The 115,343-nt window shown below is 71.0% G+C and carries 97 protein-coding genes, 3 tRNA genes, 1 other RNA gene and 7 pseudogenes (1 of these 108 cut by a window edge); 44 read left to right on the forward strand and 64 right to left on the reverse strand.

Features of this window, described 5'->3' with window-relative positions; translation table 11 throughout:
- The 5 genes from AS97_RS22050 to AS97_RS22070 all read left to right on the forward strand — a co-directional run.
- Positions 1 to 1,171: the 3' portion of a bifunctional 3'-5' exonuclease/DNA polymerase gene (locus AS97_RS22050; RefSeq protein WP_210565499.1), read on the forward strand. The gene continues 515 nt to the left of window position 1, outside the view; only the last 1,171 of its 1,686 coding nucleotides appear in the window; its start codon lies off the left edge, out of view; it ends in the stop codon at positions 1,169 to 1,171.
- A 295-nt stretch (positions 1,172 to 1,466) separates the two neighbouring features.
- The gene (locus tag AS97_RS22055) at positions 1,467 to 2,504 is read left to right on the forward strand and encodes a rod shape-determining protein (RefSeq protein WP_210565500.1); all 1,038 of its coding nucleotides are present in this window, start codon (positions 1,467 to 1,469) and stop codon (positions 2,502 to 2,504) included.
- Between the two features lie 169 nt (positions 2,505 to 2,673).
- On the forward strand, positions 2,674 to 3,267 hold the full coding sequence (locus AS97_RS22060; protein ID WP_059142437.1) for a sigma-70 family RNA polymerase sigma factor: 594 nt from the start codon (positions 2,674 to 2,676) through the stop codon (positions 3,265 to 3,267).
- Complete coding sequence (locus tag AS97_RS22065; protein ID WP_059142436.1) at positions 3,264 to 4,076, forward strand: zf-HC2 domain-containing protein; 813 nt, start codon at positions 3,264 to 3,266, stop codon at positions 4,074 to 4,076. The genes AS97_RS22060 and AS97_RS22065 overlap by 4 nt, the downstream gene beginning before the upstream one ends.
- 174 nt (positions 4,077 to 4,250) lie before the next feature.
- The gene (locus AS97_RS22070) at positions 4,251 to 4,796 is read left to right on the forward strand and encodes an RNA polymerase sigma factor (protein ID WP_086710048.1); all 546 of its coding nucleotides are present in this window, start codon (positions 4,251 to 4,253) and stop codon (positions 4,794 to 4,796) included.
- Positions 4,797 to 5,054: 258 nt separating this feature from the next.
- On the opposite strand, the gene AS97_RS22075 is transcribed toward AS97_RS22070, so the two are convergent.
- From AS97_RS22075 to AS97_RS22095, 5 genes are all read right to left on the reverse strand, one after another.
- Positions 5,055 to 5,798 carry a signal peptidase II gene (locus AS97_RS22075; RefSeq protein ID WP_210565501.1) on the reverse strand — a complete coding sequence of 248 codons (744 nt, stop codon included), beginning with the start codon at positions 5,796 to 5,798 and terminating at the stop codon, positions 5,055 to 5,057.
- Positions 5,799 to 6,002: 204 nt separating this feature from the next.
- Positions 6,003 to 7,277, reverse strand: a complete 1,275-nt coding sequence (locus AS97_RS22080; protein WP_059142434.1) for a glycoside hydrolase family 5 protein — start codon at positions 7,275 to 7,277, stop codon at positions 6,003 to 6,005.
- Positions 7,274 to 7,621, reverse strand: a complete 348-nt coding sequence (locus tag AS97_RS22085) for a response regulator (protein WP_059142433.1) — start codon at positions 7,619 to 7,621, stop codon at positions 7,274 to 7,276. Before AS97_RS22085 ends, AS97_RS22080 begins: the two co-directional genes overlap by 4 nt.
- A gap of 330 nt (positions 7,622 to 7,951) precedes the next feature.
- Positions 7,952 to 9,025, reverse strand: coding sequence for a glycoside hydrolase family 6 protein (locus AS97_RS22090; protein ID WP_210565502.1), 1,074 nt, complete (start codon positions 9,023 to 9,025; stop codon positions 7,952 to 7,954).
- Between the two features lie 18 nt (positions 9,026 to 9,043).
- Positions 9,044 to 10,033, reverse strand: a complete 990-nt coding sequence (locus AS97_RS22095; RefSeq protein ID WP_247204459.1) for a S8 family serine peptidase — start codon at positions 10,031 to 10,033, stop codon at positions 9,044 to 9,046.
- A 467-nt stretch (positions 10,034 to 10,500) separates the two neighbouring features.
- Here AS97_RS22095 and AS97_RS22100 point away from each other — a divergent pair, with 467 nt between their 5' ends.
- From AS97_RS22100 to AS97_RS22145, 10 genes and pseudogenes are all read left to right on the forward strand, one after another.
- A complete protein-coding gene (locus tag AS97_RS22100; RefSeq protein WP_210565503.1) occupies positions 10,501 to 11,010 on the forward strand; it encodes a GtrA family protein in 510 nt (169 codons plus the stop codon).
- Entirely contained in the window at positions 11,007 to 12,302 is a 1,296-nt protein-coding gene (locus AS97_RS22105; protein WP_210565504.1) for a glycosyltransferase, read from the forward strand. The genes AS97_RS22100 and AS97_RS22105 overlap by 4 nt, the downstream gene beginning before the upstream one ends.
- The gene (locus AS97_RS22110; protein ID WP_247204460.1) at positions 12,292 to 14,157 is read left to right on the forward strand and encodes a glycosyltransferase family 39 protein; all 1,866 of its coding nucleotides are present in this window, start codon (positions 12,292 to 12,294) and stop codon (positions 14,155 to 14,157) included. Before AS97_RS22105 ends, AS97_RS22110 begins: the two co-directional genes overlap by 11 nt.
- Before the next feature lie 24 nt (positions 14,158 to 14,181).
- Positions 14,182 to 15,750: a hypothetical protein gene (locus AS97_RS22115; RefSeq protein WP_210565505.1), complete on the forward strand. Its 1,569-nt coding sequence runs from the start codon at positions 14,182 to 14,184 to the stop codon at positions 15,748 to 15,750.
- Between the two features lie 157 nt (positions 15,751 to 15,907).
- Positions 15,908 to 16,339 (forward strand): hypothetical protein, encoded by a 432-nt coding sequence (locus AS97_RS22120; RefSeq protein ID WP_059142427.1) that lies wholly within the window; start codon positions 15,908 to 15,910, stop codon positions 16,337 to 16,339.
- 2 nt (positions 16,340 to 16,341) lie between these two features.
- The gene (locus tag AS97_RS22125) at positions 16,342 to 18,249 is read left to right on the forward strand and encodes a PAS domain S-box protein (RefSeq protein ID WP_059142426.1); all 1,908 of its coding nucleotides are present in this window, start codon (positions 16,342 to 16,344) and stop codon (positions 18,247 to 18,249) included.
- On the forward strand, positions 18,246 to 18,935 hold the full coding sequence (locus tag AS97_RS22130) for a response regulator transcription factor (RefSeq protein ID WP_059142425.1): 690 nt from the start codon (positions 18,246 to 18,248) through the stop codon (positions 18,933 to 18,935). The genes AS97_RS22125 and AS97_RS22130 overlap by 4 nt, the downstream gene beginning before the upstream one ends.
- Positions 18,936 to 19,176: 241 nt before the next feature.
- Positions 19,177 to 19,794, forward strand: a pseudogene (locus AS97_RS22135) (phosphatase PAP2 family protein); the annotation flags it as partial.
- A 62-nt stretch (positions 19,795 to 19,856) separates the two neighbouring features.
- A complete protein-coding gene (locus AS97_RS22140) occupies positions 19,857 to 20,546 on the forward strand; it encodes a response regulator transcription factor (RefSeq protein WP_059142423.1) in 690 nt (229 codons plus the stop codon).
- Positions 20,543 to 22,345 carry a GAF domain-containing protein gene (locus AS97_RS22145; protein ID WP_210565507.1) on the forward strand — a complete coding sequence of 601 codons (1,803 nt, stop codon included), beginning with the start codon at positions 20,543 to 20,545 and terminating at the stop codon, positions 22,343 to 22,345. Before AS97_RS22140 ends, AS97_RS22145 begins: the two co-directional genes overlap by 4 nt.
- Before the next feature lie 391 nt (positions 22,346 to 22,736).
- Here AS97_RS22145 and AS97_RS22150 read toward each other — a convergent pair whose 3' ends face one another.
- The 3 genes from AS97_RS22150 to AS97_RS22160 are packed head-to-tail and all read right to left on the reverse strand — an operon-like array spanning position 22,737 to position 24,505.
- Positions 22,737 to 23,942 carry a glycosyl hydrolase family 8 gene (locus AS97_RS22150; protein WP_059142421.1) on the reverse strand — a complete coding sequence of 402 codons (1,206 nt, stop codon included), beginning with the start codon at positions 23,940 to 23,942 and terminating at the stop codon, positions 22,737 to 22,739.
- On the reverse strand, positions 23,939 to 24,109 hold the full coding sequence (locus tag AS97_RS22155; RefSeq protein ID WP_014061701.1) for a hypothetical protein: 171 nt from the start codon (positions 24,107 to 24,109) through the stop codon (positions 23,939 to 23,941). The genes AS97_RS22150 and AS97_RS22155 overlap by 4 nt, the downstream gene beginning before the upstream one ends.
- Before the next feature lie 39 nt (positions 24,110 to 24,148).
- Positions 24,149 to 24,505, reverse strand: coding sequence for a PRC-barrel domain-containing protein (locus AS97_RS22160; RefSeq protein WP_059142420.1), 357 nt, complete (start codon positions 24,503 to 24,505; stop codon positions 24,149 to 24,151).
- 165 nt (positions 24,506 to 24,670) lie between these two features.
- On the opposite strand from AS97_RS22160, the gene AS97_RS47530 reads away from it, so the two are divergent.
- A complete protein-coding gene (locus AS97_RS47530; RefSeq protein ID WP_059142419.1) occupies positions 24,671 to 24,838 on the forward strand; it encodes a hypothetical protein in 168 nt (55 codons plus the stop codon).
- A 174-nt stretch (positions 24,839 to 25,012) separates the two neighbouring features.
- On the opposite strand, the gene AS97_RS22165 is transcribed toward AS97_RS47530, so the two are convergent.
- Entirely contained in the window at positions 25,013 to 25,840 is an 828-nt protein-coding gene (locus AS97_RS22165) for an RNA polymerase sigma factor SigF (protein WP_247204461.1), read from the reverse strand.
- Positions 25,841 to 26,073: 233 nt separating this feature from the next.
- On the opposite strand from AS97_RS22165, the gene AS97_RS22170 reads away from it, so the two are divergent.
- Both AS97_RS22170 and AS97_RS22175 read left to right on the forward strand, forming a co-directional pair.
- Positions 26,074 to 26,469 carry a helix-turn-helix domain-containing protein gene (locus AS97_RS22170; RefSeq protein WP_210565508.1) on the forward strand — a complete coding sequence of 132 codons (396 nt, stop codon included), beginning with the start codon at positions 26,074 to 26,076 and terminating at the stop codon, positions 26,467 to 26,469.
- An 81-nt stretch (positions 26,470 to 26,550) separates the two neighbouring features.
- The gene (locus AS97_RS22175) at positions 26,551 to 27,270 is read left to right on the forward strand and encodes a DUF4232 domain-containing protein (protein WP_247204462.1); all 720 of its coding nucleotides are present in this window, start codon (positions 26,551 to 26,553) and stop codon (positions 27,268 to 27,270) included.
- Between the two features lie 97 nt (positions 27,271 to 27,367).
- On the opposite strand, the gene AS97_RS22180 is transcribed toward AS97_RS22175, so the two are convergent.
- The 15 genes and pseudogenes from AS97_RS22180 to bldG form a co-directional block, all read right to left on the reverse strand.
- The gene (locus AS97_RS22180) at positions 27,368 to 28,042 is read right to left on the reverse strand and encodes a response regulator transcription factor (RefSeq protein WP_210567257.1); all 675 of its coding nucleotides are present in this window, start codon (positions 28,040 to 28,042) and stop codon (positions 27,368 to 27,370) included.
- Entirely contained in the window at positions 28,042 to 29,223 is a 1,182-nt protein-coding gene (locus AS97_RS22185; RefSeq protein ID WP_210567258.1) for a histidine kinase, read from the reverse strand. The genes AS97_RS22180 and AS97_RS22185 overlap by 1 nt, the downstream gene beginning before the upstream one ends.
- Before the next feature lie 94 nt (positions 29,224 to 29,317).
- The gene (locus AS97_RS22190; RefSeq protein ID WP_059142416.1) at positions 29,318 to 30,241 is read right to left on the reverse strand and encodes an alpha/beta fold hydrolase; all 924 of its coding nucleotides are present in this window, start codon (positions 30,239 to 30,241) and stop codon (positions 29,318 to 29,320) included.
- A gap of 266 nt (positions 30,242 to 30,507) precedes the next feature.
- A tRNA-Thr gene (locus AS97_RS22195) sits at positions 30,508 to 30,581 on the reverse strand.
- A 103-nt stretch (positions 30,582 to 30,684) separates the two neighbouring features.
- Entirely contained in the window at positions 30,685 to 32,229 is a 1,545-nt protein-coding gene (locus tag AS97_RS22200; RefSeq protein ID WP_210565509.1) for an alpha/beta hydrolase, read from the reverse strand.
- A gap of 253 nt (positions 32,230 to 32,482) precedes the next feature.
- A complete protein-coding gene (locus AS97_RS22205; protein ID WP_210565510.1) occupies positions 32,483 to 33,703 on the reverse strand; it encodes a DNA polymerase III subunit delta' in 1,221 nt (406 codons plus the stop codon).
- 231 nt (positions 33,704 to 33,934) lie between these two features.
- A pseudogene (locus AS97_RS22210) lies at positions 33,935 to 34,075 on the reverse strand (Hsp70 family protein); the annotation flags it as partial.
- A 114-nt stretch (positions 34,076 to 34,189) separates the two neighbouring features.
- Positions 34,190 to 37,459 carry a dTMP kinase gene (gene tmk / locus AS97_RS22215; protein WP_210565511.1) on the reverse strand — a complete coding sequence of 1,090 codons (3,270 nt, stop codon included), beginning with the start codon at positions 37,457 to 37,459 and terminating at the stop codon, positions 34,190 to 34,192.
- Between the two features lie 103 nt (positions 37,460 to 37,562).
- Positions 37,563 to 40,394: a type I DNA topoisomerase gene (gene topA, locus AS97_RS22220; protein ID WP_210565512.1), complete on the reverse strand. Its 2,832-nt coding sequence runs from the start codon at positions 40,392 to 40,394 to the stop codon at positions 37,563 to 37,565.
- 212 nt (positions 40,395 to 40,606) lie between these two features.
- A complete protein-coding gene (locus tag AS97_RS22225) occupies positions 40,607 to 40,804 on the reverse strand; it encodes a hypothetical protein (protein ID WP_059142410.1) in 198 nt (65 codons plus the stop codon).
- Between the two features lie 184 nt (positions 40,805 to 40,988).
- A complete protein-coding gene (locus AS97_RS22230) occupies positions 40,989 to 42,563 on the reverse strand; it encodes a class I SAM-dependent methyltransferase (RefSeq protein ID WP_086710685.1) in 1,575 nt (524 codons plus the stop codon).
- A gap of 166 nt (positions 42,564 to 42,729) precedes the next feature.
- On the reverse strand, positions 42,730 to 43,302 hold the full coding sequence (locus tag AS97_RS22235) for a small secreted protein (protein WP_236670209.1): 573 nt from the start codon (positions 43,300 to 43,302) through the stop codon (positions 42,730 to 42,732).
- A 238-nt stretch (positions 43,303 to 43,540) separates the two neighbouring features.
- Positions 43,541 to 45,979 (reverse strand): sodium-translocating pyrophosphatase, encoded by a 2,439-nt coding sequence (locus AS97_RS22240; RefSeq protein WP_210565513.1) that lies wholly within the window; start codon positions 45,977 to 45,979, stop codon positions 43,541 to 43,543.
- Positions 45,980 to 46,800: 821 nt separating this feature from the next.
- Entirely contained in the window at positions 46,801 to 47,229 is a 429-nt protein-coding gene (locus tag AS97_RS22245) for an ATP-binding protein (RefSeq protein WP_059142406.1), read from the reverse strand.
- A 92-nt stretch (positions 47,230 to 47,321) separates the two neighbouring features.
- A complete protein-coding gene (gene bldG / locus AS97_RS22250) occupies positions 47,322 to 47,663 on the reverse strand; it encodes an anti-sigma factor antagonist BldG (protein ID WP_014061729.1) in 342 nt (113 codons plus the stop codon).
- Positions 47,664 to 47,717: 54 nt separating this feature from the next.
- On the opposite strand from bldG, the gene AS97_RS22255 reads away from it, so the two are divergent.
- Positions 47,718 to 50,174, forward strand: coding sequence for a DEAD/DEAH box helicase (locus tag AS97_RS22255; protein WP_185929931.1), 2,457 nt, complete (start codon positions 47,718 to 47,720; stop codon positions 50,172 to 50,174).
- A gap of 63 nt (positions 50,175 to 50,237) precedes the next feature.
- On the opposite strand, the pseudogene AS97_RS22260 reads toward AS97_RS22255, so the two are convergent.
- The 7 genes and pseudogenes from AS97_RS22260 to ssd form a co-directional block, all read right to left on the reverse strand.
- Positions 50,238 to 50,552, reverse strand: a pseudogene (locus AS97_RS22260) (Rv3654c family TadE-like protein); the annotation flags it as partial.
- Positions 50,549 to 50,923: pseudogene (locus AS97_RS22265) on the reverse strand (TadE family type IV pilus minor pilin); the annotation flags it as partial. The pseudogenes AS97_RS22260 and AS97_RS22265, both read right to left, overlap by 4 nt.
- 223 nt (positions 50,924 to 51,146) lie before the next feature.
- The gene (locus AS97_RS22270; protein WP_059142404.1) at positions 51,147 to 51,344 is read right to left on the reverse strand and encodes a DUF4244 domain-containing protein; all 198 of its coding nucleotides are present in this window, start codon (positions 51,342 to 51,344) and stop codon (positions 51,147 to 51,149) included.
- A 136-nt stretch (positions 51,345 to 51,480) separates the two neighbouring features.
- Positions 51,481 to 52,320 carry a type II secretion system F family protein gene (locus AS97_RS22275; protein ID WP_210565514.1) on the reverse strand — a complete coding sequence of 280 codons (840 nt, stop codon included), beginning with the start codon at positions 52,318 to 52,320 and terminating at the stop codon, positions 51,481 to 51,483.
- Positions 52,310 to 53,236 carry a type II secretion system F family protein gene (locus AS97_RS22280; protein WP_059142402.1) on the reverse strand — a complete coding sequence of 309 codons (927 nt, stop codon included), beginning with the start codon at positions 53,234 to 53,236 and terminating at the stop codon, positions 52,310 to 52,312. Before AS97_RS22280 ends, AS97_RS22275 begins: the two co-directional genes overlap by 11 nt.
- Complete coding sequence (locus AS97_RS22285) at positions 53,233 to 54,399, reverse strand: TadA family conjugal transfer-associated ATPase (protein ID WP_086711609.1); 1,167 nt, start codon at positions 54,397 to 54,399, stop codon at positions 53,233 to 53,235. Before AS97_RS22285 ends, AS97_RS22280 begins: the two co-directional genes overlap by 4 nt.
- A complete protein-coding gene (ssd, locus tag AS97_RS22290) occupies positions 54,396 to 55,505 on the reverse strand; it encodes a septum site-determining protein Ssd (RefSeq protein ID WP_210565515.1) in 1,110 nt (369 codons plus the stop codon). The genes AS97_RS22285 and ssd overlap by 4 nt, the downstream gene beginning before the upstream one ends.
- Before the next feature lie 454 nt (positions 55,506 to 55,959).
- Here ssd and AS97_RS22295 point away from each other — a divergent pair, with 454 nt between their 5' ends.
- The gene (locus AS97_RS22295; protein WP_059142394.1) at positions 55,960 to 56,796 is read left to right on the forward strand and encodes an HAD family hydrolase; all 837 of its coding nucleotides are present in this window, start codon (positions 55,960 to 55,962) and stop codon (positions 56,794 to 56,796) included.
- Between the two features lie 298 nt (positions 56,797 to 57,094).
- On the opposite strand, the gene AS97_RS22300 is transcribed toward AS97_RS22295, so the two are convergent.
- Positions 57,095 to 57,922 carry a hypothetical protein gene (locus tag AS97_RS22300; RefSeq protein WP_059142393.1) on the reverse strand — a complete coding sequence of 276 codons (828 nt, stop codon included), beginning with the start codon at positions 57,920 to 57,922 and terminating at the stop codon, positions 57,095 to 57,097.
- A 102-nt stretch (positions 57,923 to 58,024) separates the two neighbouring features.
- Between AS97_RS22300 and AS97_RS22305 the strand changes: the two genes are divergently transcribed.
- On the forward strand, positions 58,025 to 59,050 hold the full coding sequence (locus tag AS97_RS22305; protein ID WP_059142392.1) for an ATP-binding protein: 1,026 nt from the start codon (positions 58,025 to 58,027) through the stop codon (positions 59,048 to 59,050).
- Here AS97_RS22305 and AS97_RS22310 read toward each other — a convergent pair.
- A complete protein-coding gene (locus AS97_RS22310; protein WP_247204463.1) occupies positions 59,020 to 60,237 on the reverse strand; it encodes a hypothetical protein in 1,218 nt (405 codons plus the stop codon). The genes AS97_RS22305 and AS97_RS22310 overlap by 31 nt on opposite strands.
- Before the next feature lie 604 nt (positions 60,238 to 60,841).
- Between AS97_RS22310 and AS97_RS22315 the strand changes: the two are divergent.
- The 6 genes and pseudogenes from AS97_RS22315 to AS97_RS47535 all read left to right on the forward strand — a co-directional run.
- A pseudogene (locus AS97_RS22315) lies at positions 60,842 to 61,753 on the forward strand (carbonic anhydrase); the annotation flags it as partial.
- Between the two features lie 114 nt (positions 61,754 to 61,867).
- Entirely contained in the window at positions 61,868 to 63,829 is a 1,962-nt protein-coding gene (acs, locus tag AS97_RS22320) for an acetate--CoA ligase (protein WP_210565517.1), read from the forward strand.
- A gap of 251 nt (positions 63,830 to 64,080) precedes the next feature.
- Positions 64,081 to 65,472, forward strand: a complete 1,392-nt coding sequence (gene nhaA / locus AS97_RS22325; RefSeq protein WP_210565518.1) for a Na+/H+ antiporter NhaA — start codon at positions 64,081 to 64,083, stop codon at positions 65,470 to 65,472.
- A gap of 129 nt (positions 65,473 to 65,601) precedes the next feature.
- Positions 65,602 to 66,063, forward strand: coding sequence for a phage holin family protein (locus tag AS97_RS22330; protein WP_059142389.1), 462 nt, complete (start codon positions 65,602 to 65,604; stop codon positions 66,061 to 66,063).
- Entirely contained in the window at positions 66,060 to 66,986 is a 927-nt protein-coding gene (locus AS97_RS22335; RefSeq protein WP_210565519.1) for an alpha/beta hydrolase, read from the forward strand. The genes AS97_RS22330 and AS97_RS22335 overlap by 4 nt, the downstream gene beginning before the upstream one ends.
- Positions 66,987 to 67,129: 143 nt before the next feature.
- Positions 67,130 to 67,333: a hypothetical protein gene (locus tag AS97_RS47535; protein ID WP_078642266.1), complete on the forward strand. Its 204-nt coding sequence runs from the start codon at positions 67,130 to 67,132 to the stop codon at positions 67,331 to 67,333.
- A gap of 159 nt (positions 67,334 to 67,492) precedes the next feature.
- Here AS97_RS47535 and AS97_RS22340 read toward each other — a convergent pair whose 3' ends face one another.
- The 3 genes from AS97_RS22340 to nth are packed head-to-tail and all read right to left on the reverse strand — an operon-like array spanning position 67,493 to position 70,257.
- Positions 67,493 to 68,692, reverse strand: a complete 1,200-nt coding sequence (locus tag AS97_RS22340) for a MarP family serine protease (protein WP_059142387.1) — start codon at positions 68,690 to 68,692, stop codon at positions 67,493 to 67,495.
- A gap of 12 nt (positions 68,693 to 68,704) precedes the next feature.
- Positions 68,705 to 69,391 carry a CoA pyrophosphatase gene (locus AS97_RS22345; protein ID WP_174887386.1) on the reverse strand — a complete coding sequence of 229 codons (687 nt, stop codon included), beginning with the start codon at positions 69,389 to 69,391 and terminating at the stop codon, positions 68,705 to 68,707.
- Complete coding sequence (gene nth / locus AS97_RS22350; protein ID WP_210565520.1) at positions 69,388 to 70,257, reverse strand: endonuclease III; 870 nt, start codon at positions 70,255 to 70,257, stop codon at positions 69,388 to 69,390. Before nth ends, AS97_RS22345 begins: the two co-directional genes overlap by 4 nt.
- A gap of 224 nt (positions 70,258 to 70,481) precedes the next feature.
- Between nth and AS97_RS22355 the strand changes: the two genes are divergently transcribed.
- Positions 70,482 to 71,156 (forward strand): Crp/Fnr family transcriptional regulator, encoded by a 675-nt coding sequence (locus AS97_RS22355; protein ID WP_014061749.1) that lies wholly within the window; start codon positions 70,482 to 70,484, stop codon positions 71,154 to 71,156.
- Positions 71,157 to 71,286: 130 nt separating this feature from the next.
- On the opposite strand, the gene AS97_RS22360 is transcribed toward AS97_RS22355, so the two are convergent.
- From AS97_RS22360 to AS97_RS22375, 4 genes are all read right to left on the reverse strand, one after another.
- On the reverse strand, positions 71,287 to 72,117 hold the full coding sequence (locus AS97_RS22360) for an MBL fold metallo-hydrolase (RefSeq protein ID WP_059148182.1): 831 nt from the start codon (positions 72,115 to 72,117) through the stop codon (positions 71,287 to 71,289).
- Positions 72,114 to 73,172 carry an NUDIX hydrolase gene (locus AS97_RS22365; protein WP_125760790.1) on the reverse strand — a complete coding sequence of 353 codons (1,059 nt, stop codon included), beginning with the start codon at positions 73,170 to 73,172 and terminating at the stop codon, positions 72,114 to 72,116. The genes AS97_RS22360 and AS97_RS22365 overlap by 4 nt, the downstream gene beginning before the upstream one ends.
- A 182-nt stretch (positions 73,173 to 73,354) precedes the next feature.
- Complete coding sequence (locus tag AS97_RS22370; RefSeq protein WP_059148184.1) at positions 73,355 to 73,825, reverse strand: RidA family protein; 471 nt, start codon at positions 73,823 to 73,825, stop codon at positions 73,355 to 73,357.
- Positions 73,825 to 73,980: a DUF4177 domain-containing protein gene (locus AS97_RS22375; protein WP_020870215.1), complete on the reverse strand. Its 156-nt coding sequence runs from the start codon at positions 73,978 to 73,980 to the stop codon at positions 73,825 to 73,827. The genes AS97_RS22370 and AS97_RS22375 overlap by 1 nt, the downstream gene beginning before the upstream one ends.
- A 72-nt stretch (positions 73,981 to 74,052) precedes the next feature.
- On the opposite strand from AS97_RS22375, the gene AS97_RS22380 reads away from it, so the two are divergent.
- Positions 74,053 to 75,030, forward strand: a complete 978-nt coding sequence (locus tag AS97_RS22380) for an ArsA-related P-loop ATPase (RefSeq protein WP_059148185.1) — start codon at positions 74,053 to 74,055, stop codon at positions 75,028 to 75,030.
- Positions 75,031 to 75,083: 53 nt separating this feature from the next.
- Entirely contained in the window at positions 75,084 to 76,439 is a 1,356-nt protein-coding gene (locus AS97_RS22385; protein WP_059148222.1) for an ArsA family ATPase, read from the forward strand.
- Between the two features lie 652 nt (positions 76,440 to 77,091).
- Here the strand turns inward: AS97_RS22385 and AS97_RS22390 are convergent.
- Positions 77,092 to 77,427 carry a WhiB family transcriptional regulator gene (locus AS97_RS22390; protein WP_014061756.1) on the reverse strand — a complete coding sequence of 112 codons (336 nt, stop codon included), beginning with the start codon at positions 77,425 to 77,427 and terminating at the stop codon, positions 77,092 to 77,094.
- A 385-nt stretch (positions 77,428 to 77,812) separates the two neighbouring features.
- Here AS97_RS22390 and AS97_RS22395 point away from each other — a divergent pair, with 385 nt between their 5' ends.
- Complete coding sequence (locus AS97_RS22395; RefSeq protein ID WP_125760792.1) at positions 77,813 to 80,077, forward strand: transglycosylase domain-containing protein; 2,265 nt, start codon at positions 77,813 to 77,815, stop codon at positions 80,075 to 80,077.
- Between the two features lie 176 nt (positions 80,078 to 80,253).
- On the opposite strand, the gene AS97_RS22400 is transcribed toward AS97_RS22395, so the two are convergent.
- The gene (locus tag AS97_RS22400; protein ID WP_059148187.1) at positions 80,254 to 80,724 is read right to left on the reverse strand and encodes a GatB/YqeY domain-containing protein; all 471 of its coding nucleotides are present in this window, start codon (positions 80,722 to 80,724) and stop codon (positions 80,254 to 80,256) included.
- A 77-nt stretch (positions 80,725 to 80,801) separates the two neighbouring features.
- Between AS97_RS22400 and AS97_RS22405 the strand changes: the two genes are divergently transcribed.
- Together AS97_RS22405 and AS97_RS22410 are read left to right on the forward strand one after the other, a co-directional pair.
- Positions 80,802 to 81,731, forward strand: a complete 930-nt coding sequence (locus AS97_RS22405; protein WP_197049258.1) for a metallophosphoesterase — start codon at positions 80,802 to 80,804, stop codon at positions 81,729 to 81,731.
- Between the two features lie 106 nt (positions 81,732 to 81,837).
- Positions 81,838 to 81,911: transfer RNA gene (locus AS97_RS22410), tRNA-Pro, on the forward strand.
- A gap of 312 nt (positions 81,912 to 82,223) precedes the next feature.
- On the opposite strand, the gene AS97_RS22415 is transcribed toward AS97_RS22410, so the two are convergent.
- A complete protein-coding gene (locus AS97_RS22415) occupies positions 82,224 to 82,628 on the reverse strand; it encodes a MazG nucleotide pyrophosphohydrolase domain-containing protein (protein WP_059148189.1) in 405 nt (134 codons plus the stop codon).
- Positions 82,629 to 82,877: 249 nt separating this feature from the next.
- Between AS97_RS22415 and AS97_RS22420 the strand changes: the two genes are divergently transcribed.
- From AS97_RS22420 to AS97_RS22440, 5 genes and pseudogenes are all read left to right on the forward strand, one after another.
- Positions 82,878 to 83,300: a TOBE domain-containing protein gene (locus tag AS97_RS22420; protein ID WP_125762102.1), complete on the forward strand. Its 423-nt coding sequence runs from the start codon at positions 82,878 to 82,880 to the stop codon at positions 83,298 to 83,300.
- A gap of 168 nt (positions 83,301 to 83,468) precedes the next feature.
- A complete protein-coding gene (locus tag AS97_RS22425; protein ID WP_059148191.1) occupies positions 83,469 to 84,044 on the forward strand; it encodes a TerD family protein in 576 nt (191 codons plus the stop codon).
- Between the two features lie 63 nt (positions 84,045 to 84,107).
- Positions 84,108 to 84,866 carry a hypothetical protein gene (locus tag AS97_RS22430; RefSeq protein WP_210565521.1) on the forward strand — a complete coding sequence of 253 codons (759 nt, stop codon included), beginning with the start codon at positions 84,108 to 84,110 and terminating at the stop codon, positions 84,864 to 84,866.
- Positions 84,838 to 85,086, forward strand: a pseudogene (locus AS97_RS22435) (TerD family protein); the annotation flags it as partial. The gene AS97_RS22430 and the pseudogene AS97_RS22435, both read left to right, overlap by 29 nt.
- 159 nt (positions 85,087 to 85,245) lie before the next feature.
- Positions 85,246 to 85,674 (forward strand): DUF1992 domain-containing protein, encoded by a 429-nt coding sequence (locus AS97_RS22440; RefSeq protein WP_059148223.1) that lies wholly within the window; start codon positions 85,246 to 85,248, stop codon positions 85,672 to 85,674.
- 152 nt (positions 85,675 to 85,826) lie between these two features.
- On the opposite strand, the gene AS97_RS22445 is transcribed toward AS97_RS22440, so the two are convergent.
- Positions 85,827 to 86,213: a VOC family protein gene (locus tag AS97_RS22445; protein ID WP_059148193.1), complete on the reverse strand. Its 387-nt coding sequence runs from the start codon at positions 86,211 to 86,213 to the stop codon at positions 85,827 to 85,829.
- Positions 86,214 to 86,435: 222 nt separating this feature from the next.
- Positions 86,436 to 87,218 carry a VOC family protein gene (locus AS97_RS22450; RefSeq protein ID WP_059148194.1) on the reverse strand — a complete coding sequence of 261 codons (783 nt, stop codon included), beginning with the start codon at positions 87,216 to 87,218 and terminating at the stop codon, positions 86,436 to 86,438.
- A 287-nt stretch (positions 87,219 to 87,505) separates the two neighbouring features.
- On the opposite strand from AS97_RS22450, the gene AS97_RS22455 reads away from it, so the two are divergent.
- Positions 87,506 to 88,783, forward strand: coding sequence for a cytochrome P450 (locus AS97_RS22455; protein ID WP_059148195.1), 1,278 nt, complete (start codon positions 87,506 to 87,508; stop codon positions 88,781 to 88,783).
- A 204-nt stretch (positions 88,784 to 88,987) separates the two neighbouring features.
- Here the strand turns inward: AS97_RS22455 and AS97_RS22460 are convergent, their stop codons facing one another.
- Positions 88,988 to 89,362, reverse strand: coding sequence for a nuclear transport factor 2 family protein (locus tag AS97_RS22460; protein WP_059148196.1), 375 nt, complete (start codon positions 89,360 to 89,362; stop codon positions 88,988 to 88,990).
- Positions 89,363 to 89,489: 127 nt separating this feature from the next.
- On the opposite strand from AS97_RS22460, the gene AS97_RS22465 reads away from it, so the two are divergent.
- The gene (locus AS97_RS22465) at positions 89,490 to 91,316 is read left to right on the forward strand and encodes a prolyl oligopeptidase family serine peptidase (protein ID WP_125761194.1); all 1,827 of its coding nucleotides are present in this window, start codon (positions 89,490 to 89,492) and stop codon (positions 91,314 to 91,316) included.
- Here the strand turns inward: AS97_RS22465 and AS97_RS22470 are convergent.
- The 14 genes from AS97_RS22470 to AS97_RS22535 all read right to left on the reverse strand — a co-directional run bounded on the left by AS97_RS22470 (position 91,222) and on the right by AS97_RS22535 (position 106,726).
- On the reverse strand, positions 91,222 to 92,184 hold the full coding sequence (locus tag AS97_RS22470) for an SURF1 family protein (RefSeq protein WP_086709710.1): 963 nt from the start codon (positions 92,182 to 92,184) through the stop codon (positions 91,222 to 91,224). The genes AS97_RS22465 and AS97_RS22470 overlap by 95 nt on opposite strands.
- Positions 92,185 to 92,355: 171 nt before the next feature.
- Positions 92,356 to 93,396 (reverse strand): DUF4232 domain-containing protein, encoded by a 1,041-nt coding sequence (locus AS97_RS22475; protein ID WP_247204464.1) that lies wholly within the window; start codon positions 93,394 to 93,396, stop codon positions 92,356 to 92,358.
- A gap of 293 nt (positions 93,397 to 93,689) precedes the next feature.
- Positions 93,690 to 94,265, reverse strand: coding sequence for a SigE family RNA polymerase sigma factor (locus AS97_RS22480; protein WP_030829843.1), 576 nt, complete (start codon positions 94,263 to 94,265; stop codon positions 93,690 to 93,692).
- A gap of 519 nt (positions 94,266 to 94,784) precedes the next feature.
- Positions 94,785 to 95,873, reverse strand: coding sequence for an aspartate-semialdehyde dehydrogenase (locus AS97_RS22485; RefSeq protein ID WP_059148199.1), 1,089 nt, complete (start codon positions 95,871 to 95,873; stop codon positions 94,785 to 94,787).
- Entirely contained in the window at positions 95,870 to 97,150 is a 1,281-nt protein-coding gene (locus tag AS97_RS22490) for an aspartate kinase (RefSeq protein WP_059148200.1), read from the reverse strand. The genes AS97_RS22485 and AS97_RS22490 overlap by 4 nt, the downstream gene beginning before the upstream one ends.
- A gap of 316 nt (positions 97,151 to 97,466) precedes the next feature.
- Positions 97,467 to 98,132: a DUF5063 domain-containing protein gene (locus tag AS97_RS22495; protein ID WP_059148201.1), complete on the reverse strand. Its 666-nt coding sequence runs from the start codon at positions 98,130 to 98,132 to the stop codon at positions 97,467 to 97,469.
- Positions 98,125 to 98,724, reverse strand: coding sequence for a recombination mediator RecR (recR, locus tag AS97_RS22500; protein WP_059148202.1), 600 nt, complete (start codon positions 98,722 to 98,724; stop codon positions 98,125 to 98,127). Before recR ends, AS97_RS22495 begins: the two co-directional genes overlap by 8 nt.
- 286 nt (positions 98,725 to 99,010) lie before the next feature.
- On the reverse strand, positions 99,011 to 99,346 hold the full coding sequence (locus tag AS97_RS22505; RefSeq protein WP_014061795.1) for a YbaB/EbfC family nucleoid-associated protein: 336 nt from the start codon (positions 99,344 to 99,346) through the stop codon (positions 99,011 to 99,013).
- A 129-nt stretch (positions 99,347 to 99,475) separates the two neighbouring features.
- Positions 99,476 to 102,001 (reverse strand): DNA polymerase III subunit gamma and tau, encoded by a 2,526-nt coding sequence (locus tag AS97_RS22510; protein WP_210565523.1) that lies wholly within the window; start codon positions 101,999 to 102,001, stop codon positions 99,476 to 99,478.
- A 71-nt stretch (positions 102,002 to 102,072) separates the two neighbouring features.
- An RNA gene (gene ffs, locus AS97_RS22515) (signal recognition particle sRNA small type) lies at positions 102,073 to 102,167 on the reverse strand.
- A 165-nt stretch (positions 102,168 to 102,332) separates the two neighbouring features.
- Positions 102,333 to 103,820 carry an MFS transporter gene (locus AS97_RS22520; protein ID WP_210565524.1) on the reverse strand — a complete coding sequence of 496 codons (1,488 nt, stop codon included), beginning with the start codon at positions 103,818 to 103,820 and terminating at the stop codon, positions 102,333 to 102,335.
- A 127-nt stretch (positions 103,821 to 103,947) separates the two neighbouring features.
- Positions 103,948 to 105,228: a lysophospholipid acyltransferase family protein gene (locus tag AS97_RS22525; protein ID WP_086711305.1), complete on the reverse strand. Its 1,281-nt coding sequence runs from the start codon at positions 105,226 to 105,228 to the stop codon at positions 103,948 to 103,950.
- Positions 105,225 to 106,073, reverse strand: a complete 849-nt coding sequence (locus AS97_RS22530; RefSeq protein ID WP_282615686.1) for a phosphatidate cytidylyltransferase — start codon at positions 106,071 to 106,073, stop codon at positions 105,225 to 105,227. The genes AS97_RS22525 and AS97_RS22530 overlap by 4 nt, the downstream gene beginning before the upstream one ends.
- Complete coding sequence (locus tag AS97_RS22535) at positions 106,070 to 106,726, reverse strand: CDP-alcohol phosphatidyltransferase family protein (RefSeq protein WP_210565525.1); 657 nt, start codon at positions 106,724 to 106,726, stop codon at positions 106,070 to 106,072. The genes AS97_RS22530 and AS97_RS22535 overlap by 4 nt, the downstream gene beginning before the upstream one ends.
- Before the next feature lie 473 nt (positions 106,727 to 107,199).
- On the opposite strand from AS97_RS22535, the gene AS97_RS22540 reads away from it, so the two are divergent.
- Positions 107,200 to 107,287, forward strand: a tRNA-Ser gene (locus tag AS97_RS22540).
- A 212-nt stretch (positions 107,288 to 107,499) separates the two neighbouring features.
- On the opposite strand, the pseudogene AS97_RS22545 reads toward AS97_RS22540, so the two are convergent.
- Positions 107,500 to 107,721 (reverse strand): annotated as a pseudogene (locus tag AS97_RS22545) (flavoprotein); the annotation flags it as partial.
- 201 nt (positions 107,722 to 107,922) lie between these two features.
- Positions 107,923 to 108,090: a hypothetical protein gene (locus tag AS97_RS22550; RefSeq protein ID WP_185930405.1), complete on the reverse strand. Its 168-nt coding sequence runs from the start codon at positions 108,088 to 108,090 to the stop codon at positions 107,923 to 107,925.
- A gap of 186 nt (positions 108,091 to 108,276) precedes the next feature.
- Between AS97_RS22550 and AS97_RS22555 the strand changes: the two genes are divergently transcribed.
- Together AS97_RS22555 and AS97_RS22560 are read left to right on the forward strand one after the other, a co-directional pair.
- Positions 108,277 to 109,443, forward strand: coding sequence for a sensor histidine kinase (locus tag AS97_RS22555; protein WP_059148204.1), 1,167 nt, complete (start codon positions 108,277 to 108,279; stop codon positions 109,441 to 109,443).
- On the forward strand, positions 109,431 to 110,105 hold the full coding sequence (locus AS97_RS22560; RefSeq protein WP_059148205.1) for a response regulator transcription factor: 675 nt from the start codon (positions 109,431 to 109,433) through the stop codon (positions 110,103 to 110,105). The genes AS97_RS22555 and AS97_RS22560 overlap by 13 nt, the downstream gene beginning before the upstream one ends.
- A 248-nt stretch (positions 110,106 to 110,353) precedes the next feature.
- On the opposite strand, the gene AS97_RS22565 is transcribed toward AS97_RS22560, so the two are convergent.
- Together AS97_RS22565 and AS97_RS22570 are read right to left on the reverse strand one after the other, a co-directional pair.
- On the reverse strand, positions 110,354 to 112,897 hold the full coding sequence (locus AS97_RS22565; protein WP_210565526.1) for an FtsX-like permease family protein: 2,544 nt from the start codon (positions 112,895 to 112,897) through the stop codon (positions 110,354 to 110,356).
- Complete coding sequence (locus tag AS97_RS22570; RefSeq protein WP_210565527.1) at positions 112,894 to 113,670, reverse strand: ABC transporter ATP-binding protein; 777 nt, start codon at positions 113,668 to 113,670, stop codon at positions 112,894 to 112,896. The genes AS97_RS22565 and AS97_RS22570 overlap by 4 nt, the downstream gene beginning before the upstream one ends.
- A 283-nt stretch (positions 113,671 to 113,953) precedes the next feature.
- On the opposite strand from AS97_RS22570, the gene gdhA reads away from it, so the two are divergent.
- Positions 113,954 to 115,300, forward strand: a complete 1,347-nt coding sequence (gdhA, locus tag AS97_RS22575) for an NADP-specific glutamate dehydrogenase (RefSeq protein ID WP_125761105.1) — start codon at positions 113,954 to 113,956, stop codon at positions 115,298 to 115,300.
- Positions 115,301 to 115,343 lie beyond the last annotated feature (43 nt).

Here is a 115,343-nt window from a genome sequence, read left to right on the forward strand (position 1 = left end):
GCTGATCGCCGCCGAGATGCGGCGGGCCGGGGTGCCCTGGAGCGCCGACCGCCATCGGGAGCTGCTGGACGAGCTGCTCGGCGAGCGCTATCCGGGCGGTCTGGAGCCGCAGCGCCTGGTCGAGCTGGCCGACGAGGTCTCGCGTGCCTTCGGCACCCGGGTCCGGCCCGATCTGCCCGCCGAGGTCGTCAAGGCGTTCGCCCGCGCGGGCATCGCGCTCGGCTCGACCCGCGCCTGGGAGCTCGAGCGGATCGATCACCCCGCCGTGGAGCCACTGCTGCGCTACAAGAAGCTCTACCGGCTGCACACCGCCCACGGCTGGGCCTGGCTCCAGTCCTGGGTGCGCGAGGGCCGCTTCCGCCCGGAGTACCTGCCCGGCGGCACCGTCTCCGGCCGCTGGACGACGAACGGCGGCGGGGCGCTGCAGATCCCCAAGGTGGTGCGGCGCGCGGTGGTGGCCGACCCGGGGTGGCGGCTGGTGGTGGCCGACGCCGACCAGATGGAGCCCCGGGTGCTCGCCGCGATCTCCCGCGACCCCGGGCTGATGGAGGTCGCGGGCAGCGGCCGGGATCTGTACGCGACGCTGTCCGACCGCGCCTTCTCCGGCCACCGCGAGCTGGCCAAGCTGGCGCTGCTGGGCGCGGTGTACGGCCAGACCTCCGGCGACGGCCTGAAGCATCTCGCCGCCCTGCGGCGGCGCTTCCCGGCGGCGGTGGCGTATGTGGACGACGCGGCCCGCGCGGGCGAGGAGGGCCGGCTGGTGCGCACCTGGCTCGGCCGCACCTGCCCGCCCGTGGGCGGCGCCGAGGAGCCGGCCGACGAGGCGGGGCTGCCGCGGGAGCAGGAGGAGCCGTCGTACGGCAGCACGGCGAGCGCCCGCGCGCGGGGCCGGTTCACCCGGAACTTCGTGGTGCAGGGCAGCGCCGCCGACTGGGCCCTGCTGATGCTCGCCGCGCTGCGGCGGTCGCTGAGCGGGGCGGGGCTGCGCGCGGAGATCGTCTTCTTCCAGCACGACGAGGTGATCGTGCACTGCCCCCGGGAGGAGGCCGACGCGGTCCGGGAGGCGATCACCGAGGCGGGCGAGACGGCCGGGCGGATCGCCTTCGGACCGACACCGGTGCGGTTTCCCCTCACCATGGCCGCGGTGGAGTGCTACGCGGACGCGAAGTAGGCGGCCCGGGTCCGGTCCTGTGGATCTTCGCGGCCGCGACAGCGGCGGCTGACGCCCGGGGCATCCGGCATCCGGCATCCGGTGCAGGGGGCAGCCCCAGCGGTCCAGCCGTAACCGGTCGGCGCGCTGTGCCAGGCGTCGCGGGCCCGCGATGCTCCACCGCACCGGGCCCAGGGGGCAGTCGCTCCCCCGACCGGCTCAGCCCCGCAGGCAGCGGCCCTGATCGTCCCCACACGATGAGAGCGGAGGGCCGCCGGGCGGCGGCCCGCCACGCCGCCCACAGGGGAGACCTGCCATGACCATCAGCCTCGAGGCACTGCGCCGCTGCTCCATCGCCGTCGACCTCGGCGCGGCCAGAACGCGTGTCTACCTCAGGCGTACCGGGCTCATCGTCGACGAGCCGACCGTCGCCGCCGTGAACACCCACACCGGCGGGCTGATCGCGGTCGGCGCACTGGCCGAGCGGATGACCGGGCGGACGCCCGAGCACATCCGCGTCGTACGGCCGGTCTCGGGCGGCACCGTCGTCGACATCGACATGGCCCAGCGGATGCTGCGGCTGCTGCTGGGCAACAAGCTGCGGCGCGCCTGGCGGCGCCGCCCGCTGGTGAGCGCCGCCGTCTGCGTGCAGCACGACGCCGACCCGCTCGCCCAGCGCGCCGCCGTGGAGACGCTCGCCGGGATCGGCGCCAAGCGGGTCGAGCTGGTGGACACCCTGATCGCCGCCGCGGTGGGCTGCGGTCTGCCGGTGGAACGGCCCGAGGCGACGATGATCGTGGTGTGCGGCGCGGCCACCACCCAGGTCGCGGTCCTGTCGCTGGGCTCGATCGTGGCCGCCGAGCGGGTGCCGGTGGGCGGGGAGACCGTGGACCACGCGGTCGTCCAGTATCTGCGCAACGAGCACGCGCTGATGCTGCCCAGCCAGGCCGTCCGCCCGCTGCATCTGCTGCTCAAGAACAGCGCGGACGGCGCACCCGCCGTGCCCAGCGCCGAGGTGCACGGCCGGGACGTGGCCACGGGGCTCGCCCGGACCGTACGGATCGATGTCGGGAGCGTACGGAACGCCATCCGCACCCCGCTCACCGGAGTGCTGGACGCCATCGGCACGGTGCTGCGCCGCTGTCCGCCCGATCTGGTGGCCGATCTCGCCGACCGCGGCATCATGCTGGCCGGCGGGAGCGCGGTGCTGCCCGGGTTCGACACGATGCTGCGGGAGGCCACCGGGATGCCGCTGAGCATCGCCGACCACCCCGACGTCTGCGCGGTCGAGGGGCTCGGCGCGATGCTCGACGGCAAGGTGCAGCCCCTGCTGCTGAACGCGATGGTCTCCTGACCGCCCCGCCCGCGCCCTGACCGCCCCCTGGCCCGCCGGGCCCCCTGCCCCCTGATCGGAATTTCTTCGCGACGTGTTGAGCGGCTGCCTCCCCCCATGCGTAGTGAAGGGGGAAGAGGCCGACATGGCCGCCGATCCCCCCCGGGGCTCAGACCGGGAGCGTCCGTAGATGTCCAACTCAGGTCAGGTCCTGGAGGTTCAGGTGCACGACGACGCCGCCGTGGCCGATGAGCGTCCGTCAAGATCCCGGCGTGGTACGCCGGACGAGCACCTCATGCGCGCGCTCTACCAGGAGCACGCCGGGCCGTTGCTCGCGTTCGTCCTGCGGCTGGTCGCGGGCGACCGTCACCGCGCCGAGGACGTCGTCCAGGAAACCCTGGTGCGCGCCTGGCGGAACGCCGACCAGCTGTCCCGGGCCACCGGCTCCATCCGGCCCTGGCTGGTCACGGTCGCCCGGCGGATCGTGATCGACGGACACCGCAGCCGGCAGGCCCGGCCGCAGGAGGTCGACCCCTCCCCGTTGGAACTCATGCCCGCGGAGGACGAGATCGACCGTGCACTGCGGCTCATGACCCTGACCGACGCGATGCAGGACCTCAGCGACGCCCATCGCGAGGTGCTGGTCGAGACCTACTTCAAGGGCCGGACCGTCAACGAGGCGGCCCAGACCCTCGGCATACCCAGCGGGACGGTACGGTCCCGGGTCTTCTACGCGCTGCGCTCCATGAAGCTCGCGCTCGAGGAGAGAGGAGTAACGGCATGACAGCGCAGACGCACCACTCGGGACATGACGCCGTTGGCGCGTATGTGCTCGGCGTGCTCGACGAGGCGGAGGCCACCTACTTCGAGGAGCATCTGGCCGGCTGCGACCAGTGCGGACGGCAGCTCGACGAGCTGACCGGACTGGAACCCCTGCTGGCCGATCTGGCGGCCGACATCCCCGGGATCCACGGCAGCCCCGGACGGACCCAGCTCACGGGCCACACGCCACATGCCTTCAGCTCCACTCCCAACGCCATCGAGACCCTCACCGCGCGCCCCGGTCCGGCGCTGCTCCAGCGCATGGTCGGCGAGGTGGCCGTATCCCGCGCCAAGCGGCGGCGGCGCGGGCTGTACCTGGTCGCGGCGGCGGCCGTCCTGATCGTCGGCGGTCCGGTCGGCACCGTCGCGGTCACCTCCGGCGGCTCGGACAGCTCCGTGACCGCCGCCCCCAACGAGAGCGCCCTCTTCGCCGGAATGCCCGACAAGGTGCGGGGCACCGACCCGGACACCAAGGTGAACGCGGCGGTCGCGCTGCAGGACAAGATGTGGGGCACCGACGCCGTGCTGCGGCTGAAGAACCTCAAGGGCCCCCTGGACTGCAGCCTGATCGCGATCTCCAAGGACGGCCACGAGCAGACGATGACGACCTGGTCCGTGCCCCCATGGGGGTACGGGATCGAGGACAGCCCCCGGGCGGAGGCGAGAGAGCCGCTGTGGGCCCACGGCGGCGCGGGCATGAAGCGTGCCGACATCGAACGCTTCGAGGTCCGTACGGCCGAGGGAAAGCGCCTGGTCTCCCTGAACGTCTGAGAACGTCTGAGCTACGTCGACGTCTGATCCTGCTTGAACGTCCGGTCTGCCGGAACGTCTGATCCACCACTCGGATCGCGGATCATCCCGTGCGGCGCGGTGAGCGAGATGTTACACAGAGTGTGATATGTCGTGCTTCGCGTCCCGGGGGGTCCGGATCCGAGGAGGCACCCCGTGGCTGACCCGGACGCCCATCAGCAGCGCATGTTCGCTCAGTATGTGCTGCCCGAGGTCGAGGTGCTGCTGCGCGTGGCCATGTCACTGACCACCCAGCGAGCCGACGCCGAGGATCTCGTGCAGGACACGTTACTACGGGCGTACCGGGCAGTCGGCCGTTTTGACGGGAGACATCCACGGGCCTGGCTGCTGACGATCATGCGGCATGCGGAGGTCAGCCGGCGCCGCCAGCGCCGGCCCCGGCTGCTCGACGATCCGGATACGGAGCTGGAGCGGCTGGTCCCGGCCCGGGGCGCGACACCGGAGGAACTGGTGGTCGACACGACGTTCGACGAGGCCGTGGACGCCGCGTTCACGGCGCTTCCGCTGCGGGACCAGCAGGTGGTGCGGCTGGTGCATGTGGACGGACTGTCGTACGCGGAGGCCGCACAGGTGCTGGACGTCCCCAAGGGGACGGTGATGAGCAGGCTGCACCGGGCGCGCAAGCGGATCCGGAACCAGCTGCTGGACGCGGGAGTGGAATCGGAGCGAGGTGGCGCATGAGCAGATGGACATGGTGGCGGACCCCACGCACCACTCGAACCACGCAGACCGCCGCAGAGCTCCAGGGCGCGCGGTGTCCCCTGGGCGCGCCGATGCTCCAGTCGTATCTGGACGGGCAGCTGGAGGCGCCGGCCGCGGCCCGGGTGCGGACCCATGTGGCCGAGTGCCACCGCTGCGCCCGGGAGCTCGCCGTCTACCAGCGCATCAGCGAGGCGCTGGCCGCCCGCGCGGTGACCGACGAGGCGGTGCTGGACCGGCTCAGGGATTTCGCGGAGTCCCTCGCCGAGCGGGAGAGCCGGGAGCCGGGGACGGAGGCGGCGCCGACGGAGCCGGTCCCGGGGACGGAGACGGTGCCCGGGGCGGTGCCGACGGAGGCCGAGCCGGAGCCGGAGACGGTCCCGGGGAGCGTGCCGGGGTCGGATCGGGACGCGGATCAGGGCGCGGTGCACAAGGCCGGAGGCTGACGACCGGGTCGGGCCCCGCACCTCCGCCGGGCAGCGCGACGGCCCGTTCGCGCGAGGTTCTGCGCAGCAGCAGGGCCGCGGTGAGCAGGGTCCCGGTGATCAGGGCCACATCGGCGAGGTTGAACACCGGCCCACGGGCGTCCAGCGTGAGCCAGTCGATGACGGCACCGCGCAGCGGGCCCGGCGACCGGATCATCCGGTCGGCGCCGTTCCCCATCGCTCCCCCGGCGATCAGCCCCAGCCCCAGCGCCGCGCCCCGGCCGCGGACCCGCAGCCCCGCGCCGGCGGCACCCAGCGTGGCCACCGCGCCCGCGAGCGTGATCACGACGATCAGCGCGGGCCGGCTGTGGCCCAGGCCGAAGGCGACCCCGGTGTTGCGGACCAGCAGCGCGCAGAACGGGCCGAACCGGGCCTGTGGCCCGGCGGTGCCGCTCCAGGCGGCCAGCGCCATCGCCTTGCTGAGCTGATCGGCCACGATCACGACGAGCGCGACCAGGGGGAAGAACAGCCGGCCGGTCGCCGGATGGGGCTTCATCATCGGCCTCCCTGGGGGGTGGGGGCCGGTCCGCGGGCGCGGTCCGCGGCCCGGGAGGGAAACCCGCCGGGGGTCCGCCCCGCTTCCCTTCCGGCCGGGGAAAAAGACGAGGGCCCGCAGGCGGCTGCCTGCGGGCCCTCGCTGCTGCCCACTGCCCATGACCTCCAGGTGGTCATCGGGGCTGTACCGAAGGGGTCACTCCGACGATTACTTCCCCTTCTTCGCCTCCAGCAGAGGCGTCTGGTACTTGGACAGCATCTTCATCTTGTTCTGGTCGATGGTCTTCCAGTCGTTCTTCAGCACACCGCCGGTGTCACCCGAGTCCGGGTTCCAGGTCCAGTAGGTGTAGCTGATCTGGTGCTTCTTGAGGTAGTCCATCAGGGTGTTCTGCCACACGGCCTCGGAGCTCTTACCGGCGGTCTTCTTACCACCGAACTCACCCATCAGCAGCGGGGCGATGTTCTGCTTCTTGATGTACGCCCAGTGCTTTTCCCAGATGGCCGGCATGTTCTTCGGGAAGTCCTTCGCCATGAACCAGTTCTGGTTGTAGACGCCCGGACCGTAGTCGTGGGCCGAGTAGACGACCTTGTTCGGCTCCTTGAGCTTCACCGGGTGCTTCTTCACACCCTGGAGGTCACCGCCCCACCAGAACTGCTCGTTCTTGTGGCGGTCCGTACCCTCGACGAAGATCAGCCAGTCCTTGTTGACCTTGTGGATGGCGTTACCGGCCTTGGTGGCCGCGAGCTGCCAGTCCGTCTTCGGGTTGCCGTCGCCCCACGTGGCCTGGCCACGCGGCTCATTGTGGAGGTCGGCGCCGATCACCCGGTCGTTGTTCTTGTAGCGCTTGGCCAGCTTGACCCAGTCGTCCAGCCACTGCTTCTCGGTGAGGCTCTGGGAGTACCACAGCTCACTCTGGCCGTACTGGTCCGGACGGTGCTGGTCCAGGATCACGCGGATGCCGCGGTCGGTGGCACCCTTCACGATCTTGTCCATGATCTGCTGGGGGGTGAGGCCCTTCAGATCGGGGTTCTTGTGCCAGTCGATGCCGTTGGGCTTGGCCGACGACTTGAACATCTCGTTCGAGTACGGCAGACGCATCGTGTTGAAGCCCTGCTTGGCCATCTGGTCCAGCATGGACTCCCAGTTACGGGTCCACAGGCCGTGCGGCGCGTAGGTGCCGGTCTCGAAACCGAACCAGTTCACACCGGTCAGGACGACCTTCTTGCCGTTGGCGTCCACGATCTCGCTCTTCTTCGTGGACAGCGGGCCCTCGGCGCCCGCACCGGTGGCCTTGGCCCCGGCGGCGGAGGTGGTGGTGGCCGACTGGCCATCGGTGTTGTTCACCGCGAAAGCGGTGACAGTGCCACCCACGGCAGCAGCAGCGACGACGGCCGCGGCGATACCGAAGCGGAGACGCTGCGAGCGCGGCGCGCGCTTGGTCTCGGTGGTCGGGGCGTTGTTCTGGTCCATGGGGGAATTCATTCGGTGATGCTCCTGAGGAATTCGGGTACTGCGGTCTTGAGGATGCTGGGGTTGTTCGTCGGAGATTCCAGACATTCCATCTGCGGGTCGGAGACTGCGGTCAGCCGGACAATCCGCGCGGACGGTAGGAGTTCGCCGATCAGGCGGACCAGCCGCTGCGTTTGCCAGCTGGGCTCATCCACGTCGATCAGCACCACATCCGGCTGCATGTGATTGGCCAGAGAAATTGCTTCTCGGGCCGACCCCGCAATTCCGGATAGCTCCAGTCCGGGCTCCTCGACAACGAGATCGGCGAGAGCACTCAACACCAGTGGGTGGTGCTCCACGACGAGAACTCTGTGCATCGATGGGAGCTCCTTCGTGGCTTGTCCTTTCGCTCACCGACATTAGGGACCGACCGGGGTCCGAATCGCCGTACGGCTGACTGAAATCTGCGTACCTCAATTGCAGGAATTCCGGGCACGCCAAACGACCGAATTCCGCCTACCTCAATTGAGGTAGGAGAATTCGGCCGTTTTATAGGGGTTATGTCCGATATGGGGGGGTCGATATGAGGCGCTCAGGGCATGCGAAAGGCGCCGGTCACGGGGTGACCGGCGCCTTTGAGGAGGTCAGCGAGGCAGGGGGCGGAGGATCAAGGGGTCAAGCGGTCAAGGGGTCAAGGGGTCAAGGGGTCAGCGCGTCAGCCGGTACGCGTACCCGGGCAGGAACATGCCCGGACCGGCGGCACAGCCGTCCGCCTGCCCCGGCTGCTTGACCCACAGGAAGGCGTCGATACCGGGGATGCCGGTGGCGGCGGTGGGGGGCCTGCCCAGCTTGCGGCCCGGCGGATCGCAGAAGCTGTGCTTCCGCGTGGGCCCCGCCCCATTGCGGCTGGTGTCCACCACGACCCCCAGCCGGGGCCGGCGCAGCTCCCTGATCACGGAGAGTCCGTAGCGCACCTCGTCGGCGGTGGCGTTGAAGTTGGAGACGTTGACCGCTATCCCGTCCCCGTACCGCTCTATACCGGCCCGCCGCAGCCGGTCGGCCATGGTGCGCGCGGGCTGCCATCCGGAGTTCCCGGCGTCGTAGTAGACCCGGGCCCGTGGCGCCCCCCGCTGGAGCGCCCGCGCGGCGTACGACAGCGCCGCGAACCGCTCCGCCTGCTGCCGCCGCTTGAGACAGCTCATATGGGCCAGCGCGTCCGGTTCGAGGATGACGATGGCGCGCCCGTCCCCTATCCCCCGGGTGAGGGCCTCGCTCCAGCGCCCGTAGGCGGCCGTGTCCCCGGCACCGCCGGAGCTCAGCTGCTGGCAGTCGCGCTGCGGGATGGTGTACAGGACAAGCACCGGCAGCCGCCGCTGGGCGGCGGCGGTGCGGACCAGGAACCGGGTCCGCTCCTCGACCAGGGACTCATTGGTCTCGGTGAGCCAGGCGGCCTGGGGCTCGGCGGCGATCCGCTCGGCGATGGCCGACGCGCGCCGGTCGTGCGGATGGTCCCGCACCCAGGTCGCGGCCGGGTTGTGGGGGTCGGTGTAGAAGCGGGTCGTCGCCGGGAAGAACGGCTTGGCCACGGGGAGTGAGGGCTTGCCGTTCGGCTGCCGCACCGGGCCCACGAACAGGGCCTGCACGGTGGTCGCCGCCATCACCACCTCGACCACCAGCACCATCACGATCAGCTGGGCGATGCCCCGCCCCGCCCACCTGGGCTTACGCCCACCGGCCGGCGGGCGGGGGCGGCGGACGCGTGCGCACAGTTTCGTGATCATGGCGAGTCCAGCCCGGCCTCAGCCGTTGTGGGAGTTGTCGGACGGGGGCCTGCGCCGGCTGATGAGCACCACCGCCAGCACCGCGAGCACCACCAGGACTCCGGCCACCACCCCTATCGTGACCAGGGCGGATTCATCCCCGTCGGTCTTGTCGGCGGAGGCGGCCTGGGTCGCGGCCGGATGGCGGCGGGGGGCGGAGAGCTCGGCGGAGGCCGGCGGCGCGGCCCGGTCCGCCAGCGCCTTGGCCGGGGCGATCACCCCGTATCCATAGCGCGGGTCATGGCCCGCGGAGCCCTTGCGGTCGGCGGTGTCGATCAGCTTCTGGACGACCTGGTTGGCGTTCCAGCGGGGGTGCTCCGAGCGCAGCAGCGCGGCGCCCGCCGCGACCCAGGGCGCCGCGAAGCCGGTGCCGTCGCCGGTCCAGTAGTCGCTGTTGCCGGAGGTGGTGAGGATGGAGACGCCGGGGGCGGCCAGGAGGGTCTTCCCACCGTGGTGGGAAGAGGTCCAGACGGCGCCCTTCTTGTCGGTGGCCACCACGGCGACCACCCCGGGAAGGGCGGCCGGGTAGGTGGGTTTGTTGCCCTCCTTGCCGTTGTCGCCCGCGCCGGCCACGATCACGGCGTCCTTGGCGACGGCGTACTTCACCGCGGACCGCAGCGCGGGGGTCGGACGCTTGAAGGAGACGGCCAGATCGATGACGCGGGCGCCCTGGCCGACCGCGTGGCGTATGGCCTTCGCGGTGGGGTCGGGGAGGGCCTTTCCGTCGCGGTACACGCCGAGCGGCATCACCTTGGCCTGGGGCGCGAGGCCGTACACCCCGTCGCCGCGGTAATTGCGGCCGGTGCCGGCGATGATTCCGGCGGCATGAGTGGACTGCTCTGCCGCCTTGCCGCCGTCCCGGGTGCCGAAGCCGCCGGTGCCGCCCGCGAAATCCTTTCCGCGGACCACGCGCCCGCGCAGATCCGGATGTGTCGCGTCGACCCCGGTGCCGATGACCGCCACGGTCACTCCGGCACCTTTGCTGATTTTCCAGGCGCGTTCCGCATTGAGCGCCGTCAGCGCCCATTCGGAATCGTGCAGCCCACCGGAATGGGAATCACTTGCCGCAGCCGGCGTGGCCAGTGCGAGCGTCATCGCTGCGATGACCGCTCCGGCCCGGCCGGCGAATGGATGGCGTGACATCACGTGACCTGACATTACGTCACCTACTCTCTTCGCACGGGACGCAAGGCCGTCGGGCCCATTTCATCTTGGGCATCCCCCGCAGGTAGTGACACCCGCGAGAGGGTGAGCGACCCGTCCCTTCTTTGGGGGACCGGTCGGGATACCCGAGACCCGGCTCTCCCCAATACGGGGGAGCGAAGGGGTCCGCCGAAGGTGTACCACCCGCTCCCCCGGTCGCGGGTACTACCTCCTTTTCGGGTGACGCACTCTTGGGTCAACGGCGATAAGAGCCTCCTGTCGAGGGAGTCGCGATGCAGCGTTTCCGAACGTTCAGCGAGCGCACCGGAAAGCCGGACGAAGAGGCGGATACCTCCGCCGGCAACGCCCGTAAGCGGACCGGAATGCTCTCGCGAGCCCTCCCGGTCCGGAACCCGATGGCCGGTATGCCCGGGCTGGCCCTTCGGTTCGCGGTCGTCGGCGGGGGCGGTGTGCTCGTGAACACGGTGGTCCTCTTCGTTCTCTATCACTGGGTGGGACTTCCGCTCCTGGCTGCGTCGGCGATAGCGGTGGAACTGGCCGTGGTGCACAACTATCTGCTGAACGACCGATGGACCTTCGCGGTCGGCACCCCGTCCCTCCGTCGATTCATCAAGTTCAATGTCTCGGTCCTGGGCGGACTCGGGGTCAATGTGCTCATCGTCTGGTCACTCGTGCGCGAGGGAACGCATCTGATGCTGGCGAATTGCCTCGGCATCGCGGCGGCTTTCGCGGTCAACTTCGCGTCGAGTACCGGCTGGGTCTGGGGGAGGCGGAGCCGATGATTGTCCCCATCATCTACCTGGTGCTGATCGTGGCCTCGATTCTGCTCACCGTGCAGTCGGCCCACGTCCTCTACCTCATGCTCTACACCTGGGACCGGGCGGATGCCGAACGGAAGGCCAGGGCGCCGGATGAATTCCTGCCGCCCCAGATCTCCTTCAGTGTCCTGCTGCCCGCCCGGCATGAGGAAGACGTCATCCAGAGCACCATCGAGCGCGTGGTGCGGGCCAACTATCCGGCCGAACTGCTGGAGGTCTTCGTGATCTGCTCACAGGACGACGACGGCACGATCAAAAAGGCCGAGGAGAAGATCGACGAGCTGAAGCGGAAAGGGCTGCGCAACGTGCGGGTCGTGGTGTTCGACGACGAGCCCGTCAACAAGCCGCACGGCCTCAACACGGCCCTTCCGCACACCGCCAACAAGGTAGTGACGATCTTCGACGCGGAGGACGACATCCATCCGGAGATCTTCAGCATGGTGAACACCGTGATGGTCCAGGAGAAGGTCAGGGTGGTCCAGGCCGGTGTGCAGCTGATGAACTACGAGTCCAACTGGTACTCGACGCTCAATGTCCTGGAGTACTTCTTCTGGTTCAAGAGCCGGCTGCACTACCACGCCCACTACGGCTCGATCCCGCTCGGCGGCAACACCGTCTTCTTCGCCCGTGAGCTGCTGCTGCGGCTCGGCGGCTGGGACGACCGCAACCTCACCGAGGACGCCGATATGGGGCTGCGGATATCGGCCATGGGCGAGCGGGTGCGCGTCGTCTACGACGACCGGTATGTGACCAAGGAGGAAACCCCGCCCACCCTCGGCCACTTCATCCGGCAGCGCACCCGCTGGAGCCAGGGCTTCATGCAGACCCTGAAGAAGGGCACCTGGAAGAAGATGCCGACGCGCAAACAGCGCTGGCTCGCCGTCTACGTCCTGGCGTTCCCGCGCGGACAGGCGCTGCTCGGCCTCTATCTGCCGATCTCGCTCGGCATGATCCTGATCCTCAAGGTGCCGGTCCTGATCGCGCTCGTCTCCTATCTGCCCGTACTCCTGCTGGCCGCGCACTTTCTGGTCCAGGCGGTCGGTCTCTACGAGTTCACCAGCGCCCACGGGCTCGAAGCCTCGCCGAAGGCCGTCCTGCGCATGGCCATCGCCTGGTTCCCCTTCCAGATGGTCCTCGCGTACGCCGCGTTGCGGGCCATGCGGCGCGAGATGCTCGGCCGCCACGACTGGGAGAAGACACAGCACGTAGGCGCCCACCGGGCCACCACCGAGGAGGCGGAGTCGCGTGTCGGATAACCCCACGCCCTCGCGGCCGGCGGCCGCCGACGCGGAGGACCGGAAGACCGCGGCGAGGAAGAGCACCGCGCCGGGCAGGAAGACCACGGCGAACAAGAACGCCGCGACAAGGAAGAAGACCACGACAGCCAAGACCACCGCGACAGGCAAGAAGACCGCAGCGAACAAGAACGCCGCGACAAGGAAGAACACCACCACAGCCAAGACCACCGAGGCCCCCGCACGAGGTCGGCGCCGCCGCCCGCGGTTCTCCGTGGAGCGCGGCTGGTTCCCGCCGCTTGGGACCAAGGGCAGAATCGCCCTGGTCGCCTCCCTGCTGACCGGGCTGCTCACCCACGGTTACCATCTCTTCCGCTACCCCCTCTACCTCACCGACGAGGGCATCTACATGCAGCGGGCGTGGTCGGTGGTGCGGGAGACCAGTCTGTCCCCGTACACCTACGACTACGACCACGCCCCGCTGGGCTGGATCACGCTGGCCGGGTGGGTCCTCCCGCTGCCGAAGCAGTTCGAGACCTTCGGGAACGCGATCAACACCGGACGGTTCCTGATGCTGCTGGTGCACGTCGTCAGCGTCTATCTGCTGTTCGAAATCGCCCGGCGGCTGTCCGGCAGTGTGCTGGCCGCCACCGTCACCGCGTTCCTCTTCAACGTCTCGCCGATCGCGGTCTACTTCCAGCGGCAGGTCCTGCTGGACAACCTGATGATGCTCTGGCTGCTGCTGAGCCTGTTCATGCTGCTCAGGCGAGAAGTCACGATCAGATCGGTGTTCGGCGGCGGTATGGCGCTGGGGATCGCCTTGATCACCAAGGAGAACGCGATCTTCTTCTTGCCCAGCTTCGTCTACCTGCTCTACCGGAGGGTCAAGGGGTCGGCCAGCAGCCGGTTCACCAGCACCCTGTGGCCATTCGCCGCGGCGGCCCCGATCGGCGCCTATGTGACCTACGCACTGCTCAAGAACGAGCTGCTGCCGAGCGGTTTCGACTTCGATCTGAACAATCCACCAGCGGACCACGTTTCGCTGCTCTACACCCTGTGGTGGCAGCTCAACCGCAACCAGGGCACCCTCTTCAGCCACTCCGGGCTGTTGCAGACGAGCTGGCTGGTCCGGGACAAGTTCCTGCTGATCGCCGGGGTGTGCGCGATGGCGATCTGCCTGTGGATCGGCATGCGGGACCGCAGGCGCAATCTGGGCTTTCTGATCGCCGGCACACTGGCCCTCGGATACGCCTTCTATCTGGTGCGCGGCAGCGTGGTGCTGGACTTCTATGTCACCCCGCTGATCCCCATGCTCGCGCTGAACCTCGGCATGGTGACGGACCGGCTGCTCAAGGGCACATTCGCCAATCGGTTCATGCGTGGCGCGCATTCTGTGACCCGGGTCGCCGTGCCGTCGTTCGTGGCCGTTCTGCTGCTGGCGTCACCGGCCTCCGGATATCTCGTCCACACCAATACCGAGGGCCATACGCAGATCGCCGACCAATACCAGCCGAAGATCAATCTCACCGGAATGCAGCATGCCCAGATCGCCTGGGTGCGCAAGCACGTTCCGCCGAATTCGCGCATCATCATGGACGACGACCTGTGGGGTGAACTGCACGATGTGCGCCCGTTCTACCCGTACGCGCATTCCCACTGGAACGCCTCGTCCGACCCGGATGTCCGCGACAAACTGTTCAGGAAGAAATGGCAGTACGTGGACTACATCATCATGTCGAACAAGATGCGCAGATCCATGATGCTCAACAATGGCGACGGCCGAGAGAACTGGATCCTCAAGGCGCTGCAAAATTCCACCCGCGTCTGGTCGGAGACCCGGGGCAATATCAAGCTGGAAATCTACCGTGTGCAGTAGCCATGGGAAGAGGAGGTGAAGGCCATGCCTGAGTACGAAGACGACTGGGATGTTCCGGAGGACAGGGATGATCCCGAGAACGAGGAGGATACCCTCGAAGACGAGGACGTCCCCGACGAGGAGGACGTCCCCGACGAGGAGGAAATCCCCGAGGAGGAAATCCCCGAGGAGGACATCCTCGAGGAGGAAATCCCCGAGGAGGAGAACACCCTCGGCGAGGACGAGGAGAACACCCCCGACGGTGACAAGAAGAAAAAGCTCTCCTGGAAAACCGTCCTGCTGGCTCTCGTGGTCTTCGCGATCGTCGGATCGCTCGTCCAGGTGGTCGCGCGCGGCGGCTTCGGAGGCGCCCTGAACACCACCGGCGGCGGAGGCGGGGGCGCCCCGAAGAAGGAGCACTCCCGGCAGGAGCAGGAGATACGCCCGCCCAAGCAGCCCAAGACCATCAAGCTGGGCAACCAGCGGGTCCCCCAGGCGTCCGGGCCGATCATCGTGATCAACCCGGGTCTGGTGAACCCCGGCGGCAGCGCCGCGGTCGAGGGCGGTGGCTTCGACAAGAAGGCCACGGTGGACATCCTGCTCAAGGTCCGGAAGTCGGACACCAAGGGCCGCGCCATCGGCAGTGTGCGCTCGGACAAGTTCGGGTCGATCTACGCCCGGTTCACCATGCCCGAGAGCGCGGGCAACCGGCCCGCGACCCTGGTCGCCCAGCAGCGCGGCAGCACCAAGGCGGCCGAGGCCAAGGTGATCACCGGTGGCGCCGTCGGCACCGCGAAGATCAACAAGTTGGTCGGTCGCCCCGGTGACGTGGTGACGGTCACCGCCCGCGGCTTCCGCCCCGGTGAGACGATCGACGTCTTCTGGGGCCGGACCACCGGCACCCCCGTGACCACGCTGCACACCGACAGCAGCGGCGGCGTCGGCCAGGCGGCGATCAAGGTGGGCGTGGCCCCGACCGGCTCCAGCACCCTGGTCCTGGTGGGCAAGCGCAGCAAGACCACGGCCACCGCGCCCTTCCAGATGCTGGCCATGTACCCCTCGATGAAGTCCAAGCCGTACGCGCTCAAGGCAGGCCAGCGGATCACGCTGTCCGCCAACAAGTTCGCGCCGGGCGAGCGGGTGCTGGTCTACATCAACTCCACCGGCGGCCTGCCGGCCTTCACCGCCCAGGCGAACGGCATGGGGCAGATCCGCGACGTGGCGTTCAACGTGCCGTTCGGCCTCAAGGGGCGGCAGACGCTGATGGCGATCGGCGACCAGAGCCGGGCCGTGGTCCGCTCGGGCTTCACCGTGCTGCCGTACACCCCGTCCGCCGAGCCCAGCGCCTTCGGCGGCAGGGCGGGCACCACGCTCAGCTTCTATGTCGCGGGGTTCGCCCCGGGCGAGACGGTGAACGCGTACGCCGGGTCGGGCTCGAAGGGCCAGCGCAAGATCGGGACCTTCCAGGTGGACAGCCGGGGCAAGGCGTCGGCGGTGGGCTCGTACAAGATCACCACGGCGGACGAGAGCGGTGTGGCCTTCCAGCTCATCGGCCAGAAGAGCGGTGGCGTCGCGAAGGCGAGCATCAACATGTCCCAGGGACGCGGAGATTAGGGACGGCAACCGGCACCGAGAAAGAACGTGGGCCGGTCCGTGCCGGACGGCGAAAACGGCCGAAAGGCAGGCCCACGTTCCAGGGAGCGGCCGGCCACCGGCGGCCGTAGGGCGGCTCACCAGTTCCGTAGATGTACCATGCGTCCTGGAGTGTCCTATGAGCGTAATTTTCGGCCCTAACTCACGAAGAGTCCTACAATTCCTGACCCATATCGAGGACCTCTCCCCAGAGGAAATCGACCGGGTGGCCGATCTGTGGAAGCAGACGTCCAGCCAGACCCGCGCCGAGGGCTGGGCAGTGGTCCATCGCACCACCACGCCCGAGGAGCGGTACCGCATCCTGGTCGCCGCCTCGGTGGCGCGCCGGGCCGCCCTGGACACCGCGCGGAACCACCAGAGACACGACTGGGCCTTCTGGGCCGCGGTGTGGGACGCCGCGACGGCGGTCGCCGTATGCGACCGCATCGGAAGCCACTACAACGTGCTGGTCGCGCCACTGGCCGCGGTCATGCCCTCGCTGGCGCACTGTCGGCGCGATGAATTCAGCATCCGCGAACTGCAGGGTGCCATCCTCAAGGGAGGTGGGTAGTGATGGGCGACAACCGGATCGATGTTGTGGTGGCCGATGACGACCCGGCCGTCCGCGAGGCGCTCGCCGACCTCATCGACTCCCACCCCGACCTGGAACTCGTGGGCCTGGCCATCAACCATGAGCAGGCCGTGCGCGCGGCGGTCGACCACCGCCCCCGGGTCGTGATCATGGACGTGCACATGCCCCGGGGCGACGCCCCCAGCAGCGTCCGGGCCATCCGCGACCAGGTCCCCGACGCCCGGGTGGTGGCGCTGTCCGCCCACGGCGAACGCGAGACCGTGCTGAACATGCTCGCCGTCGGGGCCAGCGGCTATCTGGTCAAGGGCACCCCCGCCGAGGAGATCCTCGAGGCGATCATCCGGGCCGCGCGCGACCAGTTCAGCATGTCCGCGGAGCTCCTCGCGGACTGCGCCGAGCCGCTGCGTCGCGCCGAGCGCGCCTCCTGGCGGTTCGAGGACCTGGTCGGCAACCGCCTGGAGGACTCGTTCCTCGAGCTGCTCGGCCACGCGCCGTGCGGCGTGCTGATCGTCGGCCCCCGCGGCCGGATCGAGTACGCCAACGCCCACACCCGGCACATGTTCGGCTACAGCTCGGCGGAGCTGCGCGACAAGCGGCTGCGGGACCTCGTCCCCGAGCGCTACCGCACCGCCTCCGAGCAGCTGGTCGGCAGGGTCTTCACCGCACCGTCGGTGATGAGCGGCCGCCGCCGCGACGGCACCGAGTTCCCCGCCCAGTTCAGCGGCGGCCATCTGCAGGGCCGGCAGCCCCGCGGGGTGGTCTTCATCGCCGACCTGAGCCAGCTGCGGGCGGCCGAGAGCCGGTTCCGCCAGCTCATCGAGTCCTCCCCGGACGCGATGCTGATCGTGGACACCAGCGGCCGGATCCAGGCGGCCAACAACCGCACCGAGGTGCTCTTCGGCTACGACCGCGACCATCTGATCGGCCGGGCCGTGGAGGCGCTCCTGCCCGACCAGCCGCTCACCGTCTCGCTGCGCGAATGGGACGACAGCCTGGAGGAGCCGGTGGGTCACAGCATGGAGCTGGTGGGGCGGCGCAGCGACGCCAAGCAGTTCCCCGCCGACGTCAGCATCAGCCCGCTGCGTACGGAGGAGGGCCTGCTCACCGTCCTGACCATCCGGGACATCACCGAGGTGCAGCGCGCCCAGTTCGTCCTGGAGCGCAGCCTGGAGCTGCTGGAGGTCACCGACCGCGACCGCCAGGCGCTGCTCAGCCATCTGGTCCACGCCCAGGAGGCCGAGCGGGGGCGGATCGCCGCCGACATCCACGACGACACCATCCAGGTGATCACCGCGGCCAGCCTCCGCCTCCAGCAGCTGCGCCGGCGGCTGCGGGACCCGGACGAGCAGCGGGTGATGGACAAGCTGGACGAGACCCTGAAGCTCTCGCTCAGCCGGCTGCGGCAGCTCATCTTCGACCTGCGGCCGTCCAGCCTGGAACACGGCTGCCTGGCCGGGGCGCTGCGCGGCCTGCTGGAGCAGATACGCACCGAGACCGGTATCACCTACCGGCTGGAGGACCGGCTCACGACCCACCCCCCGGCCGAGACGATGGCGCTGATCTACCGGACCGCCCAGGAGGCGCTGGTGAACGTGCGCAAGCACGCCCACGCCAAGACGGTCCACGTACAGCTCCTCGGGCTCGACGACGGCTGCCTGGTGCGGATCGTCGACGACGGCGACGGCTACAACCCGCTCGAGGTGGAGTCCCGCCCCGGCCACCTCGGGCTCTCCCTGATCCAGGAGCGGGCCCAGATCGCGGGCGGCTGGTGCCGGATCGAGAGCGAACCCGGCTCCGGCACCACCGTGGAGTTCTGGGTGCCGCTCGGCGCTCCCCCGGGCGCGTCGCTCGACCCCGCCGACTCCCCCGAAGGGGACCCACAGCCGTGACCGCACCTCCCGAACTGACGAAGGTGCTGATCGTCGAGGACCACCGGGTGGTGGCCGAGGGGCTGTGGGCCCTGCTGGCCGAGTACTCGGATCTGACGGTGGTCGGCTGGGCGGACTCGGTCGCCGAGACCGTGCCCATGGCCAAGGAGCTCAAGCCCGATGTGGCCCTGGTCGACTTCCGGCTGCCGGATGGCACCGGGGCCGACGCGGCGGCCGGCATGCGGGCCCATGACCCCTCCGTCGCCATCGTGATCCTCAGCGCCGACGCCAGCGACTCGGCGCTGCTGGCCGCGGTGGAGGCGGGCGCCTGCGGCTATCTGCTGAAGTCGGCGAGCGGCGACGAGATCGCGGCCGCCATCCGCTCGGCCGCCGAGGGCGAGACCCTCATCCCGGCCAGCACCCTGGTGGAGGTGCTGGCACGGCACCGCGAGGACGCGCGGTCCACCGCCGAGCAGACCGAGCGCCTGGACAGCATGACCCCGCGTGAGCAGGAGATCCTCGCACTGATGAGCCAGGGCCTGGACAACCGGGCCGTCGCGGAGCGGCTGAGCATCAGCTACGCCACCGTGCGCACGCATGTGCGCAGGATCCTGGAGAAGCTGGACGCGCGCTCACAGCTGGAGGCGGTCGCGAGGGCCGCCGAATTCGGCTTCAAGCCCGCGCAGCCGGAGAGGCCGGAGGAGTGACGGGCTGACCCCGGAGCCCCTCCGGGTACGGCCATGGCCCCCTCCGGCGCGGGGGCCATTCGCTTTGGGCCCCATGCCGTACGTACGGACTCCCCCGTATGGGCCCGTACGGGGGGCGGGACAGGGGGCGGGACCACCCGGGCCGGGCCCACCGAGGGCCAAATGGGGCAGAAAGTCCCCCTTAGGATGGAATCGCCGGCATGCCGAGGCGGGTTTCCTCCCCATGCGAGTCCATGGACGGATCCGATGCCCGCTCAGCCGCGGACACACGATCGCCTTCCTGGTGGCCGCCGCCTGTTACGCGGCGGTCCTCGCGGCCGTTCTCACCGGCTCGCAGCTCGTCCGGCTCGACTGGCAGGTGGCCCTGTTCAAGCCGTACAAACAGTGGCCGCAGCTGCGGCCGGTGCTGGACGCCTTCGTCATCACGGGCCAGCGCGGGCCCACCGCCCTGGCCGCCCTGGCCTGGGCCTGCTGGCGCGGTCGGCGGGCCCGAAGCCCGCGCCCGCCGCTGGTCCTGGGCCTGGCGCTGCTGCTGCTCAATGCGAGCGTCGGCGCCGTCAAGATCCTCACCGGGCGGGTGGGCCCGCTCTACGCCCAGAACCCCGGATCCGCCGAGCTCTTCCACGGCGGCGTGGTCTTCCCCTCCGGTCACACCGCCAACGCCGTCGTGGTCTGGGGCACCCTCGCCTATCTCGCCGGTCGCCACCGGCGGACGGGCGCGCTGATCGCCTGCGTGATGGCGCTGGGCATCGGTCTGACCACCGTCTATCTGGGCACCCACTGGGTGAGTGACGTCCTGGGCGGGTGGGTGGCGGGCGTCCTCGTCCTGCTGGTCCTCCCCCTCTTCGAACCGCTGATCGCGACCGTTTCCGCGTCCGTCTCCGCTCGTGCGGCGATGTACTCCATGGGCAGGTGAACCAAGTGGCGCTTCGCGTGCTGATCGCAGACGACCATGCGGTGGTCCGGCAGGGCCTACGCATGATCCTTGGGCTCGACAACGAAATCAAGGTGGTGGGCGAGACGACCAACGGCCGGGAAGCCGTACGGCTGGCCCGGGAGCTGTGCCCCGACGTCGTCCTGATGGATCTGCTGATGCCGGTGATGGACGGCGTATCGGCCACGGCCGAGATCCGCCAGGACCTTCCCGAGGTCGAGGTGGTGGCGCTGACCAGCTCCCTCGACGACGCCATGGTCATGGGCGCGGTCCGGGCGGGGGCCATCGGCTTCCTGCTGAAGAACGCCGAGGCCGACGACCTCCGCAACGCCGTGAAGGCCGCGGCCGCGGGCCAGATCCATGTCTCCCCGGCCGCGATCTCCCGGCTGATGGGCCAGGTCAGGGAGCCGAGCGGCCCCGAGCAGCTCACCGAGCGGGAGACCGAGGTCCTCACCATGCTCGCCCGCGGCAAGGCCAACAAGGAGATCGCCCACGATCTGCGGATCGGCCAGCAGACGGTGAAGACCTATGTCAGCCACATCCTGACCAAGCTGGGGGTGCACAGCCGGACCCAGGCGGCGGTCTACGCGGTGCAGTCCGGCCTGGTACCGGCGGGTGAACTCACCCCTCCGGAAGCACTGGAGTCGACGACGAGGGAGCAGTGGTGGTCGGCGTGATCAATACACGATGGACCCCGACCCGGCGGCGGCGGAGCGCCACCGTGCTCGCCGAGGTCACCCAACACATCCTGGCGGGCGAGACCGCCGACGCCACGCTCCGGCTGATCGCCCGCCGGGTGCGTGAGCTCCTGGGCGCCGATATGGCCCGGGTGATGGTGCTGGAGCCGGGCGACGTCCTGACGATACGAGCCACCGACGGTGCCCCATGGACCGCGCCGAGCGGACCGCTGACGCCCGGCGGCTCCTCCCCCGCCCGCCAGGCGATCCGCGCCGGACGGCCCACGGTCTCCAGCCACGAACGGCGCCCGCGCCGGCTCGGCCGGGACCCCCGGCAGGCGGTCCCGGCCTCGGTGCTGGACGCGCCGCTGCTGGTGCGCGGCCACCCCGTGGGGGTGATCGAGGTGGCGAACCGCGGCGGCGGGCGGCGGCTCAGCCATGCGGACGTGAGCACCGTGGGACGCTTCGCGGCCCCCGCGGCCCATGCGGTCGCCCAGATCCGGCACCGGGAACATCTGCGGCGGCTGGCCTCCGCGGCCGCCGGGCCGGGCTCCGCCGGTTCCGCGGGCTCCTCGGGGTCTTCGGGCCTGCCGGAGCCTTCGGGTTCCGCCTGGGGCTCGTCGGGTTCCTCGGCGTTCACCCGTTCCTCCGGCCCCTGCGTACGGCGGACCCTGGACTCGTTGGCCGCGGGCGCGGTGGCCCGTACCGGCGCGGCGAGCTGCACGGTCTATCTGCTGGAGCCCGGACCGTCGGCGAATCTGCGCCTGGTCGGCGGCGGCCACGGCCACACCCCGCCGTCCCGGAAACCGGCGCTGGAGGCGATCGCCGGGGCCGCGCCCGTCATCCACGGCGGTGGCCGTACCGGCACCGACGGCGACGGCCCGGCGCGGGGCGCGGTGGCCGCCTGGCCGCTGCTGCGCGAATCCACCGCGATCGGCGCGATGTGCTGCCACTTCCCGCCCGGCCGCGACCCCGGCGAGGCGGACATCACCCTCCTGGAGGTGATCGCGGGGCATGCGTCCTGCGCGGTGGAGAACGACCGGCAGCAGGGGGCCACCCAGGAGAGGTCCGTCCGCGAGGAGCGGCAGCGCATCTCGCGCGAGCTGCACGACTCGGTCTCGCAGGCGCTCTACGGCATCGCACTGGGTGCCCGTACCGCCCGCGAGATGCTGGAACGCGACATCGACAGCGCGGAGCCGGTGGGACGGGCCGAGACGCAGAGCCCGGGAGAAGGGGCGGTATGGGTCAATCCGGCGGCCGGCCACGAGGCCGTCGGGGAGGTGGTGGACCTCGCCGAGCTGGCCGAACTCGCCGAGCCCATCGAATACATACGGCGGCTCGCGGACGCCGCGATCGCCGAGACCCGGACCCTGCTGTGCCGGCTGCGGCCCGAATCGCTGGAGACCGAGGGCCTGGTCGCCGCGCTCGCCCAGCATGTCGAGGCGCTCCGGGCCCGGTACGGGATCACCACCGAGGCGAAGCTCGACACCGAACCGGAGACCACACCGGAGGCCAAGCACGCCCTGTACCGGATCGCCCAGGAGTCGCTGCACAACATCGCCAAGCATTCGCAGGCCCGGAACGTACGGCTCCATCTGCTCAACGAACCGGGCGCCGTCACCTTGACCGTCGCCGACGACGGCGTGGGCTTCGACTGCAAGGGCTCCTTCCCCGGCCATCTCGGGCTGCTCTCCATGCGGGAGCGGGCCCGTGAGGTGGGCGGCACGCTGAACGTGGACAGCCGCCCCGGACAGGGAAGCCGCATCCGGGCCAGGGTTCCGGCCACGAAGGATTCCTGAGCCGCCGTCCCGAAACCGGGCACCGGCAACATATGAGACATTTCTGTCCATGCGGCCGACCGTGCGGGACCGCGCGCCGGCGGACGGCCTCCGGGCCGCCCAAGCGGCGGTCGACGAGGGCCTGCTGAAGGCCACCAAGAGCGATGTGCCGTTCATCACCGAGGCGGAGCGGGAGCTGACCCGCACGGCGGGGTTACGCGGAGGCGGTCGCACGGCTGCGCACCCACCCGGACCTGGACCTGGCCCGCGAGGAGACCGCCCGTCAGGCCGATGCCGCCCGCGCGGCCCTGTCGACGCTCCCCGACTGCCCGGCGAGGGCCGCCCTGGAATCGCTCCGTGAGACGGTGATGCGGCGGGCCGACGCCGCTCCGCCGCCCGGGCCGGACCGCCCCTACGGCACCCAGTAGTCGTGGCTGACCACCAGCATCGACTGGAGTTGCACCCCGGCCGCGTAGGCGCGGGCCGGATCGGGCGGGGAACCGCACATCCGCGCCCACAGCGCGTCCAGCCAGCCCTGTGCCCCCTCGCCCTCCCCCTCGCCCCCGTCACCATCCTGCTCGCCCTCCGTCATCGCGGCGACCGCGAAGGGCGCGAAGAAGGCGGGCGAGCCAGGGTCCCCATAGGCCGTGCCGTCGAGCCGGTATCCGCTCCGGATTCCCCCGGGGTCACCGCCCGTCGCCGTCCTCGCCCAGCGGCTGAGCCCGCGCGCGGCCGCCCGGGTCCGTGCGTCGCCGCTGGTCACCGCGTCGGCGCCGAGCCGCCAAGGGGTGCGGCAGGCGTTCCAGTGGTAGTCGCCGTCATGCGGGCTCTCCAGCACCTTCCCCGGCGCGGGCCTCGGAGCGCCGGACGTGGTGTCCACGACGAAGTCGGGGAGCAGCCCGGTGGCCGGGGCATGGCGGGTGCGCAGCGCACCGGCCAGCGACAGCTGCGCGTCCAGCACCTCGTCCCACCGCGGATCGCCGGTCGCCGCCCGGAACGCCCGGAAGTGGTCCGGCATCCAGTCCGACGTACGGGAGACCTCGTCGAAGCGGCCCGAGGACCAGTCGCCCAGCTTGGTCAGCCGAGTGCCGGGGTGCACCTCACGCTCCATGACGGCGTCGATCCGCCGCAGCGCGAGCGCCTTGTAGTCGCCGTGGCCGCCGCCCCACTGCCGGTCCGCGAGCAGCAGTCCGTACGCGATGTCGAGGTCGCCGTCGGTCGCGGAGTCCCGTCCGCCGACGTCCCGGCCACCGGCGTCCTGCTGGGCGGCGTGCAGCTCGGGGTGGTTGACGGAGGGGTGGGCCAGCACATGCCGGAGGATGCCGTCGAAGAGGGCGTGGGCGTCGGGGTCGGCGCCCGCCATCAGCGCGATGATCACCAGTCCGTAGCCCTGGGCCTCGGCGACGAAGGGGTGTGCCGCGTCGGGGGTGAACACCGCGCACCGGCCCCGGCCGCCCACCTCGTCGCCCGAGCGGAGGAAGGACGCCTTCCATCGCCGGTAGTGCTCCAGGACCTGCCGGTCGGCCGCCGCCGGGTCGCCGGAGGGCCGGAGCGTGCCGGGGGCGTAGCGGACGGAGTGCGCGCCGAACGGGACGCGGGCCGCCTCGCGGGCCGTCATCGGATCCGGTGCCGCCGGGACCTCCGTGCCAGCCGCACCAGCCCGAGGACGATGTCGATCACCAGCACCACCACACCGATGACCAGCAGATAGCCCAGCCCGTGCACCACCCAGCCGATGAGGCCGAGCACGATGGCCACGATCACCAGGAACAGGAAGAGCGCCACGGCCGACACCTCTCCTCGCGCGTCAAGCGTCCTCGACCATCAGCGGCGTGCGAGCTGCCGCCCGCCGCCCGGACCCGACTGGTACGTCTTCCCGTAGTGCTGGAAGATCGCCCCCTCCTGCTCCGCGGGCAGCACATCGTCAATGCCGAGCGAGGGGGCCTTCTTCACCAGCGACCGTGCGTAGGAGACCTTCACATAGCCCGGCCCCACCACCGCGTCGTCCACCGGGACGAACACCAGCCGGTGGCGGGTGGGCAGTCCGGTGCGGACCGTGGCCATGGCGGGTTCATCGGTGGCGGTGGCCACGTAGATCGCCTCGAGCACCCCGATCTTGCGGCCCTGCTCATCGACGACATCCTGGTCACGCCACTCACGGATATCGGCTGGCTGGATCATGACGTATCACCCTCTGACCTCTGCCCCTCCAGCCTGCCTCCGCTCACCGTGAGACGCCACGCCACCCATCCACCAGGGGTAACGGGAGTGTTCGAACCAGCATGAATGGATCAGGTGTGCCGGAATCCCGATGGGGTACTCGCGGCGTCGAGGAGGTCGGTAATTATGGTTCCCCTGCTAGTCGTTCTTCTTCTCGCACTGCTTCTCTTCGGCGCCGGATTCGCCTTGAAAGCTCTGTGGTGGATCGCGGTCATCGTGCTCGCCGTCTGGCTGATCGGATTTATCGTCCGACCGACGGTCGGTGGGCGACGTGGGCGGTGGTACCGCTGGTAGCCCGAAGACCGTGCGGATAAAACCGACACGGCGCAGACCGAAGGGGCCCGGCCGGAGATTTCTCCGGCCGGGCCCCTTCGGTCTGCGTTCCTGTTGTTCTGTTGTTCCGTGGTGAAAGCCAGTGCGGCGGTGAGCGGAATTCGCTAAGCGTAGTACGCGACAAGCATTACGTGCCTAGTCGTCGGCGAGCATTCCGCGCCGCAGCCGACCCAGCGCGCGGCTGAGCAGCCGGGAGACGTGCATCTGGGAGACCCCGAGTTCGGCGCCGATCTCCGACTGGGTCAGCTCCTCGCCGAACCGCAGCTGCAGAATGCGGCGGTCCCGCTCACCGAGCTCTTCCACCAGCGGCTTGAGCGCGTGCAGATTCTCCACGGCCTCCATGGCCGGGTCGACGTCGCCGAACCGGTCCGCGTACGTGGTCACCCGCGTGGCCCCGCTCTCCTGCTCCGCGGGCGCGTCCAGCGAGGTGGTGAGATAGCCGTTGCTGGCCACCAGTCCGTCGACGACCTCGTCCTCGCTCAGCCGCAGATGCTCCGCGAGCTCAGCCGTGGTGGGCGACCGGTCCAGCCGCTGGAACAGCTCCTCGTTCGCCTTGGCAAGGTCGATCCGCAACTCCTGCAGACGGCGGGGAACATGCACCGCCCAGCTGGTGTCGCGGAAGAACCGCTTGATCTCGCCGACGATGTAAGGAACGGCGAAGGTGGTGAACTCGACCTCACGGCTCAGGTCGAACCGGTCGATCGCCTTGATCAGCCCGATGGTGCCGACCTGGACGATGTCCTCCATCTCCACCGAGCGGTTGTGGAACCGCCGGGCCGCGTACCGGACCAGCGACAGGTTGAGCTCGATGAGGGTGTTCCGCACGTACTGGTACTCGTGCGTCCCTTCCTCCAGCTCCGTCAGCCGGTCCAGGAACGTCTTGGTCAGCGCCCGCGCGTCCTTGGGCGCCACCTTCGCCGGATCGTCCACCGTGGGCAGATCGGACAGCCCGGCGTTCTCCATTCCATCCAGTGCAATGTCGCGTACCTGAACACCATGTGCTTGCTCAGCTTCGGCTGCCGTCAGTGTCGACATTGTCACGGGTGCCGTGTCGTTCACCGTCGCACTCCCTGTATCGGCTGCATGCATAGGCTGATTGGGGACCCGCCTACCCACCCTCCATGCCCCCATGCCTATTTCCTGCCGGCGGATGGCGGACAGCGAGCACCACCAGCCCCCCGACGAGGGCCAACGCCATGAGAACGGCCCCGAAGACAGTCGCCCCCGTTGTCAGCCCCGCCATCAAGGCGCTCCCCGAACCCCCCGACCTCCCGCCCCCGCTCCCGGAGCCGGCCGTGGAGGAGATCCGCCTGGAAACGGTCCTGGGCGCGCTGAGCGACCCCCTCCGCCTCCGCATCGTGCGCAAACTCCTCCTCGAATCGGAGCGGTTCGATCACACCTGCGGCTGGTTCGGGCTGGACCGCCCCAAGTCCTCGCTCACCCATCACTTCAAGGCCCTCCGCGAGGCAGGCATCACCCGTCAGCGCCAATACGGCCTGGAGCGCCGCAGCCACGTCCGGATCGCCGACCTCGATGCCCGCTTCCCCGGTCTTCTGGACCTCGTGGCCGACTGGACCCCGGCCGAGCGCTGACGGCGGGCGTTAGCCGGGCGTTAGCGAATCGGCAGCGGTCGTTAAGAGAACGCCAGCGGCGGCCGACACCATGGATGGTGCGTGAGCAGGAACCGCACCATCCGGAAGCCCATGGGGGTCGTCATGTCGCACCACATCCTCAACCGCCGAGTCCGCAAGGCCGGTGTGGCCGCGCTGATCGCCGCCGCCTCGGCCGTCGCCCTCACCGCCTGCGGGAGCGACGACTCGTCGTCCGACGCCAAGGGGAACTCCTCCTCCCACGCGTCGTCCTCCGCGAAGTCGTCGCAGTCGGACGCCTCGATCCACAACCAGGCGGGCCAGTCGGGCAAGCAGGCAACGACCCTGGGCTCGGGGTCCAGCCAGGCGCGGGCGACCGCCGAATGCCAGCCGGGGACGCTGCGGGCGACCCTGGACTCGGCCGGTACCTCCCAGGCGGGGATGAACCACCGGGGCACCTTCCTGCGGGTGAAGAACACCGGCGACGAGACCTGCGTGATCAGCGGCTACGCCGGGTTGGCCCTGGAGGGCGCCGGACACACCGCCATCAAGACCACCGCCCGCCACGGCAGCACCTACTTCGCCACCGACCCGGGCTCCCACCCGATCACCCTCGGACCGGGCAAGAGCGCCTGGGCCGACCTGGTGTGGACCACCACCGGCGCCTCGACCGCCCACGCGAAGTACCTGCAGATCTCCCCGACGGGCAGCAACTCCCACAGCACCGTCGCCTTCGGTGAGGACCTCGACAACGGCACCCTGTCGCTGACGGCCTGGTCCTCCAAGCCCCCCATCGACAGCTGACAACACGGCTGACAACACGGCAGACGACACGCGGAACCCCCGCCCGGACCCGGTCCGAGCGGGGGTTCCGCGCGTCCCGGCCACCCGCGCGGCGGCGTCAGGTCACCAGACCCTGGCGGTAGGCGTAGACAACCGCCTGGACGCGGTCCCGGAGGCCGAGCTTGGCGAGGATGCGTGACACGAAGGTCTTGACGGTCTCCTGGCTGATCACGAGGGTCCCGGCGATTTCGCTGTTGGAGAGGCCGTTCGCGATGAGGCGGAGGACTTCCAGTTCGCGAGGGGTCAGCGGGATGTCGCGCGGGGGACCCTCGGCGGGCCGGATGCGGGCGGCGTACGTGCCCACGAGCTGCCGCGTCACCTCGGGGTCCAGCAGTGCTGCCCCGGTGGCCACGGTCCGGATGCCGTGGAGCAGTTGGGACGGCGGCGCGTCCTTGAGCAGAAACCCGCTCGCCCCCGCGCGGAGCGCCTCGTAGACGTACTCGTCCAGGTTGAACGTGGTCACCACGAGCACCTTGACGGGATACGGCACCCCGGCACCGGCCAGCAGGCGGGTGGCCTCGATGCCGTCGAGCACCGGCATGCGTACGTCCATCACCACGACCTCCGGGCGCAGCCGGCCGGCGAGCTCGACCGCCGTCTGCCCGTCCCCGCACTCGCCCACCACTTCGAGGTCGGGCTGAGCGTCGATGATCGTCACCAGCCCGGTGCGGACCAGCACCTGATCGTCACAGACCAGGACCCGGATCGGCTCGGTGACGACGCTCGGCTTGATCACGACGGGCTCCTCGCGGGTATCCGTGCCCGCACGACGAAGCCGCCGCCCGTCCGCACGCCCGCGCTGAAGTCGCCGCCCAGGAGGTCGACCCGTTCGCGCAGCCCCGCCAGGCCCCGCCCGCTCCCGCCGGGCGACCCGGCCCGCGACCCGGCGGGGGACCCGGCCCGCGAGCCGGAACCGTCCGTGCTGACCTCCACGGTGATCTCCCTTGCGCCGTGGTGCACCTGGACCGAGGTGTGGCTGCCGTGAGCGTACTTGAGGGCATTCGTCAGGGCCTCCTGCACCACCCGGTAGGCCACGAAGTCGGCGCTGCCGGTCGACTCCGCCGGCGTGCCCTCCTCGGTGAACTCCACCGGCTGCCCGGCTCGCCGGGTCTGCTCCACGAGGGTGCGAAGCCTGCCGACGGCCGGTGTCCTGGTCTCGGTGCCGTAGTCGGGGTTGAGCAGATCGAGCAGGTGCCGCAGATCGGTGATGGCCCGTCGGCCGGTGTCGGTGACGGCGGTCAGGGCCTGGTCGAGCCGGTCGGGCGCGGCCGTCAGATAGCGTGCCGCCTCGGCCTGCACGACCATCGCGGTCACATGGTGGGTCACGACATCGTGGAGTTCGCGGGCGATGCGGGTGCGTTCGGCGGTGCGGGTGTGCTCGGCGACCCGGCGGCGGCGTTCGGCCTCCGCGACCCGGGTGGAGCGCAGCCACGACCCCATGCCCCACGGGAGGGCCAGCGCCAGGTAGTACATCAGGAACTCACCCGGCGATTCGGCGCCCGAACCGAGCCGGTGGAGCGCGACCGCCAGCGGCACATACGCCGCCGAGAAGAGGAGCGCGGTGGCACGCCGATGCCGTTCCAGGTGAGACCCCACGCTCAGCAGCGCGACGGGCACCGCGGTGCCCGCGAACGAGTGGTAGCCGCGGAGCTGGTCGACCGCGAAGCCGACCGACACCAGAGCGAGACAGACGATCGGCCACCGCCGCCGCACGGCGAGCGGAAGGCACTGGAGCGCGATTGCCACCACGGCCAGCACATCGAAGGGGCGGGCCGGCAGGCCGCCGAGCCGCGTCCCGTGGTTGTGGAACGCCGGCACGAGGGACCCGGCGAGGATCAGCAGCCCGAGCGGCAGATCCCGGACCGTGACGTCGAACCGGCGCCACAGCTCCGGCACCCGCCGAACAGCCATCACCGGCACCGGTCTCATCATCGACTCCTTCGTCCCTCCACAGCCAAAGCGCCGCGGGCGGAGGAAACGCTACGCAGGGAGATGTCCAACGCGGGCCCTACGCGCGGTCGGTGGCCTGTGAGGTGACACGCTCAATCGCCCGGACGGCGACATCGGGCTGGTCGACGTAGATGTAGTGCTCGCTGTTCTTGGCGGTGCTCAGCCTGCTGCGGCTGGAGACCGCCAGCCACTTGCGCTGGCCGTTGGTCCACGCCCGCTCCAGGCCCGGCCCGTAGTCGGGAACCGCCGCGAGGTACTGCTTCCCGTGATGGATCACCTCCACCGGGATGTCCCCGGCCGAACGGACCTTCCCGTCCGGCACCGTGAGCATCTCCGGCTCCCCGCCCTGAAGGATCGCGAGGGTCTGATCACGCAATGCGACCGCCGGGCCGGTGGCGGATTCAGGAATTCCCTTGTTGAGATCAGCGCTCTGCGTCGGCGAGGTGGCGTCCATCAAGACCAGCCCCTTGACCCTGTCCTGATGCTCGGGGGCATACCGGGCGGCGATCAGCCCGCCCAGCGAATGCCCCGCCAGCACGACCGGACGGTCACCGGCGACACGATCGAGCACGGCGGTCAGAACCTTCCCCGTGCTCTCGAGGGTCTGAGGCCCATCGGGCTCGTCACTGGCCCCTTCGCCGAACCGGTCATAGGCACAGACCCGATTCTTCTCACTCAGGGTCTTCTGAATACCGGCCACCTTCTCCAGCCCATCGCCACCCCCGGCCAAAAGCACGATGACCGGCCGGTCGTCCGCCGACGTACCCGCACAGGACACATTCACCAACCGCCCGCCGACCTCGATCTTCTTGGCGCCGGTGAGCAGGCCCTCATCAGCCGCCTTCTCCGGAGCGGCAGCGGACCTCCCGCCGGCGGACGCGTCCGCATCCGCCTTCGTGGAGTCCTCACAGCCGACAAGCCCCACACCTGCCACGGCACACGACAGCGCGATCACAGCCGACAGCCGACCATTGCGGACCATGTTTGCTCCCCAGTAAGAGAATTGACGCCGAAAAGGCTGCTTTTCCGTGGCGATCGTGCAATGCGCCGCCATATCCGCAGCCGAACCGCCGCGGCGATCTCGAACGCTACGGATCCGGCCCCCCCGGAATCGTCACCACATGGTGGACACCTACGCGTAGCTCGCACGGGGGACAGCCCCACAAGGCCCGGCACGAGCCAGGTCACGGCATCTGCGCCGAACAAAAAAGGCCCAGGTCACAGAGAATGTGACCTGGGCCTCAAGTGAGCCGCCTAAGGGAATCGAACCCTTGACCTACGCATTACGAGTGCGTCGCTCTGGCCGACTGAGCTAAGGCGGCATGCCGCGGAGCCAGATTGGCAGCAGCAGCGTCGCCAAGTCTACACAGTTTCGAGGGGTGCTCCGTACGGGGCAGGGCGCGGCCCGGGCGGGGCCGGGGCTGGTCAGCGGCAGCGGGTGTGGGGGGCGGGCGGGCGGCCGGTGAGGAGGTAGGTGTTGATCGCGTTGTCGATGCAGCTGCTGCCGCGGCCGTAGGCCGTATGGCCGTCGCCGTCGTAGGTGAGGAGGGTGGCGGAGGAGAGCTGGGTGGCCAGCGCGCGGGCCCAGGGGTAGGGGGTGGCGGGGTCGCGGGTGGTGCCGACGACGACGATGGGGGCGGCGCCCTTGGCGTGCAGGGCGTGGGGGGTGCCGGTCGGGCGGACGGGCCAGTAGGCACAGTTCAGGGCCGCCCAGGCGAGGGCACCGCCGAAGACGGGGGATGCCTTCTGGAAGGCGGGGATGGACTTCTTGACCTCGGCGGGGGTGCGGAAGGCGGGTGGGAGGTCGAGGCAGTTGACGGCGGGGTTGGCGTACATGAGGTTGGCGTACGAGCCGTCGGTGTCGCGCTCGTAGTAGAGGTCGGCCAGGCTGAGCAGACCGGCGCCCTGGCCGCGCATCGCGGAGCGGAGGGCGGTGCGCAGCTGAGGCCAGGCGGTCTCGTCGTACATGGCGGAGATCACGCCCATGGTGGCGAGGGGCTCGCCCAGGGCGCGGGACTCGCCGGTGGGGACCGGATGGGAGTCGAGGCGGGTGAAGAAGGCGCTGAGCCGGTCGCGGGCGGCGGCCACGGAGCCGGTACCGAGGGGGCAGCCGGTGCGGCGTACACAGTCCTCGGCGAAGGCGGTGAAGGCGGTTTCGAAACCGGCGGTCTGGTCGCGGTTGATGCGCCGGGAGGACAGCGTCGGGTCGAGGGCGCCGTCGAGGACGAGACGGCCCACGCGGTGGGGGTAGAGGTCGGCGTAGGTCGCGCCGAGGAAGGTGCCGTAGGAGGCACCCACGTAATGGAGCTTCCGGTCCCCCAGCGCGGCGCGCAGCACATCCATGTCGCGGGCCGCCTCGACCGTCGAGACATGGCGGAGGATCCGGCCGGAGCGGGCCTCACAGCCGTGCGCGAACTTCTTGTAGGCGGCGACGAGACGATCGGTCTCGCCACGGCCGTCGGGCGTCTGGTCGGTCTGGGTGAAGGCGTCCATCTGCTTGTTGCTCAGACAGGTGACGGGCTCGCTGTCGGCCACGCCGCGCGGGTCCATCGCCACCATGTCGTAGCGGGCGCGCACCCGGGTCGGGTAGCCCACGGCCGCGAAGCTCTGCAGATAGCCGACCGCGGAGCCGCCGGGGCCGCCGGGGTTCACCAGGAGCGAGCCGAGGGAGCGGCCGGGGCCGGTCGCCTTCTTACGGGAGACGGCGAGGCTCAGGTCCCGGCCGGAGCCGGGTCTCGCGTAGTCGAGCGGGGCCTTGAGCGTGGCGCATTCGAAGTCCGCGCCCCCGCAGGGACGCCAGCTCAGCGACTGCTCGTAGTACGGCCTGAGAGCGGCGGGGACGGCCTTCTTCGACATCGACGCGGCGGGCGGCGCGGAGGCGTCGGCGGAGCAGCCGGAGGACAGCAGGGCGGCGGAGGCGAGGGCGGCGCCGAGGGTCCGGAACGGGCGGCTGCTGTGCGGAGCGTTCATGGGCTGATCCCTCGGTTCGGGCGGTCGAGTCGCGGGATCGCGCCGGTCGGATCATCCGGATCACGTCGAGCAAGGTGATCCAGGTGGCCAGGGCGGTCAGGGTGATCGCCCTGACCGCTCGGGTCCTGGAGATCGGATCCTGGAAATCGGGTCCTGGAGATCGAGCCCTGGACATACGGCCGGTTTGCCCCCTTACGGAGGGTATCCGCACGGACACGCTTCATGCGCCCGACAGCGAACCCATACGGGTGACTCAGCCGGCCCGCAGCGCCATGGTCATCGCCTCGACCGCCAGCAGCGGCGCCACATTGCTGTCCAGCGCCTGACGGCACGCCGTGATCGCCTCGATCCGGCGCAGCGTCCGCTCGGGCTTCGAACCCGAGGCGATCCGCTCCAGCGCGTCCCGTACGTCGGTGTTGGCGAGCGCGACCTGGGAGCCGAGCTGGAGAGCCAGCACATCGCGGTAGAAGGCGATCAGATCGGTGAGCGCGAGGTCGAGAGTGTCGCGCTGGGTGCGGGTGGCACGGCGCTTCTGGCGGTCCTGGAGATCCTTCATGGCCCCGGCCGTGCCGCGCGGCAGCCGCCCGCCCGTACCGGCGGCGGCGCCCAGGGCGGCGCGCAGCTCCTCGGTCTCCTTGACGTCGACCTCCTCCGCCACCTGCTTGGCGTCCTCGGCCGCCGCGTCGATCAGCTCCTGGGCCGCCTTGAGGCAGCCGCCCACGTCGTCGACGCGGAGCGGGAGCTTCAGGACGGCGGCGCGGCGGGCGCGGGCCCGCTCGTCGGTGGCCAGTCGGCGGGCGCGGTCGATATGGCCCTGGGTGGCGCGGGCGGCGGAGGCGGCGAGCTCGGGGTCGATGCCGTCGCGCCGGACGAGGAGGTCCGCGACGGCGTCCACCGGAGGCGTGCGGAGGGTGAGGAGACGGCAGCGGGAGCGGATCGTGGGCAGCACATCCTCCAGCGAGGGCGTGCACAGCAGCCATACGGTGCGCGGCGCGGGCTCCTCGACGGCCTTGAGGAGAACATTGCCCGCGCCCTCGGTAAGGCGGTCGGCGTCCTCCATGACGATCACCTGCCACCGGCCGCCGGCGGGCGACAGCTGGGCACGGCGGACGAGTTCCCGGGTCTCCTTGACGCCGATGGTGAGCATGTCCGTACGGACCACCTCCACATCGGCGTGGGTGCCGACGAGTGCGGTGTGACAGCCGTCGCAGAAGCCGCAGCCGGGGGCGCCGCCGAGCGCCCGGTCCGGGCTGACGCACTGCAGCGCGGCGGCGAAGGCGCGGGCCGCGGTGGCCCGGCCGGAGCCGGGCGGGCCGGTGAACAGCCAGGCGTGGGTCATCTTGGACGACGCCATGGGCTCCGCGGCCGGGGCCGCCTCGCCCGCCGCCGTGACCAGGGCGTCCGCGTCCCGCGCGGCAGCCGTCAGCTGGGCCGCTACTCGGTCCTGCCCGACCAGGTCGTCCCACACCGCCATGGCTGCCTCCGCCGTTCGTGCTTACGGCATCCCATTGTGGGCCACCCCACCGACAGCCGAGCACGCCGTCGGCGGGGCGTCCGGCTGGGCGGGCCGTCAGTGGGTCTCCGTCGGTCGGCCTCCGTCAGGGGCCTCCGGTACGGGGGCCTCGTCGGCGCCTGCCGTCAGCGGCTACTCGCCGGCGCTCCTGCCGTCAGCGCCCCAACGTGTCACCGTGCCGTCGGCGGCCCTGTCCGTGGCGGCCTCGCCGAGATACGCCTCGGCGTCGCGCTCGAGCTTCCGCAGCACCCGCGCGGAGATCTCCTGCGCGGTGTAGCGCTTGCCGTCGATGTCACCGGTGACGGGACTGCGCCACCGGTCCTCGCCCACGTGGTCATCGGTGCCCTGCCGCCAGCAGGCCCGGTCAAGCGCCCGACGTCGCCGATCCGCCGTCAGCGACCACCCGCCGGCGCCATGCCGCACCGCCCTGCCGTCAGGGCCCTGCCGTCAGCGGCGTCGGCCGTCCTCGTCGTCGCGGGGGCCGAGCAGCTCGTCGGCCAGCGACGGGAGGTCGTCCAGCGGGGTCTCCTCCGCCCACTCGGGACGGCGGCGGCGCGGACGCGGCGATTCCGCACCGCCCTGCGCCTGGCCCTGGCCGTGGCCCTGGCCCTGGCCCTGGCCGTGGCCGTGGCCGTGGCCATACTGCGGCATCTCGCGCGTGCGCTCGTTCCCCTCGCCCTGACCCTGCTCCTGCACCTGCTCCTGCCGGAACAGCCACGGCGGGACCCGGTCCGCCGGGTCGGCGGACCGCTCGTCCCGTACGGGCGGCAGCACGGCCGTTTCGTCGGCCGCGTTCGTAGGCGGCTCGGCGGGCGGCTGGGGCAGGACGGCCGTCTCCTCGGCGTCCGGGCCGCCCCGGCGCTCCGGGCCGCCCTGGGGCCATACGGGCGGCAGCACCGCTGTCCCGTCCGCGTCCTGCCCGGCGGCGGGACGGCCGGAGCCGCCCTCGCCGACGTACTCCGCCCACGGGTCGAACCGCGGCGTCTGGACCGTCTTCGTCGAGTCCGGGTCGCCGGCGGCAGGGCCGGCCGCGTCCCGGGCACCGCCGGTGTCCTGGGAACCGTCCGCATCGTGCGGCGGCGGGGCCGGGGCCTCGGTCTCCACGGTCGGCGCCTCGGCCCCCGAGGAGGCCGCCGCATCCGCCGCGTCCGCCGCCAGTCGCGCCTGCTCCGCCCGCAGCAGCGCCTCCTCGGCCTTGCGCTGCTCCTCCTGGCGGCGCGCCTCGGCCTCGGCCCGCCGCAGCGACTCCGCCTCCGCCTCCAGGCGGCGCCGCTCCTCGTCGGCGGCGCGGGCGCGGTCCTCGGCCTCGATGCGCTTACGGTCCTCCTCGGCCCTGCGGCGCGCGTCCTCGGCCCGCTGACGAGCCGCCTCCGCCTGCCGCTCGGCCTCGCGCTGGCGGGCCTCCTCCAGCTCGCGGCGCTTGCGCTCCTCCTCCTCGGCGCGCGCCTTGGCGAGCGCTTCCTGGCGCTCGCGCTCCAGCCGCTCCTCCTCGGCCTTACGGGCGGCCTCTTCCTCGGCGCGGCGGCGGGCCTCCTCCTCTGCGGCCTTACGGGCCTCCTCCTGGGCCTTCACCTCCGCGTCGGACAGCGGCAGCATCTGGTCCAGACGGTGGCGCACCACGGAGGTGACCGCCTCCGGAAGCTGCCCGGCGTCGGCGACGAGATAGCGGGCCGGGTCGGCGGCGGCGAGGGCCAGGAATCCGGCCCGTACGCGCTGGTGAAACTCGGCGGGCTCGGACTCGAGCCGGTCCGGGGCCTCGGTGAAGCGCTCGCGCGCGGTCTCCGGCGAGACGTCCAGCAGCACCGTCAGATGCGGCACCAAGCCGTTCGTCGCCCAGCGCGAGATACGGGCGATCTCGGTCGCGGCGAGGTCGCGGCCGGCGCCCTGGTAGGCCACGGACGAGTCGATGTAGCGGTCGGAGATGACGACCGCGCCGCGCTCCAGCGCCGGGCGGACCACGGTGTCGACATGCTCGGCGCGGTCCGCCGCGTACAGCAGCGCCTCGGCGCGGTGCGAGATCCCGGCGGACGAGACGTCGAGCAGGATCGAGCGGAGCCGCTTGCCGATCGCGGTCGCGCCCGGCTCACGGGTCACCACGACCTCGTGGCCCTTGGCCCTTATCCACTCGGCCAGCGCCTCCACCTGCGTGGACTTGCCCGAACCGTCGCCGCCCTCGATGGCGATGAAGAAACCGGTGGCGGTCGGGCCCTCGTCCGCGCCCCCGCCGCCGAGCAGCGCCTCGCGCAGATCGCGCCGCAGCGGCACTCCCTGCCGGTCGTCGGTCCGGCCCAGGACCAGCGCGGCGACGGGCAGCAGCAGCGCTCCCACCAGCATCAGGGTGAAGGCCGCGCCGCCGTGGGCGAAGACGAAATCGCCACTGCCGAGCCGGTGCGGTCCGATGACGGCGGCGAGCAGCGGCGCGACGACCGCGCCGAACCCGACGCTGACGCGGACGACGGCCTGCAGATGCGCGGTCATCCGGGGCCGGCGGGCCTCCTCGGACTCCTGGTCCAGGAGGGCATGGCCGGTGTGGGCGGCGATCCCGGCCAGCACGCCCGCGACCAGGGCGATCAGCACGACGGTGGTCGTGTCGTGCACCAGACCCACCGTGAGCAGCGCGAGCCCGGTCAGCGCGACCGACAGCGCCAGCAGCCTGCGCCGCGACAGTCCCGGCAGGAACTTCGGGGCCCAGCGGATGCCCAGGGCCGGACCGCCGGCCAGCACGAGGGCGAGCAGCGCGAAGGCGACCGGCCCGCCGCCGAGGTCCACGGCCTGCAGCGGGGCGACGCCCACGGCCGCGGCGATCGCGCCCGCCACCCCGGCGCAGGCGAGCACCAGCAGCGGAACGGCACCGGTGCGGCCCTTGTCGGCGCCGGTACCGGAGGCGGCGCGGGGCCGGCGCAGCCCCTCCAGGGGGGAGCGGGTGCGGCTGGTCTGCGCGCCGGGCAGTTCGAGGAAGGTGAGGATCGAGATCGACGCGGCGAAGAGTCCGGCGCCGACGTACGAGCCGAGGGCGGCCTGGTGGGTCTGGAACCACTCCACGCCGGTGCCCAGCAGCCTGCCGATGAGGGTGACGACGAGCAGCCCGGCGGCGGCGATCGGCAGCGTCAGGAAGTTCGTACGGAGCGAGAGCCGCCGCAGCGCGTCCAGGTGGTCGGGCAGCGGGCGCACCGCCGCGCCCTCGGCGGGCGGTGCCGGGAGCAGCGAGGGCGCCGCGCCGTCCTTGGCGACGGTCCAGAAGCGCTCCGCGACGCCGACGACGAAGGTCGTGATGAGCAGCCAGGCGACGGCGTCGGCCGGGGCCCAGTCGATCCACAGCGGCGCGATGAGGAGCAGCACCAGCCGCAGACCGTCCGCGCCGACCATGGTCCAGCGGCGGTCCAGCGGACCGGAGGGGCCGATGAGCGCGGCGAGCGGCCCGAGCAGCACCGCGCCGAACAGCACGGTCGCCAGGAGCCGTACGCCCAGCACCACCGCGACCGCGAAGGCGGCGCCGCGATACCCGCCGCCGAAGGAGTCGGCGGCCACGGACGCCTGCAGCGTCAGCAGCACCAGCACCAGCACGGCGAGCGCGTCCCCCACGCCGCCGACGAGTTGGGCGCTCCAGAGCCGTCGCAGCGGCTGATAGCGCAGCAGGGCTCGTACGGCCCGCTCGCGGGAGTCCGCGGCAAGGGCACCGGAAGTGGCGGTCACGTCCGTTGGCTGCTCTCGCGTCATCCCGCCAGCCTATCCGGACCACATGAATCCACGGCCCCCCGGCCGAACAAACGGGCGGTGAGCCATGGATGGCGCGGGGATTGCTCCGCCTTGCTCCGCTTTCCTACTCGGCGTTGGCCGACGACTTCTTGGCCGCGGTCTTCTTGGCGGCGGTCTTCGCGGTCGTCTTCTTGGCCGTCGTCTTCTTCGCCGCGGTCTTCGTGGCGGCCGTCTTGGTCGCCGTCTTCTTCGCCGCGGTCTTCTTCGCCGCCGTCTTCTTGGCGGTCTTCTTGGCCGGGCCCTTGGCGCGCTTCTCGGCGAGCAGCTCGAAGCCGCGCTCGGGCGTGATGGTCTCCACCTCGTCGTCGCGGCGCAGCGTCGCGTTGGTCTCGCCGTCCGTGACGTACGGGCCGAAGCGGCCGTCCTTCACCACCACGGGCCGCTCGCTGACCGGGTCGGTGCCCAGCTCCTTCAGCGGCGGCTTGGCCGCGGCCCGGCCCCGCTGCTTGGGCTGGGCGTAGATCGCCAGCGCCTGCTCGAGCGTGATGGTGAAGAGCTGCTCCTCGCTCTCCAGCGACCGCGAGTCCGTGCCCTTCTTCAGGTACGGGCCGTAGCGGCCGTTCTGCGCGGTGATCTCCACACCCTCGGGGTCGGCGCCGACCACACGCGGCAGCGACATCAGCTTGAGCGCGTCCGCCAGGGTCACCGTGTCCAGGGACATCGACTTGAGGAGGGACGCGGTGCGCGGCTTGACGGCGTTCTTACCGGTCTTGGGAGTGTCCTCGGGGAGCACCTCGGTGACGTACGGCCCGTAGCGGCCGTCCTTGGCCACGATCATGCGACCGGTCTCGGGGTCGGGGCCCAGCTCGAACTCACCGCTCGGCTTGGCGAGCAGCTCCTCCGCGTACTCCACGGTCAGCTCGTCCGGCGGCATGTCGTCGGGGACGTCGGCACGCCGGCCGGTGCCGCCCTCGATCTCCGTCGGGCGCTCGACGTACGGCCCGTAGCGGCCGACGCGCAGCACGATGCCGTCGCCCACCGGGAAGGACGAGATCTCCCGGGCGTCGATCGCGCCCAGGTCGGTGACCAGCTCCTTGAGGCCGCCGAGGTGGTCGCCGTCGCCGTTCCCGGCCTCGGCGGCGCCGGCCTGCGCGCCCTCGCCGAAGTAGAAGCGCTTCAGCCACGGCACGGCCTCGGCCTCGCCGCGCGCGATGCGGTCGAGATCGTCCTCCATCTTGGCGGTGAAGTCGTAGTCGACCAGCCGGCCGAAGTGCTTCTCCAGCAGGTTGACCACGGCGAAGCTCAGGAAGGAGGGCACGAGCGCGGTGCCCTTCTTGAAGACATAGCCGCGGTCGAGGATGGTGCCCAGGATCGTGGCGTAGGTCGAGGGGCGGCCGATCTCGCGCTCTTCGAGCTCCTTGACCAGCGACGCCTCGGTGTAGCGGGCCGGGGGCTTGGTCGCGTGGCCGTCGGCGGTGATCTCCTCGGCGGAGAGCCGGTCGCCCTCGGTGACCTGCGGCAGCCGGCGCTCGCGGTCGTCGAGCTCGGCGTTCGGGTCGTCGGCGCCCTCCACGTAGGCCTTCATGAAGCCGTGGAAGGTGATCGTCTTACCGGAGGCGGAGAACTCGGCGTCCCGGCCGTCGCTCGCCTGCCCGGCGATCTTGACGGTGACCGAGTTGCCGATCGCGTCCTTCATCTGGGAGGCGACGGTCCGCTTCCAGATCAGCTCGTAGAGCCGGAACTGGTCGCCCGTGAGGCCGGTCTCAGCCGGGGTGCGGAAACGGTCTCCCGAGGGGCGGATGGCCTCGTGCGCCTCCTGGGCGTTCTTGACCTTGCCCGCGTAGGTGCGCGGCTTGTCCGGCAGATAGTCGGCGCCGTACAGCTGCGTGACCTGCGCCCGGGCCGCCGTGACCGCCGTGTCCGACAGGACGGTGGAGTCCGTACGCATATAGGTGATGTAGCCGTTCTCATACAGCTTCTGCGCGACCTGCATGGTGGCCTTGGCCCCGAAGCCCAGCTTGCGGCTGGCCTCCTGCTGCAGCGTCGTCGTACGGAACGGCGCGTACGGCGAGCGGCGGTACGGCTTGGACTCGACCGAGCGCACCGTGAAGGAGGTGTTCGCGAGAGCCGTGGCCAGGGAGCGGGCGCCGGCCTCGTCCAGCTGCAGGACGTTGACGCCGTCCTTGAGCTGGCCGAGCGAGGTGAAATCGCGCCCCTGGGCGACCCGGAGGCCGTCGACGGCCGTAAGGCGGGCACCGAAGGTGCCGGGGTCGCTGACGTCACCGGCGCGGCCGGTGGCGAAGGTGCCGGTGAGGTCCCAGTACTCGGCGGAGCGGAAGGCGATGCGCTCGCGCTCGCGCTCGACGACGAGACGGGTGGCGACGGACTGGACCCGGCCCGCGGACAGGCCGCGCATGACCTTCTTCCACAGGACCGGCGAGACCTCGTAGCCGTACAGGCGGTCGAGGATGCGGCGGGTCTCCTGGGCGTCGACGAGGCGCTGGTTCAGCTCGCGCGGGTTGGCCACGGCGGCCCGGATGGCGTCCTTGGTGATCTCGTGGAAGACCATCCGGCGCACCGGGACCTTCGGCTTGAGGACCTCCTGGAGGTGCCAGGCGATGGCCTCGCCCTCGCGGTCCTCATCGGTGGCCAGGAAGAGCTCGTCGGAGTCGGCGAGCAGCTCCTTGAGCTTCTTGACCTGGCTCTTCTTGTCGGAGTTGACCACATAGACGGGCTGGAAGTCGTGCTCGACGTCCACGCCGAGCCGCCGGACCTCGCCGGTGTACTTGTCGGGGACCTCGGCCGCACCGTTCGGCAGGTCCCGGATGTGCCCGACGCTGGCCTCGACCACGTAGCCCGGGCCGAGGTAGCCCTTAATCGTCTTCGCCTTGGCAGGCGACTCGACGATGACGAGTCGGCGGCCGCCCTGCGCGGTCTCGCTGGTGGTCGGGGACAACTTGGCTCTTCTCTCCGGTCGACGCTCGGTGAACGGGCGGCGCCGCGTGGGTAACACTCACACGGCCTCCCTCTACGGTGACGCTGCGGAGTGTGACGGTACATCCCGCCCCCGTGTCAAACGGAAAAAGCCCGCAACGCCACTCGAACGGTAACCCGACAACCGACCTGTCTGCCGCCCGGACCCGGCACGAGGCAGCGCGGAAGGCCCTGTCAGGCGTAACCGAGGCACCAGATTCCGCCGCCGAGCGCGGCGAGGCCGAAGAGAACGGAGAGCGCCGCGGAAGCGACAGGACTCACACCATGTGCCACCGGCGCGCGCAGCCTCAGGCGCGCCGCCGTCCACAGCAGCAGCGCGGCGCCGAACAACACGAATGCCGTTCCGGTGAAGATCGCAGGTCCGCTCTCCATGCGGGGAGCGTGGCACCCACGGGAGGCGTGAGCGCGAACCCCGGGTGAACAGCGCGCGTCGCCTCATACGGCCCGTGTCCCGGGCGGCCTCTTGTGCGCTCCGGCGGCAGCTTTCTGCCATACGGGGGCGCGGAGGAGGGCGCTGTACCACCGGCGTACGCCCCCAGCACCCGCCCCGCGCGCTCTATCGCGCCTCTATGCCGTCGTCGCCGACCGGCCGCAGAAATCCCTGCTCGACCAGGAGCCGGATGGACTGCGGGGTGCGGTCGCGCAGCACCACCTGGTCCTCCCCGAGCAGCTGGGCGATGGCGTCCAGGATCCGGCCCGCGCTCAGTGTGCCGTCGCACACACCCGCGAAACCCGCCCCGACCGTGTCCACCGTCGTCGCGCGCCGCATCCCCCGGTACTGCCTGAGCACCACATGCTCGGGGTCCTCGGCCCCGGGCGGGCCCACCTGCTCCTGGACGACCTCGTCCGCGAGCCGGAAGCTGGCGGTCAGCAGCGCCGCGTCGTCATGCGTGCGCAGGAAGTCCTGCCGGTCGAAGTGGGCCATGACCTCGCCCCCCAGCGGCTGCTCGACCGGATGGGGCCACTCCTCCACGGTCACCGAGGGCCGGTCGGCGCCGGACTTGCGCAGGGTGATCCAGCCGAAGCCGACGGCGTTGGTCTTCCGCGCCTCGAATTCGTCCAGCCACGCGTCGTAGCGCGCCGCGTACGCCTCGAGGCCGGCCAGATGCTCACCGGCGTCGCGCAGCCACAGCTCGGTGTACTGGGTGACGTCCTGCACCTCGCGCTGCACGATCCACGCGTCACAGCCGGACGGGACCCAGGAGGCCACCCGCTCGCGCCAGTCCTCCCCCTCGATGTGCTGCCAGTTCGCCAGCAGCTGACACCAGCCGCCGTCGGCGAGGTGCCCGGCGGACTGCTGGACGAGCGTGCGGCACAGGTCGTCCCCGGACATCCCGCCCTCCCGGTAGACCAGCTCACTGCCCTCCGGGGAGCGGGGGGAGATCACAAAGGGCGGGTTGGAGACGATCAGGTCGTACGTCTCCTCCCCGACCGGCTCGAACAGCGATCCCTCCCGCAGATCCGGCTCCTGCGCCCCGGACAGGGCGAGGGTCAGCCGGGCGATGGCCAGGGCTCGCGGATTGCGGTCCGTGGCGGTGACCCGGGTGGCGTGGCGGCCCGCGTGCAGTGCCTGGATACCGGAACCGGTGCCGAGGTCGAGGACCCGGCCCACGGGCGCGGGCACGGTGAGACCGGCGAGCGTGGTGGACGCGCCGCCGACCCCGAGGACGAGCCGGGAGCGGTCCTCACGGCCGCGCGCGCCGCCCGGGCCCCCGATCCCTCCGGCGCCGCCGACCGCGCAGCCCAGGTCGGAGACGATCCACCACTCCTGGCCCTCGGGGCCGCCGTAAGGCCGCACATCCACGCTCGCGCGCACCTCGTCGCCCTCGCGCACCAGCCAGCCATCGGCGAGGCAGTCCTCGGCAGGCAGGGCCGCGGCCGCCCGCTCGTACGCCACGGGCCGCTGCAGCAGAAAGAGCCGCACCAGGGTCTCCAGCGGGCTGCTCTCGCTCCGGGTGGCGCGCAGCGCCGGGACGGTCTCGCCGCGCGCCAGGGCCGCGTAGGCGGACGAGCCGAGCAGATCCAGCAGACCATCGGCGGTGAAGGAGGCGGCCGACAGCGCCTCACGAAGGCGGGCGGTGCGCTCGGGGTCGGCGACGGGGAGACGGAACGGAGGCTGGTGCGTACTCACGCCCCCATTGTCGGGGCAACCACCGACAGCGGGCGACGACAGTCGGCATCGGGACGACATCGCCCGCGTCGGCCAGGCTGACGAGCCGACAAAGGGACCGCGAGGTGGCGGCGTTGCCCCCTGGCGGCAGAGACCGGCACGGCCTCGAGCAGCCCCGGGCAGCCCGTCAGGACTGCGCCGTGGCGCCACCGGTCGTCTTCGGCTTCTGGCAGCCGGACTGCTTGGCCATCGCCGAGCCGACCTTTCCTTCCTGCAGCTTCTGCAGGGCCTGGTCACCCGACTTGCTGAGCTTGTCGAGGTCGTCGGCGACGCCCTTGAGCCCCTGGGCGAACTTCGACTTGTCCGAGGTGTCCAGCTTGTCGACGGACGTCTTCAGCTTCGTGTACGCCCCCGAGGTGGCGTTGAGCTCCCTGACCGCCTGCTGCTGGGTCTTGTCGCCGTTGTCGACGGGCGGGGGGCCCGCCTTGTTCACGGCCTTGGCGAGTGCCCCGTAGGACTCGGAGATCTCCTGGAACGCCTTGGAGTCCGTCTGCTGCAGCTTCTTGGAGTCCTGCTCGTCGGCGGCACCCTGGATCGCGGTGTTGGCGCCCTGAATCTTCTTCAGCTGAGGCTGCACCTCGTCACAGACCGACTTGGCCCAGTCGTCGACCTTCTTGTCCTCATCGCCGCCCCCGCAGCCGGTCAGCGCCAGTACGAGTGCCGCACCGCCGGACAGTGCAGCCACAAGCTTCTTGTTCACCGGATTGGTCCCTTCCATGGCTCTCGGCCCCGGAACATACACGTCCATCCGGCGAGGCCCACCCGGCGAGCGCCCCGTATCGATCCTTTTGTAGCCATTTGCACCCCGCTCGTTGTGGACATGGCCTCATCGAGCGGACGGGACACCCCGGACAGGGACACGGGCGGACGATGTGCTGTCGCACACCGCCCGCCCGCATGTCGCAGGGGCTTTCCCGGCCCCCGGGGCCCTTCCGGGGCTAGGACACCACCGCCGCGTCGGCTGACTTCGCCACGCGCTCGGAGTTGTCTTCGTCACCCACGACGATTCCGCGCCGCTTGGAGATGTAGACCGCGGCCACGATGATCGCGACGGCGAGCCCGGCGACGACCGCACGCAGCCCAGGGCTGGCGTTGTCCCCGTAGGAGAACTTCACCACCGCCGGGGCGATCAGCAGCGCCACCAGGTTCATCACCTTCAGCAGCGGGTTGATCGCGGGGCCCGCGGTGTCCTTGAAGGGATCGCCGACCGTGTCGCCGATCACCGTCGCCGCATGCGCCTCGCTCCCCTTACCGCCGTGATGACCGTCCTCGACCAGCTTCTTGGCGTTGTCCCAGGCGCCGCCGGAGTTGGCGAGGAAGACGGCCATCAGCGTGCCGGTGCCGATCGCGCCCGCCAGGAACGAACCGAGCGCGCCGACCCCGAAGGTGAAGCCGACGGCGATCGGCGCCAGGACGGCGAGCAGACCCGGTGTGGCCAGCTCGCGCAGCGCGTCCTTGGTGCAGATGTCGACGACCCGGCCGTACTCGGGCTTCTCGCTGTAGTTCATGATCCCGGGCTTCTCGCGGAACTGCCGCCGCACCTCGAAGACCACCGCTCCGGCCGACCGCGACACCGCGTTGATCGCCAGCCCGGAGAAGAGGAAGACGACGGCGGCGCCGAGGACGAGGCCCACGAGGTTGTTGGGCTGCGAGATGTCCAGGTTCAGATTCATCTCCCCGGCCACGGAGGTGTGCACATCGCTCACGGCCTCCGCGATGGCGTCGCGGTACGAGCCGAAGAGCGCGGCCGCGGCGAGCACCGCCGTCGCGATGGCGATGCCCTTGGTGATGGCCTTGGTGGTGTTGCCGACCGCGTCGAGGTCGGTGAGCACCTGCGCGCCCGCACCCTCGACATCGCCGGACATCTCGGCGATGCCCTGGGCGTTGTCGGAGACCGGACCGAAGGTGTCCATCGCTACGATCACACCGACCGTGGTGAGCAGGCCGGTGCCGGCGAGCGCGACGGCGAACAGCGCCAGCATGATCGAGGTGCCGCCGAGCAGGAAGGCGCCGTAGACGCTCAGCCCGATCAGCACCGCCGAGTAGACGGCCGACTCCAGACCGAGCGAGATACCGGAGAGCACCACCGTGGCCGGACCGGTCAGCGAGGTCTTGCCGACGTCGCGCACGGGACGCCGGGTCGTCTCGGTGAAGTAGCCCGTGAGCTGCTGGATGAGCGCGGCCAGCACGATGCCGATGGCGACGGCGACGAGCGCGAGGACCCGCGGGTCACCGCTGTGGCCGAGGATCTCGCGGTTGGTGACCCCGTCGAGATCCGCGTAACTGGACGGCAGATAGATGAAGACCGCCACCGCCACCAGCGCCAACGAGATCACGGCCGAGATGAAGAAGCCGCGGTTGATGGCGCTCATACCGCTGCGGTCGGCGCGGCGCGGAGCCACGGCGAAGATCCCGATCATGGCGGTGATCACGCCGATGGCCGGAACGAGCAGCGGGAAGACCAGCCCCGAGTCGCCGAAGGCCGCCTTGCCGAGGATCAGCGCGGCGACCAGGGTGACGGCGTACGACTCGAAGAGGTCGGCGGCCATACCGGCGCAGTCACCGACGTTGTCGCCAACGTTGTCCGCGATGGTGGCGGCGTTGCGCGGGTCGTCCTCGGGGATGCCCTTCTCGACCTTGCCGACGAGGTCGGCGCCGACGTCGGCGGCCTTGGTGAAGATGCCACCCCCGACCCTCATGAACATCGCGATCAGCGCGGCGCCGAGCCCGAAGCCCTCCAGCACCTTGGGTGCGTCGGCCGCGTAGACCAGCACCACGCAGGAGGCGCCCAGCAGTCCGAGGCCGACGGTGAACATGCCCACCACACCGCCGGTACGGAAAGCGATCTTCATCGCCTTGTGCGAGACGGCCGTGAGATCCACGCTCGGCTTACCGGGTGTGGAAGCGGCCGAATCGCCATTGACGGGTGTGGTGGGGGGCTCGGGGGTGGCCTCACGGGCGGCGGCGGCGACGCGCACATTGCTGCGCACCGCGAGCCACATCCCGATATAGCCGGTGGCTGCCGAGAATGCCGCACCGATCAGAAAGAACACCGAGCGCCCGATGCGCTGCGCCCAGTCGTCCGCCGGCAACAGCATGAGCAGGAAGAACACCACCACGGCGAATCCGCCGAGGGTGCGCAACTGCCGGGCCAGATAGGCATTGGCGCCTTCCTGAACGGCCTCGGCGATCTTCTTCATACTGTCCGTGCCCTCGCCCGCCGCGAGGACTTGTCGCACCAGGACCACCGCGACCGCGAGCGCCGCGACCGCGACGGCGGCGATCACCAGCACGATCACACGGTTGTCGTCGGTCAGCTCTGCGGCGGCCAGGGTTGGGGTGAGGTCCAGCTGATGAGGGGTGAGAGGCCCCGCCATTCGTCCTCCTTGACGTTTGGCACATGGGCGCGCAGCAGTTCTGCGACCGCAGAAGAGCCGCCGCGCTCAGGCGTCCTGAGCTCGAGATGTGGACGGATTGTAGGGAGCGTCACACGATCAAAACAGGGCGCCGGAATGGGAATTCGCCCGCACCAGCGAAGATCAATTGGTTTGGCGGTATGAATTCCTTCGGAAGAAGGAAGGTCGACAATTCACTGACGGATGTAAAATGATCTCTACAAATGATCTATATAGATGATCTAGCGACAATCATGCGTCGTCGAGAAAAGCGCTGTTCAGAGCCTAAGCCAGAGATCGAGAAAGCGCGCGCCGAGAGGTGTGCCGGGACCATGCGGCCGACCGGGCGCGAGCATGCCAAGAGCCGGACCGGCGATCATGAAACAGCCGGTTCGGTGGGTTCCAGCGGGTCTTGCGGGCCGGAGGAGGGATGACGGACAGATGACCCTCACGAGGGACCCGGCTTCGGCGATCAGGACGAGCGGGGACCACTCCCGGCCCCGAGCCGGGGTGAAGAGGGCCTGCCCGGCGCCGGCAGGACGCAGCAGCCGGTGCGAACAGCACTCAGCCCGGCGCGAGCAGAGCCCGAACCGAAGAGAGCGCGACGCAGCCGGACGTAGCAGGACCCGAACCGACTGGGGCATGGCCCAGCCCACTGCGAGCAGGACCCGACCAACGGGAGCAGCACACAGCCCACTGCGAGCAAGGCCCGGCGCGGCGAGGCAGGACCCAGCCCAGTGGGGCAGGGCCCGGCGCTATGAGGCAGGACCCGGCGCTGTGGGGCAGGACCCAGCCCAGTGGGGCTAGGACACCAGAGGCTGGGGTGACGTCGGCCAGCTCATCCGGATCACTCCACCGGACTCGCTGGTCGTCACCTCGACATCGTCGACGAGCCCGCTGATGACGGCGAGACCCATCTCGTCCTCGCCCTCGGCCTCGTCGTCCATCTCCGGATGGGAGCCGGACGCCAGGGTCGCCGAGGTCGGGGATTCGTCACCGACCTCGATGGAGAACTTCTTCTCCTCCTCGGTCAGCGACACCCGCACCGGTGCCTCCACCCCATTGCTCAGGTGGAGCCCGACCGCACGCGTGCACGCCTCGCCGACCGCGAGCCGCACCTCGTCGAGCACGGCCTCATCCACCCCCGCCCGACGCGCCACGGCGGCCGCGACAAGACGAGCGGTCCTGACGTGCTCAGGCAGCGCGCTGAAGCGGAGTTCGACGGTGGCCATGCCATCCCCCTCGGGCGTATGGGCGTGCTTATCGGGAGGGCCGGGCGTACGCCGCCCGGAACCCCCTTCTGTGTCTTCCTTCGGCGATCTTGTCAGTCGGTCGCCGCGACAGCGTCCTCGACCGAGGTGTGAATCGGGAACACCTTGGTCAGGCCGGTGATGCGGAAGATCTTCAGAATGCGCTCCTGGTTGCAGACCAGGCGCAGCGAGCCCTCGTGGGCCCGCACTCGCTTGAGCCCGCCGACGAGCACGCCGAGTCCGGTGGAGTCGAGAAAGTCGACGCCCTCCATGTCGACGACCAGGTGGTAGTTGCCGTCGTTGACAAGCTCGACCAGCTGCTCGCGCAGCTTGGGCGCGGTGTATACATCAATCTCGCCACCGACCTCGACGACCGTGCGGTCGTCGACGGTCCGAGTCGACAGGGACAGGTCCACGGATCCTCCAGCACCTTGCATCGAGCGGTCGCCCCCCATGGATCGGCAGCCGCGATGGCATTCAATCACTTACCAGCAGGCGTGCACGACGCCTTGAGACCATTGTCCGTCAGACCAGTGACACACTCGGTGTCGATGGCCCACGACCAAATCCCGCGGCAGGCGGGCATACACCCCTCACCCCGGGCCGTTCTCGGTCGGCTGAGCACCGGGGCGGGCCGGGGCGCGCGCATCACTCATACGGAGCACTTGCCCCCGCGTCCGGGAACCCATGCCGACTGGCCCTCGGCGATCCGGCCGGAAGTGATCAACGCCATTCGCGCGGCCGGCATCGATCGCCCGTGGGCTCACCAGGCGCGTACGGCCGAACACGCGCTGCGCGGGGATTCCGTGGTCGTGGCCACCGGAACCGCCTCCGGCAAGTCCCTCGCCTATCTGGCCCCCGTCCTCAGCACCCTGCTGGATGGCTCGGAGGAGCCCAACGGGCGGGGGACGACCGCCCTGTACCTCTCCCCCACCAAGGCGCTGGCCGCCGACCAGCGCCGCGCGGTGGCCGGCCTCACCGCCCCGCTGGGGACCGGCATCCGGGCGGCGGTCTACGACGGCGACACGCCCGTGGAGGAGCGCGAGTGGGTCCGCCAGTACGCGAACTATGTGCTCACCAACCCCGACATGCTCCACCGCGGCATCCTGCCCGGCCACCCCAGATGGTCCTCCTTCCTGCGGGCGCTGCGCTATGTGGTGATCGACGAATGCCACACCTACCGGGGTGTCTTCGGCTCCCATGTGGCCCAGGTGCTGCGCAGGCTGCGCCGCGTCTGCGCCCGCTACGGCTCCTCGCCGGTGTTCCTGCTCGCCTCGGCCACCGCCTCCGACCCGGCGGTCGCCGCGAGCCGGCTGACCGGCGTGCCCGTCGTGGAGATCACCGAGGACGGCTCGCCCCGCGGCGAGGTCGTCTTCGCCCTCTGGGAACCGCCGCTGACCGAGCTCCACGGCGAGCAGGGCGCCCCTGTGCGCCGTACGGCCACGGCCGAATCCGCGGACCTGCTCACCGACCTGGCCGTCCAGGGCGTCCGTACGGTCACCTTCGTGCGCTCCCGGCGAGGCGCGGAGCTCATCGCGCTCATCGCCCAGGAGCGGCTCGCGGAGGTGGACCGCTCGCTGCCGGACCGGATCGCCGCCTATCGCGGCGGCTATCTCCCCGAGGAGCGCCGCGCCCTGGAGAAGGCCCTTCACTCCGGTGAGCTGCTGGGGCTCGCCGCCACCACCGCCCTGGAGCTGGGGATGGACATCGCCGGGCTGGACGCGGTGGTCGTGGCGGGCTACCCCGGCACCCGCGCCTCCCTGTGGCAGCAGGCCGGGCGGGCCGGGCGCACCGGCGAAGGGGCCCTGGCGATCCTGGTCGCCAGGGACGACCCGCTGGACACGTATCTCGTCCACCATCCGGACGCCCTCTTCCGGCAGCCGGTGGAGTCCACCGTCCTGGACCCGGACAACCCGTACGTCCTCGCGCCGCACCTGTGCGCGGCCGCGGCCGAGCTTCCGCTCACCGAGCCGGACCTGAAGCTCTTCGGCCCCGCCACCGAGGAACTGATGCCGCAGCTGGAGCAGCGCAAGCTGCTGCGACGCCGGGCGACCGCCTGGCACTGGACCCGCCGTGAGCGCGCCGCCGACCTCACCGACATCCGCGGGGCGGGCGGCAGCCCGGTCCAGGTCGTGGAGGCGGCGACCGGACGGCTCCTGGGCACCGTGGACGCCGCGGCGGCCCACACCACCGTCCACGAGGGCGCCGTCCACCTCCATCAGGGCCGGAGCTATCTCGTCAGGCAGCTCGACCTCGACGACTCGGTCGCCTTGGTGGAAGAGGCCGCTCCGCCCTACTCGACCACGGCCCGCGACACCACGGCGATCTCCATCCTGGAGACCACCACCGAGATCCCCTGGGGGGACGCGCGGCTGTGCTTCGGCTCGGTCGAGGTCACCCACCAGGTGGTCTCCTTTCTGCGCCGCAAGCTGATCACCGGTGAGGTCCTCGGCGAGTCCAAGCTCGACCTTCCGCCGCGCACCCTGCGCACCCGGGCCGTGTGGTGGACGGTCACCGACGACCAGCTCGAGGAGGCCCGGGTGCACCCCCAGGCCCTCGGCGGCGCCCTGCACGCCGCCGAGCACGCCTCGATCGGCATCCTGCCGCTCTTCGCCACCTGTGACCGCTGGGACATCGGCGGGGTGTCCGTCCCGCTGCATCCCGACACACTGCTGCCGACCGTCTTCGTGTACGACGGGCATCCGGGTGGCGCGGGCTTCGCCGAGCGCGCCTTCCACACCGCCGCCCGCTGGCTGGCCGCCACCCGCGAGGCGATCGCCGCCTGCGAGTGCGAGGCGGGATGCCCGTCCTGCATCCAGTCGCCCAAGTGCGGCAACGGCAACGACCCGCTGGACAAGAAGGCCGCCATCCGCCTGCTGACCACCCTGCTCGCCGGGGCCGCGGAGCAGCCGCCGGCCGCCGAGTGAGCGCTCCCCACCGCCCGGCGCCGACGGCGGTCCGGTGACGGGAGTGCCCGCGGGCCCCGCCCGCGCCCTGGCCCGGAGGGTGAACGGGCCGGTGTGCACCTCCGCCGTGAGATCCGCGATCTCACCGCTCAGGGCGCATCGCACCACGCGCGCCCCCTGGGCGGAGGCCACCCGCCGGGCCAGACCGCACGCCGTACGCGCCCCTTCCAGGCCGTGGTCGGCCGCCGCGAGCGCCGCCAGGTCGGCGGCTCCGCCCGCCCGATGGCGCGCCACCATGGCCTGCCCGGCCGCCAGTACGGCCGCGAACACCGCGCACAGGGCCGTCGCGGCCAGCGCCGCCCAGACGGTGGCCGACCCCCGGTCGTCCGTCCTTCTCACGGGACCGCCTCCCGGGCCGCACGACCCGCGTCCACCGCGCCCACCGTGTCCTCGGCGAGCGCGGCCGCCTCGCCGCGCAGATTCACCGCCAGCGGGCCGGGACCGACGGCATGGGTCCGGACCCGCACCCGCACCAGGTCTCCCTCCTGCCACAGCTCGACCCGCGCTCCATCGGGTGCGGCCGAGCGGGCGGCGGCCATCGCGTCCGCTCTCGGCTCCGAACGCGCCGCCGCCCTCGCCCCTGCCCTGGCCGCGTCCACGCACTGAAGCTGCGCGGCCGCGGCCATCAGCCCCCAGATCAACGTCAGGGCGAACAGCGCCAGCACCGGCAGCGCGACCGCCGTCTCCGCCGTGACAAAGCCGCTGTCCCGCCCCGTGCGCTGAGTCCTCGGGGCGCCCCGGTGTCCTAGGACGCCACGGGCCCTCGGGACTGCCTGGGTCCGTGGGAGGCCACAGGTCGTCGGGAGGCCATGGGTTCTCGGGAGGCCCGGGGTTCTCGGGGCGCCCCGAGTCCTTGCGAGGCCCCGGAGCCTTGGGACGCCCCGCGCGCCGCTCCTGGCGCGCGGGCCCGTCAGCTCCGCCGTCCCCGGCGCCTCAGAACTGCGCATCGAGCGCCCGTCCGATGACCGACTGCAGCGCGCCGCTGACGGTCCCGCTGGTCACCACCTTGTAGAGCACCGCGGCGAAACCGCATGCCGCGATCGTTCCCATTGCGTACTCGGCGGTGGCCATGCCCGCCTCGGCCTTCGCACGCGCCGCCGCGTACCGCCGTACCCACCACTGCTTCACCATGTCGGCCCCCTGTCCTCTCCGCGGTGTCACTGACCGCGGTGCCTCGTTGGTCGTTCGTCGTTCGCCGTGCTGTTGTCGTGCCGCTGTCGTTCGCTGGTGTGGTTGGTGCTGGTGTGATTGGTGGTCTCGCCGGTGTTCAGGGGCCGTCGCCCATCAGGCCGCGGGCCAGCCCGATCATCACCGGGGCCAGGCCGACCAGCAGGAACGCGGGAAGGAAGCAGCCCGCGAGCGGTGCGTTGACCAGCACACCGGTGCGGTCGGCCCGTCTCATCGCCGCCCGCCCCTGCACGGCCCTGCATTCGGCCGCCAACCGGGACACCGGCTCCACCGCCGGAGCGCCCGTTGTCCCGGCCCGTTCCAGGGCGCGCGCCAGTCCCTGCGCTCCGGGCAGAGCCCCGATGCGCCCCCAGGCATGGATCGGTTCGCCTCCCAGCCGCAGCTCCGCCGCGGTCTGGGCAAGCCGCTCGCCGACCGGGCCGCCGAGCGAACCTCCCACCGCCTCCGCCGCCTTCCGCGGGCCCGCTCCGGCCGCCAGGCAGGCGGTCAGCAGATCGGCGGCCAGCGGGATCTGGCGCGCGGCGAGGGCCTCGAGGTGCCGGTCACGGCCGGAGCGCCCGGCCGTCGCGCGGCGGTGCCGCTGCCAGCGCCAGAGGCCCCAGGCCGCGGTGAGCCCCAGCACCCACCCCGGCGGCCCTCCGACGAGGACGACGGCGATCGTCACAGCGCCGCCCGGCGCGGCCCAGAGGGGCAGCGCGCCCGCAGTGGCCCCGGCGCGCCAGCGCCGCCACGGGGCCCTCCTCGGCCGCCCGGGCCGGGCCCGCCTCGGCCGCCCGTCCTCCGCGCCCGGAAGCAGCGCCGCCAGCCGTCGTCGGACGCCCCGCTCCCCATGGGCCTCGACCATCGCCATCACCGTGTACAGGGCGGCCGCCAGGAAGGACAGCGAAATCCCCAGGCTGTGGACAACTTCAGCGCTCATCGGCCACCGGCCGCCCCGGCTCGCGCGCCGCCCGCACCATCCGGCCGGTCCACACCAGGCCCGCCCACTCCAGCAGGCCGCCCACCAGGAGGCAGCTCAGCCCGGTCGGGGTGTGCAGCAGCTCATGCAGCGGATTGGAGCCCAGCAGCCCGCCCAGCACCAGCCCGACGACGGGCAGCACCGCCAGTGCGACGGCGGTGGCCTTGGCCCCCGCCAACTTGGCGTCCAGGCTCTCCCGTTGGTCCCGCTCGGCGCGCAGCGCCGCCGCCACCCGGTCGAGACCCGCCGCCAGCCCCGCTCCCTCGTCGACCGCCACCTGCCAGCAGGCCGCGACCCCGGTCAGCCCCTCGGCACCCGGCAGCCGGGCCACCCTCCGCAGCGCGTCCGGCACTTCACCGCCGAACCGGGCCGCGGCCGTCACCAGCCCCCAACGCTCCCTCAGGTGCCCCGGGTCCACCGCCAGCAGCGCCTCGCCGGGATGCCGCCCGGCCCGCAGCTCGCCCGCTACGGTGGCGCAGAGGTCGATCACCCCGGCGGCGCGCCGCACGCGGTCCCGCTCACGTCGCCGGGACCGCAGCCACCGGCCGACGACCGGAGTGGCCACCACCGCCCCGAGCAGCGGCAGAACCGACGAGCCCAGCAGCGCGATCACGCATCCGACCGGCAGACACAGCAGCTCACGCCCCATCCGCCCGCCGTACCCGACCCGCCAGCGCTCCCGCAGCCAGGCGGTCGTCTCGGACAGCCGCCGCACCGGGTCGGGCCTCGCCTGCTCGACGGGTCCGCCGCCCGCGAACAGCACCCTCACCCGGCGCACCTCCCGGTCCCGCCCGGCGAGCAGCCATACAGCCGCCCCCGCGCACAGCATCGCGGCACACAGCGCCAGCGCCCCCTGGTCCACTCCCGCGCCCGTCATGCCGCGCCTCCGCCCCGTGCGCACAGCCGCTGGAGCCGCTGCCAGCCCACCGCCCGTTCGAAGCCTTCCGGGCTCCAGACGGCCGCGGGGACAGTTGTGACGAAGCCCGCCCGGTCCCGGTCCAGCACATGCAGCTCGGCGATCCTGCGCCGCCCGCCGCGGTCCCGCACCAGATGGACCAGGACTGACAGGGCCGCCGCCAACTGGCTGTGCAGCGCGGCCCGGTCCAGACCCGCGGTCGAGCCGAGCGCCTCCAGCCGCGCGGGAACGTCGGCCGCCGTATTGGCGTGCACGGTGCCGCAGCCGCCCTCATGGCCGGTGTTCAAGGCCCCCAGCAGATCGGTGACCTCGGCGCCTCTCACCTCTCCGACCACCAGCCGGTCGGGGCGCATCCGCAGCGCCTGCCGCACCAGATCCCGCAGGGTGACCTGGCCTCGACCCTCCTGGTTGGCAGGGCGGGTCTCCAGCCGGACCACATGCGGGTGGTCGGGCCGCAGCTCGGCCGAGTCCTCGGCGAGGACGATCCGCTCCCGCGGGCCGACCAGCCCCAGCAGGGTGCTCAGCAGCGTTGTCTTGCCCGAGCCCGTGCCGCCGCTGATCAGGTAGGACAGCCGGGCGTCCAGCATGGCCCGCAGCAGAGGCGCGCCGCCCGGCGGCACCGTCCCCGCCGCCTCCAGCTCCGCGAGGGAGAACGCCCGGGGGCGCACCACTCGCAGCGACAGACAGGTCGAGCCGACCGCGACCGGAGGGAGCACCGCATGCAGCCGTGTCCCATCCGGCAGCCGGGCGTCCACCCACGGCCGGGCGTCGTCCAGCCGCCGCCCGGCCACCGCGGCGAGCCGCTGCGCGAGCCTGCGCACGGCGGCCGCGTCCACGAAGGTGACGGCTGTGCGCTCCAGCCCCGAACCCCGGTCCACCCACACCTCATCGGGGGCGGTGACCAGGACGTCCGTGACATCGGAGGCGGCCAGCAGCGGCTCCAGGGGCCCGGTGCCGACCAGCTCCGAGCGCAGCGCCTCCACCACCCCGAGCACCTCGGTGTCGCCGAGCAGCCGCCCCTCCTCACGCAGGGCCGTCGCCACCCGGGCGGGCGTGGGCTCCGCGCCGCTCCCGGCGAGCCGCAGCCGCACCGCGTCCAGCAGATCCGGCGATACGACACTCATGCGGTGACACCTCCCTCGTCGGCGAGGGCACGCGCCCAGAACTCCGCGCAGAACCGGCCGAGCGGTCCGCGGGGGCTGCCGCCCGGGGGCTCCCCGCCCTCGAACGCGTCCGCCAGGCCGGGCTCCGGCGGCAGCTGTCCGGCCAGCGGCAGCCCGAGCAGCCCCGCGATCTCCTCGTCGCCGAGCTCCGGTCCGCAGGGGCCTCGCACCACCGCGCGCAGGTCCCGCAGCACCATGCCCACCGTGGACGCCACCCGGTGGGCGGCCGCGACCGCTCGCAGCTCCGCCGGGACGACCAGCAGCCCGAGGTCGATCTGGGCCAGGGCCTCGGCCGCCGCGTCGTCGACGCGGCGCGGCAGATCCACCACCACGACCCCGCCGCGCCGCCTGGCCGCGGCCAGCACCGCCCGCATCGCGGAGGGCGGGATGACGACCGAATCGCCGCGGTCCCAGCTGAGCACCCGCAGCGCGTGCAGCTCCGGCAGCGACTCCTCCAGAGCGCTTCCGGCGACCCGTCCCCGCGACTCGGCGAAGGCAGGCCATCTCAGCCCCTGCGCGCCCTCGCCGCCGAGCAGCACATCGAGCCCGCCGCCCAGCGGATCGCCATCGATCAGCATGGTGCGCCGACCGGAGCGGGCCGCGGTGACCGCCAGGGCGCAGGCGAGAGTGGAGGCGCCGGCGCCACCGCGGCCGCCGATGACCCCGATGGTCAGGGCCTGTCGGCCCACGCCCTCGGCGACATCGGCGAGCCGGTCCACCAGCCAGGTCTCGGCATCGGGCAGGAACGCCACGTTGTCCGCGCCGAGCGCCACCGCCCGCCGCCAGATGCCGTGGTCGTCCAGATCGCGCCCGATGAGCAGCACCCCTTCTCTGCGGGCCCGGTCGCACAGCCGGGCGGCCGAGTCGTCGCCGACCAGAATCAGCGGAGCGGCCTCCCAACTGCCCTGGCGGGTGAGTGCGCCATGTGCCACTTCCGGTTCGGCTCCGGCCGCCGCGCACAGCCGCAGCAGATCATCGAGAAGCTCCTCGTCCTCGGTGACGATGAGCGGTCTGCCCCGTTGTCCTTCGGCCGCCGAAGGGCGTTCCGGTGTGATGGATGCAGCCACGATCCCCTCCCATATCCGTTACGCGCTCTCACTCCCGCGAACAGCGAGTGCGAGCACCGCGGAGAATCACCGTGCTGCGATCCAGAAAATCTTGGGGATCTTGGTCCAAAACTGTGGACAACTCATCACTTGTGAATATCCCAGTCACCTAAAGCAGTGACTTCCGGAGAGCAGCCTAGCGATTACGCACGGTTACCTCTCATGCTGTGGAGAGGCGGGGCCACACGGGCCCGAGGGGGAGGAGCAAGATCTCGTGAGAACGCCGAAAATGCGTCCGGACATGCGACGACCCCCGCCGGGGGGGAGAGCGGGGGTCGTCCCCACGGCCGACTCGGGGGGGGGAGGAGTCGGGCCGGGTTAGCACGGTCGCGAACGATCCGTGACTTCCATGGTGTACCCGAGAGCCTTCTCAGGCAAACCCACGCGCCTGAGCTTACGCCGAATGGTGGGCCCTATGCTCGGCGTCGTGGAAAACCACTCCTTGCCCCGGACAGCCGCCTTCTTTGACCTGGACAAGACGGTCATTGCGAAGTCAAGCGCGTTCACCTTCAGCAAGTCCTTCTACCAGGGTGGTCTGATCAACCGCCGCGCTGTACTACGTACCGCCTATGCGCAGTTCGTCTTCCTCGCCGGGGGCGCCGATCACGACCAGATGGAGCGGATGCGCGCGTACCTCTCGGCGCTCTGCCGCGGATGGAATGTCCAGCAGGTGAAGGAGATCGTCGCCGAGACCTTGCACGATCTGATCGACCCCATCATCTACGACGAGGCCGCCTCGCTCATCGAGGAGCACCACACCGCCGGCCGCGATGTGGTGATCGTCAGCACCTCCGGGGCGGAGGTGGTCGAGCCGATCGGTGAGCTTCTGGGTGCGGACCGCGTGGTGGCCACCCGCTTGGTCGTCGAGGACGGGGTGTTCACCGGAGAGGTGGAGTACTACGCCTATGGCCCGACCAAGGCGGAGGCTATCGCCGAGTTGGCGGAGTCGGAGGGCTACGACTTGTCACGCTGTTACGCCTACAGCGATTCGGCGACCGATCTCCCGATGCTGGAGGCGGTCGGCCACCCTCATGCGGTCAACCCGGACCGGGCACTGCGGCGCGAGGCGGCGGCCCGCGGCTGGCCGGTGCTCTCCTTCAACCGCCCGGTCCGGCTGAAGCAGCGCAGGCCCTCGCTCTCCATGCCACCCCGCCCGGTGCTCGCCGTGGCTGCGGCCGTCGGCGCGGCCGCCGCCACTGCCGGGCTGGTGTGGTACACCAATCGGCGCCGCGCCCTTTATGCCCGCGTTTAGGGGTTATAGCAAAGATCTGCGGCGAGGGGTTCCGCTTGGCCTCTCGCAGGAGTACAAAGGAATCGACGGCCCGCGAGACCAGGGGTATCCGGGAGGAAACCCTCAGACGCCAAGGCCCCACGGACCGAGCACAGATGCTGAGCACCCACGCGACGTCGACCCGTCGATTACGGGCCAGCCGCACCAGGTGACGGGCAGAAGTTCCCGACCTGATGGGCGAATGAGATTGCACGCATGGTAACCCGGTAGCTGTGCCAGCGGCGGTACCCACGGGTGCCGCCGCAACTCTTGTCGGGCGTCAGGCCGCCCCGCGCTGCAGGGCCTCACAGACCGCCGTGGACTCCCGCACCCCGAGCTCAACCGCCCGTCCGCAATGTGCGATCCACACCGCCATGCCCTCCGGCGTTCCGGACGCATAGCCCTCCAGCGCCGCCATGTACGGCGCGACGCCCAGCTCCGCGTACCCCACCTCGGCCGGGCAGATCGACTTCGGATCGAGGCCGCTGCCGACCAGCACGATCCGTTCGGCCGCTCGCGCCACCAGACCATTGCGGGAGACAAAGGGCCGCAGAGCGAGCAGTTCACCATGCACCACCGCCGCCGTCACCAGCGCCGGAGCCTCGCTGCCCGCGAGCAGCAGCCGGGCCAGCCCATCGAGCCGCCCCGCCACCTCGTCCGCGTCCGGCAGCGGCAGATCGGACCCGATCAGCGGCTCGTCCACCGGCTCACCCGACTGCCGGGGGCGTCCGACCCCCTCGTCGCCCTCCACCCCGCCCGCCGCGACCAGATGCAGCCGGGCCAGAACACGCAGCGGCGACTGACGCCAGATGCTCAGCAACTGCCCCGCCTCGGCGGTCAGCCGCAGCGCCGCCCCTACCGTGCGCGGCTCACCCTCGGCCCCGAAGTCGGTACGGCGGCGCACCTCTTCCAGCGCCCAGTCCGCACCGGCCAGCGCGGCGGAGCCTCGCGCCCCGCGCAACGCCGCCTCGGAGGTGACCTCATTGCTGCGGCGGCGCATCACCCGGTGTCCGTAAACCCGGTCCACCGCGTTCCTTACGGCGTTCACGGACTCGGCAACACCGGGCAGCGCGGCCAGGGCGGCGAGCGGATCAGCTGACGTACTCATGAGTACGACACTACGCACACCGCACCCGGCCCCCCTCGTTGGAGTGGTGTTCTTCACGTAAATCCCGCATGGTCCGCGATCACTCACCTACGCTAGGTGAACATGAAGATCGCTTTCGTAGGCAAGGGTGGGAGCGGCAAGACCACGCTGTCGTCGCTGTTCATCCGCCATCTCGCCGCCGCCCACGCCCCTGTCGTCGCCGTCGACGCCGATATCAACCAGCATCTGGGCGTTGCGCTCGGACTCGACGAGGCGGAGGCCGCCGCGCTGCCCGCCATGGGCGCCCATCTCCCGCTGATCAAGGACTACTTGCGCGGCACGAACCCCCGGATCGCCTCCACCGAGACCATGATCAAGACCACTCCGCCGGGCGAGGGGTCGCGACTGCTGCGGATCGGCGAGGACAACCCCGTCTACCAGGCATGCGCCCGCACCCTGCGGCTCGACGACGGGGCGGTGCGGCTGATGGCGACCGGCCCCTTCACCGAATCCGATCTCGGTGTCGCCTGCTACCACTCCAAGGTCGGCGCGATCGAGCTGTGCCTGAACCATCTCGTGGACGGGCCCGGCGAGTTCATCGTCGTCGACATGACGGCGGGCAGCGACTCCTTCGCCTCCGGCCTCTTCACCCGCTTCGACATGACGTTCCTGGTGGCCGAGCCCACGCGCAAGGGCGTCTCCGTCTACCGCCAGTACAAGGAGTACGCTCGCGACTTCGATGTGGCGCTCCGGGTGGTCGGCAACAAGGTGCAGGGCCCGGACGACCTGGAATTCCTCCGCGCGGAGGTGGGCGATGACCTCCTGGTCGCGTTCGGCCACTCCAATTGGGTCCGGGCGATGGAGAAGGGTCGTGCGTCCCGGTTCGAGGAGCTTGAGGAGACGAACCGCGACGCGCTGCGGGCCCTGCGGGACGCGGTGGACGCCTCGTACGAGCGGCGCGACTGGCAGCGGTACACCCGTCAGATGGTGCACTTCCACCTCAAGAACGCGCAGAGCTGGGGGAACGCGAAGACGGGTGCCGATCTGGCCGCCCAGGTCGACCCTGCCTTCGCTTTGCGGGAGTTCACGCCGGAGGAGGGTTCGGCGGCTGCTCCCGCTCAGGGCACGGCCTGCTCGGCGGCCAGGTAGCCCTTCCAGCCGCCCGGCGGCCGCTTCCCGACGTCCAGCACCCGCAGCTTCTCGAGGACACGGGGGTTCTGCGCGTCCAGCCAGTCGGCCAGCTGCTTGAAGGAGACGCAGCGCACTCCCTTGCGCGGGCACACCTCCTTGATGACGTCCTCCACGGCGCGCATATACGTTCCGCCGTTCCAGGACTCGAAGTGGTTGCCGATGAACAGCGGCGCCCGGTTGCCCTCGTACGCCCGCTCGAAGGCGGCGAGCAGGCCGTCGCGCATCGGACGGCCCCAGGTGGAGCGCTTGGGCCGCTTGCCCGCCTTCTTGCGCGGCTTGTTGGCGAGGAAGTTGTAGTCCATGGAGAGCGTCTCGAACGAGCGGCCCGGTACGGGGATCTGCTGCAGCGGGAAGTCCCAGATCCCGTGGATCTTGCGAGGCCAGATCCGCAGCCCGCCGGGCGAGCTCGCGTCATAGCGCCATCCCAGCTTCGCGGCCGCCCGGATCAGCTTCTTCTGCCCCTCCAGACAGGGCGCACGGCTGCCGATGAGTTCCTTGCCGTAGTCGAAGGGGAGCGGTCTCTCGTGCTCCAGACCGGAGTTGGTCTTCCAGTTCTCGACGAACGACTCGGCCTGCTGGATCTCGCTGGTCCCCTGCCGCACCGACCAGCTGCCGACTCCGCGCTTGCGTCCGCAGAAGTGGCCGTTGAAGTGGGTGCCGATCTCATTGCCGTCCAGCCAGGCGCCGCGGAGCTGCTCCACCGTGGCCTTGATGCCCTTGACGTCGTTGAAGCCGATGGACGAGGCGCCGCGCCGGTGCTTGGGCGGATCGTAGAGATACCGCTTCTCCGCGGGCAGCAGGTACACACCGCTGAGGAAGTACGTCATCGTCGCGCCGTACTTCCTGCCGACCGCGCGGAAGTGGGAGAACAGCTTGTGTCTGCCCTGGCCGGCGCCGTCCCAGGAGAAGACGACGAACTGCGGTGGTCTCTCGCCCGGTCCAAGCCGCTCGGCCCTCGGCTGATGGGGCTGCGGGCCGGTGTCGGAGGTCGATCCGTCGCCGATGAGCCGTACCGCCTTCGGGGCCTTGTCAGGGTGGTTCGGTGCCCCCGGACCCTTCTGAGGGCCGTCACTGTCGTGGCGCGGGCCCGCGGTGCCGCTCGGTCCATGGGTCTGGGCGGAGTCCCCTGAGCAGCCGACCGGCACGGAGAGCGCCTGGCTCGCATACCGCCACCTCGCCCCTCGTGTCCGTGCTGTTTCCAGGAGTTCCGGCCGGATGGGAGTCAACCTCGCACGGACCGAGGAAAAGACAGAGGACGACAAGGCGTTTTAAATGACTATTCACCCTATAGGGGGAATAGCGGCCTCCTCTCTCCCAAAAGGCTTCCCAGTGACTTTACTCAGCATTACGATTCATTTACTAACACTTGGGATTCAGTACCGCAGTACGCCGTGACCCACGGCCGCGCCCCTATCCGCGACCGAAGCCCCGGAGGAGACGGGAATGTTGAAGCTCTTGGACGGGATCCACCGGGTCTGCCGCCGCAGACCCGGAGATCTCTCCGCCTCGGCCATCCTCTTCCTGTTCGCCGCCTCCCTCTCACTGGTCGTCCCCCCGGCCTCACTGGGCATCGCATTGGCCCGCGGCGCCTCGCTCCGAACCGGTCTCACGGCCGCCGTCGCGGCCCTTGTGGCCGCCCTCCTCGCGGTGACTCTGCTCACGGCGCTCCACCGGTCCTCGGGCTACGGGCGGGCGACGGCCGATGGACGGCCGGCGCGGCGGATCGTGGAAGCGGGCGGCGCCCGGGCCTGCCGGCCGTGGACACCTTGGCGTGATCACCACTGCACCCGTCCAGCCGCGGCGGCCTCGGGCGCCGACGAGCACGTAGGCGGTCAGCTGCTCGGCGGGGTGAGCGCATTCCAGCGCCATACGGCACCGCTGGTCCGCGACGAGCTGGCCCGGCTGGCGCGAGAGGGGCAGCGACCCAGCCAGCTGTTCCTCACCTGCGCCGACTCCCGCCTGGTGACCAGCATGATCACCTCCAGCGGCCCCGGCGACCTGTTCACCGTGCGCAATGTCGGCAATCTGGTGCCACCATCGGGCGCCGATGGCTCCTGCGACTCGGTGGGTGCGGCGATCGACTATGCGGTGGAGGTGCTGAAGGTCAGCAGCATCACGGTGTGCGGGCACTCCGGATGCGGTGCGATGCATGCGCTGCTGGGCTCATCGGCGCCGACCCGGCCGCCGTCCCAGCCCGGCGCCGGGGCATCAGCCGGCGGCGACCCGACGCCGCTGGAGCGCTCGCCACTGGAGCGCTGGCTGCGCCACGGCGGACCGGCGCTGGCGCGGATGGAGCGGATCGGTCGACTGGGGCGCGGCGAGGTCGCCCTGTCGAGCCGGCCGATCGCCGACGATGTGGAGCGGCTGGCGCTGGTCAATGTGCGACAGCAGCTCGACCATCTGATGGACCACGCCTGCGTGGCACGGCGGGTGGCGGAGGGCGGGCTGGCACTGCATGGCATGTATTTCCACGTGGCGGAGGCGCAGGCGTACGTCCTGGACACGGGCTCGGGGAGATTCCTGCCCGTCCGTCCGGACCATGGCACGCCCCTGTCCGCCTGCGTCGGCACCCCGGCCCCCACCCAGGCCGGAAGCGATCATTCCGGCATCACGGAGCGGGGAGGCGGCCCCGTCCAGGGGGCCCTGGAGCTGGGGCGGTGAGATAGACCATGACAGGTCTAAACCAATTTTCGGCGACAGCCCTTGTCAGGGTGTGCCGTTGGCTGATGAGCTATGGCCTGGGACACAACGGACACCCTGGGAATGGGAGATGTCGTGAGTAACGAGAGCCTGGCCAACCTTCTTCGGGAGGAGCGTCGCTTCGCGCCGCCCGCCGAGCTGACCGCGAACGCCAATGTCACGGCCGAGGCGTATGAGCGGGCGAAGGCGGACCGCCTGGGCTTCTGGGCCGAGCAGGCCCGTCGGCTGTCATGGGCGACCCCGCCGACCGAGACACTCGACTGGTCGAACCCGCCGTTCGCGAAGTGGTTCGCCGACGGCAAGCTCAATGTGGCGTACAACTGCGTCGACCGGCATGTCGAGAACGGTCTGGGCGACCGGGTGGCGCTCCACTTCGAGGGCGAGCCCGGCGACACCCGCTCCCTCACCTATGCCGAGCTGCAGCGAGAGGTCTCCCAAGCGGCCCACGCACTGACCGAGTTGGGTGTCCAGTCGGGCGACCGGGTCGCCATCTACATGCCGATGATCACGGAGACCGTGGTCGCGATGCTGGCCTGCGCCCGCATCGGCGCCCCGCATTCGGTGGTCTTCGGCGGCTTCTCGGCCGACGCTCTCGCCACCCGCATCCAGGACGCCGATGCCCGCGTCATCATCACCTCGGACGGCGGCTACCGACGCGGCAAGCCCTCCGCGCTCAAGCCCGCCGTCGACGAGGCGCTCACTCGGCCCGGCACCGAGAACGTGCGCAATGTGCTGGTCGTCCGCCGCACCGGCCAGGAGGTGGACTGGCACGAGGGCCGCGACGTCTGGTGGCACGAGATCGTGGAGCGCCAGCCGGAGCAGCACACCCCCGAGGCATTCGACGCCGAGCACCCGCTGTTCATCCTCTACACCTCGGGTACGACCGGAAAGCCCAAGGGCATCCTGCACACCTCCGGCGGCTACCTCACCCAGGTCTCCTACACCCACCACGCCGTCTTCGACCTCAAGCCGGAGACCGACGTCTTCTGGTGCACCGCGGACGTCGGCTGGGTCACCGGCCACTCGTACATCGTCTACGGCCCGCTCTCCAATGGCGCCACCGAGGTGCTCTACGAGGGCACCCCGGACACCCCGCACCAGGGCCGCTGGTGGGAGATCGTCCAGAAGTACGGGGTCACCCTCCTGTACACCGCCCCGACCGCGATCCGCGCCTGCATGAAGTGGGGCGACGACATCCCGGCCAAGTTCGACCTCTCCTCGCTGCGCATCCTCGGCTCCGTCGGCGAGCCCATCAACCCCGAGGCATGGGTCTGGTACCGCAAGCACATCGGCGCGGACACCACGCCCGTCGTCGACACCTGGTGGCAGACCGAGACCGGCGGCATCATGATCAGCCCGCTGCCGGGCATCACCGCGACCAAGCCCGGCTCGGCCCAGGTACCGCTGCCGGGCATCGCCGCCACCGTCGTGGACGACGAGGCCAATGAGGTGGCGAACGGCCATGGCGGCTATCTGGTGCTCACCGAGCCGTGGCCGTCCATGCTCCGCACCATCTGGGGCGATGACCAGCGCTACCTGGACACCTACTGGTCCCGCTTCGACAAGCGCTACTTCGCGGGCGACGGCGCCAAGAAAGACGACGACGGCGACATCTGGCTGCTCGGCCGGGTCGACGATGTGATGCTGGTGTCCGGCCACAACATCTCCACGACCGAGGTCGAATCGGCGCTCGTCTCGCACCCCAAGATCGCCGAGGCGGCGGTCGTCGGCGCCACCGACCCGCAGACCACCCAGGCCATCTGCGCCTTCGTCATCCTGCGCGGCGGCGCGGCCGAGGGCGATGGCCTGGTCGAGGAGTTGCGGGCGCATGTCTCCAAGCAGCTCGGCCCGATCGCCAAGCCCAAGCGGATCCTGCCGGTGGCCGAGCTGCCCAAGACCCGCTCCGGCAAGATCATGCGCCGTCTGCTGCGCGATGTCGCGGAGAACCGCGCGCTGGGCGATGTCACCACGCTCACCGACTCCTCCGTCATGGAGCTGATCCAGAGCAAGCTGCCCTCCGCCCCCAGCGAGGACTGACCCGACCCACCCCAGGACCGGCACACCACAGGCGCCACAGCCACTAAAGGCGCCACATCAGCGACAGGCACCGCATGAGCACCACATGAGCGAGGGGCGTTCCCGCCAGGCGGGGGCGCCCCTCGCCGTGATGGCCGCAGGTGGCTGTCGCATAAAAATTACGACAAGATGAGGGGCAGGAGCGCCGGGAAGTCTGGTCGGCATACGCCACACGTGTATCCGCACCACCGACCCACCCAGGAGGCCCGCCTGTGGCCGCGCCCACCAGCCGCAAGTTCCTCGGACGCCTGCCGCTGCCCGAGCGGACGTTCGTCACCGACGCGCTGCGCACCGAGACCGTCGGCGGTGTGATCCTCCTCATGGCCGCCATCGTGGCGCTGATCCTCGCCAACACCCCGCTCAGCGGCCTCTACGGCGACATCAAGGACTTCTCCTTCGGCCCCCGGGCGCTGCATCTGCACCTCTCGGTCGCCTCCTGGGCCGCCGAGGGCCTGCTCACGATCTTCTTCTTCGTCGCCGGTATCGAGCTCAAGCGCGAGTTGGTCGCGGGCGAGCTGCGGGACCCCAAGGCGGCCGCGCTGCCCGTGATCGCCGCCGTCTGCGGCATGGCCGTGCCCGCGCTCGTCTATGTCGCCGTCAGCGCGAGCGGCGGCGGCAGCCTTGAGGGCTGGGCCGTGCCGACCGCCACCGATATCGCCTTCGCGCTCGCCGTACTCGCCGTGCTCGGCACCGCCCTGCCCGCCGCGCTGCGCGCCTTCCTGCTCACCCTCGCGGTCGTGGACGACCTCGGCGCCATCCTGATCATCGCGATCTTCTTCACCCAGCACATCAACTTCATCGCCCTGGGCCTGTCCGTCGCCGCGCTCGTCCTCGTCTGGCTGCTGCACCGCAAGGGCGTCCGGACGGCCTGGATCCATCTCCCGCTCGCCGTGGTGGTCTGGGCGCTGATGCACGCCAGCGGTGTGCATGCCACCATCGCCGGCGTCGCGATGGGCCTGATGCTGCGTTGCACCGTACGGGAGGGCGAGGAGCGCTCCCCCGCCGAGCGCGTCGAGCACCGGCTGCGCCCTGTGTCGGCGGGCGTGGCGGTGCCGCTGTTCGCCCTGTTCGCGGCCGGGGTGCCGCTCTCCGGCGGCGCCCTGGCGGATGTCTTCTCCAGCCCGGAGACTCTCGGCGTCGTCCTCGGCCTCGTCGTGGGCAAGTCCGTCGGCATCTTCGGCGGCTCCTGGTGCGCCGCCCGCTTCACCAAAGCCGAGCTGAACGAGGATCTGGCCTGGGCCGATGTTGTCGCCGTGGCCGCCCTCGCCGGAATCGGCTTCACCGTCTCCCTCCTCATCGGCGAACTCGCCTTCCCCGCCGATCCCACGCTCGCCGGGGAAATCAAGGCGGCGGTCCTCATCGGCTCCCTGACGGCCGCCCTGTTCGCCGGCATCCTCCTCAAGCTGCGCAACACCACGTACCAGCGGCTGTGCCAGGAGGAGGAACGGGACGAGGACATGGACGGCATCCCGGACGTCTATGAGCTGGACAGCCCCGAATACCACCTGCGGATGGCCGCCATTCACGACGCAAAGGCCGCCGAGCACCGGCGGCTTGCCGAAGTGGCCGCCGCAAACGACTCCGGCGACGATGGTCCGGCATGATCTGAGAGGCTTGACGCCCGCAGAAATGCGCAGAAGACGTAGCAAGCACAGACGACGTACCAAGCGAGACGTACCAAGCGCGGACGGCGCAGCACGAGCGAAGACGCACAAGAGCAGAGGGAGATGGCGATGAGCGCAGCCGACGACGGCGGCAACCGCAGCCTCGGCCAGCTGGTGGCGACCGCGACCACCGAGCTGTCGGCGCTGATGCACGACGAGATCGCGCTGGCCAAGGCCGAGCTCCGAGTGGGGGCCAAGAAGGCCGCGGTCGGCAGCGGCGCGGGGATGGCGGCCGGGGTGCTGCTGCTGTTCTCGCTGCCGGTGCTGAGCTTCGCCCTCGCCTACGGCATGCGCGCCTGGACCGGCCTCGGCCTCGCCTGGTGCTTTCTGATCGTGGGCGGTATCTACTGGCTGTTCGCCGGGATCCTGGGGCTGCTGGCGCTGTTGAAGTTCAAGAAGGTCAAGGCCCCGAAGCGGTCGATCGCCTCGTCCAAGGAGAGCGCCGCCGTGCTGGGGAGCGTCAAGCCGCATCCGCGTGCCGAGAGCAATGGCGGACGCTCCGTGCGGGATATGACACGCTCGTCGGCATGACCGTCCCTGATACCTCCGCGTCGGTCGTACGGCTCGACGGCCCCTGGACCCACCGGGATGTCGCGGCCAACGGCGCGCGCTTCCACATCGCCGAGCTGGGTGACGGCCCGCTGGTGCTGCTGCTGCACGGCTTTCCGCAGTTCTGGTGGACCTGGCGGCACCAGCTGCCCGCGCTTGCCGACGCCGGCTACCGCGCGGTCGCGATGGATCTGCGCGGGGTGGGCGGCAGCGACCGTACGCCCAGGGGCTACGACCCGGCCAACCTCGCCCTCGACATCACCGGTGTGATCCGTTCGCTGGGTGAGCCGGACGCCGCGCTCGTCGGCCATGACCTGGGCGGATACCTGGCGTGGACGGCCGCGGTGATGCGACCGAAGCTGGTGCGGCGGCTCGCGGTGGCCTCGATGCCGCACCCCCGCCGCTGGCGCTCGGCGATGCTGGCGGACGTCAAGCAGAGCGCGGCCAGTTCCCACGTGTGGGGCTTCCAGCGGCCCTGGCTGCCCGAGCGCCAGCTGGTCGCGGACGACGCGGCGGCCGTGGGGCGGCTGATCCGGGAGTGGTCCGGGCCGCGACTGCCCGAGGACGAGGCCGTGGAGGTCTACCAGCGGGCGATGCGCATCCCCTCGACCGCGCACTGCTCGATCGAGCCGTACCGCTGGATGGTGCGGTCGCTGGCACGGCCGGACGGTTTCCAGTTCAACCGGCGAATGAAACGGCCGGTGCAGGTCCCGACCCTGCATCTGCACGGGTCACTCGACCCGGTGATGCGGACCCGCAGCGCGGCGGGCTCCGGGGAGTATGTCGAGGCCCCCTACCGCTGGCGGCTCTTCGACGGGCTCGGCCACTTCCCGCACGAGGAAGACCCCCGGGCCTTCACCTCTGAGCTGATCAACTGGCTGAAGGACCCCGAACCCGACCGCTGAACGGCGTCGGTCGTACGCATTCCGACCGCGCGACGACGGTTGAGCGAACATCTGTTTTTCGAACAGCCAATTGCCTGGAGCATAGGCCAATTGCCGCAGCCACCGGCGATTACGGACCTTGGGTCAGGGGCAGACACCGAGGTATGGGCTGGACGCACGACTACCGTGACGCACCAAACAGCCGCGGCCCCCAGGCCGCCGCTACCGCCAATGCCGCGCTGAGTGTTTCCGAGCGGGGCGGCTCCGGGCCTACCCAAGGCCATGACCCGAACCTCGGGATTCCCCGCATCATCCGCCGCCGGGCCCGGTGGGTCTCGGCGCGGTTGCGCCATCCACGCAGCCGCTAGCAGTACCTCCGGCGCGGCCCGGGGCCCCGGCGACACCGGAAACCCCTGGTAGCACGCTCGGTACACCGGATCACCCCGCTCTGGAGGGCCTCTCCGCTCTGGAGGGCCACACTCCGCCGGGCGCATCCGCTCCGGAGGGCATATCCCTCGGCCACCGCGCTAGAGGGCACACCCCTGGCTGTCCACCGGCTGGTCGGCCGTACGCCCCTTCTCGATGTCCTCGCTCACCTCGTCCGCCGTCAGCGCGTACCCGGTGTTGGCATCGTCGAGGGACTTGGCGAAGACCACGCCGTACACCCGCCCCTGCGGGGTGAGCAGCGGACCGCCGGAGTTGCCCTGCCGCACGGTCGCGTACAGCGAGTACACATCGCGGTGCACGGTGGAGCGGCGGTAGATGTCGGGACCGTTGGCCTCGATACGGCCGCGGACGCGGGCGGCGCGCACATCGAAGGCGCCGTTCTCCGGGAACCCGGCGACGATCGCGCCGTCACCGGAGCGCGCGTCGTCCTGGGCGAACTGGAGCGCCGGGGCCTGCAGCGAGGGCACATCGAGGACCGCGATATCGCGCTTCCAGTCGTAGAGCACGACCTTGGCGTCGTACAGCCGGCCCTCGCCGCCTATCTGTACGGTCGGGTCGCTGACGCCGCCAACGACATGGGCGTTGGTCATGACCCGGTTCGGTGCGAAGACGAAGCCGCTGCCCTCGAGGACCTTGCCGCAGCTGGGGGCGGTGCCGACGACCTTGACGATGCTCTCCTGCGCCCGCGTGGCCACCGGGGACTGGGCGAGCGCGGGATCGGGCTGCGGCACCGAGGTGATCGGCTCGTTGGCGAACGGCGAGAAAACCTGCGGGAAGCCGTTCTGTGCGAGCACGGACGAGAAGTCGGTGAACCAGGTGTTCGCCTCGTCCGGAACGACGCGGGAGACCCCGAGCAGCACCTTGGAGTCACGGACCTCCCTGCCCAGGGTGGGAAGCGAGGTCTGCGCCACCAGGGAGCCGATCAGCCAGGACACCAGCAGCATCGCCAGGACGTTCACCAGCGCGCCGCCGGTGGCGTCCAGGGCGCGCGCCGGTGACCAGGTGATGTACCGCCGCAGCTTGTTTCCCAAGTGAGTGGTGGCGGCCTGGCCGACCGAGGCACACACGATCACCAGGACGATCGCCACCACGGCACCGACCGTGCCGGGGGATGTCTTGCCGGACGTGCCGTCCCATATGAGCGGCAGCAGATAGACCGCGATCAGCCCACCCCCGATGAACCCCGTCACCGACAGCACGCCGACGACGAAGCCCTGGCGGTAGCCGACGACCGCGAACCATACGGCGGCGAGCAGCAGCAGGATGTCCAGCACATTCACCGGAACACCGTCTCACGCGCGCCAGTCGAGTGAGACGTGCTTGGCGCGGTCCCAAGGTCGCTCCCACCCCGCGAAATGCAGGATGCGATCGATCACTCCGGCGGTGAAGCCCCAGACCAGAGCGGATCCCACCAGGAAGGCGGGCCCCTGGTGGCCGCTGGGGTGGACGGTCGTGGCCCGGTTCGCCGGGTCCGTGAGATCCGCCACGGGAACCGTGAAGACCCGGGCCGTCTCGGCCGGGTCCACGGCCCCGACCGGGCTGGGCCGGCGCCACCAGCCGAGCACCGGGGTGACGACGAAACCGCTCACCGGGATGTAGAGCCGCGGCAGCACCGCGAAGACCTGCACCCCCGAGGGGTCGAGCCCCGTCTCCTCCTCGGCCTCGCGCAGCGCCGCGCGCAGCGGGCCCTCCTCGTCCGGATCCCCGTCCTCCGGATCGAGGGCACCGCCCGGGAAGGAGGGCTGGCCGGCGTGCGAGCGCAGCGAGCCGGAGCGCTCCATGAGGAGCAGCTCCGGGCCGTCGGCGCCCTCGCCGAAAAGCACCAGCACGGCGGAGGGGCGGCCGCCGCCCTGCGGGGGCGGCAGGAACCGGCTCAGCTGACGCGGCTCGATCGTCTCGGCCAGCCGCGCCACCGGCAGCAGCCACTCGGGCAGCCCATGGGCGCTGACCTCCACGTCCCCGCCGTACGTGCTCGTCACTCGGCGGCTCCCAGGGGGGCGGCGGGACGGCCGGGGTAGTCGGACGGCGGGCGCAGGCGCTGGCCCGGCTGGCCGCCCATCTCGTACTTCAGCAGCTTCTTCGCCTTGTCCGGGTCGGTCTCGCCCTCCCCGTACGCCGGGCAGAGCGGGGCGATCGGGCAGGCGCCGCACGCGGGCTTGCGGGCGTGGCAGACGCGGCGGCCGTGGAAGATGATGCGGTGCGAGAGCATCGTCCACTCGCTCTTGGGGAAGAGCGCGGCGATCTCCGCCTCGACCTTCTCGGGGTCCTCCTGGGCGGTCCACTTCCAGCGCCGCACCAGCCGCCCGAAGTGGGTGTCCACGGTCAGGCCCGGCACCCCGAAGGCATTGCCGAGCACCACATTGGCCGTCTTACGGCCGACACCGGGCAGGGTGACCAGATCCTCGAGCCGGCCCGGGACCTCGCCGCCGAAGCGGTCACGGAGGGCGGCGGACAGGCCCAGCAGCGATTTGGCCTTGGCGCGGAAGAAGCCGGTCGGCCGGATCAGCTGCTCCAGGGCCTCCGGGTCGGCTGCCGCCATGTCCTCGGGCGTCGGATAGGCGGCGAAGAGCGCGGGGGTGGTCTGGTTGACCCGCAGATCGGTGGTCTGGGCGGACAGGACCGTGGCCACCAGCAGCTGGAAGGGGCTCTCGAAGTCCAGCTCGGGATGGGCGTACGGATACACCTCGGCGAGCTCGCGGTTGATGCGCCGGGCACGGCGGACGAGGGCGAGCCGGGACTCGGGGCGGGCGCCCTTCGAGCCCTTGACCGATTTATGCGGCTTCGCGGCTTCTGCCGACTCAGCGGACCCTTGTTCGCCCACAGCGGAATTACGAGGTGCGGTCACCCGTCCGGCCCCCTTGCCCTGTGCTCTCACCGGCGTATTGGACACCCGGCCAGCCTAAGCCCACCCACTGACATCCGCCCCGGCCACCGCGAAGAGGTCCCCAATCGGACCCCTGCCGCACAGCTCGGCAGGCCGGTGCGTCAAACTTGTGATTGATCGCACTGTTTTACCGTCCGGCATCATGGGGACGTCGGTCCCCTGTGCATGTCGACAAGGAGAGACTCGTGGACGACGTTCTGCGGCGCGCCCCGCTCTTCGCGGCGCTCGATGACGAGCAGGCCGCTGAGCTGCGCGCCTCCATGGGAGAGGTCACCCTCGCGCGGGGTGACGCGCTCTTCCACGAAGGGGACCCCGGCGATCGCCTGTACGTGGTCACCGAGGGCAAGGTGAAGCTCCACCGCACCTCTCCCGACGGCCGCGAGAACATGCTCGCCGTGCTCGGCCCCGGCGAGCTGATCGGCGAACTGTCGCTTTTCGACCCCGGTCCGCGTACCGCCACCGCCACCGCCCTTACCGAGGTCAAGCTGCTCGGCCTCGGCCACGGCGATCTGCAGCCGTGGCTGAACGCCCGGCCCGAGGTCGCCTCCGCGCTGCTGCGCGCGGTCGCCCGGCGCCTGCGCAAGACCAACGACCAGATGTCCGACCTGGTCTTCTCCGACGTTCCCGGCCGGGTCGCCAGGGCCCTGCTGGACCTGTCGCGCCGCTTCGGCGTGCAGTCGGAGGAGGGCATCCACGTCGTCCACGACCTGACCCAGGAGGAGCTGGCCCAGCTGGTCGGCGCCTCCCGCGAGACCGTCAACAAGGCGCTCGCCGACTTCGCGGGCCGCGGCTGGCTGCGGCTGGAGGCGCGCGCGGTGATCCTGCTGGACGTCGAGCGGCTGGCCAAGCGCTCCCGCTGACGCCGGACGGAACCGCCGGACGGACCGGATACGCGAAAACGCAACGTAAGGGCCCAGCCGGGATTCCGGCGGGGCCCTTACGGCGCTCCTGAGTGGACTGCACCCCGGCCAGGTTTCAGGAAAAGCGAGCTCAGATCAGCCCGTGCTCGCACAGATAGTCCAGCTGGGCCCGCACCGACAGCTCCGCCGCCGGCCAGAGGGACCGGTCCACGTCCGCGTACACCCGCGCCACGACCTCCGAGGGAGTCCGGTGGCCGTCCTCGACGGCCGTCTCCACCTGCGCGAGGCGGTTGGCGCGATGCGCGAGGTAGTACTCCACGACGCCCCGGGCGTCGTTCAGCACCGGCCCGTGCCCCGGCAGGACCGTGTCCACCCCGTCGTCCACCGTCAGCGAGCGCAGCCGCCGCAGCGAGTCCAGATAGTCGCCGAGCCGCCCGTCCGGATGCGCGACGACGGTCGTGCCCCGCCCGAGCACCGTGTCGCCCGTAAGGACCGCGCCATCGGCCGGAAGGTGGAAGGACAGCGAGTCGGCGGTGTGGCCGGGCGTGGGCACCACCCGTAGCTCCAGACCGCCGGTGGTTATGACGTCTCTCAGCCCCAGCCCCTCGTCGCCCAGCCGCAGCGCCGGATCCAGGGCCCTTACGGACGTCCGCGTCAGCTCGGCGAAGCGTGCCGCGCCCTCCGCGTGGTCCGGGTGGCCATGGGTGAGCAGGGTCAGCGCGACCCGCCTGCCCGCCCGCTCCACGGTCGCGATGACGTCCTTGAGGTGTGCGTCGTCGAGCGGCCCGGGGTCGATGACGACGGCGAGGTCGGAGTCGGGCTCGGCGACGATCCAGGTGTTGGTGCCGTCCAGCGTCATGGGCGAGGCGTTCGGCGCGAGGACGCAGAAGGACCGGTCGGTGGCCGGGCCGCCGATGCTGCCCCCACGCGGCTGGCCGGGCAGAGCGGATGCGTACGTCATGCGGAGGGTCCCCCCGTGGCTCCCGGGATGTGCTTGGTGAACTCATCATGACCCGGCCAGCTCAACACCAGTTCACCGTTTTCCACCCGCGCCTGGGCCAGCACCGGCGTCAGATCCCGGTCCGCCGCCGCGGCCAGTACGTCGGCGACCGAGCCATGGGCCGCGAGCTGGCGCAGCGTCGCGATCGTGGGCGGCATCATCAGCAGCTCGCCCCGGTCATAGCCGTCGGCCGCGTCGCTCGGGCGGATCCAGACGGTCCGGTCCGCCTCCGTGGAGGCGTTACGGGTGCGCTGCCCCCGCGGCAGCGCAGCCACGAAGAACCAGGTGTCGTAGCGGCGCGGTTCGAACTCCGGAGTGATCCAGCGCGCCCAGCAGCCCAGCAGATCCGAGCGGAGCACAAGCCCCCGGCGGTCCAGGAACTCCGCGAACGACAGATCCCGGGCGACCAGCGCCGCGCGGTCCGTCTCCCAGTCGTCCCCCGTCGTGTCCGCGACCACGGTGTGCGGCGTGGGGCCCGCCAGCAGGACCCCCGCTTCCTCGAAGGTCTCGCGGACCGCCGCGCACACGATGGCCTGAGCCCGCGTCGCCTCGCTCGGGTCCAGCCCCAGCCGCCGCGCCCACTGCGCCCGCGAGGGACCGGCCCAAGTGACCATCCGCTCGTCGCGCGGGTCCACGGAACCGCCCGGATAGGCGTACGCGCCTCCGGCGAAGGCCATGGAGGCGCGTCTGCGCAGCATGTAGACGGCGAGCCGGTGGGCCCCTCCGGCCGCGTTCCGCAGGCTCTCTGGGGGCGTTTCAGAGCCTTCCGGGGCCTCCGCGGGCCCCGGCACCGTGCCGAGCCTCTCCGGTGCGTCGAGCTCGTCCGGTGAGTGCTCCCCGTCCCCGCCCTGTGCGTCCTGTGGTGTGTCCTGCCCGTCCGTTCCGTCCGGTCCGTCCCGCAGCAGCAGCACGGTGGCGGCCCGGCGCGGTGTCACCGGTGTGAGCTCGCCCGCCGACAAGAGGCGGATCCGCTCTGGCCACTCGGGTGGGTACCACTGGCCATTCGTAGTGGACATGGCCGGATGCTATGCGCTTACGGGCTGATGTTCGAGTGGCATCGGCGGCGCCACGCCGGGGCCGGCCCGCGTACCGGCGGTCACACCGGTCCGCGCCCACCGGCCCACCGGCACGGCCCGCCCAAGGGTCCGGCCCCCAGTCCCCGACGTCGAGGCCCGTCGGCCGGCGACCTCGACGCTCGCTAGTCGGCGACCTCGACCTGGATCTCGACCTCGACCGGCGCGTCCAGCGGCAGCACCGCCACGCCCACCGCGCTGCGCGCGTGCACGCCCGCGTCGCCCAGGGCCTCGCCCAGCAGCTCGCTCGCGCCGTTGACGACACCCGGCTGGCCGGTGAAGTCCGGTGCCGAGGCGACGAAACCGACGACCTTCACGACACGCACGACCCGGTCGAGGTCACCGACGACCGACTTCACGGCGGCCAGGGCGTTCAGCGCACAGGTGCGCGCCAGCTCCTTGGCCTCCTCCGGGGTCACCTCCGCGCCGACCTTGCCGGTCACGCCCAGCTTCCCCTCGACCAGCGGCAGCTGGCCCGAGGTGTAGACGTACGGACCGGTGCGCAGCGCGGGCACATACGAGGCCAGGGGCGCCGCGACCTCGGGCAGCTTCAGGCCGAGCCCGGCGAGCCTGCCCTCGACGGTGCCGCCCGCCATCAGCCCTTCTCCCGCTTCAGGTAGGCCACCAGCTGCTCAGGGTTCGGCCCGGGGACGACCTGGACCAGCTCCCAGCCGTCCTCGCCCCAGGTGTCCAGAATCTGCTTCGTGGCGTGTACGAGCAGCGGTACGGTCGCATATTCCCACTTGGTCATGGGGCCGACTGTAATGCCTCTCCGCCGGGCCCTGGTGCGTAGGGCGAGGGGCGACTGGTTAGGCTCCCCAGTGTGAGCAGGCTCCATGTCGTCAGCGGTAAGGGCGGAACCGGCAAGACCACGGTCGCCGCCGCACTCGCGCTGGCCCTCGCGGCCGAGGGCAGGCGCACCCTGCTGGTCGAGGTCGAAGGCCGTCAGGGCATCGCACAACTCTTCGAAACGGAGCCGCTGCCCTACGAGGAGCGGAAGATCGCCACCGCGCCGGGCGGCGGGGAGGTGCACGCTCTGGCGATCGACCCGGAGTTCGCACTTCTGGACTACCTCCATATGTTCTACAAGCTGGGCTCGGCCGGACGCGCCCTCAAGAAGCTCGGCGCGATCGACTTCGCGACCACCATCGCCCCGGGGCTGCGGGACGTCCTGCTGACCGGCAAGGCGTGCGAAGCGGTGCGCCGTAAGGGCAAGGACGGCCGCTTCGTCTACGACTCCGTGGTCATGGACGCGCCGCCCACCGGCCGCATCACCCGCTTCCTGAACGTCAACGACGAGGTGGCGGGGCTGGCCCGGACCGGCCCGATACACAACCAGGCACAGGCCGTCATGCGCGTCCTGAAGTCGCCCCAGACGGCGGTCCACATGGTGACCCTGCTGGAGGAGATGCCGGTCCAGGAGACCGCGGACGGCATCGCCGAGCTGCGCGCCGACGGTCTCCCTACGGGCGGGGTCATCATCAACATGGTGCGGCCCGCGGTCCTCGACCACGAGGCCGTCGAGGCCGTCGCCAACGGGCAGCGCACGGCCGTCGCCAAGGCGCTCTCCCAGGCGGGCCTGGGCGGTGCGCGCCGCGGCGGCATGGCCGAGCGGCTGGTCGACCCACTGCTGGAGCAGGCGCGGGAGCACGCCGAGCGGGTGGCGCTGGAGCGGGCGCAGCGCGCCGAGCTGACCGGCCTGGGGCTGCCGCTGCACGAGTTGGAGCTCCTTACGGACGGCATCGACCTGGCGGGGCTCTACCGGCTCGCGACGGACCTGCGCAAGCAGTGGCCGGCGTGAGCGGCGCCCGCCGTAAGGGCGCCACGGACAACGAGTCGTACGCAGGAGGCGGCATGGGCATGGACGTGGCACCCGAGCTGGACATCGACGTCCTGCTGGACGATCCGCAGACCCGCATCGTGGTGTGCTGCGGCTCCGGCGGCGTCGGCAAGACCACCACCGCCGCCGCCCTGGGCGTACGGGCCGCCGAGCGCGGCCGTAAGGTCGTCGTCCTCACCATCGACCCGGCCCGCCGGCTCGCCCAGTCCATGGGCATCGACGCGCTCGACAACATCCCGCGCCGGGTGGAGGGCGTCGGCGACGGGGACGGCGGCGAACTGCACGCCATGATGCTGGACATGAAGCGGACCTTCGACGAGTTCGTCGAGGCGCACGCCGACCCCGAGCGCGCCCGGGCCATCCTCGCGAACCCCTTCTACCAGTCGCTCTCGGCCGGTTTCGCGGGCACGCAGGAGTACATGGCCATGGAGAAGCTCGGCCAGCTCCGGGCCCGCGACGAATGGGACCTGATCATCGTCGACACCCCGCCCAGCCGGTCGGCGCTGGACTTCCTGGACGCGCCGAAACGTCTCGGCTCCTTCTTGGACGGGAAGTTCATCAAGGTGCTGATGGCGCCGGCGAAGGTGGGCGGCAAGGCCGGGATGAAGTTCCTGAACGTGGGCGTGTCGATGATGACGGGCACGGTCAGCAAGGTGCTCGGCGGGCAGCTGATGCGCGACGTTCAGACGTTTGCTGCCGCGATGGACACCATGTTCGGCGGATTCCGTACTCGCGCGGAGGCCACCTACCGGCTACTGCAGGCTCCCGGTACCGCCTTCCTCGTGGTGGCCGCACCCGAGCGGGACGCCCTGCGGGAGGCCGCGTACTTCGTCGAACGCCTGGCCGCGGACCAGATGCCGCTGGCCGGGCTGGTGCTGAACCGGGTGCACGGCAGCGGGGCCGAACAGCTTTCCGCGGAACGGGCGTTGGCCGCCGCGGAGATCCTTTCCCTGACGGGCGACCCCGCGGATCCGGCGGATCCGGACGATGCGCTCGCGAACGCGGCGGAGGGAAGCGATCCGGCCAAGAACGATGCCGGGGCAGAAAATCTTGCCGACGGCGGATTTGTCGATCCTCCCTCAGGGAATGCTCAAGCGCGGAACCCCTCGGCAGCGGACCCCGACGTCTCCCCCACGTCGGCGGACTCGTCGGCGGAGCGGCTCGCCGCGGGCCTGCTTCGGCTGCACGCGGAGCGTATGCAGGTGCTCGGACGCGAGCAGCGCACACACGACCGCTTCACGGCTCTCCACCCCGAGGTTCCGGTGGCCCAAGTGGCCGCACTCCCTGGCGACGTACACGACTTGGCAGGGCTGCGAGCGATCGGCGATCGCCTCTCGGTCCCACTGGAACGGACCAAACGCGCGGGCTGAGTCGGTGCCCGCGCGGCGGTCGGCAGCGCGCATGAACGCGAATGAACGCGCATGAAGGAGACGCAGACGCACGGCAGGCAGCACGCATAACGGACAGCGGTGATGGACCGTGACGCACGGCGGTGATGGACCGTGACGCACGGCGGCGTCGGACCGCGGTGACCGGCCTAGGTGACCGTCGCCGAGACAGGCAGACGCACCGAGGCAAGCCGAGGCAGACAGACGAGCGGGCGCACGTAGCGCGCATTGGCGGACACGGCGACCCAGCAAGCGGCGCATGGCGCCCGGCGGCGCACACACGGGACACGGCAAGCCACAGTCGCCGGCGGCGCAGAGCGCCACCAGTGGCGCAGGTGGCGGCAGATCGATCGCAGATCGATCGCAGCCCATCACAGACCAGCCGCAGACCAACCCCCGGCCCGCGTCGATCCGTTAGCCCGCGTCACCCATGTCACTCGCGCCCCCACGGCCGACCGCGGCCCTGGCCGCGGTCGTGCTCGGAGGCGTGCGCGTACCCGTACCCGCCCCTGACGAGGCGCGCCGTACTCGCACCCCCACTCGTGCCGATGACGAGAGGTGGGTGAGGTGATGGTGAGGCGAGACGCTCACACCGGCAGGCCGTCAGCCGACCGCCGGCGCGCCGCCGTCCGGCCTATCCGACTGCGGCGAAGCGCTCGTAGTCCTCGTCGTCGAAGGGCAGAATCCCCGCGCTGCGCTCGTACTCGACGCGCGCGGTCTCCAGGAGCCTGCGCCAGGAGGTCACCGTCGGCCGGCGGCGCAGCAGTGCTCGCCGCTCGCGCTCGGTCATCCCTCCCCACACGCCGAACTCCACGCGGTTGTCCAAGGCATCCGCAAGGCACTCGGTGCGCACCGGGCATCCGGTGCAGACCGCTTTGGCCCTGTTCTGTGCCGCGCCCTGGACGAACAGTTCATCTGGATCAGTAGTGCGGCAGGCGGCCTGCGCACTCCAGTCGGTTACCCAGCCCATGCTGGCGCCGTCCTCTCCCGAATCGGAGCTCCCCCACGGCGACAAACGGCATATTCACCGTCGCCAGTTGAGGACGTTACGGAAGCGAGACAAGGCGCAACACCCCCTGCAGGCCCAATCTTGGATGGTCCGAACGGACTATGGGTACGCGGCAGATCACCCAACGGAGTGAGCTGACGACATTTGCGATTACTAGTGCAAATACGGGCAGTTCACCCGCCGAACAACGGGCAGCTCGGGACAGAGGCCGCAATCCGGGCAGCTCTCATTGCTCACTTGAGTGAGGGTGGAGGTGTGGCTCAGCCACTCACCTGTGACTGGCGTGAAACAGCGTATGCGAACACCCGGTCCCCTGTCCGGCGATTCGAGACGTAGGCTGCGTCCTATGGGAAACACGCGCTCGAGCGGCGGCCTGTCCGCCGCTCAACAGGCCGCCAAGTTCCTCGGCGTCAGCGCGCTGGCCGGTGCCGTGATGGCCGGGCTCGCGCTTCCCGCCGTCGGGGCGCTCGGCCTCGCGGCCAAGGGAACCGTCGAGGAGTTCGACGGAATTCCGGCCAATCTCAAGACACCGCCGCTCAGCCAGCGGACGACGATCCTGGACGCCGAGGGCGGGGAGATCGCGAAGGTCTACTCCCGCGACCGGACGATCGTGAAGCTGAACGACATCTCCCCGTATATGCGGCAGGCGATCGTCGCGATCGAGGACGCCCGCTTCTACGAGCACGGGGCGGTCGACCTCAAGGGCGTGCTGCGCGCGGTCAACACCAACGCGCAGGAAGGCGGAGTCTCCCAGGGAGCCTCCACGCTGACCCAGCAGTATGTGAAGAACGTGTTCGTCGAGGAGGCGGGCGACGACAAGGAGAAGGTCGCCCAGGCCACCCGGCAGTCCATCGGCCGCAAGATCAAGGAACTGAAGTACGCGATCAAGGTCGAGAAGGAACTGGGCAAGAAGCGGATCCTCGAGAACTACCTGAACATCACCTTCTTCGGGCAGCAGGCGTACGGCATCGAGGCCGCGGCTCAGCGCTACTTCAGCAAGTCCGCCAAGGACCTGAAGCTGGAGCAGGCGGCGCTGCTGGCCGGTCTCGTCCAGTCGCCCAGCCGCTACGACCCGGTCAGCGCCCCGAAGTCCGCCAAGGAGCGCCGCGACACCGTTCTGCGGCGCATGGCCCAGGTCAAGGACATCACTCCGGCGCAGGCCGCCGCGGCCCAGAAGAAGCCGCTCGGCCTGAAGGTCAGCATGCCCAGGAGTGGCTGCATCACGGCCGTCCAGGGCGCCGGGTTCTTCTGTGACTACGTCCGCGAGACCCTGCTCAACGACCCGGCCTTCGGCAAGACGGCGGAGGCGCGCGCCAAGCGCTGGACCCAGGGCGGTCTGACGATCCGTACGACGCTCGACCCGAAGGCCCAGAAGTCGGTCCAGAAGTCGATCAAGGCGCATGTCTACCAGTCCGACCCGGTGGCCACCGCGGTGACGCTCGTCGAGCCGGGCACCGGCAAGGTGCTGGGGATGGGCCAGTCCAGGCCGTACGGCTTCGGTGAGAACGAGACCCAGATCAACCTGTCCGCGGACAAGTCCATGGGCGGCTCGAACTACGGCTTCCAGGTCGGCTCCACGTTCAAGCCGATCACCGCGGCGGCCGCGATCGAGCAGGGCAAGAAGCCGTACCAGCGCTACTCCTCGCCGTACAAGATGGCGTATCCGAGCCCGGTCACCACCTGCAAGGGGACCTGGACCAACGACGAGGGCGCGACCGTCGAGAACGAGAACGAGAACGAGGTCGGCCCGTACGGGATGAGGGATGCGACCGCCAAGTCGGTCAACACCTACTTCGTCCAGCTGATCAGCGACATCGGAGTCTGCCCGGTGACGCAGATGGCCGACAAGATGGGGGTCAAGCGCGCCGACGGCGAGGAGCACAACCAGGTGCCCTCCCTCACCCTCGGCTCCGAGGGCTTCTCGCCGCTGACGATGGCCAACGCCTACGCGACCTTCGCCAACCGCGGTGTCTACTGCTCCCCGGTCTTCATCGAGTCGATCACCGGCCCGGACCACAAGGAGCTCAAGGTCCCGCAGTCGAAGTGCTCCCGTGCGATGTCGGCGAAGACCGCGGACACCATCAACACGCTGCTGCGCGGAGTGGTCGAGGACGGCACCGGCAAGCAGGCCGGCCTCCAGAGCCGTGCGAGCGCCGGTAAGACGGGTACGACGGACGAGCGCAGGGCCGCGTGGTTCGTCGGCTACACCCCGAACCTGGCCGGTGCGGTGTGGGTCGGCGGCCCGGGCGCCAAGGGCGTCAAGATGGAGAACATCACCATCGGCGGCGTCCCCCACGACAAGGTCTACGGTGCGGACACCCCCGGCCCGATCTGGAAGGACGCGATGAGCGGCGCGCTGGAGGGCAAGCCGGCGCCGAACTTCGTGAAGGTCCCGATCAAGGACCCGAACGAGCGCAAGCCCCACGACGGCAAGAAGCCGGATGACCGCGACCACAAGCCGGGCCGCGGCAACGACGACGGTGGCAACGGCGGCAAGGACAACCCGTGGCCGGACATCTCCCTGCCCCCGGACCTGATCGGCGGCGGCAACGGGAATGGCGGCAACGGCGGTAACGGGAAGGCGGACGGCGGCTGGCACTGGCCGCAGTAGCGAAGCCTCGCGATGAAGCGCCGAAGGGGGCCGGACAGAGATGTCCGGCCCCCTTCGCATGTGGACGGGATGGCGACGCTGCGATCCTTACGGTTGCCACGGCGATGGGCTGGCAACACAGAGCAAGCACGGTGCAACGCGACGCACACGGAGAGAGCGACCCGCCCGCCCCCTGGTTACCCGCCCGCGAGCTGCCGCTTCACCGCGGCGGCGACCCGGCCGCCGTCCGCCCGCCCGGCGATCTTCGGGTTCACGATCTTCATCACGGCGCCCATGGCCCGCGGGCCCTCGGCACCGCCCGCCGCGGCCTCCCCCACCGCCTCGGCCACCAGGGCGTCCAGCTCGTCGTCCGTAAGGGGCTTCGGCAGATACTCGGCGAGCACCTCGCCCTCCGCCCGCTCCCGCTCGGCCTGCGCCGCACGTCCACCCTTCTCGAACGCCTCGGCCGCCTCACGGCGCTTCTTGGACTCCCGCGCGACGATCTTCTCCACCTCGGCGTCGGACAGCTCACGGGCCCTCTCGCCCGCGACCTCTTCCTTCGTGATCGCGCTGATGGTGAGCCGGAGAGTCGAGGAACGCAGCTCGTCGCGCGCCCTGATCGCCGCGGTGAGATCGTCCTGCAGCCTGGACTTGAGCGTGGTGGTCATGGCGTCGAGTCTGCCAGCACTGGCCGGGAATCACCCGAAGATTTCTCCCCCGGCGGCGTTCTGCGACCATGGACGACATGCGCGCGCGATACGGAGTACCCCTGGGAATCACGGCGGTCGGCGCGGCCGGCCTCGCCTACGCCGCCGGCTTCGAAGTCCGGTCCTTCAGGCTCCGGCGGATCACCGTTCCGGTGCTCCCGCAGGGGATGCGGCCCCTGCGCGTCCTGCAGATCTCCGACATCCACATGGTGAGCGGACAGCGCAAGAAGCAGCGCTGGCTCCAGTCCCTCGCCGGGCTGCGCCCCGACTTCGTGGTGAACACGGGGGACAACCTCTCGGACCCGGAGGGCGTGCCGGAGGTCCTGGACGCGCTGGGCCCGCTGATGGAGTTCCCCGGCGCCTATGTCTTCGGCTCGAACGACTACTACGGACCGAAGATGCGCAACCCCGCCCGGTATCTGCTCGAGAAGGCCAGCGGACGGCATGGGCTGAACGGCAACGCCCCGGTGGTCGGCGCCATCCACAACCCGTGGACGGAGCTGCGTGACGCCTTCGACGCGGCCGGCTGGGTCGGACTGTCGAACACGCGCGGCCGACTGAAGCTGGAGGACATCGAGATCGCCCTCACCGGCCTCGACGACCCCCACATCAAGCGCGACCGCTACGCCGAGGTGACCGGCGGCCCCGAGGCGGGCGCCGACCTCTCCCTCGCCGTGGTCCACGCCCCGTACCTACGCGTCCTCGACGCCTTCACGGCCGACCGCTACCCCCTGATCCTCGCCGGCCACACCCACGGCGGCCAGCTGTGCATCCCCTTCTACGGCGCCCTGGTCACCAACTGCGACCTGGACACCCGCCGGGTCAAGGGCCTCTCCCAGCACCAGGCCGGCGGCCACACCTCCTACCTCCACGTCTCCGCGGGCTGCGGCACCAACCGCTACACCCCGGTCCGCTTCGCCTGCCCCCCGGAAGCCACCCTGCTCACCCTCACCCCCCAGACCCTCTGACCCCACCCCCACCCGCCGGGACCGCCCGAAACGCCCCGACCTGCGAGACCTCGGAAACCGGATTTCGTCTCTGGCCACAGGTCCGCTAAAGTAGAGCTCGTTGCTTCGGGGTGTAGCGCAGCTTGGCAGCGCGCTTCGTTCGGGACGAAGAGGTCGTGGGTTCAAATCCCGCCACCCCGACTGAAGGAACACAGGTCAGGGGCCTGATCCGCGAAAGCGGGTCGGGCCCCTGAGGCGTTTCGGGGGCCGTCTTGGGAGCCATCAGTTGGCGCGCAGTACCTGGCCGCGGTCTGCGCGGGCCGCGACGCCGATCGGCCGGCCCCATCTCGCCCCCGTCCAGGCGGATCAGCGCTCGTAGGACATGCGGTCAGGGGCCACGAAGTAGCGATCAGTCAACTCGTCGCTGCGGCACCCAAGATGGCGTCGAGGCGGTGCGCCCCGGTCAGCTCTCGGTGAGGGCGCAGCACGGCTTCCGCGTACGGCGTTGTGTCGCTATGCGGACGCGTCGGTCCAGCCCTGGCGACGGAGGACGGCCGGGATGTCGGGGGCCTGGTAGTGGGCGCCCTTGAGGACCTTGCCGTCGGCGCGCAGGGTGGGGCGGCCGTCGGGGCCGAGTTTGGTCATATTGGCCCGGTGGATCTCGGCGATCACTTCGTCGAGGTCGATGCCGTGGACCAGGGCGGTGCCGTAGGCGACGTAGACGACGTCGGCCAGTTCATGGGCCAGGTGGTCGATGGTGCCCTGGGCGCTCGCCTCGGCTACTTCGGCGCACTCCTCGGCCAGTAGGTCCTGGCGGTGGGCGGCGAGTTCCGGTGAGACCTCGGTGGGGGTCGTACGGGCGTCGAGGCCGAAGGCCAGGTGGAATTCGCGGACGAGGTCGGCTGGAGAGCGGCGCATTCGTCCGATCGTACGTGGGGTGGGCGGTCGGGTGCGCCTGGGCGACGCGTGGTGTGGGGCGGGCGGACAGGCGTCGTGGGGGCAGGAGGCCGTGGGGGCGTGCGTTGTGGGGGCGTGCGTTGCGGGGGCAGGGGGCCGTGGGGGCGTGCGTTGTGGGGAAGTGGCGTGCGTCGGCGCGCGGATCCTTGGGCGGATGCCTAGGGTGAGGCGTATCAGGCCCTTGACCTCCGCCTCCGGGGTGGTGCACCGATGAGTCTCAGCATCCGCAATCAGCTCCCCGCTACCGTCGTGTCCGTGGCCCCGGGCGAGGTCATGGCCACAGTCCAGGGGCGGCTGTCCGGGGGTCAGATGGTGACGGCCGCCGTGACCATGAGCGCCGTGAAGGAGCTCGGTATTGGGGAGGGCTCCGAGGTGACGGCGCTGGCCAAGGCCACCGAGGTGGCTCTGGCCACCGGGGAGGTCTCGGGGCTCAGCATCCGCAATCGTTTCCCGGGCACGGTCACCCGTCTCACCCTCGGGGCCGCCATGGCCACCGTTGTCATCGCCATCGGCGGTGACCAGGAGATCACGGCCGCCATCACCCAGGACGCCGCGGCGGAGCTGGGGCTCACCGAGGGCAGCCGCGTCACCGCGCTGATCAAGTCGACCGAGGTGTCGCTCGCCACCGCGTAGGCCGATGAGTCGGTGGGGGTCGGTGGGGGCCGGTCGATGGGTTGATTGGCTGTCGTCCCCGGTCCGGTCCCGGCCTGCCAGATCGCGCCAACCTCTCCGCCTCCGTCCCGCTTGATTCTACAGTGCTGTAGATTTTACCTCCGGTCCACCGAGCACCTGGAGGAGATCGTGGGAGTTTCCCTGTCCAAAGGCGGCAACGTCTCGCTGAGCAAGGAGGCGCCGGACCTGAGCGCGGTCGTCGTCGGCCTGGGCTGGGACGTACGGACGACGACGGGCGCCGCCTACGACCTCGATGCGAGCGCCCTGCTGTGCGACGAGGCCGGGAAGGTCGCGTCCGACCGGCACTTCGTCTTCTACAACAACCTCACCAGCCCCGATGGCTCCGTGGAGCACACCGGCGACAATCTGACCGGTGAGGGCGAGGGCGACGACGAGGCCATCAAGGTCGATCTGGCCGCCGTGCCGGCCGAGATCGCCAGGATCGTCTTCCCGGTCTCCATCCACGACGCGGACAGCCGCGACCAGAACTTCGGCCAGGTCCGCAACGCCTTCATCCGGGTGGTCAACCAGGCCGACAACGCCGAACTCGCCCGCTACGACCTGAGCGAGGACGCCGCGACCGAGACGGCGATGGTCTTCGGCGAGCTCTACCGCAATGGCGCGGAGTGGAAGTTCCGCGCGGTCGGCCAGGGGTACGCCTCGGGGCTCGCGGGCATCGCCTCCGACTTCGGCGTCAATCTCTGACGCCCTCCCCCACGGCCGTCGGGCCCGCAGCTCATACGGTTCGGACACATCGAGGAAGCGGACATGACCGCCCCACCCGGGTTACAGGCCGAGGACAGGCCCGACTTCGAGCGGGCGCTGCACCAGGCGCTGCGTACGGCGGAGATCCGTGAGGCCCTGCGGCGCAACGGGGCCACCGGGGACGCTGACGTCCAACGGCTGCGGTCCCAGGCGCTGGTGGAGAGCGAGGCGATCGCGACGGCCGCCGCGCCCGAATACGCCGCGTACCTCCGGCAACGCGCCGCAGCGGCGATGAGCCCGTCCACCGCGCCCGTTACGCCTGCCCCCTCTGCCCCCTCCGCCCCTTCTGCTTCGTCCGCCGCGGGCGTCCCCTTCCCCACGGCGGGCGTCCGTGGGCTGCTGCCGGTGCTCGCCGTCCTCGCACCGGCCCTGGCCGGTGCCTCGGCCGCGTCCTTTCTGCTCCTCGGCGGACTGCTGAAGCTCTTCCACTCCCAACGCGAGCTGGCCGAGGCACTGTTGACCGCCGGGCTGACCAGCGCGACGATCGCGGCGGTCACTCTGGCGGCGGGAGTGGCCTGCCTGCTCGTCACCGCCGTACGCCACCGCACCTCGGCCCCCGACCAGCACCCGCGCGCCCAACGGCTTCCGTACACGCACCCGCCCCACGTCAGGCGCCGGAATGACGCGGCCGTGGCCACGGCCCGCGACGCCTGGCTGAGGGCCCTTCTGCACCGCGGCATCCTGCCGTTTCTGCGCGACCGGCTGAAGATCTCGCAGAAACCGTCCCGGTTGCATCAGACGAGCGAGAAAGGAAGCACATGACCGTCAGGGCAGCGACGACGAATCGATCCTGATCGATCTGCGGCGCGTTCCGGCCCATGTCGATCAGATCCTGTTCACGGTGAGCTCCTTCACCGGACAGACCTTCGCCGAGGTGCAGAACGCCTTCTGCCGTCTGATCGACGAGACCAACGGACAGGAGCTGGCCCGCTACACCCTGAGGGGCGGCGGCCCCTACACGGCCCAGATCATGGCCAAGGTGCACCGCGAGGGCGGGGCGGGTGGGGCCTGGCAGATGTCGGCGATCGGCGCGCCCGCCACCGGCCGGACGCGGACGTTCCAGGATCTGCTGCCGGTCCTCTCCTCCCACCTCCGAGACGGCCTGTGGCGCGTTTCGCGCCGTCCGAGGGAGAATCTGAGGGTGACCGAGCGAAAGCCACCGGGCATCAGCTTCGAAACATGGGCCGACCGACAGATCCGCGAGGCGGAGGAACGCGGCGCGTTCGCGAACCTCCCGGGAAAGGGAAAACCTCTCCCGAACCTCGACAAGCCCTACGACGATCTGTGGTGGGTCAAGGAGAAGATGGCCCGCGAGAATCTGTCGTTTCTGCCCCCGACACTCGTACTGCGCAAAGAGGCGGAGGACGCGCTCGCCGCCGTGGAAAAGGCGCCCTCGGAACGGGTGGTGCGGGAGATCCTCTCGGAGGTCAATGACAAGATCCGTGAGGCGATCCGGCGACCCCCGCCCGGCCCGCCGCTCCATCTCACGCCGTTCGACATCGACGAGGTCGTCCGGGAGTGGCGGGAGCGCCGGGATCGGATGGAGCACGACGAGGACCGGCCCGGCTGACCGCCGAACACTGACCGCTGACCGCTGACCGCCGAACACTGACCGCTGACCGCTGACCGCGGCGCGAAGGCGGGCCGGGGCACATACGCCCCGGCCCGTTCGTGGTTCAGGGTCTGCCCGATGCGGGGCCCATGGTCCAGGGCCGCCCCGGGTTACTCCTCGTTGCCGTACGGGCGAGTGATGATCTCCATGCCATGACCGGCCGGGTCCATGAAGTACAGCCCGCGCCCGCCGTGATGGTGGTTGATCTCGCCCGGCTGCTTCAGATGGGGATCGGCGTAGTACGTGACCCCCTGCTGCCGGATCCGCTCGAAAGCCGCGTCGAACTCCTCGTCCGAAATGAGGAACGCGTAATGCTGCATGACGATCGACTCACCGGGAATGGTGGCGAAGTCCAGGGTGACGCCGTTACTCGTCTCCAGCGGAACGAACGGGCCCCACTCTTCTCCCACCTCGAGGTTGAGGATGTTCGCCAGGAATTCTGCGGATTCGCGGTTGTCCAGAGAATGGACGATCGTGTGATTCAACTCGACAGACACTGTGGAATGCCTCCGTAAGGCAATCTCACGGGCACCTCCATGCCTCACCCAGCCGGTGACCGACACGCGATGCCGTATCTCCGATCGTAGGCCGCACCACCTACGACCGTCGAGGCCCGGTTCGCTCTCCCCGATCACGATCTCGACCACACGTCTCGTTCACACGACGTAACCGATCGAGCGCGCCCTCGGCGACGAGTACACGCTTCCCCGCGCTGCTCCTCAGCCGGACCCCGCGGAAGCGGCATCCCCGTCGGCGGGTTCATTCCTGATCGCCGCCACGTTGAAGATGCCGCCCTCCGGGTCGCGCAGCGCCGCGACGCGCCCATAGGGGGTATCGGTCGGCGGGGAGAGGATGCCGCCGCCGAGCTCCGCGGCGCGTTCGGCGACCTCGTCGACATCCTTCACGCAGAAGTAGACCCGCCAGCGGGGCCGGACGTTCGGGTCCGGAGCGGCCTCGATGGCGCCGCCGCGCAGCCCCGCGACCGCCTTACCGTCGATATGGAGGACCACCCGGTCGTGTTCGAAGCGGACGTCGCAGCGCTCGCGCTCCTGGCTGTCCCAGCCGAAGACCTGCCCGTAGAAGAGCGCTGCCTCGAAGGCGTCGCGGGTGCGCAGCTCCAGCCATACGGGCGCGCCCGGTCTGCGCTCGCCCCACCAGGCGGAGGTCAGATCGCCCTCCCAGATGCCGAAGTTGGCCCCGTCCGGGTCGGCCGCCCAGGCCACCCGGCCGCTGCCGAACTCCAGCGGCCCGACCGCGACCGTGCCACCGCGCTCCTGGACGCGCGAGGCCACCTCGTCCGCGCTGTCCGCCGCGAAGTACGTGGTCCAGATGACCGGGAGGGTCACCCCCGCCGACGGGGACGAGGCGCCGATGCCGACGGTCGGTACGCCGCCCTCGGTGTACGCGATGGTGTAACGGCCGTGACCCTGCCGGGTGGGGCGGAAGCCCCAGCCGAAGAGTTCTCCGTAGAAGGTGTGCGCGCGGTCCAGATCCGCCGCCATGAGACTCACCCAGCACGGTGCGCCCTGGACAGCACGGAACCTCTCCCGCAAGGCCGCTCACCTCACTCATGTCCCTGGGGGCGCCACAGGCGTCCCGCAGGCAGCCGTCATCGCTCGTGCATCATGCCCGATATCTCCACTTTCCTCTGATTTCGCGGTCGGCGCCACCTTGATGCCCACCGGCGCGCCCGCCCGAGCAGGGAGCACGCGCGCTGTGGCGCATCACACCGGGGCACGTCCGGCACCGGAGCATGGCCGGCCGGCCGTGGCAGGGCAGTATTGCGCCCATGTCGAATCTCCGCTCAAACATCGTCTCCTGGCTGGGCCGCAAGTACTTTTCGAGAATCCAGAAGAATGGGTTCGACTTGTCCAAGATGTCGTTCCTCCCGGACGCCACGCTGGCGCCGCTGAGGCGCGATGGACTCGACCCCATTGCCGATCTGTCCCGAACCAGGGCAAAAGAACCCATCAGCAAGATATGGCTGCCTTTCGGTATCAATGCCTGGCTTGTCACCGGATATGACGAGACCAAGGCGGTGCTCGGAAAGACGAAGGGGTTCAGTTCCGATTTCACCAACCTCGCGGAACGGAACATCGGCGTCGCCCCGCAGCAGAATCCGGGAGGTCTCGGCTTCAGCGATCCACCGACGCATACGAGACTGCGACGCCTGCTGACGCCCGAATTCACCATGCGGCGGCTCAGCAGGCTCACCCCGCGCATCCACTCCATCGTGGAGGAGCGCCTCGACGAGATGGCGGCGGCCGAGGGCCCGGTGGATCTCGTGGAAACATTCGCCCTCCCCATTCCCGCGCTGGTCATCTGCGAACTGCTCGGGGTGCCGTACGAGGACCGCGATGACTTCCAGCGCCACAGCACCGCGCGGTTCGATCTCTTCGGCGGGGCGAACGCCTCCCTCGGCGCGATGTCGGACTCCCTTTCCTATCTGCACGGGATCGTGCAGAAGCAGCGTGAGACGCCCGGCGACGGGCTGCTCGGCATGCTGGTGAAGGAGCACGGCGATGAAGTCGACGACCAGGAACTGGCCGGGCTCGCCGACGGGGTGCTGACCGGCGGTCTGGAGACGACGGCGAGCATGCTGGCGCTGGGCACGCTGGTGCTGCTCCAGGCCCCCGAGTACTTCGCCGCGATCCGTGATCACGACGATGTCGTGGACCCGTTCGTGGAGGAGCTGCTGCGCTATCTCACGGTGGTGCAGGTGGCCTTCCCGCGGTTCGCCCGCGAGGACATGGAGATCGCGGGCACGCGGATATCCGCCGGCGATCTGGTGCTGTGCTCACTGAGCGGCGCCAACCGCGACGAGAAGCTGGGTCCGGACATGGAGCGGGTCGATCCGCACCGGCAGGCCCCCTCCCATCTGGCCTTCGGATACGGCATCCACCGCTGCATCGGCGCCGAGCTGGCCAAGATGGAACTCCGGGCCGCCTACCCCGCCCTCATACGGCGGTTCCCGGAGATGCGACTCGCCGTACCGGCGGAGAAGCTCTCCTTCCGGAAGCTCTCCATCGTCTATGGCGTGGACGAGCTGCCGGTGCTGCTCAGGTAGCGGAGCCCGGGGAGGGGACGGGGCGAAGGGGAGGGGCGGGGGCCGGGGCCGGAGAGGTGGGACCCGGAAGGGTGGGAGCCGGAGGGGTAGGAGCAGGGGGAAGGGGCGGAATCGCGCACGGAGGAGCTATCGACGGGTGCGGACGGAAGAGTTCGAGCTGCTGCCCGGCATTGCCTGCGAGCAGTCGGAAGTGGCCAGAACCACTCAGAAGCGCTCGACCATTTGCTCGCGCTCACGCGGAGGCTCGTACGGCGCCGGCCAGAAGTCGGTGATGGTCAGGATCCGGCCGTCCGCCGAGGCGGTGAAGAAACTGATCGCCTGTGTCTCCTCCTCGTCCTCGCTGAAGCGCACCCAGGAGACCGCCTGCTCGCCGTCGGCGATGACACGCTCGACCTCCAGACTCCACTCGCCCAGGTACTCGGCGTTGAAGCGGACCACACCATCCCGGCCGAGCACCCGCTCGCGGGTTTGCGGCAGTTCGTAGCGGACGTCGTCGGCGAGAGTGGCACCGAACGCCCGCCAGTCCCTGGCCTGGGCCGTTGCCCAGTACCTCTCCACTGTCGCGGCTATGTCGGCCATCAGCTCCCCCTCGGTGTACGGCCCTTGTCCATCCCGCCGGGAACGTTATCCACAGGCGCGGGGCGACGCCAGCGCGGATGTCGGGGTGCGGCGCAGAATGGTGGGCATGACTGAGAGCACGGAGTCCATGCCGGACTGGGAAAAGCGCTTCCGGGCGCCGCGAGTGGGGCTGCCCGACTGGGCGGAAGAAGCCCCGGACCACTCATTGTTCGTCTCCAACGCCACGGGCACATACGAGCTGTACGCATGGGATCGGGCGACCGGTGCGCAGCGGCAGGTCACGGACCGGCCGAATGGGACGACCGACGGGGTGTTGTCGCCGGACGGCCGGTGGATCTGGTGGTTCTCGGACACCGATGGCGATGAGTTCGGGGTGTGGCTGCGCCAGCTGTTCAGCGGCGGCGAGGGGGACGAGCGCCCGGCCGACGAGCCCGCGGCCCCCGGCCTTGACCCCTCCTATTCCGCGGGGCTCGCGCTCGGCCGCGACGGCACGGCGGTCGTCGGGCGGTCCACCGACGAGGACGGCTCGACCATCCATGTGGTGCGGCCGGGCGGCGATCCCGAGGAGATCTACCGGCATCGCGAGTCCGCCGGAGTGGGCGATCTCACCCATGACGGGACGCTGATCGCGATCGAGCACACCGAGCACGGCGACGCGATGCACTCGGCGATCCGGGTCCTGCGCCTCGATGGGACGGCCGTCGCGGAGCTGGACGACACCAAGGGCGGCACCGAGGAGCTGGGCCTGTCCGTGATGGGCTTCGCGCCCGTCGAGGGGGACACCCGGCTGCTGGTCGGGCACCAGCGGCGCGGCCGGTGGGAGCCCATGGTGTGGGATCCGGTGACCGGTGTGGAGACCGCGCTGGCGATCGATCTGCCCGGTGACGTCGGGGCGGACTGGTTCCCGGACGGATCGGCGCTGCTGGTCGAGCACAGCCATCAGGCGCGCAGCGAGCTGCTGCGGTACGACCTCGGCTCCGGCGAGCTGACCCGCCTGGAGACCCCGGCGGGGACGATCTCGGGCGCCACGGCGCGGCCGGACGGCACGGTGGAGTTCCTGTGGTCGTCGGCCGAGAAGCCGCCCCAGGTGCGGTCCACGAGCGGGCGGACGGTGCTGGAGCCGCCCGGTTTCGCGGCCCCGGAGTCGGTGCCGGTCACCGACGCGTGGGTGGACGGCCCCGGCGGGCGGGTGCACGCGCTGGTGCAGAAACCCGCGGGCGAGGGCCCCTTCCCGACGGTCTTCGACATCCACGGCGGGCCGACCTGGCATGACAGCGACGCCTTCGCGGCGGGCCCGGCGGCCTGGGTGGACCACGGCTTCGCCGTGGTGCGGGTCAACTACCGCGGCTCGACCGGTTACGGGCGGGCGTGGACGGACGCGCTCAAGCACCGGGTCGGGCTGATCGAGCTGGAGGACATCGCGGCCGTGCGGGAGTGGGCGGTGGCCTCCGGGCTCGCCGACCCCGAGCGGCTGGTGCTGTCCGGCGGTTCATGGGGCGGCTATCTGACGCTGTTGGGGATCGGGACCCAGCCGGATTCCTGGGCGCTGGGGCTGGCCGCGGTCCCGGTCGCGGACTATGTGACGGCCTACCACGACGAGATGGAGGCCCTGAAGGCGATGGACCGCACCCTGCTGGGCGGCACCCCGGAGGAGGTGCCGGAGCGGTTCGAGGCGTCGTCCCCGCTGACCTATGTGGATCAGGTGCGGGCGCCGGTCTACATCTCGGCGGGGCTGAACGACCCCCGCTGCCCCATACGGCAGATCGACAACTATGTGGAGCGGCTCGAGCAGCGCGGCGCCCCGCATGAGGTCTACCGCTATGAAGCGGGGCACGGCTCGCTGGTCGTCGAGGAGCGGATCAAGCAGTTGCGCTTGGAGATCGAGTTCGCTCGGCGTCATCTGGGGTCCGGTCCGCACCCGGCTCCGTCGGAGCCGCCGGCTCGGGCGGTGTGATGCCGAGGGCCAGATCACGGGCCGTCTCGGCCTCGCGGCGGAACAGCCGGAACCACATGAAGATCACGAAGCCCGCGAAGACGAACCACTCACCGGTGTAGCCCAGGTTCTGGAACGCCTTGATGTCGAGCCCGGTGCCCTCGGCCGCTGTGGGGGGCACCGGCTTCAGGGCCCCGGGAGCCTGGGAGGAGGTCACCCAGGCGTCGTACACCTGGTACGGCACCAGGTTGACCAGGGAGGCGGCGCTGATCATGCCGAGCTGACCGCGGGGGAGACCACCGGCCGCGCTCACCCCGTCGCCGCCCTGGTGCTCGGACGCCTGGAGGGCCCCTGTGACGGTCACCTCGCCGGAGGGGGGCGCGGGCACCTTGGCGGCGGCCGCCGGATCGTCGGCGTCGCCGGGGAGCCACCCACGGACGACGGGCAGCGCCTTGGCCCCGGGCTCGTCCTTGGCCCCGGCCCCGGCCTTGGCCCCGGGCTCGCCCTTGGCCCCGGCCCCGTCCTTGCCGTCGGCCATGCCCTTGCCTCCGCCGACGTCCCCGTCCACGCGGAGCAGGGTCAGCACATAGAAGCCGTCGCGGCCGTCCAGCCGCCTGTCGGGCACGAGGAGTTGATGTGTGGTGTCGTATCGGCCGGTGGCGGTAGCCCGCTCCCCAGAGGTCTTCGCGGTGACCGGCAGCAGATCGCTGAGCGGCCGGGCCGCGGCCTTCCGCTCGCGGGAGGCGTCGTCCTGCTGCTGGTTATGCGTGTCGACGCGCGTCTCGAAGCGGCTGAGCTGCCAGCTGCCCATGAAGAGACAGACCGGGATCGCCAGCAGGGTGAACACGTTGATCACCCACCAGCGGGGTGTCAGCAGAAACCGATACACACCACCACGGTACGGGCTTCGCATCGGAGTCCCGGCGGCGGGGCCGCCCCGCAGACCCCCGCGCGTCGGCCCCGGGATCCCGTCGCGGCGCCTCAGGAGCGCCGCTGTGACCTCCCGGGGGCGGCTCCCAGGAAGGCCACTGCCCACAGCCCCAGAGGGACGCCGTCAGATCTAGAGAGACGCCAGCAGACCGGTGCGGTAGATCGTTCCGGCGCAGGCGCCGCCGATCGTCACGCTCGCCGCGGCCGGGTCGCCCGCCTCCGGTGTGTGGCTGACCAGGACGCTCGCGTCCTGCGGCTCACCGCCCTCGCCACCGCCCGGCTCACCCGAGCTGGGGTTGTCCTGCGGCCCGTCCTGGGCCGGGTCCGTGGACGGATCGGGAGTCGGAGTGCCGGTGGTGGAGCAGCCGCTGGTGCCGCCGCCCGCCGCCGGGATCCAGGCGAACTTGACCTCGTACGCCTGGCCGGGCTTGAGGATGAGCGTGCCCGGCTGGAGGGACGGGTCGGGCAGCCCTGCCGCCGCGTCGCCCGCCGTATGGTCGACGACCAGGATCCGCGAGGCGTCCGCACCGCCCTGGGCGCTCGCGCCCACCGAGCCGCTGCCCTCGACCGTGCAGGCGCTGTCCGAGATGTTCGCGACGCGGAAGGAGCCGTAGACCCGCCCCTCGGCGTCGGCCGCTCCGACCGATCCGGCGCCACCGCTGGTGAGCTGGGCGCGGCTGCAGGTGGGGGAAGTGGCGTTCAGCGTGTTGGAGGGGTCGGGGGCCGTACCGTCGGAGCCGCCCTCCTCGTCGCCCTTCGGCGGCTTGTCCTTCCCCTTGTCCTTGTCCTTGTCGCCCTTGTCCTGCTCGACCGTGTCGGCGGGCCCGTCGGAGCCCTTGCCGCCACTGCCCTCGCCGTGCCGGCTGCCGCTGGTCTCAGGAGTGCGGTGGCTGCTGGCGGCGTTGGCCGGGCGGCCGTCCGCGCCATTGCTGGTGGTCGCGACGTGCACCAGCGCCGGTACGGCCGCGCAGCCGAGCACCACCGCGGCCGCGGCCCCGACCAGGGCCTGGCGCCGCCGCGCACGGCGGGCGGGCACGGCGCGCCGCAGATGGTCGAGGGAGTCGGAGGACGGTTCGAGATCGTCGACGGCGCGGTGCAGCAGCCGCCGCAGCGCCTCCTCGTCCTCACCGCCGGGCCCGTCGTCGTCGAGCTGAATCCGGAGGGGCGTCACCCGCCCCTGCCCGGACGCAGCGGACTCCCTGGTCCCTGCGGACCTGGTGGACGCCTCGGCCCCCGCAGGCCCCGTAGACCTGGCGGACTCACCGGCCTCCGCAGACCCAGCCGACCCGCCGGACTCCTCGGCTCCCGTGGAATCCGCAGACCCCGCGGACTCACCGGCCTCCGCGGACTCCGTCGGCTCCACCAGTTCCATCGGCTCCGTGGACTCCGCTGGTTCTCGGGATTCGGGCTCGTGGCCCGTCCGCCGCCCGGGATCGTCCGGGTCCGGCGTATGTGTGATGTGGTTCATGCCGGAGCCTCCATGGCGACGCGGAGCGCCGCGATGCCGCGCGAGCCGTACGCCTTGACCGAGCCGAGCGAAATGCCCAGCGTCTCGGCCACTTGGGCCTCGGTCATATCGGCGAAGTAGCGCAGCACGAGAACCTCGCGCTGGCGGCGCTGAAGTCCCCTCATCGCCTTGATCAGTTGATCGCGTTCAAGCTGTTCGTACGCCCCCTCTTCGGCACTGGCCATATCGGGCATCGGCTTGGAGAGCAGCTTCAGCCCGAGGATGCGCCGGCGCAGCGCGGAGCGGGAGAGATTGACGACCGTCTGCCGCAGATAGGCAAGGGTCTTCTCGGGATCCCGGACTCTCTTGCGCGCCGAGTGCACACGGATGAACGCTTCCTGCACGACGTCCTCGCAGGACGCGGTGTCGTCGAGAAGGAGCGCGGCGAGACCCAGCAGCGACCGGTAATGGGCGCGGTAGGTCTCGGTGAGGTGATCGACTGTGGTGCCCGCTGCCATCGCGTCGTCAGTGTCCTCGCGCCCTGTTGTGATGTGCGCGGGGCGGGCCGTCGGCCATGGCGCGATCACCGGCATGCCACCTGGCGGACGCGGGGGACGTACCGCCGCGCCGCCGCGCCCTGGAATCGTTGCGATGCCGAATACCTCTGCCACGCCTGTTGGACACGCCGCCCCCTGTCAGGGTTGTACGCGCGAGGCACCGCTTTTGACGATGCGTTCAATGCCCCCATGCGCATCAATTCTTCCCCAATGCCCCAGTTGTCCCCGCGCCCGCTTCGGGGCGGCTGGAAAGACGCTCCCCGCCCACTGCCGGTTGCGGCGGGCGGGGAGCGAATACGTCGATCAGATCAACGGCCCAGCTCAGCTGGTCCAGGCCAGTGACATGCGCACAGGATATTCACATCTGCCGGTCGAACGCACTGGTGAAACGTCACTTTAAGACGGCCGCTCACCTTACGGAGGCCCGGGCCCCTCACTTGACCACGGATCGCCATCCGATGGCGGGGCCTATTTGGCGATGGGCCCTACGCGGCACTGGGCCCTATGTGGCGATGTGTCCCACTTGGTGGTGACATGACGGGCCCTGCGGCCCTCTCACCTCGCGGCGGCGCCGGCCAACTCCGCCGCGACGACCTCCGCGATCTGCGCGGTGTTCAGCGCCGCGCCCTTACGCAGGTTGTCGCCGCAGACGAACAGCTCCAGCGCCCTCGGGTCGTCCAGCGACCGCCGCACCCGGCCCACCCAGGTGGGGTCGGTGCCCACGGCATCGGCGGGGGTGGGGAATTCGCCCTCCGCAGGGTTGTCGCACAGCACCACACCGGGGGCGCCCGCCAGGATCTCGTGCGCCGCCTCGACCGTCACCTCGTTCTCGAACCGCGCGTGCACGGCCAGCGAATGCGTGGTGATCACGGGCACCCGGACACAGGTCGCGGTAACCCTCAGCTCCGGCAGCCCCAGGATCTTGCGGGACTCGTTGCGCACCTTGAGCTCCTCGGAGGACCAGCCGTCCTCCTTGAGCGAACCGGCGAACGGCACCACATTGAGCGCCATCGGCGCCGGGAACGGCCCGGTGTCGCCCACCGCGCGCCGTACATCCCCGGGGTGGGTGCCCAACTCCGTACCCGCGACCAGCGCGAGCTGCTCGCGCAGGGCGTCGATGCCTTCCTTGCCCGCACCGGAGACCGCCTGGTACGAGGAGACGATCAGCTCGCTCAGCCCGAACTCGGCGTGCAGCGCGCCCATCGCCACGATCATCGACAGGGTGGTGCAGTTGGGGTTGGCGATGATGCCGCGCGGGCGGACACGGGCCGCGTGCGCGTTCACCTCCGGCACCACCAGCGGGACATCGGGGTCCATCCGGAACGCGCCGGAGTTGTCGACGGCCACCGCGCCCTTGCTCGCCGCGATGGGCGCCCACCGCGCCGAGATCTCGTCCGGCACGTCGAACATCGCGACGTCGACGCCCTCGAACGCCTCCTCGCTCAGCGCGACGACCTCGACCTGCTCACCCCGGACGGTCAGCTTCCGGCCGGCCGAGCGGGGCGAGGCGATCAGCCGGATCTCGCCCCAGATGTCGGCGCGCTCCGAGAGGATCGAGAGCATGACAGTGCCGACGGCGCCGGTGGCACCGACGACCGCGAGGGTGGGCTTGTCGCCCCCGGCGGCACCGCCATGACCGATCATCGGCCAGTCCCTCCGTAAACCACCGCTTCGTCGCTTTCGCTGTCCAGGCCGAAGGCGCTGTGCACGGCGACCACCGCGTCCTTCACATCGTCGGCGCGGGTGACGACCGAGATGCGGATCTCGGAGGTCGAGATCAGCTCGATGTTGACCCCGGCGTTCGACAGCGCCTCGAAGAAGGTCGCGGTGACCCCCGGGTTGGTGCGCATTCCGGCACCGATCAGGGAGATCTTGGCGATCTGGTCGTCGTAGCGCAGCGAGTCGAAGCCGATCAGCGACTTCGCCTTGGTCAGCGCCTCCATCGCCCGGTGGCCGTCCGTCTTCGGCAGCGTGAAGGAGATGTCGGTCAGCCCGGTCGACGCGGCGGAGACGTTCTGCACCACCATGTCGATGTTGATCTCGGCGTCGGAGATGGTGCGGAAGATGGCCGCGGCCTCACCCGGCTTGTCCGGCACCCCGACGACCGTGACCTTGGCCTCGGACGTGTCGTGCGCGACCCCGGAGATGATCGCCTGCTCCATGCCTTCTTCTCCTTCTCCCGCTTCCGGCCGGTTGCGCACCCAGGTGCCCTGGTGGCCGGAGAAAGACGACCGTACGTGGATGGGGATGTTGTACCGGCGCGCGTACTCCACGCAGCGCAGGTGCAACACCTTGGAACCGCTCGCGGCGAGCTCCAGCATGTCCTCGTACGGAATCTCGTTGATCTTGCGAGCCTTCTTCACCACGCGCGGATCGGCGGTGAACACGCCGTCCACGTCGGTGTAGATCTCGCACACCTCGGCATCCAGGGCCGCGGCCAGCGCGACCGCCGTGGTGTCCGAACCGCCCCGGCCGAGGGTGGTGATGTCCTTGCTCTTCTGGGACACGCCCTGGAAGCCCGCGACGATCGCGACCGCGCCCAGCTCGAGCGCGTCACGGATGCGGCCCGGCGTGACATCGATGATCCGCGCTTTGTTGTGAACCGCGTCGGTGATGACTCCCGCCTGGCTGCCGGTGAACGACAGCGCCTCGTGACCGAGGTTTTTGATCGCCATGGCCAGCAAGGCCATGGAGATCCGCTCCCCCGCGGTCAGCAGCATGTCGAACTCGCGCCCAGTAGGAATCGGGGATACCTGCTCGGCGAGATCGATCAGCTCGTCCGTCGTGTCGCCCATCGCGGAGACCACGACGACCACCTGGTGGCCGTTCTTCTTGGCTTCCACGATTCGCTTGGCGACCCGCTTGATGCCTTCGGCATCGGAAACGGAGGAGCCTCCGTACTTCTGCACGACAAGGCCCACGTGCGCTCCTCGCAGCTCTCAATAATGCGGTCGGCTCAGTTTAACGAGCGGCCGGAATTCACCCTCCCAATATCACATAGCGAGACGAATGCCTCACAAAGTGATCAAGGAGGGCAAGGAAACAGGGGGCATCACGCGACGCATACGTCCATGCGTCCGCGAGATTCCCCGCATCCCTCCCACCCGCTCAGCGACGAACCCTTCCCCCTCGCCGCCGAAGCACACGGGAACGTAACCCAGCTCACAGGCTCGGACGGGTCGCGGGACGCCCCCGCGGGCCGTTTCGGATCTTCCCGCTGTCCGCTTCGGGCACGCCTCAGCGCGGCTCCGAGCGCAGGCCGAGCGGTCCCGCGATCTCCGCCGCCATCACCCGGCCGGCCTCCTCCGCGAGCTCCTCGTCACCGCCCGCGTTGCTGTCCGTGTCCAGGCCGTCCAGCTCGTCCAGCGGGCTGTCCAGCCGTACGTGCGCGACCAGCGACTGCAGGGCGCGCAGGGCCGCCGAGGCGGTCGTCCCCCAGTTGGAGAGGTACGAGAACTGCCACCACCACAGCGCCTCGCTGATCCGGCCCTCGCGGTAGTGCGCCATCCCGTGCCGCAGATCGGTGATGATCCCGGCGAGATCGTCGGAGATCCGGCAGGCGACGGGCTGACTGCGCGGCACGTACGGGTCGAAGACCTCCGAGTAGATGTCCACCGGCTCCAGCAGCACGGCGAAGCGCTCACGCAGCTCGTCGACGTCCGGCTCCGGGCCGACGTCCGGTTCGTACCGCTCGTCCGGAACGAAGTCCTCGTGGGCGCCGAGCCGGCCGCCCGCGAGGAGCAGCTGGGACAGCTCGAGGAGCAGAAACGGCACAGCGCTGTCCGGTTCGTCCCCCTTGGCGACTTCGGTGACCGCGACGATGAAGCTCTCGATCTGGTCGGAGATCTGGACCGCGAAGTCGTCCGGGTCCGGGTGGGCGTCGTGCAGCGTTGCGTCAGACATCGAGAAGTCTTCTCCCTTCGAAGGCACGACCCAGCGTGACCTCGTCGGCGTACTCCAGGTCTCCACCGACAGGGAGGCCGCTGGCCAGGCGAGTGACCTTCAAACCCATGGGCTTGATCATGCGCGCGAGGTACGTGGCGGTGGCTTCGCCCTCCAGATTCGGATCAGTGGCCAGGATGAGCTCCGTGACCGTCCCGTCCGCGAGGCGCCCCAGCAGCTCCCTGATCCGCAGATCGTCCGGGCCCACGCCCTCGATGGGGCTGATCGCCCCGCCGAGCACGTGATAGCGGCCCCGGAACTCACGCGTCCGCTCGATCGCGACGACGTCCTTCGGCTCCTCGACCACGCAGATGATCGCGGGGTCGCGGCGGGGGTCCTGGCAGACGCGGCACTGTTCGGCCTCGGCGACGTTCCCACAGACCGCGCAGAACCGCACCTTCTCCTTGACCTGGGTCAACGCATGCGCGAGGCGGCGGACATCGGTGGGCTCGGACTGCAGGATGTGGAAGGCGATCCGCTGCGCGCTCTTGGGACCGACGCCGGGCAGCCTGCCCAACTCGTCGATGAGGTCCTGGACCACGCCCTCGTACACGCCTTCATCCAATCTCGCGCCGCCGCGCGGTGGCTGTACTGCATATGAATATTCGGTTGCGCCGCGCCCTCACTGCCGGGGCCGCCGTGGTCCCGCGGCCGGGCCCGGTGAGCCGAGTGGGCCCGGGGAACCCTGGGTTCCCGTAGGCCCGAGGAACCCTGGGGACCCGGTGGGATTACGGAACCCTATGAGATGGGAGAGCCCGGGGACCCGAAAACCCGAGGAACCGAGAACCCGAGGATCCGGAATCCCGAGGACCGGCCCGGGGACCCGAGAGATCCGAGGATCAGAACGGGAGCCCGGGCATACCGCCCAGCCCCTGGGCGAGCGGGCCGAGCTTCTGCTGCTGGAGCTCCTGCGCGGCGTTGTTGGCGTCACGGACGGCCGCGACGACCAGATCCGCGAGGGTCTCCGTGTCCTCAGGATCCACGGCCTTGGGATCGATGACCAGGCCCTGCAACTCACCGGAACCGGTCACGGTCGCCTTCACCAGGCCACCGCCCGCGGAACCTTCGACATGAGTCCGGGCCAGCTCCTCCTGGGCCGCGGCGAGGTCCTGCTGCATCTTCTGAGCCTGCTGCAGCAACTGCTGCATATTCGGCTGGCCACCACCGGGGATCACGGCTTCGCTCCTGGCGCTCGACAGTCGTTCTCTTCGATAGCCCGAGCCTACGTGCTCCCCGAGCGCCCTGCTCTACGCCGTACGGAGGAGACACGCCTACATAGGGCATGGGTGCGGGACCCACGCCTCCTACTCGTTGACGATCTCGTCGATCACGGTGGCACCGAGCTCGCGGACGATCAGGTCGTGCCCGCTCAGCGCGGTGTCGTCCAGGTCCGGGTCGTCCTCGGCCGGCATGTCGTCCTCCAGCGCGACCCGCGGAGGCTCGAGCTCCCGGTACGCCGCCGCCTCGGGGGGCCGGCCCGCGTCCACGGCTCCGGACGGCGCGACGGGAGCGGCCGGGGGCGGGGAGGCGGGAGCGGGCCGGGGCGCGGACTGCCCTGGCGCGGCCGACTGACCGCCGCCACCGGGGCCACTCCCGCCACCGAAGCCGCCGCCACCGCCGAAGCCACCACCGCCGGGGGCGCCACCGCCTCCGCCGAAGCCACCGGAACCGCCCGCACCACCGGGGCCGGCCGGACCGCCGCCGCCCTGCTGTCCGGCGCCGCCCGAGGGGTCGACGATCGCCTCGATCCGCCACTGCACGCCGATGGCGTCCTGGAGCGCCTGCCGCAGGACGTCCTCGCTGCCACCGCCCACGAAGCTGTCGCGCGCGCCCGCATTGGAGAAGCCGAGCTGGAGGGTGGTGCCGTCGAAACCGGACACCGTCGCGTTCTGGCTCAGCAGGATCCAGGTGAAGCGGCGGCGGTTCTTGACCGCCTCCAGGATGTCCGGCCACATCTGCCGCACCTGCACGGCGCCCTGTGCCATGCTCGGCGCGCCCTGCGCGGGTGCGGAGGGCCCGGCGGACGCGGGAGGCGAGGCCGGCCCGGAAGGCCCGGTCGGCGCGGCGGGCGCCGCGGGCGTCTGCGCAGGTGGGCCGCCGCCCTGCCCCGGCGCGGTGGCCGTGGGCCAGCCACCGGGCTGCCGAGCGGGCACTCCACCACCGGAAGCAGCGCCACCGCCGACAGCGGAAACACCGGACGCCCCGGACGCACCAGACGACCCGGACGCACCGGAACCACCAGACGCACCGGAACCAGGCGCCGAGGCGGTCGGCCAGGCTCCGGGCCGCGATCCGCCGCCCTCCACCGCGGCGGACTGGGCGCCCGAAGGCCATGCTCCGGGCCGCTGCCCGCCGCCGCCCTCCACGGGCGCGGCCGGGGCACCGGCCTGTTGTCCTCCCTCTGCGGCGCCGCCCGAACCGCTGTCCGCGGCCGGCCGCGCACCCGCGGGCCACCCGCCGGGGGCCTCGGCGTCGCCCGGCCCGCCGGGCGCCTGCCCCTGGCCGGACCCTCCCCCGGCCATCGCCGCACGCGCGGCGGCCGGACCGGACGGCCCAGCGGCGGGGGGAGCGGCCGGAGCGTGAGCGTCGGGCCCCGGTACGTACCCCATGGCGGGCCCGGGCCCCACCGCCCCGGCGACGCCACCGGCACCACCGCCCAGGCCGCCCGCGAGGGCCCCGCGCTCCAGCCTCTCCAGCCGCGACTGCACCGACCGCTCGTCGTCGAAGGCGGCGGGCAGCAGCACCCGGGCGCAGATCAGCTCCAGCTGCAGCCGCGGCGAGGTGGCGCCGCGCATTTCCGTAAGGCCCTCATTGACCAGGTCCGCCGCGCGGCTCAGTTCGGCTCCACCGAAGACCGACGCCTGCGCCTGCATCCGCTCCACCACATCGGCCGGGGCGTCGATGAGCCCCTTCTCCGCGGCGTCCGGCACGGCGGCGAGGATCACCAGATCGCGCAGCCGCTCCAGCAGATCGGCGACGAAGCGCCGGGGGTCGTTGCCCCCCTCGATCACGCGGTTGACGACCTCGAACGCCGCCGCGCCGTCGGTCGCCGCGAAGGCGTCCACGATCGAGTCGAGCAGCGAGCCGTCCGTATATCCGAGCAGCGAGGTGGCCATGGCGTACGTCACACCGTCGTCGGCCGCGCCCGCGAGCAGCTGGTCCATCACCGACATCGAATCCCGCACGGACCCGGCCCCGGCCCGCACCACCAGCGGCAGCACTCCGTCCTCGACCGGGATCGCCTCGCGCCCGCAGACCACTCCCAGATACTCGCGGAGCGTCCCGGGCGGCACGAGCCGGAACGGATAGTGGTGCGTACGCGACCGGATCGTGCCGATGACCTTCTCCGGCTCGGTGGTCGCGAAGATGAACTTGAGGTGCTCCGGGGGCTCCTCGACCACCTTCAGCAGGGCGTTGAACCCCGCCGAGGTGACCATATGGGCCTCATCGATGATGTAGATCTTGTAACGACTCGACGCGGGCCCGAAGAACGCCTTCTCCCTCAGCTCACGGGCGTCGTCCACACCACCGTGCGACGCGGCGTCGATCTCGATCACATCGATCGACCCCGGTCCGTTCCGCGCGAGGTCCTGGCACGACTGGCACTCGCCGCACGGCGCCGGAGTGGGACCCTTCTCACAGTTCAGACAGCGGGCCAGGATGCGCGCACTGGTCGTCTTGCCACACCCGCGGGGACCGCTGAAGAGATACGCGTGGTTGACCCGGTTGTTGCGCAGCGCCTGCTGCAGCGGGCCGGTGACATGCTCCTGCCCGATGACCTCCGCGAAGGTCTCGGGGCGGTAGCGGCGGTACAGCGCGAGGGACGACACGCTTACGACGATATCGGGGACGGCCGACAACCGGACCACGCCCGCATCCCCGCACCCCCCCCCCGCAGACGCAAGGCGCCCCCCACGCACCCACCAGAGCCCACTTACCCTTGCTGCCTTCCGGCCCTGGGGGAGTTCGGTGAGATAGCGCCACGTGAGGGGCTGCGCCCCACCTTAGCGGATCGACCGGGGTACGAACGACTCCGCGGGTGCCCCTTCTGGTCGTGGACCGTTTTCGGCCAGGATCCGCGATCCACGATGCGGGATGCCGGGGTGTGAGATGTGAGATATGAGATTCGGCCGGAGGCCGGTGGGGCGGCCCCGGCAGGCGTCATCCGGTGGCTTCCGGCTCGCGATGGGTGGCGAGGTACGTCACGGCGCTGATCACGGGGATCACGGCCAGCACCCACCAGACACGGTGGTAGTCCCCCAGGATCGTCGCGCTTGTCGGCGTCCCCAGGACGGCCACGAACACGCTGACCCCGAGCAGCGCGCCCAGCTGCCGGAAGCTGTTGTTGATGGCCGTGCCGACACCGAAGCGCTCCGGTGGCAGCGCCTTCGCCGCGGCGCTGTTGAGAGTGGAGAGGGCCAGGCCGACCCCGATGCCGTTGAGCACGAGGGTGGGCAGCCAGTGCGTGGCCCAATGCGGCGAGGCGCCGGTGCGCAGGGCGAGAACGGCGGCGCCCGCGGCATAGAAGAGGGCGCCGATGACGAAGACCGGTCGGTAGCCGAATCGTTCGGCCAGCCGGCCGGCCAGCGGGGCCACGAGCGCGGTGACGAGTGCGCTGGGGCTGACGGCCAGCGCGGACTTCAGCACGGAGTAGTGCCAGACGTTCTGCAGGAACAGCAGGCTGGAGAGGAGAACGGCGAAGAAGGCCACGGAGAAGACCAGCGTGGCGACGTTGGACGCCTGGAAGTTCCGAATCCGGAACAGGCTCAGGTCGAGTGCCGGCCGCGCGGCGTGCCGGGAGCGGCGGATCAGCACCGGGATCAGGAGGACACCGGCCGCCGCGGTCGCCAGGACACGCGGATCGTCCCATCCCAGGCGCGGACCGTAGATGACGGCGAAGCTGAGCAAGGCGGGGGCGACGGCGCTCATGGCGACCCCGAGGGGGTCGGGTAGACCTCCGTTCCGGGAACCGCGGGTCTCGGTCAGCAGGCGCGCGCCCCAGGCCGCGGTGAGCAGGCAGACGGGGACGTTGAGCAGGAACACCCAGCGCCAGGTGGTGTATTCGATCAGGAGCGCGCCCAGGGTCGGGCCGATCGCGGTGGCGACGGCCGCCATGGCGCCCCAGGTGCTGATCGCCGTGGCCCGGCGCTCCAGGGGAAAGGCGGGCAGGAGGAGCGCCAATGAGGCCGGAACGATGATGGCGCCGAAGACACCTTGGGCCGCCCGTGCGGCGATGAGGACGCCGAGCCCGGGGGCGAGACCGCACAGGGCGCTGCTGAGCGCGAAGCCCACGAGACCGATCTGGAACAGGCGCTTGCGGCCGTAGGCGTCGGCCAGTTGCCCGGCCGGGATCAGGAACGCGGCGAAGACCAGGGTATAGGCGTTGAGAACCCACACGAGGCGGGTGATACCGGCATCGAAGCTGGTGCTGATCGTGTCGAAGGCGACATTCACGATCGTGGTGTCGAGGAAGACGATGAACACGCCGAGGCTGGTCAGCGCCAGGATGCGGCGGGCGGCTCCGTCCGATACCGACGGGGAGGGTACGACCGGGGGCGTCGCTTCCGGGGCAGACGGGGTGGCGGGGGTGGCCGAGGTGGTTGGGGCGGGTGGGACGGACGGGGTCGGCGGAACGGACGGGGTGGGCATCTGCGCGCGGCTCCTCATACGGCGGTCGGGGTCGTCCTCACACTGCTGTCGGGTCCGGCGGCCCGCGCACGCCCCGTCGGCAGGACGTACGGCAGCGGGCGCGGGGACTGTCCGACGGGGGTACGGGTCACCGCCACGAGCTGATGACCAGTGCGAACAACGCGATGAAGGCCACCCCCACGAAGACGAGGTACTGCGGGAAGAAACGCCGCCAGCGCTGGGTGAGCACGCCGATCAGCGTGAGCACGAGGCCGACGCCGACGATGCGCTGCCCCCGGGCGGCCGTGGAGCGCAGCACCCATTCGCCCGCGGGGACCGCGGCTCGCCCCGCCTCGGCCGCGTACACCTTGTAGGGGATACCGCTGGCGGGCTGGTGCCGTACCGCGCGGGCACCCTCCAGCCGGATCTCCTTCTGCGCCGTGGTGTGCATACGCGTGGTGGTCAGCGGCTGGGGCAGGTCGACGGAGGTCCCGGAGTACAGGCCGAGCGCGACCAGACCTCCGGCGACGCTGGCCACGGCGGCGCTCAGGGTCAGCCGCAGCCCGGCCCTGGGCGCCGCGACGCATAGCACGGCGAGCGCGAGTTCCGGCAGCAGCGGCCAGCTCAGCGCCTCGGTGAAGGACCAGGCGGCGACCAGGCCCAGGCCCTTCCAGGACACCGCCAGCCGGGCGATCCGGTGCCGGACCCGGCTGTCGCGGGGCCGGCACTCGGCGAGGAGTTCGAGGACCGCCGTGCGGGCCGTGTCGGCGTCGGGGTCCGTCAGCGGCTGCCCGATCCGCACCCGGACGGCGTGCGGACGCAGCCGTCCGCGTTTGGGCAGCAGTTCCGCGGTGCCGGACAGGGCGACTGGCACCACGGGCACACCGTGGGAGACGGCCAGGTCGACCGCACCCCGCCGGAACGGGCCCACGCGGCCCTCTCCTCGGGTGCCTTCGGGAAAGACGACAACCGCGTGTCCGGCACGCAGCATGGGACCGGCGATGTCCTGGAGGTCGGAGTAACCGCCACCGTGGCGGCGTACGGGAAACGCGGCGGCCAGGACCGAACACACCAGGCGGCGCGCACGCTTGAGGAACCAGTAGTCGGCGGCTGCCGCCACCCGGGGAGCACGGGCGACGCTGAGTGCGGCGAGGAGTACTGCCGTATCCGCGTGCGAGGAGTGGTTGGCCACCACGACGCAACCGCCCTTCGGCAGCTTCCCCTTGACCGTGAGACCACCGGTGAGGAAGAGGACGGTCCGCCAGAACCGCCGGCGCAGCCACGCCGCCACCAGAAGTCGGACCGCGGGCCGGTCCCGCCGCCCGGCGGCCTCCTCCGCCCCGCCGGCGACGCGTCGCTCGGGCCGCGTATCGCCCTCGGTATCGCTCCGTACCGCGGATAACGACCCGGTTGCCGCGTTCTTCGTCATGGCATGGCTCCCAACAGCAGAAGGGTCACGAGAAGGGAGTCGATGCGGTCCAGCAGCCCCCCGAACCCGGGCAGCCAACGGCCCGCGTCCTTGACCCCGGCATTTCGTTTGATCATGGATTCGAGCAGGTCGCCCAGTGCGCAGCCGCACAGCACGGCGAGCCACCGCAGCGGGGTCCAGGCGTCCATGGCCCACAGCGCCACACCGGACAGGGCGGCGGAGCCCACAACCCCGCCCCAGGTCTTGGCCGGTGAGAGGGCGGACAGCGGACGCCCCAGGGGACCCGAGCGGCCCAGTGCGCGCCCGCCGCACCAACCGCCCACGTCAGCGAAGGCCACGCTGACGCAGATCACGATGGCGAGGTCCCCCAGGGACACCAGTCCGGTGAGGGCAACGGGCAGCCAGATCAGGCCGAAGGTGGTCCTGGCCGCGCGGCCGGCGCCATGGACCACGTCCTGGCCCACCAGAGGCGGCAGCGCGGCGGCGCAGAGCAGGACGCCGGCCGCGGGCAGCGTGAGCAGTCCGGGGCGCAGCCAGGCGATGAGGGGCAGGAGCACCCCGGCAGACAGCAGCACGGCGCCGTCGGCGCGGCGCAGGCCCACCAAGCGCACGTACTCGATGGAGCCCACCATTGCGAGCCCGGCCGCGAACAGGGCGGCTCCGGGTGCGCCGAAGCCCAGCGTCCCGCAGACGATCAGTGCGGTGACGCACCAGGTCCGCCAGCGACGGCGCAGTTCGACGTTGCGGACGAAGAGAAGGGCGAGGCCGCTCACCGTGAGCGTCCCGGCGAGGAGCGGCACGGCCCGCGCCATCTCCGGCGGAAGCACATCCGCGAAGGGGGTCACAGCCGACCGCTCAGAGGATCGTGATCATGATCCTCGCCGACCCGACCACTCTCGCCGTCATGACCGCCTTCGCCGTCACGGCGGTTGCAGAGCGCCACGACCTGGAACAGCCGCACACCGGCGGTCAATGCGGAACCGACCACCATCACCACCGCGGCGGGCGCATACCACCCGGACGCCGCGGCGACCGCGACGACGAGGCAGCGCTCGGTCTTCCCCATCGGCCCGCCGTTGATTCTCCGCACCCCGGCCGCGGCCCCGGCGATGGAGATCCATGACGGCGCCGAACTGGCCAGCAGCGCACCAAGTACGAATGGAGGCGATAGGTGCGGCAGAAATCCGAGAATCACCACGAGATCCGCCGCTCGATCACCGATTTCATTCAGCAACGAACCCAGGCGGGTCTGCTTTCCGGTTTCCCTGGCAATGGAGCCGTCGAGATTGGCGCAGGCCAATCGAGCCGTCAGGAATACCACCACGGGAACGACGGCCCAGGGAGCGGCCAGCATGGCAAAGGACGCCGCAGCAGCGCCTGCACAGAGCACTCCCGCAAAGGTGACCGCATTCGGAGAGATTCCGCTCCGGATCAACCATCGCCGGAGCAGGGTTAATCGGCGGGCGAACCACGGTTTAAGCGCGTACAGCCCATTCATGGCGAGACGATAGCAAGCGGATGAACGAATCGATACCGCCGACCCCCGAAGCTAGTGAATACACCAGGCGCACGCCTTATGGCACTAGTAAATGCACCAGACCCCACATTTTACCGGAACCCCGAATACCCGCTTCTGCATCGGATTTCCCCGGTACGCTCCGGCCCGCCCCCGGCAGTTCCCCGAAGGGCCGGCAGAACCGGCTCATTCCAACGAACCCGCACTCCCCCCGGAAACGACCACGACGGACCACACGCCCACCCCACCCCCGCGCCCGCATTCGGCGACGACCGCCCCGGATGGAAGCCCCAGGCCACTCCCACCGACCATCAGCAACAGAACCCGTCCGGTTTATCTCGATTCCGCCGGACATTGACTTCCCCCGACCGACAATGTGGCATGACCCACAGAGCACGCGGTACGCGCCATCGGCCGTGTCAGGGCACCTCATCAAGTGGGGTAGAGTGTCCCACGGAGGATTCGCCTAGAGGCCTAGGGCGCACGCTTGGAAAGCGTGTTGGGGGCAACCCCTCACGAGTTCGAATCTCGTATCCTCCGCCAGTGCCTCACCGGGCACGATGTCGAAGGGCCCCACCGCTCGCGGTGGGGCCCTTCGACATATCGCGGCTGCCGTTGTCCTGGTTTTTGTCCGCAAGGGACGTTCCCGGGGCTCCCCAGACGGCATCGGCGAGCTGCCGGACGACGTCCTTGAGCATGGGCCCATGCGGGTACCTCGCCCGCATGCGTCCGGAGGTGCCGCCCCGGTGCCGGACTCACCGCACCTTGGGACTCAGCAGCTCCAGCGCTGGCTGCCACCGGAAGGTGTCGCGGCCGCCACCCGCCTTCGGCTGGTGCGGTTCGCATTCAACGACCAGCACGCCCATGCCCCGTCGTCGCTCCAGGCTCTGCCGGTATGCGGGATGGGCTGCCTGGGCGGCGTTCAGACAGGGCAGGGCAGCGATGGGGATGCCCAGGCCATACGCCTCGCACAGGACGTTGCTGAAGCCCGGCGGCCACATCCTCGACATCACCCCCACTCCTGCGAAATTCGCGAGGCGCGCGCTGCCCGGGCCCTTCCAGGTCATGATCGCCCGGCCCATCACGAGCGACCTCGAAGAGGTCGCGCGAGCCGCCGGGCAGGGCACACTGCGGGTGGCGGGCCCTGTCCGAGATGACGTAGCGGCCGTCGCAAGGACTCAGGCGGCGCGGCGGTCGCGCGTCAGGTAGAGGCCCGTGGCGGTGCCGATGGCGGTGAGGCCGGTGACGGAGCTGATGACGATCTGCTCGGCGCCGGTGAAGGCGAAGCTGGAGGCGACGTTGACGAGGGCGGCGAGGGCGAGGACCAGCCAGAGCAGGGACTTCATTGCGGGGTTCCTTTCGCGGGGCCCTTGGTGGGCCGTGGTATCGGCCGGTGGCGCGGCCGTTCCTTGTCCGAGCTCTACGATCCCGTTTCCGCACCGCCGCCTCGATGGGCCGCACCCCCGATTCCAGGGTGTAGCGCGCTACACCACCGCTGCCGGGAACCCGCCCCGTCACTTAGCCTGACCGCCATGCGGGAGACGGTGTGGCGCGCGGGGCGGGCCTCGGTGGAGTTGCTGAGGGGGGCGGGGATCGCCCTGGCCTCGTATCTGTTCATCGGGGTGGCGGCCTTCGCCGCCGTCGCGATGGTCACCGTCGTGGGCGCGGGGGTGCTGCCCGAGTCCGTACTGCTGGTGCGCAAGACCGCCGGGTACAAGCGGCGGTGGGTGGGCGCCTGGACCGGTGAGCCGGTGCCCGAGGTGTACCAGCCGCTGAACGGGGAGGTGTTCGCGCGGGTGCGGACGGCGGTCGGGGATCCGGCCACCTACCGCGATCTGCGCTGGCTCGGGGCCCACGCGGTCTACGGCTGGCTGCTGGCCTGCTGCGCGATGCCGGTGTGGGTCATCGGGCTGCTGGTCGACGGGGTGTGGTGCGGGCTGCTGAGGCAGCGGGCCGTGGTGCTGCCGCTGATCGAGCGGCTCGTCGACCTCGACGCGGCGTGGTCGCGGGCGCTGCTGCTGCCGTCGACGGAGGCGCTGCGCACCGCCCGGCTGGCCGAGCGGGTGGAGGAGCTGTCCGAGACCCGGGCGGGCGCCGTCGCCGCCCACGGGGCCGAACTGCGACGCATCGAGCGGGACTTGCACGACGGTACGCAGGCGCGTCTGGTGGCGCTCTCGATGCGGGTGGGGCTGGCGCGGCGGGCGTACGACAAGGACCCCGACGCGGCGCACAAGCTGCTGGCGGACGCGCAGGACCAGGCCGAGGAGGCCCTCACCGAACTGCGCCATGTCGTGCGCGGCATCCATCCGCCGATCCTCACCGACCGCGGACTCGTGGGCGCCGTAAGGGCGCTCGCGGCCGGCAGCGGGCTCGAGGTGTCCGTGGACGACGACGGGGTGGAGGACGGGCCCCGGGCACCGGCGGCGGTCGAGGCGGCCGCGTACTTCGTGATCGCGGAGGCGCTGACCAACGCGGCCAAGCACAGCGGGGCCGAGCGGGCATCGGTCGAGCTCGCGCGGAGGAAAGATAGGTTGAGGGTCGCGGTACGGGACGAGGGGCGGGGCGGGGCCGATCCCGCGGGCGGCAGCGGGCTGCTCGGCATGCGGCGCCGGGTCGCGGCGCTCGACGGGACCGTGGAGATGACCAGCCCCGCCGGGGGGCCGACGCTGATCGAAGTGGAGCTGCCGTGCGTGTGGTGATCGCCGAGGACAACGCTCTGCTGCGGGAGGGCATGGTCCTGCTGCTGAACTCCGCCGGGCACGAGGTGGTGGCGGTCGCCTCCAGCGGCCCCGAGGTGCTGCCCGCCCTCCTCGAACACCGTCCGGACGCGGCCGTTCTCGACGTCCGCATGCCGCCGGGCTTCCGCGACGAGGGGCTGCGCGCGGCGCTCGCGGCGCGGCGGGAGATCCCCGGTCTGCCGGTGCTGGTGCTCTCGCAGTACGTCGAGGAGACCTACGCGACCGAGCTGCTGGCCGATGGCGCGGGCGGGCTCGGCTATCTGCTGAAGGACCGGGTGGGGCGGGTCGAGGAATTCCTGGACGCGCTGGAGCGGGTGGTCGCGGGCGGTACGGCGCTGGATCCCGAGGTGGTCAAGGAGCTGATGACCCGGCGCCGCGACGATCCGGTGGACTCCTTGACGCCGCGCGAGCGCGAGGTGCTGCATCTGATGGCGGAAGGGCGGGACAACACCACGATCGCGCGGACGCTGGTGGTTTCGGAGCGGGCGGTCAGCAAGCACATCGGCAATGTCTTCGCGAAGCTGGGGCTGCCACCGAGCGATAGTGGGCATCGGCGGGTGCTGGCGGTGCTGGCGTATCTGAACAAGGGGATGGGCGCGGGGGAGGCGGCGGACAAGCGGTGAGGCGGCCGGGTCCGGTGGGGGTCCCTGGGCGCGGTGCGGGTCCCTGGGCCGGGTGCCGGTCCCTGGCCGGGTGCGGGCCCCGGGCCCAGTGCGGGCCCCGGGCCCAGTGCGGGCCCCGGGCCCACCGAGATCCGGCTCCGGCAATATTCGCGGCCGCGTGAGCCGTGGCTTTCCCCGCCCCGCCCCTTCCCGAAAGAGGGGGCTCCGCCCCCTCACCCCCGCCGGGGCTCCGCCCCGGACCCCGCTCCTCAATCGCCGGAGGGGCTGACATGCCGCGGATACCGGCCCCGCAGTGTCGTCCATACCGGCGGCAGCGACCCCGCCGCCGCCGTCAGCGCCACCACCGAGACGATCACCGCGGCCTGGATCGGGGGCAGGTACGGCAACGTGCCCGCCATGGACAGGCTGAAGGCCAGCAGCGGTACGGACGCCACGGCCGCCCCCACCACCAGGCCCGTCACCACCGTGGCCGCCGCCTCCAGGCACAGCATCCGGCGCAGTTGGCCGCGGCCCGCGCCCGCCAGCCGTAGCAGCCGCAGCTCGGGGCGGCGTCCGGTGGCGATGAGGGCGAGGGTGCTCAGGACGGCGATCACCGTGAAGCCGCCGACCGCCCCGACCACCGCCACCGATACCACCTCGGCCAGCGCCTGCTCCGCCGCCTCGCCCCGCACCGGGGCCGGGTCCCGCTCCGCACGGGCCCCGGGCACCGCACGCGCCAGCGCCTTCGTGACCGCCTTACGGTCGGCATCGGGCGCGGTCGCGACCAGGACCCGGCCCGTGGCGGGCAGGGATGTGTGGCGCAGCAGATCCTCGCGGGAGAGGAGGAAGTCCCCGAGTGCGAGCGAGCGTTGGTAGGTCGCCACGACCCGCAGCCGGGTCTCCTGACCGTCGCCGAACCGCAGGGTCACCGTGGAGCCGGGCCGTGCGCCGAGCGAGTCCGCCCGGTCGGCGCCGACGGCGACCGTGCCGGGCCTCAGCCGGGCGAGGTCCCCGTCCCGCACGCCCGGGTCGAGGGTGTGGGTCAGGCGCTCCGGGGTGACGCCGAAGACCGGCAGCCGCTCCAGTTCGGGCGCACCGAGCTGGCTCCGCGCCAGCAGCACCGTGCCCGGGACGACCTCGGTCGCCGCCCGTACCCCCGGGACCTGGCGGATCCGCTCCACCGCACCGACCGGGAGCCCGCCGTCCGCGCGCACCGCGAGATCGGCGCGCAGCACCTGGCGGGCCTGGGCGTCCCCTGCGTGGGTCATGGTCGCGCCCCCGGCGAGCTGGACCCCGGCGAACGCGGTGACCAGCACGATCGGGGTGATCGCCGCGCCCAGCCGGTGGGCGGACGCGGCGCAGTTGGCGGCGGCGAGGCGGCCGCCGGGGCCGAACAGCCGCAGTGGAGCGCCGAGCAGCCGCATCGCCCCCTCGGCGATCCACGGTCCGAGCACGGCGCAGGCGATCACCATCGTCACCGCCGCCCCACCGGCCGCGGCCGCCGCGGTCGCGCCCTGCTGGAGGACGGCCGCCCCGGCCGAACTCGCGCCCACGAACAGCAGCACCAGCCCCGTGATGCGGCGCGCGCTGCCGGGTGGCCGCTCGCGCAGCGCCTCCGCCGGGCGCAGCTTGGCGGTCCCGGAGCAGCCGATGAGCGCCGCGATCCCGGCCACCAGGACGGTGACGGCGGCGGTGACCAGGGGCGCGGGCCACAACAGCGGGGGAAGCGTCAGCTCGAGTCCGGCGGGCAGCGCGCCCCGGGCGTCCAGCAGCGCGCGCAGCCCCAGGTACGCGGGGACCGCCCCGGCCGCGCCCGCCAGCGCCGCCCAGGCCGCGACCCGCGTCACCTCCCGGCCCACGGCACCGCGCAGCTGTTCCGGTGTGGCGCCGACCGCCCGCAACAGGCCCAGCTCATGGGAGCGTTGCCGCAGCGCCTGGACGATGGTCGACGAGACCACGAGCAGCGCCACCAGGACGACGGCGCCGGCCACGGAGCCGAGCGCCGCCAGCAGTTCGCCACGGGCGGGCGCGGCGGCCAGGAACTCGGCCTCTCCCCGTTCGCCCCCGGTCAGGACGCGCACGACGGCCGGGTCGCCGTCGGCGCGGTGCCCGACGTCGGTGACACCGGCCGCGTCCAGGGCCTTCCGCACCCGCCCGGCCAGCTCCCCCGGGTCCGTGCCGGGTTCGGCGACGACCCCGACGGCGTCCAGCGCCTCCGGGTGGCCGGCCAGGCGGCGAGCCTCGGCGCCGGTGAACCAGATGGCGGAGCCGGGCCCGTCGGCGACGCCCACGACGGTGTACGCCGTGTCGCGGCCGCCCACGCGCAGCGTCAGCCGCGCCCCGACGCGGCCCGCGCCGCCGCCCGTCACGACCTCGCCCGCGCGCTGCGGGGCGCGCCCCGTCCGTAGCGCGTAGGGCGCCAATCGGGCGGCCTCCCAGGGCCGGCCGGTGGCGGATCGGCCCGCGCGGCCCACCGGGAATTCCACATCGGCGACGGCCGTCCGCACCCCGGGCACCGCGCGCACCGCGGTCAGCGCCGTACGGGGGATCCGGACCCGCTCGGTGAGTCCGGCGCTCACGGTCTCGCGGTCGCCCAGCGACGCCGCGCTGAAGCGGGTGGTCTGGTCGCCGGCCACGACGAGGTCGGCTCCGGCGTACCGCTCCACCCGTGGATGTGCGCTCCAGGCGGAGGCGAGGGTCAGCCCGAACGCGCCGAGCAGCAGGGAGGTGAGGGTGAGCGCGGCGAACACGGCGGTCCACGCCTTACGGTGGGCACGGGTGGCGCGGGCGGCCAGCAGGGCGGCGACCTTCATGCCGTCCGCCCTCCCAGCTCCTTGAGGACGCGGCGGATGTCGGCCGCCTCCGGCCGCTCCTGCCGCCAGACCAGCTTCCCCCGCATCAGGAACAGTGCCTCGTCGGCCCAGGCGGCGGCGAACGGGTCGTGGGTGACCATGACGACCGTATGGCCGTCACGGTCGACGGCCTGCCGCAGCAGCGTCAGCGCCTCCTCCGCGGCGGCGGGGTCGAGCGCCCCCGTCGGCTCGTCGGCGAAGACGATGTCGGGCGTGGTCACCAGCGCGCGGGCGATCGCCACCCGCTGGCACTGCCCACCGGACAGCTCCGCCGGCACGGCACCGCCCCGGTCCCCCAGCCCGACCGCCGCGAGTGCCCGCAGGTGCCGGTCGCCGGGGCTCTCGCCGCCGAGCATCAGTGGCAGGGCGACGTTCTCCGCGACGCTCAGCGACGGCACCAGATGGTGCGCCTGGAAGACGAAGCCGATCCGCTCCCGCCGCAGCCGGGTCAGCGCCGCCTCGTTCAGCGAGGACAGTTGGGTGCCGCCGATGCGCACCGTGCCCGCCGTCGGCCGGTCGAGCCCGGCGGCGCACTGCAGCAAGGTCGACTTCCCGCACCCCGAGGGGCCCATCACCGCGAGGAACCGTCCGCGCGGCACTGTCAGGTGGATGGGGTGCAGCGCCACGACCCCCGGCCGGTACTCCCGGGTGACCCCGTCCAGGGCCAGCGCGTGGTGCCAGGTCCCCGTCTGCTCCGCGGTGGCCGTCGTACGGCCGCGCCACTGCCTCTTCATCGGTCCGCCCCTCCATCGACTCCGGGCGGATCGAACGGGTCCGCCGGTCACCGAGAACGCTAGGAACGGGCGCGGCCGCGCGGGAGAGAGCACAGTCCCGTACCCGCAGGTGGTACGGCCCCCGCCCGGGGGTGGAGCAGGCTCCACCATCGCCTGATCTTCCCGGTCCGCGAGCGACTCCCTGGGCGCGCCGCCGTGGTGAACCCCGCCGGGGACAAGATCCTGGACATCCCCACAGGACCGGCATATGAGACAGAAGACAACAGAGAGGCATCAGCCACCCATGGATGTCAGCGCCCGCATCGAGGCCGTCTACGCACAGATCGTGCACCGCAACCCCGGGGAGCCCGAGTTCCACCAGGCGGCGCGCGAGGTGCTGCCGACCCTCGCCCCCGTGCTCGGTGCGCATCCGGAGTATCTGGACGCCCGGATCGTGGAGCGGCTGTGCGAGCCCGAGCGGCAGCTCGTCTTCCGGGTGCCCTGGGTGGACGACGACGGCGAGGTGCGGGTCAACCGCGGCTTCCGGGTGGAGTTCAACAGCGCGCTGGGCCCCTACAAGGGCGGTCTGCGCTTCCACCCCAGCGTCAATCTGGGCATCGTGAAGTTCCTCGGCTTCGAGCAGATCTTCAAGAACGCGCTGACCGGCCTGGCCATCGGCGGCGGCAAGGGCGGTGCGGACTTCGACCCCAAGGGGCGTTCGGACGGCGAGGTCATGCGGTTCTGCCAGTCCTTCATGACCGAGCTGTACCGCCACCTCGGCGAGCACACCGATGTGCCGGCCGGGGACATCGGGGTGGGCGGCCGTGAGATCGGCTATCTCTTCGGCCAGTACAAGCGGATCACCAACCGCTTCGAGGCCGGTGTGCTGACCGGCAAGCCCGTCGGCTGGGGCGGTTCACCCGCACGTACCGAGGCCACCGGCTACGGCACCGTCCACTTCGCCCAGGAGATGCTGCGCACCCGTAAGAAGGATCTCGACGGCCTTACGGTCGTCGTCTCCGGATCCGGCAATGTGGCCCTCTACGCCATCGAGAAGGTCCACGCCCTCGGCGGACGGGTGGTGGCCTGCTCCGACTCCTCCGGCCATGTGGTCGACCCGGACGGGATCGACCTCGCCCTGCTCAAGGAGATCAAGGAGGTCCGCCGGGAGCGGATCGACGCCTATGCCGCCGCCAAGCCGGGCGCCGTCTTCTCCGGCCGGGGTTCGGTCTTCGAGGTGCCCTGCGAGGTCGCCCTGCCCTGCGCGACCCAGAACGAGCTGACCGAGCAGTGCGCTATCGCCCTGGTCAAGAACGGGGCACTGGCCGTGGCCGAGGGCGCCAACATGCCCTGCACCCCGGCGGCGATCGAGATCTTCCGGGAGGCCGATGTGCTCTTCGGCCCCGGTAAGGCCGCCAACGCGGGTGGTGTGGCCACCTCCGCCCTGGAGATGCAGCAGAACGCGTCCCGCGAGCGCTGGACCTTCGCCCAGACCGAGGCACGCCTCGCGGCCGTCATGACCGAGGTCCACACCCTGTGCCGCACCACCGCCGACCGCTACGACTGCTCTCCCGACGACTACGCCCTGGGCGCGAACGCCGCGGGTTTCGTGCGGGTGGCGGAGGCGATGGCCGCCCAGGGCGTCGTCTGAGCCGGTCGGGTGCGCCGAGCCGGTCGCATCGACATCGACGGCA

Source organism: Streptomyces sp. AgN23 (assembly GCF_001598115.1).
GTDB lineage: Bacteria > Actinomycetota > Actinomycetes > Streptomycetales > Streptomycetaceae > Streptomyces > Streptomyces antimycoticus.

Coding starts and splice junctions, on each gene's coding strand:
- AS97_RS22055 (WP_210565500.1), top strand. CDS start 1,467: ATGACCATCAGCCTCGAGGCACTGCGCCGCTGCTCCATCGCCGTCGAC.
- AS97_RS22060 (WP_059142437.1), top strand. CDS start 2,674: ATGTCCAACTCAGGTCAGGTCCTGGAGGTTCAGGTGCACGACGACGCC.
- AS97_RS22065 (WP_059142436.1), top strand. CDS start 3,264: ATGACAGCGCAGACGCACCACTCGGGACATGACGCCGTTGGCGCGTAT.
- AS97_RS22075 (WP_210565501.1), bottom strand. CDS start 5,798: ATGATGAAGCCCCATCCGGCGACCGGCCGGCTGTTCTTCCCCCTGGTC.
- AS97_RS22080 (WP_059142434.1), bottom strand. CDS start 7,277: ATGAATTCCCCCATGGACCAGAACAACGCCCCGACCACCGAGACCAAG.
- AS97_RS22085 (WP_059142433.1), bottom strand. CDS start 7,621: ATGCACAGAGTTCTCGTCGTGGAGCACCACCCACTGGTGTTGAGTGCT.
- AS97_RS22090 (WP_210565502.1), bottom strand. CDS start 9,025: ATGATCACGAAACTGTGCGCACGCGTCCGCCGCCCCCGCCCGCCGGCC.
- AS97_RS22100 (WP_210565503.1), top strand. CDS start 10,501: ATGCAGCGTTTCCGAACGTTCAGCGAGCGCACCGGAAAGCCGGACGAA.
- AS97_RS22105 (WP_210565504.1), top strand. CDS start 11,007: ATGATTGTCCCCATCATCTACCTGGTGCTGATCGTGGCCTCGATTCTG.
- AS97_RS22115 (WP_210565505.1), top strand. CDS start 14,182: ATGCCTGAGTACGAAGACGACTGGGATGTTCCGGAGGACAGGGATGAT.
- AS97_RS22120 (WP_059142427.1), top strand. CDS start 15,908: ATGAGCGTAATTTTCGGCCCTAACTCACGAAGAGTCCTACAATTCCTG.
- AS97_RS22125 (WP_059142426.1), top strand. CDS start 16,342: ATGGGCGACAACCGGATCGATGTTGTGGTGGCCGATGACGACCCGGCC.
- AS97_RS22150 (WP_059142421.1), bottom strand. CDS start 23,942: ATGACGGCCCGCGAGGCGGCCCGCGTCCCGTTCGGCGCGCACTCCGTC.
- AS97_RS22160 (WP_059142420.1), bottom strand. CDS start 24,505: ATGATCCAGCCAGCCGATATCCGTGAGTGGCGTGACCAGGATGTCGTC.
- AS97_RS47530 (WP_059142419.1), top strand. CDS start 24,671: ATGGTTCCCCTGCTAGTCGTTCTTCTTCTCGCACTGCTTCTCTTCGGC.
- AS97_RS22165 (WP_247204461.1), bottom strand. CDS start 25,840: ATGGAGAACGCCGGGCTGTCCGATCTGCCCACGGTGGACGATCCGGCG.
- AS97_RS22170 (WP_210565508.1), top strand. CDS start 26,074: ATGAGAACGGCCCCGAAGACAGTCGCCCCCGTTGTCAGCCCCGCCATC.
- AS97_RS22190 (WP_059142416.1), bottom strand. CDS start 30,241: ATGGTCCGCAATGGTCGGCTGTCGGCTGTGATCGCGCTGTCGTGTGCC.
- AS97_RS22200 (WP_210565509.1), bottom strand. CDS start 32,229: ATGAACGCTCCGCACAGCAGCCGCCCGTTCCGGACCCTCGGCGCCGCC.
- AS97_RS22205 (WP_210565510.1), bottom strand. CDS start 33,703: ATGGCGGTGTGGGACGACCTGGTCGGGCAGGACCGAGTAGCGGCCCAG.
- tmk (WP_210565511.1), bottom strand. CDS start 37,459: ATGACGCGAGAGCAGCCAACGGACGTGACCGCCACTTCCGGTGCCCTT.
- AS97_RS22225 (WP_059142410.1), bottom strand. CDS start 40,804: ATGGAGAGCGGACCTGCGATCTTCACCGGAACGGCATTCGTGTTGTTC.
- AS97_RS22240 (WP_210565513.1), bottom strand. CDS start 45,979: ATGGCGGGGCCTCTCACCCCTCATCAGCTGGACCTCACCCCAACCCTG.
- AS97_RS22245 (WP_059142406.1), bottom strand. CDS start 47,229: ATGGCCACCGTCGAACTCCGCTTCAGCGCGCTGCCTGAGCACGTCAGG.
- AS97_RS22255 (WP_185929931.1), top strand. CDS start 47,718: ATGGCATTCAATCACTTACCAGCAGGCGTGCACGACGCCTTGAGACCA.
- AS97_RS22270 (WP_059142404.1), bottom strand. CDS start 51,344: ATGGTGAAGCAGTGGTGGGTACGGCGGTACGCGGCGGCGCGTGCGAAG.
- AS97_RS22275 (WP_210565514.1), bottom strand. CDS start 52,320: ATGAGCGCTGAAGTTGTCCACAGCCTGGGGATTTCGCTGTCCTTCCTG.
- AS97_RS22280 (WP_059142402.1), bottom strand. CDS start 53,236: ATGACGGGCGCGGGAGTGGACCAGGGGGCGCTGGCGCTGTGTGCCGCG.
- AS97_RS22285 (WP_086711609.1), bottom strand. CDS start 54,399: ATGAGTGTCGTATCGCCGGATCTGCTGGACGCGGTGCGGCTGCGGCTC.
- AS97_RS22295 (WP_059142394.1), top strand. CDS start 55,960: ATGCTCGGCGTCGTGGAAAACCACTCCTTGCCCCGGACAGCCGCCTTC.
- AS97_RS22300 (WP_059142393.1), bottom strand. CDS start 57,922: ATGAGTACGTCAGCTGATCCGCTCGCCGCCCTGGCCGCGCTGCCCGGT.
- AS97_RS22305 (WP_059142392.1), top strand. CDS start 58,025: ATGAAGATCGCTTTCGTAGGCAAGGGTGGGAGCGGCAAGACCACGCTG.
- AS97_RS22330 (WP_059142389.1), top strand. CDS start 65,602: ATGAGCGCAGCCGACGACGGCGGCAACCGCAGCCTCGGCCAGCTGGTG.
- AS97_RS22335 (WP_210565519.1), top strand. CDS start 66,060: ATGACCGTCCCTGATACCTCCGCGTCGGTCGTACGGCTCGACGGCCCC.
- AS97_RS47535 (WP_078642266.1), top strand. CDS start 67,130: ATGGGCTGGACGCACGACTACCGTGACGCACCAAACAGCCGCGGCCCC.
- AS97_RS22360 (WP_059148182.1), bottom strand. CDS start 72,117: ATGACGTACGCATCCGCTCTGCCCGGCCAGCCGCGTGGGGGCAGCATC.
- AS97_RS22365 (WP_125760790.1), bottom strand. CDS start 73,172: ATGTCCACTACGAATGGCCAGTGGTACCCACCCGAGTGGCCAGAGCGG.
- AS97_RS22370 (WP_059148184.1), bottom strand. CDS start 73,825: ATGGCGGGCGGCACCGTCGAGGGCAGGCTCGCCGGGCTCGGCCTGAAG.
- AS97_RS22375 (WP_020870215.1), bottom strand. CDS start 73,980: ATGACCAAGTGGGAATATGCGACCGTACCGCTGCTCGTACACGCCACG.
- AS97_RS22385 (WP_059148222.1), top strand. CDS start 75,084: ATGGGCATGGACGTGGCACCCGAGCTGGACATCGACGTCCTGCTGGAC.
- AS97_RS22390 (WP_014061756.1), bottom strand. CDS start 77,427: ATGGGCTGGGTAACCGACTGGAGTGCGCAGGCCGCCTGCCGCACTACT.
- AS97_RS22395 (WP_125760792.1), top strand. CDS start 77,813: ATGGGAAACACGCGCTCGAGCGGCGGCCTGTCCGCCGCTCAACAGGCC.
- AS97_RS22400 (WP_059148187.1), bottom strand. CDS start 80,724: ATGACCACCACGCTCAAGTCCAGGCTGCAGGACGATCTCACCGCGGCG.
- AS97_RS22405 (WP_197049258.1), top strand. CDS start 80,802: ATGCGCGCGCGATACGGAGTACCCCTGGGAATCACGGCGGTCGGCGCG.
- AS97_RS22415 (WP_059148189.1), bottom strand. CDS start 82,628: ATGCGCCGCTCTCCAGCCGACCTCGTCCGCGAATTCCACCTGGCCTTC.
- AS97_RS22420 (WP_125762102.1), top strand. CDS start 82,878: ATGAGTCTCAGCATCCGCAATCAGCTCCCCGCTACCGTCGTGTCCGTG.
- AS97_RS22430 (WP_210565521.1), top strand. CDS start 84,108: ATGACCGCCCCACCCGGGTTACAGGCCGAGGACAGGCCCGACTTCGAG.
- AS97_RS22450 (WP_059148194.1), bottom strand. CDS start 87,218: ATGGCGGCGGATCTGGACCGCGCGCACACCTTCTACGGAGAACTCTTC.
- AS97_RS22455 (WP_059148195.1), top strand. CDS start 87,506: ATGTCGAATCTCCGCTCAAACATCGTCTCCTGGCTGGGCCGCAAGTAC.
- AS97_RS22460 (WP_059148196.1), bottom strand. CDS start 89,362: ATGGCCGACATAGCCGCGACAGTGGAGAGGTACTGGGCAACGGCCCAG.
- AS97_RS22465 (WP_125761194.1), top strand. CDS start 89,490: ATGCCGGACTGGGAAAAGCGCTTCCGGGCGCCGCGAGTGGGGCTGCCC.
- AS97_RS22480 (WP_030829843.1), bottom strand. CDS start 94,265: ATGCCGGTGATCGCGCCATGGCCGACGGCCCGCCCCGCGCACATCACA.
- AS97_RS22485 (WP_059148199.1), bottom strand. CDS start 95,873: ATGATCGGTCATGGCGGTGCCGCCGGGGGCGACAAGCCCACCCTCGCG.
- AS97_RS22495 (WP_059148201.1), bottom strand. CDS start 98,132: ATGTCTGACGCAACGCTGCACGACGCCCACCCGGACCCGGACGACTTC.
- AS97_RS22520 (WP_210565524.1), bottom strand. CDS start 103,820: ATGCCCACCCCGTCCGTTCCGCCGACCCCGTCCGTCCCACCCGCCCCA.
- AS97_RS22525 (WP_086711305.1), bottom strand. CDS start 105,228: ATGACGAAGAACGCGGCAACCGGGTCGTTATCCGCGGTACGGAGCGAT.
- AS97_RS22535 (WP_210565525.1), bottom strand. CDS start 106,726: ATGAATGGGCTGTACGCGCTTAAACCGTGGTTCGCCCGCCGATTAACC.
- AS97_RS22550 (WP_185930405.1), bottom strand. CDS start 108,090: ATGAAGTCCCTGCTCTGGCTGGTCCTCGCCCTCGCCGCCCTCGTCAAC.
- AS97_RS22555 (WP_059148204.1), top strand. CDS start 108,277: ATGCGGGAGACGGTGTGGCGCGCGGGGCGGGCCTCGGTGGAGTTGCTG.
- AS97_RS22565 (WP_210565526.1), bottom strand. CDS start 112,897: ATGAAGGTCGCCGCCCTGCTGGCCGCCCGCGCCACCCGTGCCCACCGT.
- AS97_RS22570 (WP_210565527.1), bottom strand. CDS start 113,670: ATGAAGAGGCAGTGGCGCGGCCGTACGACGGCCACCGCGGAGCAGACG.
- gdhA (WP_125761105.1), top strand. CDS start 113,954: ATGGATGTCAGCGCCCGCATCGAGGCCGTCTACGCACAGATCGTGCAC.